Source organism: Serpentinimonas sp. SSL01 (assembly GCF_056323735.1).
In genome coordinates this window covers 284,080-395,222 of sequence record NZ_CM150487.1, presented here as the reverse complement: position 1 = coordinate 395,222, position 111,143 = coordinate 284,080, and the positions used below count along the sequence as shown (strand labels likewise).

Sequence of the window (111,143 nt, the reverse complement as noted above, 5' to 3'; positions counted from 1 at the left end):
CGAGTGGTCGAGGTCGCGGCTTTTCCAGCTGAAGCCGTCACCCATGGCTTCGATGGGAATGCCCAGCTGTTCGAAGAGCCGGTGCTCGCCAAAGCGGGCACTGGGCACCTTCATGAACTGGTAGACCTTGATCTTCTTGCCGCGGCCGTGGGCACGCAGGGCGAGGCCGAAGGCCGCCGTGCTTTTACCCTTGCCGTGGCCGGTGTGGACCATGATCAGGCCGCGTCGTTCGCCCTGGGGTTTGGGGGTGTCGCGGTGTATCGGTGGGGTTTCAATCTGCATGGTGTCTCTCGTCGTCGGTGACCTGCTTGAGCAGGTAGGTGTCCATGATCCAGCCGTGGCGCTCGCGCGCCTGCGCCCGCTCGCGCAGGATGGTTTCGCTCACCGCAGCCAGCGGGCCGCTGATGCACAGCTGGTGCGGCATGCCCAGAAAGGCGCCCCACCAGATGTGCAGGCCTTCGGGGGCCAGGGTCCGAAAGGAGCATTGCCCGTCCAGCAGCACCGCCACGGTGTAGGTGTTGGCGGGCCAGCCGAGCTCGCGCAGCTGGCGCCCGGTGGTGATGAGCACCGGCGCGTTGATCTCGTTGAGCGGGATGGCGTGGGCCGCCGTCAGCGCCTGCAGCGCGGTGATGCCGGGCACCACGGTGGTGGTCAAATCCACCTGCCGCTTCAGGCGCTGTGCGATGCGAAGGGTGCTGTCATAGAGCGACGGATCGCCCCAGACCAGCAAAGCCACGGTGCCCCCGTCGGGCAGGTGCCGGGCGATGGTGTCCAGCCAGATCTGGGCAATGGCGTCGTGCCAGCGGTCCACGGCGCCAAGGTAATCGGTCTCGCTCCCTTCGCGCACCGGCATGTCAAACGGGGCCACCACCGCGCCAGCGGGCGGCAGCAGCTGGCGGCACAGTTCCAGGCGCAGGTCGGCCAGCTCGGCCTTCTCGGCGCCCTTGTGCGGCACCAGCACCAGCTGGGCGCCCTGCAGCGCCGCAACGCCCTGGCGGGTGATGTGGTCCGGGTGACCGGCGCCCATGCCGATCAGGCTGAGGTGAATCTTCATTCGCTGCCTGCCGGGAAACGTGGCGCCGCGCCCAGCGGGCGGTAGCGGCGGTCGTAGTCGGCCGCGTAGAGGCGGCTGTGGCCGAAGTCCTCGGCCCCGAGGTTGCGGCCCACGAGGATCAGCGCGGTGCGGTCGATGCCCTCGCCGATGGCGGCCTCGATGGTCGAGAGACTGGCGCGCACCACGCGCTCGTCGGGCCAACTGGCGCGCCAGACCACGGCCACCGGACAGTCGGCCCCGTAGTGCGGCAGCAAATCTCGCACCACCTGGGGCAACACGTGGATGGACAGGTGGATGGCCAGCGTGGCGCCGGTGCGGGCAAAGTTCGCCAGCGCCTCGCCGTCGGGCATGGGCGACGCGCGCCCGCTGGTGCGCGTGAGCACCACCGACTGGCTCATGCCCGGCAGCGTCAACTCGGCCCCCAGGGTGGCAGCGGCCGCGGCGAACGAGGGCACGCCCGGCGTGACGGTGAAGGGAATGCCTGCCTCGCGCAGCGCGCGCAGTTGCTCGCCCATGGCCGACCAGACCGAGAGGTCGCCCGAGTGCAGGCGCGCCACGTCCTGACCTTGTGCATGGACCTCTTGAATGGTCTGCACGATCTGCTCCAGCGACAACGGCGCGGTGTTGACGATGCGCGCGCCCGGCGGGCAATGGGCCAGCACGCCTTCGGGCACCAGCGAGCCGGCGTACAGGCACACCGGGCTGGCGGCGATCAGATCGCGGCCCCGCAGGGTCAGCAGGTCGGGGGCGCCCGGTCCGGCGCCAATGAAATGAACGGTCATGGGGTCAGCGATTGGGATGTTTTCACGGCAATGGCGGCGGTGGCGCTGCCATCGGCACTGACGTGGCGCCGACTGGCCAGCACCGCGCCGGGACCGGCCGCGGCCAGGGCGGCGGCTTCGGCCAGGCTGCGGGCGCCGTAGCGGGCCGGCACGTGGGCGCTGGGCTGTGCGTCCTGCGCCACCAGCAGGGGCGGTGGCACGGGCTGCAACGGCAAGGCCAGGTCGGTGGCCAGTTGCACCAGGGCCGGGTGCTGGCACTTGTCGTCGGCCGCGGCCAGTGCGCGCAGCGAAAGCTCGGCCCCGCCCTGCCTGGCAGCGGCCAGCGCGGCATCCAACACCTGGCGCAGGGCCTGCGGGCTGGTCTGCTGGCGAAAGCCCAGGCCAGCGACGGCAGAGGTCACAACGGGGGTGAAGCTTTGGGTCACAGCACCACACTCCACTGCACCACCGGGCGCGCCGGCTGCCAGCCTCGCAGACCGCCCAGCGGCTGGGCCTGGGCCAGCGACACCTGCAGCAGCTCGCCACCGTGCTGCGCGTGCAGCTGCAGCAACAAGGCCTCGGTTTCCAGCGTCACGCCGTTGACAACCAGGCGGCAGCCCGGCCGCAGCACCGGCCGCAGAGCCTCGAACAGCTCGGCACCGAAGCCCCCGCCCACGAACACCGCGTCGGCGGCGGGCAGCGTGGCCAGCACGTCGATGGACGCCGCGTGGTGCACCTGCAGCCGGTGCGGCACGCCCAGCTGTTCGGCGTTGCGGCGGATGTTGGCGGCGCGCTCCGGTGAACGCTCCACTGCGTGCGAATGGCCGCCCGCCAGGCACCACTCCACCGACACGGAGCCCGAGCCCGCGCCCAGGTCCCACAGGCATTCACCCGGGCGCGGCGCGAGCGCGCGCAGCGTCAGCGCCCGCATCGGCGATTTGGTGATCTGCCCGTCGTGAGCGAACAGCTCGTCGGGCAGGCCGCTGCTGACGGGCAGGCCGGGCGGGCCCTCGTGCAGGTCCAGCGCCAGCGCCACCGGCGCGTCCAGCGCGGGCAGGTCGGGGGCGTCCAGACGGAAATGGTGAATGCGCTCGTGCGGTCCGCCCAGGCGTTCCAGCGCCCAGCCGCTGCTGGCACCATAACCGTGGCTGCTGACCAGGGCCACCAGCGTCTGCAAAGCCTCGCCGTCGCGCACCAGGCAGATCAGTCGCTGGCCGCGCCACAGGTCCGGTCGCACCACCGACAGAGGCGTGGCGTGCAGGCCCAGGCATCGCACCGTCTCCAGGCGCCAGCCCAGGGCGGCTGTCGCCCGTGAAAACGTGGACGGCACCGGAAAGGCGGTCCACTCACCTGCGGCCAGGTGCTGGCAGACACTGCCCCCCGCGCCAAACCAGAATGGGTCGCCCGAGGCCAGCACCGCCACCGGCTGCCCGCGCAGGGCCAGCACCGGCCGGATGTCGAACGGCACACCCCAGGCGATGCCGCGCTCGCCAACACCGGCCAGAGCCAGGTGGCGCGGACCGCCGAACACATGGCGGGCGCTGTCCAGCGCAGCGCGGCTACCATCGCTCAGTCCCGCCAGCCCGTCTTCCCCCATGCCGATGATCGACAGCCAAGATTCAGCCACGCAACGTATCCTCCTGCTGGGTGGCACCACCGAAGCGAGCCGGCTGGCCCAGGCGCTGGCCGCCGCGCGCATGGACGCGGTGTTTTCCTACGCCGGCCGCACCGACGCGCCCGTGGCCCAGCCCCTGCCCACGCGGGTCGGCGGCTTCGGCGGCGTCGATGGCCTGTGCCAATACCTGCAGGCCGAGCGCATCACACATGTGGTCGACGCGACCCATCCCTTCGCCGCGCAGATGAGCAGCCACGCGGTGCAGGCCTGTGCCCGGCTGGGTTTGCCGCTGCTGGCACTGGAGCGCCCGGCCTGGCAGGCCCAGGCGGGTGACCACTGGCAGCACGTGCCCGATCTCGCCTCTGCAGTGGCCGCTCTGCCCACCGAGCCAGCCCGGGTGTTCCTGGCCATCGGCCGGCAACACGTGCAGCCCTTTCTGGACGTCGGCCGGCACTGGTTTCTGCTGCGACTGGTCGACCCGGGTTTCGAGCTGCCCGCTGCTCAGGGCGCTGTGGTACTGGACCGCGGCCCCTTCACACTGGCCAACGACCTTGCCCTGTTGCGCCAGCACCGGATCACCCATGTGGTGGCCAAGAACGCCGGGGGGCTGGGTGCGCAGGCCAAGCTGGACGCGGCGCGCGCACTCGGCTGCCCGGTGATCCTGATCGACCGGCCGGCCATTCCCCACCGGCCCACGGCGGGCACGGTGGCTCAGGCACTGCAATGGCTGGGCGTGGCGCCGGCGGATACTGGTGTTCATGCGGCCACCGATCGCGGGGTGTAGACAAAGCGCCCCACGCGGCGCGTGGTGGAACTGCCGACGATCACCAGCGTGCGCATGTCGGCCATGCCGGGCGTCGCGTCCGCCAGGGGCACGCACCGCAGCCGCTCCTGCGGGGTGCTGATGGCGCGCGCGAACAGCAGCAGGCGCTCGGGCTCGCAGGTCTCGCGCAGCAGCCGCAGCACCTGTTCGAAGGTGTGCGGGCGGCTGGCCGAGCGTGGGTTGTAGAACGCCATCGCCATGTCGGCGCCGAGGGCCGCGCGCAAGCGCTTCTCGATCAGCGCCCAGGGCTTGAGGTTGTCGCTGAGGTTGATGGTGCAGAAATCGTGCCCCAGCGGCGCGCCGGCGCGAGCGGCCGCTGCCAGCATGGCGGTGATGCCGGGCAGCACCCGCACGTCCAGCGCCTGCCAGTCGTCACGCCCCTCCATCGCTTCAAACACGGCCGTGGCCATGGCGAACACGCCGGGGTCGCCGGACGACACCACCACCACGCGAGCGCCGGCCGCGGCCAGCGCCAGCGCGGCACGTGCGCGGTCCAGTTCTTCGCGGTTGTCCGAGGGGTGCAGCGTCAGGCCGGCCCGCGGCGCCACCCGCGCCACGTAGGGGATGTAACCCAGCACGTCGCTGGCCTGGTCCAGCGCCTGGCGCACCTCGGGCGTGACCAGGGCTTCATCGCCCGGCCCGAGGCCGGCGATGCAGAGCCAGCCGCTCATGCGATCCGGCGCCAGGCCGTCCCAAGCCGGATCAGCCCGCTCAGGGAGCAGCGACCCGCGCAGCAGCGGAGCCTGGGGGCTCATCATTCCGCCACCTCCGGCCGACGCCCCTGGCCGTGCACCAGCACAATGGCGAAATACGGACAGACCTCGTCGGGCGTGTCGGCCAGACGGCTCAACTGCTGCTGCGGCATGGTGCCGTGCTGCACCAGCCAGGCCTGGTCGAGCTTGCCCGCGCGGGCCAGCGCCCGCCGCACGCGCGGCAGGTTGCGGCCGGTTTTCATGATGGCCATGGCATCGGCCGCCTGCATGTGGCGCACCAGATCGTCCTCGGGCAAAGTGCCCATCAGCACGGTCAGCACGTCGTCGCCCCAGGTCATGGGCTGGCCGGTGGACCACCAGCAGCCGACCATGCCGGGAATGCCGGGAACCACCTCCACCACCGCGCGGCCCTGCAGGCGGGTGTAGAGGTGCATGAAGGAGCCGTAGAAAAACGGGTCTCCCTCACACAGGACCACGATGTCCTGGTCCTGCGCCAACTGCGCCAGGCGGTCGGCCCAGTCGTCGTAGAAGCGGGCCAGGCAGTGAATGTAGGCTGGGCTGTCGAACGGTAGTTCCGTGGTGACCGGGTATTCCATCGCGTATTCGGTCACCCCCGGCGACAACAGGGCGTCCACCATCTTGCGGGCCTGGCCGGGCCGGCCCTTCTTGCGGAAATACGCCACATGCCGGGCCGAGCGCACCAGGCGATCGGCGCGCACGCTCATCAGGTCGGGGTCGCCCGGCCCCAGGCCGGCGCAGATGATGCGTCCCATCAGATCTCCTTCTCGCTGGCCAGCGCGTTGATGGCCGCCACCGTGATGGCCGAGCCCCCCAGACGCCCGTGCACCACCAGGGCGGGCAAGGCGTCGGCCGCCATCAGCGCAGCCTTGGACTCGGCCGCACCGACAAAGCCCACCGGGCAGCCGATGACGGCGGCCGGACGCGGACAGGCCGGGTCCTGCAGCATGTTGAGCAGGTGGAACAGCGCGGTGGGCGCGTTGCCGATGGCCACGACCGCACCGGCCAGGTGCGGCCGCCAAAGTTCCAGCGCGGCGGCGCTGCGGGTGGTTTCCATCTGGCGCGCCAGTTCGGCCACCCGCGGGTCTTGCAGGGTGCAGATGATTTCGTTGTCGGCCGGCAGCCGCTTGCGCGTGATGCCTTCGCTGACCATGCGGGCATCGCAGAGGATGGGCGCGCCGGCCTGCAACGCCCCGCGCGTGGCCTCAGCCATGCCGGGCGTGAAGGCCACGTGCTGCTCCAGTCCCACCAGCCCGGCGGCGTGGATCATGCGCACCACGGCCAGTTCTTCGACCGGCGTGAAGCGGCCGAGATCCGCTTCGGACCGGATGATGGCAAAGGACTGGCGGTAGATGGCGTCGCCATCCCGTTCAAAGGTGTGCAGCATGGGAAAAATCTTGTTGTAGTTGGTGCACCAGGGCCGCGCGTTCCAGCCCGATGTGGTCTGGCGCAGCGGCGGCGGTGCCATGCCGGATCAGGTCGAAGCCGTCGCGGGTGGCGACGACCGTGGCCGCCGGCCGGGGGTGGGCACAGCCCTTGGTGCAGCCCGAGACGTGCAGCCGCTGCCCGGGCGGCACCAGCGGTGCCAGGGCCAGGGCCAGCTCGCGCGTGGGCGCGGCCGCCTGCTCGCAGCCCGGCGCACCGGTGCAGGCGTCCACGCGCAACCGGGCATCGTCGGCTTGGGTGATGAGTTCGGGTAGCTGCGGAAGCGGGGCATCGCCCTCCACCAGCAGGCTGCGCCAGGGGGTCAGGCGCAACGCCCCGCCGGCGGCCAGTGCCCCCAGCGCGGTGGCGGGCAGCAGGCCAAAGGCCAGCCCCACCAGATGGCCGTTCGGCTGCCGGCCCGGCAGGGGTGCCGGTGGCACGCCCTGCGGAACCGGGACCGCCTGCCACGCGGCCGGCAGCGCAACGCGCTCGAGCAAGGCCGCCATGCGGCCGCGCCCGGCCGGTGCGCCGCCGGCGCGCAGGAACCAGTGCGCCAGCGACAGCGCGGTCGCGGGCGCATCGGCGAGCGACACCACCACCCCGCGGGACGCGCCGTCGGCGCAGATCAGGACGCCGTCCGCGTGGCGCTCCAGGCGGATGTCGGCATAGGCCTCGCGCAGACAGGGCTCCGGCCCGGTGTCCACCGCGAAACCGAACTTGGCGGGCAGCGCCGGTGCGTCGTCACGGGCCAGCGCGGCGCCCAGCCGCAGGGCCAGGTCGGGGGTCGGGTCACCGTCCCCCCAGAACGGCTGCACCTGCACATTGCGCCGCGCCTCGTGGGACGCATCGGCGTCCACCAGACCCAGCCCGCTCAGGGCGCCCAGCAAGGGCGCATGGTCAGCCGGGTCGACCCTACGCAACTGCAGGTTGGCCCGGTTGGTCAGCTCCAGCAACGGGTGGGCCCATCGCTGCGCCAGCAGCGCCAGGCTCTGCGCCTGCGCCTGGCTGAGCCGTCCCGCCAGCGGCCGCACACGCACCACCAGCCCGTCGCTGGCGGCCATGGGCCGCACGGCGCCCGGGCACCAGCCGCGGATCATCACGGGCCCTTCGTGGCGGTGGGTGCTCTGGTCGTTCATCGGAGGCAGCGGTCCGGTTCAGTCGGACTCGAAATGGGGACTCATCTGCACGGTCTCGCCGACGATCAGCAGACCGGGCTGCGGCCCATAGGCCGGCGCCTGATCGACCAGGCGGCCCAGGCGACAGGCCAGCACCGTCTGCGACGGGCGGGTGCCGTCGCGCACGATGGCGGCCGGTGTGTCGGGTGACAGGCCGTGCGCCATCAGGCGTTCGGCGATGTGGGAAAGGCGCTGGATACCCATGTAGAACACCCGCGTCTGGCCAGGCCGGGCTAGTGCGCGCCAGTCGTGCGTGGCGCCGTCGTCGGCCAGATGCCCCGGCAGGAACACGCAGCTCGCCGCAAAATCCCGATGGGTCAGGGGAATGCCTGCCGCAGCCGAGCAGCCGCTGGCAGCCGTAACGCCAGGAACCACCTCGAAGGCGATGCCCTCGGCCTGCAGCGCCTGCACCTCTTCTCCCCCCCGTCCGAACACGAAAGGGTCCCCGCCCTTGAGGCGCACCACGCGGACACCGGCGCGCGCATGCGCCACCAGCAAGTCGTGAATGCCGTTCTGCGGCACGGCGTGGTGGCCCAGGGCCTTACCCACATACACGCGCTGCGCACCGCCCGGAATCTGGTCAAGCACCTCAGGCGCAATCAACCGGTCGTGTACCACGACGTCGGCGCGGCGCAGGCGGTCCAGCGCGCGCAGAGTCATGAGATCGAGCGGGCCAGGCCCCGCACCGACGATGGACACGAAACCGGTCTTCAAGACTTCACCCGTCTCAGGCCGCCGAGTACAGGCGCGGTTCGACCACGCGCGAGCCCTTGAGCCTGTGCAACTGCTTGGCCACCGCCAGCACCGCCAGGGCCACCAGCGGCTCCAGCAATACGACGGTCATGTAGGCGGCGCCGAAGGTAGCGATGCTTTCGATGTTTTCCGCAGCAAAGCCCTGGCCGTACAGTGCCCAGAAACCCACCCACACTACGATGCCGCCCTGGTACGCCACCGAGAGTTTCAGGGCCTGCGCGTAGCGGATGTCCACATACGGCGTCGCTGGCGCGATCACGCGACGGGCCAGCGCCTGGATCGCGAACAGCGGCACCAGCAACGTGGTGACGTTCATGCCGTACTGCGGCAGGTCGTCCGGCGCGAAGAACAGGCTCTGCACGGCAAGCCCCGCCGCCAGACCGATGGCTGCAGGTGCAGCGCCGAACACGAGCAGCAGCGTGCTACCCAGAATCAAATGCACTTCGGACACGCCCACCGGGTGCGTGGGCAGCACCTCGAAAAAGGCAAACACCAGCAAGGCTGTGATCACCGACCGGGCCAGCAGCGCGGCAATACCTTCCTGGCGCACCATATCCCAAGCCAACTTGGTCATATAGCCCAGCGCGGCAGTGGCTGTCGCGTAGCTCAGAAAGATCTTGGTGGTGTCCACCAGTGCGGGTTCTATGTGCATGACGCTGCTCCTAGGTTGTGGCGCTGTTGCTTGCGCCGTTTGAAAATTCGTTCGAGGCAGTCTGACCCGGCAGAGGCAAGGCCACCCACTGCCCGTCCAGTTCGCGCACCGCCACGCGGTGATCGAACACGGCTTCGAGCGCGCGGTGCGTGGCGGGGTCGGCGCAGGCGCCCTGGTGCGTGATCCGCCCTTGCGCCATCACCACCAGTTCGTCGGCATGCAGCGCCATGCCGATCTCGTGCAGCACACTGACCACGGTGCGGCCTTCGCGCACCAGGGCCTGAACGATGGACAGCCAGTCGGCCTGGTGCGGCGGGTCCAGGTTGGCCAGGGGTTCGTCCATCAGCAGCACCTGGGCCTCCACCGCCAGGGCGCGGGCCAGCAGCACGCGCTGCCGCTCGCCGCCGGACAGCTGGCCGAGCGAACGTGCCCGCCAGTCCCAGGCCTGGGTGGCGCGCAGCGCGCGCTCCACCGCTGCGTGGTCGGCGGCGCTGGGCGGGCTGAGCCAGGCCTGGTGTGGCAGGCGGCCGAGCATGGACACGTCCCACACGGTCAGGTCGTCGCCACTGGCCTCGTTCTGGCCCAGCCACGACAGCTGCTGCGCCCGCTGGCGGTGTGGCCAGTCGGGCAGCGGCTGACCCAGCAGGACCGAGGTGCCGCTGTGCGGCAACAGGCCAGCCATGGCCTTGAGCAGGGTGGACTTGCCGGCGCCGTTAGGCCCGACGATGCTGGTCCAACGCGCACGCGGCAGCGCCAGCGTGATGCCGTGCAGGATGGCCGCGTCGCCGAAGCGAACACCCAGGTCGCGCGCTTCCAGCGCAGGGACGTTGAATGCAGGTGTGGCGCTCACAGCCCTCCTCCCCGGCCCAGCCGCGTGCTGCGGTGCATCAGCCACAGCAGATAACCGCCGCCGAGCACCGCGGTGAGCACGCCCACCGGCAGCTCCTGCGGCGCGATCAGCCAGCGCGCCAGCGTGTCGGCCGCCATCAGCAGGGCACCACCCATGCAGCTGGCCAGCAGCATCAGACGGCTGCTGGTGGTCTTGACCAGCGAACGCACCAGGTGAGGTGCGGCCAGGCCCACGAAGGCGATCAGGCCGGTCTGCGCCACGGCGGTGCCGGTGGCCAGGGCCAGCACACCCACCAGCGCCGCACGCATGGGGCCCAGCGGCAGGCCCAGGCTGCGCGCCGTGGCATCGCCCAGGCTCAGGCCGTCGAGCACGCGCGCCAGCAGCCAGGCCGCCAGCGTGCACAGCACCCACACGCCCGCCATCAGGCCGGCGGCGGTCCAGCCCACGAAGCTGGTGGACCCCAGCATGAAGGCCTGCATGGCCTGCAGCGATTCGGGCGAGAACAGCAGCACCAGATGCGTCATGGCGCCCAGCACCACGCCGACCACCACACCGGCCAGCAGCAGGCGCAGCGTGTGCTGCACACCGCGCGAGAGCACCAGGGTCAGCAGCACCGCCAGCACCGCACCGCCGAAGGCCGCGCCGGTCAGCCCCAGGCGCACCCAGACGCTGCTGGAAAACACACTCACCGCGACGCCGCTGTTCATCATGCTGGCACCCAGCATGCCGCCCGCCCCGCCCATGGCCGCCAGCGCCAGCGCCACGCCCAGCGAAGCGCCCGAGGCGCTGCCCAGAAGGAACGGGTCGGCCAGCGGGTTGCGGAACAGGCCCTGCGCCACGGCCCCGGCCAGCCCCAGCAGCGCGCCCGCCCCCCAGGCCCCCAGAGTGCGCGGCAGGCGGATGTCGAACACGATCTGCTGCGCCATGGCGGTGGCGTCCGGGTCCAGGCCCGGATTAAACAGTGGGCCGAGCAGGTTCTCGAAACCGGCACTGCCCACGCAGACGCCGAGCGCGGCCAGCAGCACCGCCGCCAGCAGCAGGGCGGCGACGAGCCAGGACGCGCGCCTGGCGTTCATGGACGCGCAACCCCTTTGCTGACCGCAGGTGCTTTGGACGCCAGGCAGCGCGCCATGATGCGCGCGCCCTCGGCCATGCGCGGTCCCGGGCGCACCAGGGTGTCGGACTCCTCGGCCGGGAATACGCACAGGTGTTGTCCGCGCATGGCGCGCAGGCTGTGCCAGCCGGGGCGCTGCATCATGCCGTCCACGCTGCGCTGGCCGACCATGATCAGGTCCGGGTTGGCGCGCACGATGTACTCCGGGTTGAGCTTGGGGAAGGGGCCGAGCGAGGCCGGCACGATGTTCTTCACGCCCAGCCGCGTCAGGGTCTCGCCGATGAAGGACGCCTCACCCGCCGCGTACGGCCCGGGGTTGACCTCGAAATACACCCGCGTGCCACGCACGCCGGGGGGCAGCGACTGGGCCGCCGCCATCACCGCCGCGTCGATGGCGCGCCAGATGCGCTGCGCGTCCGGCACCTCCAGCAACTGGCCGATCTTGAGTATCACCCGCTGCACGTCGGCGTGGGTCTTGGGCTCCAGCGCCAGCACCTTGATGCCCAGCGCCCGCAAGCGGTCCCCCGCGCGGGACGAGGTGGCCATCAGCACCACATCGGGCCGCAAGGCCACGATCAGTTCGATGTTCGGGTCCAGTCCCCCACCCACCTGCGGCAGCTTCGTGAGGCTGGCGGGGAAGGTGGAATAGCGGTCCACACCCACCAGGCGCTGGCAATGCCCGAGCTCGCACACCGTCTCGGCCAATGAAGGCAGCAGGCTCACGATGCGCTGTGGCGAGCGCTCGAAGTTCACCACCACGCCCTTGTCGTCGGTGACCTGAAGGGCCGCCTGCGCGGGCAGCGCCAGTATCACAATCAACCCCATCGCCAGTTGCCGAAGCATCGCCTTCATGAGTGGCCTTTCAGGGTCAGCGGCAGCCCGGCCGCCATCAGCGTGACACGCTCGCAAGCCGCCGCCACCTGCTGGTTCAGACGACCCAGCGCGTCCACAAACGCACGCACTTCGCGGCCTATGGGGATCACACCCAGACCAATCTCGTTGCCCACCAGCACCACCGGGCCGGGCACCGCAGTGATGGTCGCGCACAGGTCTTCGCCCGCCGCGATCACGGCCGCTTCGGGGAGGGCCTGTGTCGGGTCGGCCGGCATCATGCGGTTTGTCAGCCACAGGGTCAGGCAATCGACCACAACCAGCGTGTGGCCGTCGCTGTGCCGCCGCACCGCCTCGGCCAGCGCCAGCGGTTCTTCCACCGTCAGCATGCCCGGCACGCGCACGGCGCGGTCGGCCTGGTGGCGCGCGATGCGCTCGCGCATCTCGTCGTCCCAGGCCTGGCCGGTGGCCACCAGCACCGCCCGGTGCGCGGGCGATGCCATCAGCCAGTCGCGGGCCAGCAGCTCGGCCCGGCGCGATTTGCCGCTCTTCTGGCCGCCCAGGATCAGTTCGCTGCGCGCCAACTCAACCATGGGCCACCATCCATGCCTTGACGATGCGGTGCATCTGCTCCACCCCGTCGGTCAGCGCCGCGAGACCCGGCTGCAGGATGTCGGCCGACTTGATCTCGAACATCTGCCCGGTTTTCACGGCCGGCACGTCCTGCCAGCCGGGCCGCGCGGCCACCTTTTCGGCGCGGAACTTCTTGCCGCACCAGGAGCCGATGATGATGTCCGGTGCACGCCGCACGATCTCGGCCCCGTCGGCAATGATGCGGTCCTTGCCCAGCGACTGCACGGCCAATTCGGGAAACACGTCGTCACCACCGGCAATGCCCAGCAAGCCCGACACCCAGCGGATGCCGCTGATGTGCGGCTCGTCCCACTCCTCGAAAAACACCTTCGGCCGCCGCTTGCCTGCGGCTTCCAGCACGGCCACCTCGGCACGGATGGCATCCAGCCGCTGGCGCATGGCCTCGATGCGCGCCAGCCCCTCGTCGGCGCAACCCACCATCGCCGCGACCTGGAACAGCATGGAGAAAATCTCTTCCACGCTGCGCTGGTTGAACACCGTCACCTGCACACCGGCGCGGATCAGCTGGGCCGCGATGTCTGCCTGCAAGTCGGAGAAGCCGAACACGGCGTCGGGCTTCAGGTCGAGGATCTTGTCGATCTTGGCGTTGAGAAAGGCGCTGACCTTGGGCTTCTCCTCGCGCGCCCGGCGCGGCCGCACGGTGTAGCCGCTGATGCCCACGATGCGCCGCTCCTGCCCGAGCAGGTAGAGCCACTCGGTGGTTTCTTCCGTCAGGCAGACTATGCGTTCCGGGCCGGGCAGATTCATGCGGCCTCCGGCAAAAAAAGGTGCGCTGTGGCCTTGGGAGACGACGCAAACCATGCGTGAAAATAACTGGCCTGCAAGGCACCATGGCGGTAAACCGCCTCGGGCCGCCCAAAGCGCCGCGCAGGCTGGGTCTGCGCGGCTGGGGGGTGGGAGGTGTCGACCGTTGAATAGTGAAAGCTGTGCCCGCGCAAGGTGCCATGGGGCGTATCCCATTGTTGCGACCCCAGCGCCGCCAAGCGTGGCTGCACGGTGACCTCTCCGGGCAACAAACCCCACATGGCGCAGCGCCGACCGTCGTTGAGCGTCAACCCTTCGAACAAGGGCATCATGCCCCCACATTCAGCCCAAATCGGTTTGCCCGCCGCCACATGGGCCGCCAAGCCATGCCGGGTGCGCTGCAGGTGGGCCAACGATTCGGCATGCAGTTCTGGGTAGCCACCGGGTAACCAGACGGCGTCGCAGGGGGGTAGCGCATGGTCTGCCAAGGGCGAAAAGGCCACAACCCGCGCACCCAAGGCGCCCAGTGTTGCCAAATTGGCGGGGTAAATGAAGCAAAAGGCCGCATCTTGGGCCACCGCCACCGTGCAACCAGCCAGCAGTTTCGGTATCTCGGGTGGCGCTTCGGCAGGCATGTCAAAACGCACCGCCCAACGCTGCCACTCTGCAAAATCCAATTGACCCAAAGGCGTTTGGGCCAAGGCATCAGCCATGGCATCCAGTCTAGCCGTGGCGTCTGGCAGCTCGGTGGCGGCGGTCAGGCCCAAGTGCCGCTCTGGCAGGGCAAAAGCCGCATCCCAGCGCAAAGCGCCCAACCAGCCCGCATGCAGTGGATCCTCGTGGCCAGCGGTCACTGAAGCCTGCAGCGCGTGGGCATGGCCATCGCTGGCCACCCGGTTGGCCAAGGCGCCCGCCCACTTCAACCCACCCTGATAGTGGCGCAAACCATGCACCAAGGCACCAAACGTCTTGGCCATGGCCGAGGCATCGACCACCGCCAGCACGGGAACGCCCAGCCTCTGCGCCAAATCAGCCGCGCTGGGTTCGCCGTCGAACAGACCCATCACCCCCTCAATCAAAATCAGATCATTTTGCTCAGATGCATGGCAAAGCCGTGTGCAAACATCGGCCTCGCCATTTACCCACAGATCCAAATTGTCCACCGGCTGTCCGCTGGCCAGCGCCAGCCATTGGGGATCGAGGAAATCAAGGCCGCACTTGAATACCTGCACCCGCCGCCCGGCCCGCGCATGCAGACGCGCCAAGCCGCAGGTGACACTGGTTTTGCCCTGCCCCGACGCCGGAGCAGCAATCAAAAGAGCGGGACAGGTTGCCACTGGCTTTCAGCGCTGCGGCTGCCACGTCAGGCTGGCAAAGAGGGCGCGCCCGGGCTGGTTGTAGCCCAGCGCCGTTTCGTAGCGCTTGTCGCCCACGTTGTTCAGGCGCAGCTGCAACCGCCAGTCGCTGGACAACTGGTGCTCGGCGCTTAGGTCGAGCTTGCCATAGCCCGGCAGGCGCTGGGTGTTGGCGGTGTCGTCGAAGCGCTCCCCTGCCAGCAGGGCGTGGGCCCCAAACCACCAGTCGTCGCCCCAGGCCCGCTCTAGACTCAGCGTCAACTGTTGCTCGGCTCGGCGCGGCAGCTGGCGCTCGAAGTTGGCGCCCGGGGTGCGGTTGCGCGCCTCCAGCAACTCCAGGTCGGAGCGCCAGCGCCAGTCATCTGCGCTGCCTTGCCAGACCAGGCTCCAGCCGTCGATCTGCACCCGGGGCACATTAGCCACCGTCGGCGCGGCGGTGATGAAGCCGCGGATGCGCTGCTCAAAGCGCGTCAGTTGCAGCGACTGGCTGCCAAATGCGTAGCTCAGCCCCAGCTCGCTGGAGCGACCGCGCTCGGGCTGAGTGGTGGGATTGCCATACCCGGGCCAGTACAACTGGTTGAAGCTCGGGGCCTTGAAACTGGTGCCGTGCGCGGCGCGCACGCGCCAACCCTCGACAAATTCAAACGCATAGGCAAGCGAGCCGGTGCTGGCCACACCGAACTGCGAGTTGTCGTCGCGCCGCGCACTGGCCTGCCAAGCGTGCGGTCCAGCGCTGCCTTGCAGTCCCACAAAAACACCCTCGATGCGGCGCTCACGCACCGTAAAAGCAGTGCTGCTGTCCACCTCTTCGCGGCTGTGCTCTAGGCCCAGCGTCAGGGTGCCGATGGGGCTGGGTTGGTCGTGCTGCAGCGTCCACTGGCGCCGCTCGGTGTCAAAGCGCGTATTGCCCTCGAAATCAAAATTGCGCGTCAAGTCGTCGGCGCGGTTCAGGCGCAGGCTGGTGCGCGCACCGCCGTCCCAAGCGCGCTCTAGGCCGAGCCCCAGTACCCGGGTGCTGGTCAGGCCGCGCACATCCTGCACCTGCGTGCCGTCGTCGAAGGCGCTATTGCCACTGGAAATTAGCCCGTGCGCCGTCAGCAGCCAACCGGGGCTGGGCTCGAAGCGCAGGCTGCCGTTGAGCGCGTCTTGCTCGAAGCCATCGGCGTCGGGGTTATGCCGGTCCCGCGTCCTCCAACGGGGCACCGGGTCCGGTGGCACCGTATACGCTACCCAGCCCGGCGGCACCGCAGGATTCGTGGCCGAAAAACCGTCTTCGCGCAGGGTCGAGACCCCGATCCGATACTGCCAGCGCCCTTGTCCGCCCGCAACCCCAGCGTTGGCGGCCCGATGCCCGTGTGCCCCCAGCGTGACGCCAGCATGGGGATGAAAGCCCTCCTGAACGCGCCGGGTGAAAATCTGCACCACCCCGCCCACGGCGTCGCTGCCGTAGAGCGCCGCCGCCGGGCCTTTGAGCACCTCGATGCGCTCGATCGCCGCCAGCGGCAGGTTGTCCCAGTTGGGCGCACCCAGGGTCGCCGAGCCGTAGCGTACGCCGTCGATCAGCAGCAGCACATGGCGCCCTTCGGTACCGCGCAAGAACACGGTGGAGTCCTTGCCCAGCCCGCCATTGCTGCTGATCTGCACCCCAGCGGCTTGTTGCAGCAGCGCAGCCAAAGTCTGCCCTTGGGCTTGTTCGATGGTTTCGCGCTCGATCACCACCACCTGAGCGACCAATTGATCGCTGGGCACCGGGGTGCGCGTCGCCGTCACCACCACCGGGCTCAAAGCACCCGGGGTGGCGGCTTCGGGGCTGGCCGCAGCGGGGGCTGCTACCCACACACCAGCAAGGCCGAAAAGACCATAGAGGGCGGCCGGCAGCGCTGCCCGAGCCGCGACAGGGGCGCGCGAAAAAGAATTTTTCATGAAAGTTAACACCACAGAGCGTGTCCTCAGCGCCTTCCCCGACGCTGCTTGGACGCAACGGCCCCCACGAAGGGGACCACCCTGTTGGCCGGTATCCGGGCTGGTGGATGCGACCGGCGCCGCCTTCCCGGAAAGCCCTTTGCGCGAGCAAAAGGCGTTCCAGTGGCTTTTGGAGACGCACAGCGAAGCCGCCTGTGCGGGCGGCTCGTCCACTTACCGTTGCGGGGGCAGCTCAGGTTAGACCCATGCACTAGACGCGCCCAGGGTCCTCCTGCTTCCCGTTTAACCGCCGCACCAGAACCGGCGCAGCGAGCACCAACGTTGCAGATTGTAACGGCCTGTATCCGGTGATCTGGACACCGGTGATCTGGACACCGGTGATCTGGAACCGATGATCTGGACACCGCAGAGGATGTCAAGCCGGGGCTGCCCCAAATCCCCTTTGTGCCGCACGTCCATGCCGCACATCCATCCGCTTGGCCTATAATTTCTGAGTGTTTCGAGGAGCGTTGCAGCACCGAGCCCCATGCGGCGGCGGTGTGAGGCTCGGAACCGGCCGCGGCACCCGCTGCTGTTGGCCCCCCGCAACGACGCTCACCCACTCCTCGTGCGGTGAGCGCTTTGTGCCAGCCGCGAGCAGTGGTTTGAACCCAACCCTGTTGTGCCGGAGCCCCTTACATGAACGCTGCCTTGAAATCCCCCCTCCTCGCCGATTGCGTGATCGCCGACATCGGCCTTGCCGAATGGGGGCGCAAAGAAATCCGCATTGCCGAAACCGAAATGCCCGGCCTGATGGCCATACGCGAAGAATACGCCGCGCGCCAGCCGCTCAAGGGCGCGCGCATCACCGGCAGCCTGCACATGACGATCCAGACCGCCGTGCTGATCGAGACCCTGCAGGCGCTGGGCGCGCAGGTGCGTTGGGCCTCGTGCAACATCTTCAGCACCCAAGACCATGCCGCCGCCGCCATTGCCGCCAGTGGCACGCCGGTGTTTGCTTTCAAGGGCGAGACGCTGGAGCAGTACTGGGACTACACCCACCGCATTTTTGAGTTTGGCCCAGCGGGCGCCGAGGGCGAAGGCCCGAACATGATTCTCGACGACGGCGGCGACGCCACGCTGCTCATGCACTTGGGCAAGCAGGCCGAGCGCCACCCCGAGGTGCTGGCCAACCCCGGCAGCGACGAAGAGCGCATTCTGTTTGCCGCCATCCGCGCCAAGCTGGCCAGCGACGCCACCTGGTACAGCCGCAAGGGCGCGCAGATCATCGGCGTGACCGAAGAGACCACCACCGGCGTGCACCGGCTCAAGGAAATGTCGGCCAAGGGCACGCTGCTGTTTCGCGCCATCAACGTCAACGACTCGGTCACCAAGAGCAAGTTCGACAACCTCTACGGCTGCCGCGAGTCGCTGGTCGATGGCATCAAGCGCGCCACCGATGTGATGATCGCCGGCAAAGTGGCCGTGGTGGCCGGCTACGGCGACGTGGGCAAGGGCTCGGCGCAGGCGCTGCGCGCGCTCTCGGCCCAGGTGTGGGTGACCGAGATCGACCCCATCAACGCCTTGCAAGCCGCCATGGAAGGCTACCGTGTGGTGACCATGGACTACGCTGCCGAGCACGCCGACATTTTCGTCACCGCCACCGGCAACAAGGGCGTGATCACCTACGAGCACATGGCGCGCATGAAAGACCAAGCGATCGTGTGCAACATCGGCCACTTCGACAACGAGATCGAAGTCACCGAGCTCGAGGCCCGCTGCCAGTGGGATGAAGTCAAGCCACAGGTCGATCACGTGATCTTCCCCTCGGGGCGGCGCATCATTTTGCTGGCCAAGGGCCGGTTGGTGAACTTGGGCTGCGGCACCGGGCACCCGAGCTTCGTCATGTCGTCGAGCTTTGCCAACCAGACCATCGCCCAGATCGAGCTCTACGGCCACCCCGACGGCTACGACGCCGGCAAGGTCTATGTGCTGCCCAAGCACCTGGACGAAAAAGTGGCGCGCCTGCACCTGAAAAAAGTCGGCGCCATGCTCACCGAGTTGTCGGACGATCAAGCGGCTTACATCGGCGTGCCCAAGCAGGGCCCATACAAGCCCGACAGCTACCGCTACTAAGCCCATCTCAGGCTGGCGCTGTGCGTTGCTGCGCCCCAGCAGGGGGCTGCACGACAGCGCCGGGTTTGCATCGGGCCGCTGCGGCGTGGCGGCCCGGCCCCACGGAGCACGATCATGGCCCAGGCCTTGCCCATCAGTTTTGAATTTTTCCCGCCCAAGACGCCCGAGGGCGCGGTTAAGCTGCGCGCCGTGCGCCAGCAGCTCTACGCCCAGCGGCCCGAGTTTTGCTCGGTCACCTACGGTGCCGGGGGCTCGACCCAAGAAGGCACATTTGCCACCGTGGCCGAGATTTTGGCCGAGGGCGTGCCGGCGGCGGCGCATTTCTCGTGCATCGGTGCCACCCGCGCCAGCGTGCGCGAGCAGTTGCGCCAGTTGCAGGGCATGGGGGTGCGGCGCTTGGTGGCCCTGCGCGGCGACTTGCCCAGCGGCTACGGCTCAGGGGGCGAGTTCCAATACGCCAGCGACTTGGTGGCTTTTATACGGGCCGAGTTTGGCGTCGCTTTCCAGATCGAGGTCGCGGCCTACCCCGAGGTGCATCCGCAGGCGCGCTCTCCGCAGGCCGATCTGCAGGCACTGCTGACCAAGGTGCGCGCCGGCGCCGACAGCGCCATCACGCAGTATTTTTTCAATACCGACGCCTATTTTCGTTTTGTGGATGAGGCGCAGGCGCTGGGCATCGAGATCCCGATCGTGCCCGGCATCATGCCCATCACCAACTCGAGCCAGCTGCTGCGCTTTTCCGATGCCTGCGGGGCCGAGGTGCCGCGCTGGATCCGCCTGCGCCTGCTGGGCTATGGCGACGACGTGGCCAGTATCCAGGCCTTTGGGCGCGAGGTGGTGGGCGATCTATGCGAGCAGCTGCAGCTGGCCGGCGTGCCGGGGCTGCACTTTTACACCATGAACCAGAGCGCGCCCACGCTGGCGCTGTGCGCGCGGCTGCGGCAGTAAAGCTTGTGCAGGTGGGTTTGGCGGCCTGCAGTCCGCTTGCGCCATCGAGCGCATCGACAATCTGAGAGCCCTAGCCGCCGGATTCGACCTGCCACTGCGCCCCCGGACCTTCTTTGAGGGCGGCGCTCAGCCACGGCAGTGCCGCGCGCCACTGCTCGGCCAAGGCGAAGGGCGGGTTGATCAGGTGCATGGCGCTGGCGTGCAGGGGCGTGCGGGCTTGGCCACGCGCCACTTCGGCGCTGCGGCCGCTGGTGGGTGCCTGCCCGACGTCGAGCAGCGCCTGCGCCCAGGGCCGTTGCACCCGCGTGCTCAAGGCCTTGAGCTTGCGCGCCAGCGCGTGCGACTCCGGCCGCGCGATCACCGGGTACCAGACCGCGTAGCAACCGGTGGGGAAGCGCTCGAGCGCGTCTTCGAGGCAGTCGAGCACGGCGGCGTAGTCGGTTTTGAGCTCGTAGCTGGGGTCGATCAGCACCAGCGCGCGCCGCGTGGGCGGTGGCAGCAGCGCGCGCAGGCCGGCAAAACCGTCGCTGCGGCGCAGCTCGATCTGCTTGCCGCGCCCAAGGTCGGCCACGTGGCGTTCGAGCAGGCGCGCGTCGGTCGGGTGCACCTCGAACAGCTTGAGCTGGTCCTGCGGGCGCAGCAGCGTCTGGCAGATCCAAGGCGAGCCGGGATAGTGGCGCAAGCTGTCGCTGCCCAGGTTGTAGATCTGCACCAGCTCGAGGTAGGCCTGCACCGCCGCCGGCAGCGGCTGGCCCTGCGCCCGCGCTTGCACCGCCGCGGCGGCCACGCGCACGATGCCGCGCCCGGATTCGCCCGAGGTGCGCGCCAGCTCTTGGTCGAGCCGGTAGATGCCCGCGCCCGCATGGGTGTCGGCCAGCAGCAGGCCCACGTCTTTTTGGGCCAGGTATTGCAGGCAAGCCACCAGCGTCAGGTGTTTGAGTACATCGGCGTGGTTGCCGGCATGAAAGGCGTGGCGATAACTGAACATGGGCGCATGGTAAACCACAGCCATGCGCGCAAACCGCAGCGGCCTTGAATTTTGCTTGCTTGAGTTGTGTGTTTGCAGTTAGAATGGCGGGCTTCGCAGCGCTTTGGGTGTCCGCGGCGAAGGCGTGGCCGAGGCTTTTTCCCTTTGCGGGGGGGCTGATGCTGCGCAAACCCACCTAAGAGGCGGCCAACAGAGCCGCACCGACCGTGGAAAAGACGCCTGCCAAACCCGCTTTATTCAGAGCAAACTCATGACCAAAACCTTCAGCGCCAAACCGGCCGAGGTGGTGCACGAGTGGTTTGTGATTGACGCCACCGATAAGGTGCTCGGACGTGTCGCCAGCGAAGTGGCACTCCGGTTGCGCGGCAAACACAAAGCCATTTACACCCCTCACGTGGACACGGGCGATTTCATCGTCGTCGTCAACGCCGCCAAACTCAAAGTCACGGGCAACAAGTCCCTGGACAAAATCTACTACCGCCACTCGGGCTTCCCGGGCGGCATCTACGGCACCAATTTCCGCGACATGCAGGCCAAGCACCCGGGTCGGGCGCTGGAAAAAGCGGTCAAGGGCATGTTGCCCAAAGGCCCGCTGGGCTATGCCATGATCAAAAAGCTGAAGGTCTATGGCGGTGCCGAGCACCCCCACAGCGCCCAGCAACCCAAAGTCTTGGCCATCCTCGAGGAGCGCACATGATCGGCGAATGGAACAACGGCACCGGCCGGCGCAAATCCAGCGTCGCCCGCGTGTTCCTCAAAAAAGGCACGGGTCAGATCACGATCAACGGCAAAGACATCGAAAACTTCTTTGGCCGCCAGACCTCGATCATGATCGCCAAACAGCCGCTGCTGCTCACCGGCAACGAGCTGACCTTTGACATCCAAGTCAACGTGCACGGCGGCGGCGAATCGGGCCAGGCTGGCGCGGTGCGCCACGGCATCACGCGCGCCTTGATCGACTACGACGCGGCCCTCAAGCCCGCCCTGAGCGCGGCCGGCTACGTGACGCGCGACGCGCGCGAAGTGGAGCGCAAAAAGGTCGGTCTGCGTTCGGCACGCCGGCGCAAGCAGTTCTCCAAGCGTTAAACCGCTGCAAGGGCTTTGGGCCTTTGTGCATCACCGCCCTCTGGTCACGAGCCGCAGGGCGGTTTTTTGCGCCTGCTTGCCGGCCGGTGGACGGCGGGCTGGGGGTGGGCGTTGCGAGCGGCCAAAAACCCCGGCGCCAGCGCAGACAATCGCCGGCCTAGGCCCTATCTTGAGTTTTTTGCTTTAGTATTGCCGCACAGGTTTACTTATCGGAACACCGCACCATGAGCGCAGTCGCAGAACACCCAACCACCGAAATGCCCGCACCCTTCGTGTTTACCGACAGCGCGGCGGCCAAGGTGGCCGATCTGATCGCCGAAGAGGGCAACCCCGACCTGAAGCTGCGCGTGTTCGTGCAAGGCGGCGGCTGCTCGGGCTTCCAGTATGGCTTCACCTTTGACGAAGTGGTCAACGAAGACGACACCACCATGAGCAAAAACGGCGTCAGCCTGCTGATCGACGCCATGAGCTACCAGTATCTGGTGGGCGCCGAGATCGACTACAAAGAAGACCTGCAGGGGGCGCAGTTCGTGATCAAAAACCCCAACGCCAGCACCACCTGCGGTTGCGGCTCGAGCTTCAGTACCTAAAGGCCTTCAGGCCGGGTAGATCGCGCCCAGCACCCGCGCCCCGCGCGCCCCGGTGACGCTCGGCAGGTTGCCGGGTTTGCCTTCTAGGGCCTGCAGCGCCAGCCAAGCAAAGGCGGCGGCCTCCACCCATTGCGCTGGCCAACCGGCTTCGTCGCTGGCTTGCACTTGGGCTTGCGGCAGTTCTGCAGCCAGCAGGCACATCAGCTGCGCATTGCGGCTGCCGCCCCCACACACCCAAACCTGCTGCGGCCCCGCGCCGCCCCAAGCTATGTCTTGCACCGCCAAGGCCACGCTGCGCGCGGTCAGGCGCGCCAGGGTGGCTTGCACGTCGGCAGGGGGCAGGCCGGCAAAGCCGCGCAGGCGCTCGTCCAGCCAGCCGGCATGGAACAGGTCGCGCCCGGTGCTTTTAATGCCGCGCTGCAAAAAATAGGGCTCGACGAGCAGGTGCGCCAGCAGCCCAGCGTGCTCGCTTCCGCTGGTACCCCAAGCGCCATCGCGGTCGAACCAGGCACCGGTGTGGCGCTGGCACCAGAGGTCGAGCAGCACATTGCCGGGCCCGGTGTCGAGGCCGTACACGGCGCCGTTGGCCGGTAACGCCGTGATGTTGGCCATGCCGCCCAGGTTGAGCACCAGAACCGACTGCCCTGCGTGCCCAAACAGGCGCTGATGAAAGGCCGGCACCAGGGGCGCGCCTTGACCCCCGGCAGCGATGTCGCGGCTGCGAAAATCGGCCACCACATTGATGCCGGTGCGTTCGGCCAGCTGCGCAGGTTGGTTGATCTGCCAGGTGTAGGGCCACGGTTCGCCATCCCTAGGCGGGCGGTGGCGCACCGTTTGCCCGTGCGCCCCAATGGCGCGGATCTGCGCGGCGGCCAAGCCGCTGCGCTGGAGCAACTGCGCCACCACCTCGGCATAGAGCTCGGCCAGTTGGCTTGAGGCCACGGCGGCGCGATGCAGTTCGTCTGGGCCGCTTTGATTCAGGCTCAGCAGGGCTTGGCGCAGCGCATCGGGCAGATCGGCGCTGGCGGCGGCGTGCACTTTGAAAGCCGCAGGGCTGGTGCCACATTCCAGCAGCACGCCATCGACGCCGTCGAGCGAGGTGCCCGACATCAGGCCGATGGTGTAGGTGGAGGTGGAGGTGGTGGGCGGGCTCAGAGTTATTGGGCGCTGGCTTGCACCAAGGTGGCGGCGGCGGCCAGCTTTTGCTTCATGTCGGCAGCGGCCTGCTCAAACGCCGGGCGCAAGGCGGCAGTGAGCGGAGCGCTGCCGCCGCCTTCGGCCACCAGCAGCATCGGGTCGCGGTGGATGCCGTTCAAGCGGTATTCAAAGTGCACGTGTGGGCCGGTGCAGACCCCCGTGCAACCCACTTGGCCGATGTATTGGCTTTGCGCCACGCTTTGGCCTTGGCGCACGTCGATGCGGTGCAAGTGGGCATAGACGGTGACGATGTTGTTGCGGTGCTGGATGAAGACCACGTTGCCAAAACCGCGCTGGCTGCCGGCGAACTTGACCACGCCATCGCCCACGCTGCGCACCGGGGTGCCGATGGGCGCCGGGAAATCGACCCCCAAATGCGGGCGGCGCAACCCCGTGACGGGGTGAAAACGCAAGCCAAAGCCGCTGCTGATGCGCGAGAACTCGAGTGGCGAGGCCAAGAAGGCGCGGCGCGTGCTCTCGCCGGCAAAAGTGAAGTAAGCCCCGGGCTGGCCCTCGGCCTCGAACCACAGCACCTGGTGCGCGCGGCCCTTGTTGACGAACTCGGCGCTCAGCAGGCGGCCGTAGCGCAACAGCTCGCCCTCGGACTCGATGGCCTCATAGACCACACGGAACGAGTCGCCGCGTTGCAGGTCGCGGCGGAAATCAATCTGGCCGCTGAAAATATCGGCCAGTTGCGAAGCCACCCGGTCGGGCAAATCGGCCGCTTCGGTGGCGGCAAACAAGGTGCTGCGGATCGTGCCGCTGGCCACACGCACCGAGCGCTGCGCTTCGACTTGATCGACCCGGGCCACAAAGCCGCTGCCGCTGCGCTCGATCAGCAAACGCTGGTAGCGGTCGGAATCGTTGCTGGGCAACCAGCGCACGCTCAGGCGCAGCAGGCGCTGGTCGTCGTCGGTTTCGGCGCGCACCAGTTTGCCGGCGGGGCCGCGCATGAGCACGGCCGCGTCGGGGTGGCTGCGCACGAACTGGTGGGCGGCGCTGTCGTTGACCCCTAGGCGCTGCAGCAAGCTTTGCACGGTGTCGTCGCGGCGCGTGAAATCGGTGCGAAACAGCACGAAGGGCACCGGGGCTTGCAGCTCGGCCGGGGTGGCGGAGGCTGAGGCAGAGGCAGCGATGGGTGCGGCCAAAGCGAGGGGCTGCAGCGCTGCGTGCGGCACCGTCTCGACGATTTGCTGCACCGGCAGGTTGGCAATCTCGGCCTCGAGGGGGGCCACGCCAAACGCCGTGACGCCCGTGCCGAGCAAAACAGCACCCAGTCCAGCGATGAAATGCTTGGGGTACTTAACCAATGTGCGCTTGATGTGCTGGGCCAGTTCGTTCATTCAAGATCAACATCAAGGCCTACCTGCTGCGCTTGGACGGGCGCAACAGGGCGGCGAGTAAAAAAAGGAGCAGGGCGCCGAGAACTGGGCGCAGCTGCAGGGCGGATGATAAGCCACCGCACACCACACAGCTGCCGATGAGCCCGGCAGGCGGCGCGCCGACTAAAATCCGACCACAAGTAAAACATCAGTATAACGCGCTCACCGCGCGCGGCCATCTGTAGAAACCGGAATGAGTCCAACCACTGCCCCACCCATCGCTGCGGCGCCCCCCACTGCCCCGCTCAACGCTGACGTACAACACGCGCTGGCCGTGACGCGGCGCGGCTGCGAGGAGCTCATCCCCGAGGCCGACTGGGTGCAAAAGCTGCAGCGCAGCCAAGCCAGCGGCCAGCCGCTGCGCATCAAGCTCGGGCTGGACCCGACCGCGCCCGACATCCACCTCGGGCACACGGTGGTGCTCAACAAGCTGCGCCAGCTGCAAGACCTAGGGCACACGGTGATTTTTTTGATCGGCGACTTCACCAGCCTGATCGGCGACCCCTCGGGGCGCAACAGCACCCGCCCACCGCTCACGCCCGAGCAGATACAGGCCAACGCCCAGACCTACTACCAGCAGGCCAGCCTGGTGCTGGACCCGGCGCGCACCGAGGTGCGCTACAACAGCGAGTGGAGCGATGCGCTGGGCGCGCGCGGCCTCATTGGGCTGGCGGCCAAGTACACCGTGGCGCGCATGATGGAGCGCAACGATTTTCACCAGCGCTACACGGCCGGCAGCCCAATCAGCGTGCACGAGTTTTTGTACCCGCTGATGCAGGGCTACGACTCGGTGGCGCTCAAAGCCGACCTGGAGCTGGGCGGCACCGACCAGAAGTTCAACCTGCTCATGGGCCGCCACCTGCAGGCCGAGTACGGGCTGGAGCCGCAGTGCATCCTGACCATGCCGCTGCTCGAGGGGCTGGACGGCGTCGAGAAGATGAGCAAGTCCAAGGGCAACTACATCGGCATCAACGAGCCGGCGCCCACCATGTACGCCAAGGTGCTGAGCATTTCAGATGAGCTGATGTGGCGCTGGTACACGCTGCTCTCGTTCCAGACCGAGGCGCAGATCGCGGCGCTGCGCGCCGAAGTGGCCGCCGGGCGCAACCCCAAAGACGCCAAGGTGCAGCTGGCGCTCGAGCTCACCACGCGCTTTCACGGCGCGGCGGCGGCAGCAGCGGCGCAGCAAGATTTCATCCACCGCAGCCAAGGCGGCGTGCCCGACGACATCCCCGAGCGCTCGCTGGAAGGCGCGCCGCTGGGCATCGCGGCGCTGCTCAAGGCCACTGGGCTCGCACCCTCGAGCAGCGAGGCCAACCGACTCATCGACGGCGCCGGCGTGCGCGTCGATGGTGCGCCGATCAGCGACAAAGGGCTGCGCCTGGGCCCCGGCACCTACGTGCTGCAGGTGGGCAAGCGCAAGTTCGTCCGTGTCACACTGTCTTGAATCTGGCCACCGCATCCTGCCTTTTTATTGCACACCCTTTTGTGAACGCACACCCTACCCCCGCCCCCAACCCAGCCACCCCAAGCGCCACCAACCGCCCCCAGCCCGGCCCGATGCTGCTCTCGGGCCTCGAGCTGCTGCGCATCGACGCCGACACGCTGTTCGTCAACATCGGCGAGCGCACCAATGTCACCGGCTCGAAGGCCTTTGCGCGCCTGATCCTCAACGGCGACTACGAGCAGGCGTTGGCGGTGGCGCGCCAGCAGGTGGAAAACGGCGCCCAGATCATCGACGTCAACATGGACGAAGCGATGCTCGACAGCCAGGCGGCGATGGTGCGCTTTTTGAACCTCATGGCCGGCGAGCCCGACATCGCGCGCGTGCCGGTGATGATCGACTCCTCCAAATGGAGCGTGATCGAGGCCGGGCTCAAGTGCGTGCAGGGCAAGGGGTTGGTGAACTCGATCAGCCTCAAAGAGGGCGAGGCCGAGTTCAAACGCCAAGCGCGCTTGATCCGGCGCTACGGTGCCGCCACCGTGGTCATGGCCTTCGACGAGCAGGGCCAAGCCGACACCTTCCAGCGCAAGACCGAGATCTGCGCCCGCGCCTACCGCATTCTGGTCGATGAAGTGGGTTTCCCGGCCGAGGACATCGTCTTCGATCCCAACATCTTCGCCATCGCCACCGGCATTGCCGAGCACGACAACTACGCCGTCGATTTCATCGAGGCCACGCGCTGGATCAAGGCCAACCTGCCGGGGGCCAAGGTGTCGGGTGGCGTGAGCAACGTGAGCTTTAGCTTTCGCGGCAACGACCCGGTGCGCGAGGCCATCCACACCGTGTTTTTGTACCACGCCATCCAGGCCGGTATGGACATGGGCATCGTCAACGCCGGCATGGTCGGCGTCTATGACGAGCTCGAGCCCGAGCTGCGCACGCGCGTCGAAGACGTGGTGCTCAATCGCCGCCCCGACGCCACCGAACGCCTGCTCGACATCGCCGACAGCGTGCGCGGCGCGGCGCGCGACGACAGCGCCAAAAACGCCTGGCGCGCGCTGCCGCTGCGCGAGCGCCTGACGCACGCGTTGGTGCATGGCAACAACGAGCACATCGAGGCCGACACCGAGGCCCTGTGGCAACAGATGCGCGCCGAGGGGGCGCGCCCGCTGCACCTGATCGAAGGCCCGCTGATGGACGGCATGAACGTGGTCGGCGACCTGTTTGGCGCCGGCAAGATGTTTTTGCCGCAGGTGGTCAAGAGCGCGCGCGTGATGAAACAGGCGGTGGCGCACCTACTGCCCTACATCGAGGAAGAAAAACGCCAGCTCGAGGCCGCCGGCACGGCCACGCGCAGCCAGGGCAAGATCGTCATCGCCACCGTCAAGGGCGACGTGCACGACATCGGCAAAAACATCGTCACCGTGGTGCTGCAGTGCAACAACTTCGAGGTGGTGAACATGGGCGTGATGGTGCCCTGCCACCAGATTCTGGCCAAGGCCAAAGAGGTGGGGGCCGAAATCGTCGGTCTGTCGGGCCTGATCACCCCCAGCCTAGAAGAGATGCAATACGTGGCCGCCGAGATGGAAAAAGACGCCTACTTTGGCACCCACGGCGTGGCGCTGATGATCGGCGGCGCCACCACCAGCCGCGTGCACACGGCGGTAAAAATTGCGCCGCACTACAGCGGCCCGGTGGTCTATGTGCCCGACGCCTCGCGCGGCGTGGGCGTGGCGCAAAACCTGCTGGGGCAGGGGCGCGCTGCCTTCGTGCACGAGCTGCAAGTTGATTACGAGCGCGTGCGCCAGCAGCACGCCAACAAAAAGAAAACCCCGCTGCTGTCGCTGGCGCAGGCGCGCGCCAACAAGGCCCAGCTCGACTGGGCTGCCTACACCCCGGCGCGGCCCAAGTTCATCGGCCGGCGCGTGTTCAAAAACCTCGATCTGGCCGAGCTGGCGCGCTACATCGACTGGGGCCCCTACTTCCAGACTTGGGACTTGGCCGGCCCCTACCCCGCCATCCTCGACGACGAACTGGTGGGCGCGCAGGCGCGCAAGGTCTATGCCGACGCGCAAGCGCTGCTGAAAAAAATCGTCGATGGGCGCTGGCTGGTGGCCAACGCGGTGCTGGGCCTGTACCCGGCGCAGAGCGTGGCCGACGACGACATCGCCCTCTACGCCGACGAAACGCGCCAGAGCCCGGTGCTGGTCTGGCACGGCTTGCGCCAGCAGAGCGAAAAACCGGTGGTCGATGGCGCGCCGCGCCCGAACCGCTGCCTGGCCGACTTTGTGGCGCCGCAGGGCAGCGGCGTGGCCGATTATGTGGGTGCCTTTGCCGTCACCGCCGGCATCGGGGCCGAAGCGCGCGCCGCCGCCTTCGAGGCCGCGCACGACGACTACCAAGCGATCCTGCTCAAGGCGCTGGCCGACCGGCTGGCCGAAGCCGCCGCCGAATACCTGCACTGGCGCGTGCGCACCGAACTGTGGGGCTACGCCGCGCAAGAAAATTTGAGCCCGCAGCAGCTCATCGCCGAGCAGTACCAAGGCATCCGCCCGGCCCCGGGCTACCCGGCCTGCCCCGACCACACCGTCAAGCGCGAGCTGCTGGCGCTGCTGGGCAGCGCCGACATCGGCATGGGCCTGACCGAAAGCCTGGCCATGACGCCCGCCGCCAGCGTCTGCGGCTTCTACCTCGCGCACCCCGATTGCCGCTACTTCAACGTCGGCCCCATCGGGCGCGACCAACTGGCGGATCAAGCGCGCCGCCGCCACCTGAGCGAAGACGAACTGGCGCGCTGGCTGGCGCCCAACCTCTAAGCGCCTCAGTGGGCGCAGTGGGCGCGCACCTCGTCGATGCCAGTCAGCCCCTGCAGCACCTTGAGGATGCCGTCTTGGCGCAGGGTGCGCAGCCCGCCACTGATCTGAGCCGCCTCCAGCAGCGCCTCGGAGGGGGCCTTTTGCTGGATCAGGCGGCGCAGAGGGCTGTCGATCAGCAACAGCTCGTGCACGCCGACGCGTCCCTTGTAGCCCGTCTGGTCGCAGGCCGGGCAGCCGGGGGCATGGTACCGGAACATGCGTCCGTCTAGGCCGTAATCGTGCAGCCACTGCGCACGCAGCTCGGCTTTGCCGGGACGCAGACTTCCGGGCAGCACGTGCAGGTAGTCGTCCAGCAGCTCATCGACCCAGGTTTCGTCAGCTGGCTCGCTGCGCACGCAGCCCTTGCACCAGCGCCGCACCAGACGCTGCGCCAGCACGGCAGCGAGCGAGTCGGCAAAGTTGAACGGATCCATCCCCATGTCGAGCAGCCGAACCACGGTCTCGGGCGCGCTGTTGGTGTGCAGCGTCGAGAGCACCAGGTGGCCGGTGAGCGAGGCCTCGATCGCCATCTGGGCGGTTTCTTGGTCGCGAATTTCGCCCACCATGATGATGTCGGGGTCGGCGCGCAAAAAGGCCCGCAGTGCCTTGGCAAAAGTCCAGTCGATCTTGGGATTGACCTGCACCTGGCGCAACTCGGGGTTGCTGATCTCGATCGGGTCTTCGGCGGTCCAGATCTTGCGGTCGGGCGTGTTGATGTGCTGCAGCACCGAGTGCAGCGTGGTGGTCTTGCCCGAGCCCGTGGGGCCCACGCACAGCACCATGCCATGGGAGCGTGCCACCGCAGTTTGCAATTGGCGAAGGTTGGCGGGGGTCAGGCCGAGTTGATCCAGCGGCAGCGGCTTGGCCGATGAGAGCAAGCGCAGCACCACGTCTTCGGCGCCGTTGCTGGTGGGGATGGTGGCCACCCGCAACTCGAGCTTGTGCGTGGGCGAGAACTTGGCAAAATCGATCTTGCCGTCTTGGGGTTTGCGGCGCTCGGAAATGTCGAGGTCGCACATCACCTTGATGCGGCCGATGATGGCGTTGCGGTAGCCCGGTGGCAGCTCCATGAAGGGGGTCAGGCGGCCGTCTTTGCGCAGCCGGATGCGCACCTTGCGCTTGCTGGCAAAGGTCTCGATGTGGATGTCGGAGGCCCCTTGGCCATGGGCCTCGATGATCAGGCTGTTGATGAGCTTGACGAGCGAGTTGTCGGACTGCTCGATGGCGCCGAGCTTGGGGTCGGCGTCGTCGCTGGCTTCTTGCTCGAGCGATTCGAGCAGCTTGTCGGAGCTGGTGGGGGCAAATTCGCCGCCAGCCGCCAGTGCCGCTTGGGTATCGTCGAGACCAAAGCGGGCATAAGCCTCGTTGATGCTCTGTGCCCCGAGCGGGGCACTGGTGAGCGTGGCCACCACCTTGGCCTGCAACACAAAATCCAGCTCTTCGAGCGTGCCGCGCCGCGACGGGTCTTCGGCGGCCACCACCACGGTGCCGTTGTGCCATAGAAGCGGCACGATGCGGTGCTTGCGCGCCAGCGCGATCGGCACCCGGCGCAAGGCCTCGGGATCGATCGGAAACTGGGCCAGATCAACCACCGGGTAACCCATCTTGCGCGCCAGCGCGATGCGCAGATCGTCGCGTGTCAGATGGCCGCTTTGCACCAGCAGCTCGCCCAGCGGCACGCTGCGCTCGGTTATCTGGCGCTCCAGCGCGTCTTGCAGTTGCTCTGGGGTAATGAGCCCAAGCGCGGTCAGGGCCTCGCCTATTCGCACCATGGGCATGCGAGACTGCTCTTCGAGTGCCTGCAGCAACTGCTCGGGCTTGACCACCTCCTTGAGCACCAGGTAGTCGCCCAGTTTGCGGTTGCGAAGCTGCTCTTGGGTGCGCGCCGCTTGCTCCACCTGCTCGGTGGTGACTATGTGTTGCTCGACCAACACCTGGCCGATGCTTTCCCCGACCTGCACGCGGCGCAGCACGTGGGCCGGCAAAAAAACCCGTTGCACCCGGTCTTGCGCGTCGAGCGGCACAAACAGGAACACGCCCACGGCAGACTCGAGGTGTCCAATCGTCAACCCCGTTTGCACCGAACCATCGCTGAGCTCGAGGCGGTAGGGCAAGCGCGGGCGGTGGCGCAGCAAATCGTCGGCGCTGCTGGGATGGCTTCCAACCTCTGGGCTGGCGTTGCCCTGGGTGTGCGGCAATGGTGCCAGCGGCTGTGTCAGGCTGATGCGCCTAAACATATCGAAGCGCAACGGCATGATGGTGCGCGAGGGGGGCACCTGGATGTGAGCCAAACCGGCCGGCAGATCCAGCCCCATCAGCCGGCAAGGACGCATCTGGCCGTTGCTGCCCTCGACCAGGCAGTCTAGGCCAGCGGCAGCCGGGTTGTCGGCGCCGTTTTCGGGGGTGCCGTAGCTGGCGTAGGGCGGGGTGGGCCAACGCAATGCAAATGAACTTGGCCGCGTCACCAACTGAGGCTCGGGTATGGCGGTGGCGGCAAAGTTCATGGTCTGGATTGAGGGCAAGGGCTCGCGGCTGACATCATAGGGATGGGATTATGCGGCAGCCTCAAGGGTTTCCCGGCTGTCGGTATTGAACCGCTTCAGCCAGGTGCGCGCCGTGGATGCGCTCGCTGGCGGCCAAGTCGGCGATGGTGCGCGCCACGCGCAGCGCGCGGTGGGTGGCGCGCCCGGACCAGCCCAGCCGCGTGGCGGCTTGCTGCAGCAACTGTGCGGCAGCGGGCTCCAGCGCCGCATGGCGTTGCAGCGCTGGGCCGTGCAGGGTGTGGTTGGCGTGGCCCTGGCGCTGCAGCGCCCGCTCGCGCGCTTGGGCGACGCGCTCGCGCACCGCTGCGCTGGTCTCCGCCGCCGCGCTGTCGAGCAACTGCCCGGGCGGCAGCAGCGGCACCTCCACGTGCAGGTCGATGCGGTCCAGCAAGGGGCCGCTGAGCTTGCCCTGGTAGCGCTGCACTTGGTCGGGGGTGCAGCGGCAGGCCCTGTGGCTGGCCCCCAGATAGCCGCAGGGGCAGGGATTCATGGCAGCCACCAACTGAAAGCGGGCCGGAAAGTCGGTCTGGCGCGCCGCGCGCGAGATGCGGATCTGCCCGCTCTCGAGTGGCTCGCGCAAGGCCTCGAGGGCGGCGCGGGGGAATTCGGGCAGCTCATCGAGGAACAGCACGCCGTGGTGCGCGAGCGATATCTCGCCCGGCCGCGGCGGGTTGCCGCCGCCCACCAGCGCGGTGGCGCTGGCGCTGTGGTGCGGCGCGCTAAAAGGCCGCTGGCCCCAGTGCTCGGGCCTGAAGCGCCCCGCCAGCGACGCCACCGCCGCCGCCTCCAGCGCCTGCTGGTCGTCCAGCGCCGGCAGGATGCCGGGCAGGCGCTGCGCCAGCATCGACTTGCCCGAGCCCGGCGGGCCGCTCATCAGCAGGCTGTGCGCGCCCGCGGCAGCGATCTCCAGTGCCCGCCGCGCACCGGCCTGGCCCTTCACATCGGCCAAATCGGGCAAATCTTGCCCCTGCACCGCAGCGTTGCCCTGCAGTTGCACCCAGCCGTCGGCGTGCGCCGGTTCGGGCAGCGCCATGCCGGACGGCGCAAAGCGCCGCACCACATCGAGCAGGTGGCGCGCCCGGTACACGCGCGCCTGGCGCACCAGGGCGGCTTCTTCGGCGCTGACCGGGGGCAGCACCAAAGCGGTGCATACGGTTTGACCCGCACCGGCCGCGCGCAAGAAAGCCAGCCCCATGCACAGGGCGCCCCGGATCGGGCGCAAGGCGCCGCTGAGCGAGAGCTCGCCAGCAAATTCGTGCCCGGCCAGCGCCGCGCCGTCGATCTGGCCGCTGGCGGCCAAAATGCCCAAGGCGATGGGCAAATCAAAGCGCCCCGACTCCTTGGGCAGGTCGGCCGGGGCTAGGTTAACCGTGATGCGCTTGTTGTGCGGCCACTCCAGCCCGGCGTTCAAGATGGCCGAGCGCACCCGCTCGCGCGCCTCTTTGACCTCGGTGTCGGCCAAGCCCACCAGCGTCAGACTGGGCAGGCCGTTGGCCAAATGCACCTCCACGCTCACCGGCAGGGCCTCGAGCCCGACCAGCGTGCGACTTTGAACCACGCACAAACCCACGTTGAGCTCCCTTGTTGTGTAGGACACAGACCGGGCCAATGCCCGCTGGCTGCGGCATCCGCCGCTACATTGCACCAAGTTGGTGCATCGGGAAGCGGCTTATCTGACCCCAGTGTAGCGGCTGGCGCTGCGGCCTCACTTGTAGGCTCCGCTCACCTCGGGCAGCCCCCTTTTCTGGCGCGCCCGCGCTGGGTGATGGCACAGGCCTAGGGCACGGCTTGGGCCGGGCGCGAGCAGGTTGGCACGCTACGTGCTTAAAGCTTGGCGTGTCAATGGCTCAACCTCTGAGAGGCTGGGCACCCACAACCGCCGCTGGTCTGACCGCAAGGCCGATCAGCTCACTATCGACAGTTACAGAAAGGTTGAACATGAAGCTGGTCACCGCGATCATCAAACCCTTCAAGCTCGACGAGGTGCGCGAAGCGCTATCGAGTCTGGGCGTGCAGGGCATCACCGTCACCGAAGTCAAAGGCTTCGGGCGCCAGAAAGGGCACACCGAGCTCTACCGTGGCGCCGAATACGTGGTCGATTTTCTGCCCAAGGTCAAGATCGACGCCGCCGTGGCCGACGACTTGGTCGAGCGCGTGATCGAGGTCATCGAGGGCGCGGCGCGCACCGGCAAGATCGGCGACGGCAAGATTTTCGTCTTTCCGCTGGAGCAGGTGGTGCGCATCCGCACCGGCGAGACCGGCGCGCAAGCCCTCTGACCCATCAACCCTTTTTCAAACTCCGAGCATCAATCATGAAAAAGTTTCTACTCAGTATGTGTGTGGGCCTGGGGTTGCTGCTGGGCGCATCGGCGGCCATGGCCCAAGCCACCGACGCCGCGCCGGCCGTTGCCCCGATGATGGCACCCGAAGCCCCCGCTGCGGTCGCTCCGGTCGTCGATGCTGTCGCCATGGCTGTGGCTGCTGCACCTGCCGCTGAAGCCGCCGCCGCCGAAGCACCCGCCGCCGAACCCACCCCGCACAAGGGCGACGTTGCTTGGATGCTGGTGGCCACTTTGCTGGTGGTGATGATGGTCATCCCCGGCCTGGCGTTGTTCTACGGCGGCCTGGTGCGCAGCAAAAACATGCTCTCGGTGCTGATGCAAGTCACCGTGGTGTTTTCGCTCGTCATCGTGCTGTGGACGCTCTATGGCTACAGCTTGGCTTTTGGTGGCGAGGGGCTGATCATCGCCAACCTCGACAAAGCCTTCTTGATGGGCATCACCATGGATTCGGTCTCCAACACCTTCACCGAAGGCGTGGTGATTCCGGAGCTGATTTTTGTCGCCTTTCAAGCCACCTTTGCCGGCATTACCTGCGCCATTATCGTCGGCGCCTTTGCCGAGCGCATCAAGTTCAGCGCCGTGCTGATCTTCACTACCATCTGGTTCACTTTCAGCTACATCCCGGTGGCGCACATGGTCTGGGGTTCGGGCGGCTTGCTGATCGGCATGGGCAAAATGGACTTCGCCGGTGGCACCGTGGTGCACCTGAGCGCCGCCGTCGCAGCCTTGGTGGGTGCTTACATGATTGGCAAACGCGTCGGCTATGGCAAAGAGGCCATGGCCCCGCACAGCCTGCCCCTGACCCTGGTCGGCGCCGCCCTGTTGTGGGTGGGCTGGTTTGGTTTCAACGCCGGCTCGGCCCTGGAAGCCAACAGCAACGCCACGCTGGCCTTCCTCAACACCCTGATCGCCACCGCCGCCGCTGTGCTGGCCTGGTGCTTGGGCGAGGTGCTGCTCAAGGGCAAGGCCTCGATGCTGGGTGCTGCTTCGGGTGCCGTGGCCGGCTTGGTGGCCATCACCCCAGCCTGCGGTTATGTGGGGCCGCAGGGAGCGATCGTGATCGGCTTGGCCGGCGGCTTCCTGTGCCTGTGGGGCGTCAATGGCCTGAAGAAAATGCTCGGCGCTGACGACACACTCGACGTGTTCGGCCTGCACGGTGTGGGCGGCATTGTGGGTGGCTTGCTCACCGGCGTGTTTGTATCCCCGCTGCTGGGCGGTGGTGGCGATGCCGACTTCAGCATCGTAAGCCAAGTGTCTGTGCAAGCGCTGTCGATGCTGGTGGCGGCGGTCTGGGCGGGCGTGGTGGCGTTCATCGCCTTCAAGGTGGCCGACATGCTGGTGGGCCTGCGCGTGACCGAAGACGAAGAACGCGAAGGTCTGGACATCAGCTCGCACGGCGAGAGCGCTTACAACCGCTGATCTGCGCCACCCACTGATTGCATCCCCAAAGATTGAAGACGAAAGACGGGGGTTTAAGCCCGCCGCGCGACAAGCGTGGCGGGTTTTTTTGTGCACCCGGCTTGCCGCGCCCCGGCAGCACCGCCGCAGCCTACAATGCGCTCTGTATGCCTTCCCAGACCCCTATCGACCAGATTTCCGAGCGCGTCAACCGCTTGCTGGTGCGCCACGAGGAACTGCTGCGCGCCAACCAGTTGTTGCAGCAGCAAGTCGAGGCGCTGCGCCAAGAGCGCGATTTGTTGCGCCTGCAAAGCCAAGCCGTGCGGCAACGGCTCGATGCGCTGATCGAGCAACTGCCCACCGAGTCAGACGACAGCCGCCCATGAACCAGCCTGCCCACAAGCAAATTGAAGTCCAGATCATGGCGCAGACCTACCTGCTGGCTTGCCCAGCCGATGGCGAAGCGGCCTTGCGCGAGGCGGTGACCAAGGTCGATCACGCCATGTGCCGCATCCGCGACGCCGGCAAAGTGAAAGCGCGCGACCGCATCGCCGTGCTGGCCGCGCTCAACATCGCCTACGAGCTGCATCAAAAAGAACCCGGCGGCTTTCGCAACACCTCCTTTGGCCAGACCGAATCGGGCGAATGGCCAGAGCCCAGCGAACGCCTGCAGCATCTGATCGAGCGCCTCGACCAAGCGCTGGCCCACGACGGGCAGCTGCTTTAAGCGCAGGGAACGTCTGCCTGCTGGCACACGCTCAAACCCTGCGCGGCACACACAAGCAAAGCCCCCAATGAGACTCAAAAATCTTTGGTTGCTCTGATTTTTGCGTCTAGAATGGAGCCGTCTGTCACCGTGGCCGGGTTCTATATTTCCTTGAACCAATGCTCTCTGAGCCCGGGCTAGGTACATTGTGCAGTGGGTGTGATCGTCTCGCGTCAGATGAACCCGAAGCTGCTCTGCCCTTGCCCACCTGAACCCCCCCGTTCAGGATGCGGGCCCGGCCCGGTGGCAGACACCTTCTATTGCAAGCGCACGCCGCTACGCGCTCTATACCTCCCCTCTCAGCTTAACCCCCTTGTCTTTCTTGGCTGTGCTCGACCCGCTGCTGGTGCTGCAACTGCTGCTGCTGGGCCTGTGCGGGGGGTTTTTGGCCGGGCTGCTGGGCATAGGTGGCGGCATGGTGCTGGTGCCCTTTCTCACGGTCATCATGACCAAACAAGGCGTCGATGCAGACTTGGCCGTCAAAATGGCGATTGCCACCGGCATGGCCACCATCGTCTTTACCTCGCTCTCGAGCGTGCGGGCGCACCACCTGCGCGGGGCGGTGCGCTGGGACATCTGGCGCCGCTTCGTGCCCGGCATCGTGCTGGGTGCGGCGCTGGCCAGCCTAGGCGTCTTTGCGGCGCTCAACGGCCAGACCCTGGCGCTGGTTTTTGCGCTGTTCGTGGCTTTTTCAGCCACCCAGATGTGGCTGGACCAAAAACCCGCCGCCAGCCGCACCCTGCCCGGCCCAGCGGGCCAGCTGGCGGCTGGCGGCGGCATCGGCTTTGTCTCGGGTTTGGTGGGCGCCGGCGGCGGCTTCATCAGCGTGCCGCTGCTGGTCTGGTGCAACGTGGCCATGCACCAAGCGGTGGCCACCAGCGCCGCGCTGGGGTTCCCGATCGCGCTGGCCAATTCAATCGGTTATGCGCTGGCCGGGCACAACACGCCGGGTCTGCCCGCGGCGTCGCTGGGCTACATTTTTCTGCCGGCGCTGCTGGTGATCGCCTTGGCCAGCGTGCTCGGCGCCCCGCTGGGGGCGCGGGCGGCGCATGCGCTGCCGGTGCGGCCGCTCAAGCGCCTGTTTGCGCTGGTGCTGTATGCGCTGGCGGCCTTTATGCTCTACCAAGGCCTCAGAGGCTGAAATGAAACTGCCCCCACGCTCGCTGCCCCCCAAGGAGGCGCTTCATTGACTTCGGGCGGCCGGGCGCCACTGAGAGGCTAAGGCACACCGAATGACAAAAAAATTACCGCTGCAAGTCGATCCAAATACCCACTTTGGGTTTAGGATGCCAAGGCGCTGCGCTGGGCGTTATGCCGCCGTTGCAGCGAAACCCAACCCACAGAAGGAATCAACAAATGGCAACTGCGAAAAAAGCGCCTGCTGCGAAGGCTCCCACCCCCAAAGCACCCGCTGCCAAGGCCCCAGCCAAGGCCCCTGCGGCCAAAGCTCCTGCGGCCAGCACCGCCCCCCCGGCTGCAAAGGCCGCACCCAAGGCAGCCGCCAAGGCCAGTGCGCCGGCGGCCCCGGCTGCTCCTGCCAAGCGCACCCCCAATGCGGCCTTCATGAAACCCATGACCCCCAGCGCGGCTTTGGCGGCCGTGATCGGCAGCAAGCCCATGCCGCGCACCGAAGTGACCAAAAAAGTCTGGGAATACATCAAAAAACACAACCTGCAAGACGCAGCCAACAAGCGCATGATCAACGCCGACGCCAAACTCAAGGCGATCTTCGTCAAGCCGCAGGTGTCGATGTTCGAGATGACCAAGCTGATCAGCACGCAGCTGTCCTAAGCACCGCTTCGTCTGGGGGCCCATAAAGGGCAGCTCAGGCGGACGCGTCGTGGTGTTGCAGCGTCCAACCCAGTTGGCTGTAGTGACGCCAGCGCAGGCGCGCCGCCTGCTTGAGCGCCTCGTCTGCTGGCACGATCTCGATCAGGCGCTCAAAGCGCTCCACGTCGGGTGGCACCGGCTCTTGCAGATTGATCAGCAAGGGCCAGCTGCTGCTTTGCGCCACCAACTGCTCTGACAGCACCACGGGCGCGCGCTGCCACAACCCGGCCTGCCCCCGACCCGCAGCGCCCTTTGCACCCGCCGACTCTCCGCCCCCGAGGCCGCCCTCGTGGTCTGCCTCGTAGCGCCCATGGGCGATGAACTCGTCGGGGCTGAAGGTCCAGAGCGCGGCGTCGAGCTCGTGCGCCAGCCCGGGCGCGAGCAGCACCCACGTGCGCTGGCCCGCGTGGTTGGCCTTGCGCAGCAGCCGACACAGGTAGGGCACGGGTGCCCCCACATTGAAGTGGAAAACCACCGTTTTCATGCCGCCGCGCTCGAGGGGTGCGGGCGCATTCAGCGCTTGCGCCCTTTGGCGCCGGTGGCTGCCTTGGGCGCCATGGCCGGTTGGTCGTTGACCATGCGCGCGGCCTCGTCGAGCAGGTACTGCACCAGCAGCGCCACCGGGCGCCCGGTGGCGCCCTTGGCGCTGCCGCCCTTCCAGGCCACACCGGCGATGTCTAGGTGCGCCCAAGCCTGCTCGGGGTCCACGAACTTTTGCAAAAACTTGGCCGCCGTGACCGACCCCGCCGGGCGGCCGGCGATGTTGGCCATGTCAGCGAAGTTCGATTTCAACCCCTCGGCGTATTCTTCGTCGAGCGGCATGCGCCAGCACGGATCGAGCGCCGCCGCCCCCGCGTCCTGCAGGGCTTGCGCCAGCTCGTCGCGGTTGCTGTAGAGGCCCGCGCGCAGGTTGCCCAGCGCGATCACGCAGGCCCCGGTGAGGGTGGCGACGTCGATCAGGGCGCGCGGTTTGAAGCGCGCCGCGTAGCTGAGCGCGTCGCACAGAATCAGCCGGCCCTCGGCGTCGGTGTTGAGGATCTCGATCGTCTGCCCGCTCAGGCTGCTGACCACATCGCCCGGCTTGACGGCGCGGCCATCGGGCATGTTCTCGCAGCACGGCACCAAGCCGACCACGTTGAGCGCCGGTTGCAGCTCGGCCAGCGCGACGAAGCTGCCCAGCACGGCGGCGGCGCCGGCCATGTCGAACTTCATTTCGTCCATCTCGGGGCCGGGCTTGAGGCTGATGCCCCCGGTGTCGAAGGTGATGCCCTTGCCCACCAGCACCACCGGCGCGCTGGCCTTGGGTGCGCCCTGGTAGCGAAGCACGATGAAGCGCAGCGGCTCCTCGGCGCCTTGGGCCACCGCCAGATAGGCGCCCATGCCCAGCTTGGCCACTTCTTTGGGGCCCAGCACCTCAACCTGCAGGCGCTTGCCTTGTGCCAGTTGCTGCGCCGCCTCGGCCAGCAGCTTGGGCGTGGCGTGGTTGGGGGGGCGGTTGGCCCACTCTTTGGCCCACTCCACGGCTTTGACGGTGGCCCGGGCTTGGGCGAAGGCGCTGCGCAAGGCGCTGGCGTCGCTCACCCCCACCAGCACGGTTTGCAGGCTGCGCGGCTGCGCCTTGGACGCAGACTTGGTGGTGGTGTAGCTGTAGCTGGCCTCGGCGCTGGCCTGAACCAGCGCCGCCAGCGCTCCGGCACCCACCTCGCCAGCCCACAACAGCAAGCGTTTGGCGCCAGCGAGCTTGAGCGCTGCCAGCGCCGCCAGCACGGCCTTGCGCGTAGCGGCCGGGCTGCCATCGCCGCTGCGCACCAGAGCCACCTTGCGCGCCTGCACCCCCGGCAGGCGGTGCGCCAGCAGCACGCTGCCCAGCGCGGGCTCGATGTCGGCCTGGGCCACGGCGGCACGGGCCCAGTTCGTCAAGGAGTCGTCTGAAGCCACCGGGCGCGCCGTGCCGTTGGCTGCGGCGTTGGCCGCATTTCCGGTTTTGGCGGGGTCGGCCGCATCGGGCCAGAGCAAGACCAGCGCGTCGGCCTCTAGGGTGGCGGCTTGCGACAAATGCAGCGATTGCAGTTCAAAGTCCATAATCTAGGCTCACATGGTTTTTTGACGATGTTATTCCATTCTTCCCTGCGCCGTGAACTGGCGCGCAGTTTTGGCGCCACCTTGCTGGTGCTGCTGGTGATCGTCGTCACCATGCTGCTCATACGCACCCTCGGCCAAGCCGATCAGGGGCGCGTCAATCCGCAAGAAATTTTGCTGGTCCTGACCTACACCGTGGTCGGCCGGCTGCCGATCGTGCTCACCATCGCCTTGTTCATCGCCGTGGCCTCGACGCTCACGCGCATGCACCGCGAAAGCGAAATGGTGATCTGGCACTGCAGCGGCCAAGGTTTGGCGGCCTTGCTCAAGCCGGTGTTTCGCTTTGCCTGGCCGGTGCTGGCGGTGATCGCCCTGATGGTGCTGCTGATCTGGCCTTGGGCCAACCAGCAGGCCGAGCAGTTGCGCGACCGCTTTGCCCAGCGTGGCGAACTCGAGCGCGTGCAAGCCGGGCAGTTCATCGAAAGCGCCGACGGGCGGCGCGTGTTCTTCATCGAGCAAGACCCGCAGCAGCCGACGCTGGCGCGCAACATTTTTGTCTCCAGCACCGAGGCCGACGGCAGCCGCACCGTGCTCAGCGCCGGCAGCGGGCGCATCGAGTGGGTCGACTCGCAGCAGTGGCTGCACATCCACCAAGGCCAGCGCCTGCTGTTTGACCAACCCGACCAGCCGGGACAGGTGCAGGTGAGCGAATTTGCCTCCTACCGCGTGCTCATCGACGCGCCGGCGCTGCCCATGGGCGTGGCGCAAGGGCTCAAATCGCGCCCCACTTGGACGCTGGTGGCCGAACCCACACCGGCCAACCTAGGCGAGCTGGCGTGGCGGCTGGGGCTGGCGCTGGCCGCAGTGAATTTTGTGCTCATGGCACTGGCGCTGGCCGCCAGCAACCCGCGCGCCAACAAAAGCGGCAACGTTTTGCTGCTGCTGTTTGGCTTCATTTTTTACTACAACCTGATGACCATGGGCCAGCGCTGGATCGGCACCGGCGAGATCTCCGCCCTGGCCTTTGTGCTGGCCTTGCACGGCGGCACCGGGCTGGCCTGCGCGCTCTGGCTGGCCAAACGCCATTGGGGCTGGGAGCTGAACGCGGCGCGGCTGTGGCGGCGTGGGGCCCCGGCATGAAGACCATGCGCAAACTGATCTACGGCGAACTGCTGTGGGCGATCGGCTTCGTGGCGCTGGCTTTTTTGGCGCTGTTCGCCTTCTTTGACCTGATCGAAGAACTGCCCGCGCTGGGCCAGCGCTCGCCTTTCGATCCGGCGCTCGAATACGGCCTGTGGCAAGCCCTGCTCTACGTGGCCTTGCTGCTGCCCAGCCACCTCTACGAGCTGCTGCCGATCGCGGTGCTGATCGGCGCGGTGTTCGGTTTGGTGCGGCTGGCGCAGTCGTCCGAGTTCACCATCTTGCGCACCAGCGGCCTCGGGCCCGGCTTGGCTTTGCGCCAGATGCTGGTGTTGGGCATGGCTTTTGCCGCCCTGACCTTCGTGCTGGGCGATTACGTCGCCCCCTGGAGCGACCGCCAGGCGCAACAGCTCAAAGCCACCTTCGAGGGCCAGATCCGCCTGGGGCAGACCGGCGCTTGGCTCAAAGAGCGCGGCGACCAGCGCCAGGTGTCGGTCAATGTCGCGGCGCTCGAAGGGCCTAACGAACTGCGCGGCGTGCGCCTGTTTGAGTTCGACGCCAGCGGCCGCATCGCGCGCACCCTAAGCGCCGAGCGCGCCACCGTGGTGCCCGAGCGCGGGCTGTGGCAGCTGCACCAGGTGCAGTTGCACCAGTTCGACACCCAGGCCGACCCACCGCGCCTGCTGGTGCAGCAACTGCCCAGCCTCGATTGGCCCACCGGACTCAGTGCCGACATGGTCTCGGTGGCCCTGCTGCGCCCCGATCGCATGAGCGCCTGGGGCCTGTACCAGTACATCGAGCATTTGCAAGCCAACAGCCAAGCCACGCAGCGCTACGAAATCGAGCTTTGGCGCAAGCTGTTTTTCCCTTTGAGCTGCGTGGTGATGGTGGTGTTGGCGCTGCCCTTTGCCTACCTGCACTTTCGCTCCAAGGGGCTGGCGGCTTATGTGTTTGTCGGCGTCATGCTGGGCTTGAGCTTTGTGCTGCTGAGCAACATGTTTGTTTACATCGGCAATTTGCTGGCCTGGCGGCCGTGGCTGGCTGCGGCCGCACCGGCCTTGCTGTATTCGGTGGCCTCGCTCGGGGCTTTTGGTTGGTTGGTGCTGCGCCGTTAGCGCCGTTGGCCGCTTTTGCAAGGGAATGGCTGTATGTTGGCAGTGATCGTGTTGGCGCATGGTTCGCGCGACCCGCAGTGGTTTGGGCCCATCGAAGCCGTGGCCCAAGCCGTGGCCGCGCGCCTGCCCGAGGCCAAGGTGTGCTGCGCCTACCTCGAGCTGTGCGCGCCCACGCTGCCCGAGGCCGCGGCGCGGCTGGTGGCCGAGGGTGCCACCCGGCTGCGCGTGCTGCCGCTGTTTTTTGGCTTGGGCAAGCACGCACGGCAAGACCTGCCCCTGTTGGCCGAGGCGCTGCAACAGGCGCACCCGCAGGTGCGCTTCGAGTGGCTGCCCACGCCCACCGAGCAGCCGCGCCTGCTGGCGTTGCTGGCCGAATTGGCCGTGGCAGAATCGCCGCCATGAACCTGCACCAATTCCGCTTCGTGCTCGAGGCGGTGCGCCGCAACCTCAACCTGACCGAAGCAGCCAAGGCGCTGCACACCTCGCAGCCGGGCGTGTCCAAGGCCATCCTCGAACTCGAGGACGAGCTGGGAATCGACATCTTCGCCCGCCACGGCAAGCGCATCAAGCGCGTCACCGAACCCGGGCACGAGGTGCTGCGCAGCATCGAGATCATCATGCGCGAGGTCAGCAACCTCAAGCGCATCGGGGCCCAGTTTGCCACCCACGACAGCGGCACGCTCAGCATCGCCGCCACCCACACCCAAGCGCGCTACGTGCTGCCGGCGGCGGTGGCCAAGCTGCGCCACGCCTACCCCAAGGTGTCCATCAGCCTGCACCAGGGCTCGCCCGAGCAGGTGGCGCGCATGCTGCTCGACGACGTGGCCGACATCGGCATCGCCACCGAGGCCTTGGCCGACCACCCCGAGCTCATCACCCTGCCCTGCTACGACTGGCAGCACGCGCTGGTGCTGCCCACCGGCCACCCACTGCTGGAGCGCGAGCGCATCGCGCTCGAAGACCTGGCGCAGGTGCCGCTGATCACCTACCACCCCTCCTACACCGGGCGCAGCCGCATCGACCAGGCGTTCGCGCAGCGCCAGCTCAAGCCGCACATCGTGCTCGACGCCATCGACTCCGACGTCATCAAAACCTACGTCAAGCTCGGGCTGGGCGTGGGCATCGTGGCCGAAATGGCCATGCAGGGCGACGAGCGCAGCTCAGATCTGGTGTCGCGCCCGCTCGGCTACCTGTTTGGGCACAACGTGAGCCGGGTGGCGTTCAAGCGCGGCGCCTACCTGCGCCAGTTCGTGCTGCGCTTTGCCGAGTTTTTGAGCGAACGCCTGTCGCGTGAGCTGATCCACAAAGCGATGCTCGGTGGCGGCACGGATTACGAGCTATGACGCACGCCCACACCCCCGCGGTTTGCAGCCGCCTGCCCCACGTGGGCACGACGATTTTCAGCGTGATGTCGGCGCTGGCCACCGAGTGCCAAGCCGTCAACCTCGGGCAGGGCTTCCCCGACTTCGACTGCGACCCGCGCCTGCTGGACGCGGTCGAGGCGGCCCTGCGCGCCGGCCACAACCAGTACCCGCCGATGCCCGGCGTGCCGGCGCTGCGCCAGGCGCTGGCGCGCAAAACCGAAGCGCTGTATGGCCGCCGCTACGACCCGGAGCACGAAATCACCGTCACCGCCGGGGCCACGCAAGCCATTTTCAGCGCCATTTTGGCCGTGGTGCAGCCGGGCGACGAGGTGATCGTGCTCGAGCCCTGCTACGACAGCTACGTGCCCAACATCGAACTGGCGGGCGCGCTGCCGGTGCGGGTGCCGCTGGGCGCCGATTTCCGGCCCGACTTCGATGCCCTGGCCGCCGCCATCGGGCCGCGCACGCGCGCCTTGCTCATCAACAGCCCGCACAACCCCAGCGGCCGCGTTTGGCAGCAGGCCGATATGCTGCGCCTGCAGGCGCTGCTGGCCGGCACCGAGGTGATTTTGATCAGCGACGAGGTCTATGAGCACATGGTGTACGACGGCCAGCCGCACCAGAGCGCGGCGCGCTTTGCCGATCTGGCGGCGCGCGCGCTGGTGGTGAGCAGCTTTGGCAAGACCTTTCACGTCACCGGCTGGAAGGTGGGCAGCGTGCTGGCGCCGGCGCCGCTGATGGCCGAGTTTCGCAAGGTGCACCAGTTCAACGTGTTCACCGTCAACACGCCGATGCAGCACGCGCTGGCGGCGTACCTGCACGACCCGGCGCCCTACCTGCAACTGCCCGATTTTTATGCCGCCAAGCGCGATCGCTTTCGCGCTGGGCTGGCGCGCACGCGCTTTGGGCTCCTGCCCTGCGAGGGCAGCTACTTCCAGTGCGTCGATTACAGCGCGCTGGCCGTGCCCGAGCGCGATCTGGAGCCCGATGCCTTTTGCCGCTGGCTCACGCGCGCCGTCGGCGTGGCGGCGATCCCGCTGTCGGCCTTTTATGCCCAGCCGCCGGCGGCGCAGCGCCTGATCCGCTTTTGCTTTGCCAAGCAAGAAGCCACCTTGGATGCGGCGCTGGCGCGGCTGGCGCGCTTGTGAGCTTGTGCGCTTTAGGCGGCAGCCGTAGGCGGTAATTTGGCTGCGTCAAGGCGGGGCGAGCATCAACGCCTGCCCCCCACAGCCTCCTTAAGCCACCAGCTGCGCCCAGAGCTTATCCAGCCGCTTGACGCTCACCGGCTGCGGCGTGCGCAGCTCTTGCGCAAACAGGCTCACGCGCAGCTCTTGCAGCAGCCAGCGCAGTTCGTCTAGGCGCGCATCGGGCACACCCTTGCGCTCGGCCAGCAGGCGCGTGTAGCGCTGCTCTTGGGCGCGCACCGTGGCCATGTGCGCGGCGTCGCGCGCCGGGTCGGCGCGCAGCTTGTCGAGGCGCAAAAAGATCGCCTTCAGGTAGCGCGGCAGGTGTTGCAACGCCGCCCACGGCGTCTCGGCCACGAAGCGCGGGCCCACCAGCTGCCCCAGCTGCTCGCGCACGTCGGCCAGCGGCTGGGCCTCGAACTTGCCCTCTTTGAGCTTGCGCACCACGGCGGCGTATTCGAGCAACACCGCCGCCGTCTGGCGCGCCACCTCCTGCGCGATCAGCCCCAGGCGGCCGCGCCCTTGCTCCAGCCGCTGTTGGAATTCGGCGGCCGTGCGCGGCCACGGCTCGGCCATGAAGGCGCGCTCCAGCGCCACCTCGATGATCTGGCTGCGCAACTCCTCGAGCGAACCCAGCGCCATGTACGACACCGCCATCTGCTGCAACCCGGGCAGGCTTTTCTCCAGCTGCTTGAGCGCTTCGCGCAGCTGCAGCGCAAACAGGCGCCGCAGCCCGGCGCGGTGCTTGCGTGCCGCCGTTTCGGGCTCGTCATAGACCGCCAGCGTGACGGCGTCGCCGGCGTCGAGCAGCGCCGGAAAGCCGATCACCGTGTGTTCGCCGCTGGCCAGCTCCATCAGCTCGGGCCAGTCGCCAAAAGTCCAGGCGCGGTGGCGCTCGCTGGCGGCTTGCGGTGCTGGGGCGGCTGGCACAGCTTGGACGACCTGCATCCGTGCCGGAGCCGATGCGGGCGCAGAGGCAGGCGCCGATGCGGGGGCTGCACCCTCCCCCGTGCGCAGCGCCAGCTGCAAGCCCGCCAGCGCCTGAAAGGCCCCGCGCGCCTGCGCGCCCAGCTCGGCTTTGAGCGCCGCCAAGCTGCGCCCTTGGCCCAGTTGGCGCCCGTGCTCGTCGAGCACGCGCAGGTGCATGAAGTGGTGCGCGGGCAGCTGGTCGAGCTTGAAGTCGCTGCGCTTCACATCGACCCCGCTGCGCGCGCGCACCCGCGCCAGCAAGGCCTCGATCAGGCTGCCCTGGGCCCAGTGCTCGGGCTGACACAGCTCGGCGGCCAGTTGCGCGGCGGTCTCGGGCAGCGGCAGCAGGCGCGCGCGCGGCTTTTGCGGCAGGCTCTTGAGCAAGGCGGCGATCTTGTCTTTGAGCATCCCCGGCACCAGCCACTCGCAGCGCTCCTCGCTGGCCTGGTTGAGCACGAAGATCGGCAACGCCACGCTCAGGCCGTCGCGCGCCTCGCCTGGCTGGTGCAGGTAGCTGGCGCTGCATTCGGTGCCGCCCAGCGCCAGCGTGGGCGGAAAAGCCAGGCTGGTCACGCCCGCGGCCTGATGCCGCATCAGCTCCTCGCGCTTGAGGCGCAGCAGCTCGGGTTGCTGGCGCACGTGGGCGCGGTACCAGCGCTCGAGCTCGGTGCCGCTGCTCAGGTCGGGCGGCAACTGGCTGTCGTAAAAGGCGTAGATCAGCTCCTCATCGACCAGCACGTCTTGGCGGCGCGATTTGTGCTCCAGCGCCTGCACCTGCGCCAGCACCTGGCGGTTGGCGGCCAGAAAAGGCAGGCGGCGCTCGAACTCGGGCGGCCAGACCTCTTCTTGCAAGGCCGCCACCAGCGCCTGGCGGATGAAGATCGCGCGCGCCCCGGCCGGATCGACGCGCGCGTAATCGACGCGGCGCTGGCTGTAGATCAGCAAGCCATACAGGGTGGCGCGCTCAGAGGCCACCACGCGCGCGGCGTTTTTTTCCCAGCGCGGATCGAGCACCTGCTTGCTCAGCAGATGCGCCCCCACCTGCTCCAGCCACTGCGGCTCGATGGCGGCGATGCCGCGGCCAAACAGGCGCGTGGTTTCGACCAGTTCGGCGCACACGATCCAGCGCCCCGGTTTTTTGCTCAGCCGCGCCCCCGGATGCGGGTAAAAACGGATGCCGCGCGCGCCCTGGTAGTGGGCCTCGCTCTCGTGCTTGCAGCCCACGTGCCCGAGCAGGCCCGCCAGCAGCGACAAGTGCAGCTGCTCGCTGCTGGCGGGCGCGGTGTTGAGCTTCCAGCCGTGCTCGGCCACCACGGTGTGCAACTGGCTGTGGATGTCGCGCCACTCGCGCACCCGGCGCGGGTTCAGGTAGTGCTGGCGCAGCAGCGCCTCGTACTGGCGCTGGCTGGGCTTGTGCTGGGGCGGTGGCTGCAGCCCTGGCTGCCTCTGCTGCCCCGGCTGCCCGGCTCTTCCCGCTTTGGCGGCTAGGCGCGCACCCGCACCCGCACCCGCACCCGCACCCGCACCCGCACCCGCACCCGCACCCGCACCCGCACCCGCACCCGCACCCGCACCCGCACCCGCACCCGCGCTTGCGCTTGCGCTTGCTCCAGCTCCAGAAGCATCCGCTTCAACCACCGCACCCACACTGGGCTTGCCGCTGCGCGCCTGCTCCAGCCAGCGCCAGAGCTTGAGGTAGCCCACGAACTCGCTCTTGTCGTCGTCAAACGGCGCCTGCGCCCGGTCCGCCTGCGCCTGCGCCTGCAGCGGGCGCTCGCGCACGTCTTGCACCGTGAGCGCGCTGGCCAGCACCAGCACCTCGTCGAGCGCGTGCCGGTCGCGCGCCTCCAGAATCATGCGCCCCAGGCGCGGATCGAGCGGCAGGCGCGCCAGCTCGCTGCCCAGCGCGGTGAGCTGCTGGGCGTGGTCGAGCGCGCCCAGCTCTTGCAGCAGCTGGTAGCCGTCGCTGATGGCGCGCTGCGAGGGCGCCTCGAGAAAAGGAAAATCCTCCACCGCCCCGAGGCGCAGCGACTTCATGCGCAGAATCACCGCCGCCAGCGAGGAGCGCAAAATCTCCGGGTCGCTAAAGCGCGGCCGCGCCAGGTGCTCGGCCTCATCGTAGAGGCGGATGCAGACGCCGTCGGCGACACGGCCGCAGCGCCCGGCGCGCTGATCCGCGGCCGCTTGGCTGATGGGCTCGACCAGCAACTGCTCGACCTTGCTGCGCAGGCTGTAGCGTTTGACGCGCGCGCGCCCCGAATCGATCACGTAGCGGATGCCGGGCACGGTGAGCGAGGTTTCGGCCACGTTGGTCGCCAGCACGATGCGCCGCGCGCCGCTGGGCCTGAAGATTCGGTCTTGCTCGGCCTGGCTCAGGCGCGCATACAGCGGCAGCACCTCGGTGTCGCGCAGCACCGGCTGGTGGCTCAGGTGCTGGCGCAAGTGGTCGGCGCATTCGCGGATTTCGCGCTCGCCGGGCAAAAACACCAGCACATCGCCAGCCAAGGCACCGCCACGCCAGAGCTCATCGACGGCGTCGGCAATCGCTTCGTTCAGGCCATAGTCGCGGCTGTCCTCGTAGGGGCGGTAACGCAGTTCCACCGCGTAGCTGCGCCCGGCCACGTTGAGCACCGGCGCCGGCCCCTGGGCCGAGGCGAAGTGCTGCGCAAAGCGCTCGGCGTCGATGGTGGCCGAGGTGATCACCACCTTCAAATCGGGCCGCTGCGGCAGGATTTGCCGCAGGTAGCCGAGCAAAAAGTCGATGTTCAGGCTGCGCTCGTGCGCCTCGTCGATGATCAGCGTGTCGTAGGCCTGCAGCAGCGGGTCGGTCTGGGTTTCGGCGAGCAAAATGCCGTCGGTCATGAGCTTGATCGAGGCCTTGGGGCTGAGCCGATCCTGGAAGCGCACCTTGTAGCCCACCACCTCGCCCAGCGCCGTGCCGAGCTCGTGCGCGATGCGGCTGGCCACTGAACTGGCGGCGATGCGCCGCGGCTGCGTGTGCCCGATCAGGCGCCCCCGCTCGCCCGGGCGCGCGTGCAGGCGCCCGCGCCCCATATTCAACGCGATTTTGGGCAACTGGGTGGTTTTGCCCGAGCCGGTCTCGCCGCACACCACGATCACCTGGTGCGCGCGCAAGGCGGCTTCGATCGCCTGGCGCTGAGCGCTCACAGGCAGGGAGTCGGGAAATTCGATAATCAAGGCGCGGGCGGCGGGCAGACCGTATAGGGGGATGGGGCTGTGCGATTATCCGAGATTGCCCCAGCGGCGGCGCGCTTGCGGCCAGGCGGGCACCCCCCAAGGCCAGACCAGCACCCAAGCTGCGGCCCAGTCTGGCGTATGCTTGCTGCTTGGCCGCCCACCAAAGCCCACTACCTTCCAGCCCCAGCCCTCATAGCCCCAGCCAAACAGCCGCCCATGTCCACGGTCTTCAACTTCACCTTCGTGCCCTGGTTTCGCTCGGTGGCGCCCTACATCCACAAGTTTCGCAACCAGACCTTCGTCGTCGGTGTGGCCGGCGAGGCCATTGCCGCCGGCAAGCTGCCCAATCTGGCCCAAGACTTGGCGCTGATCCAGAGCATGGGCGTGCGCGTGGTGCTGGTGCATGGTTTCAGGCCGCAGGTCAACGAGCAACTGCGCACCAAGGGGCACCCGGCGCGCAGCCACCAGGGCACGCGCATCACCGACGAGGTGACGCTGGACTGCGCCCAAGAGGCCGCCGGCCAACTGCGCTACGAGATCGAGGCCGCCTTCAGCCAGGGCCTGCCCAACACGCCCATGGCCGGGGCCACGGTGCGCGTGCTCTCGGGCAACTTCATCACCGCACGCCCGCTGGGCATCGTCGATGGCATCGATTTCCAGCATTCCGGGCTGGTGCGCCGCGTCGATGTGGCCGGGCTGATGCGCACGCTCGACATGGGCGCCATGGTGCTGCTCTCGCCCTTTGGCTTTTCGCCCACGGGCGAAGCCTTCAACCTGAACATGGAAGAGGTCGCCACCAGCGTGGCCATTGCCTTGCAGGCCGACAAACTGATTTTTGTCACCGAGGTGCCGGGCATCCGCGTGCAGCCGCACCAGCCGCCCAGCGACGACAACCCGATCGACACCGAGCTGCCGCTGGCCCAAGCCGAGCAGCTGCTGGCCGAGCTGCCACCGAGCCAGCTGCCCACCGACCCCGGCTTTTATCTGCAGCACTGCGTCGCGGCCTGCAAGGGCGGCGTCGAGCGCAGCCACATCGTCCCCTTTGCCGTCGATGGCGCGCTGCTGCTCGAGGTCTATGTACACGACGGCATCGGCACCATGGTGGTGGACGAAAAACTCGAAAGCCTGCGCGAAGCCAGCGCCGACGACGTGGGCGGTATTTTGCAACTGATCGAGCCGTTTGAGAAAGACGGCACCCTGGTCAAGCGCAGCCGCACCGAAATCGAGCGCGACATCGCCAACTATACCCTGATCGAGCACGACGGCGTGATTTTTGGCTGCGCCGCGCTCTACCCCTACCCCGAGGCCAAGACCGCCGAAATGGCCGCACTCACCGTTTCACCGCACTCGCAAGGCCAGGGCGACGGCGAAAAACTGCTCAAGCGCATCGAGCAGCGCGCGCGCCTGATGGGGCTCGAGAGCCTGTTCGTGCTCACCACGCGCACCATGCACTGGTTCATCAAGCGCGGCTTTGCGCCGGTCGATGCCGACTGGCTGCCCGAGGCGCGCAAACGCAAGTACAACTGGGACCGGCGCAGCCGGGTGCTGGTGAAGCGGCTTTGAACCGCAGCCATCTTGTACAGGCGTAAAAAAACCGCCCAGCGTACGCAAGGCGGTTTTTTGAGCACTTCCCGGAGGAAGTGCCCACCCAGAGGGCTCGAGAATTAATAACGAGTTGGGGCAGCAGGAGCGGCCGGGGCAGCAGCGTCAGCCGGGGCAGCAGGAGCGGCTGGGGCAGCAGCGTCAGCAGGAGCAGCCGGAGCTGGAGCCGGGGCTGGCTCAGGAGCCGGAGCCGGAGCCGGTGCAGGGGCCGGAGCCGGGGCTGGTGCAGGAGCTTGCTGGCCGCAAGCGGTCAGGGCAACGGCGGCGAACAGGGCGGCGAGCAGGGCGGTGATTTTCATGGGGATGTCATTCGAAAGAGTTGGGGATTAGGCGATTTTGGACGATACACAGGGTTCTACAAGCAAACTCAGCGCTCGATCCACGGCGGCTACGACACCTGTAAAGACCCAAGTGTCTGCCACACATCGGCATCATAATTGACAGTCAGGCGCCGGGATAACCCTAGGTGGAAAAATTTTACTGAACCAAAGGGTTGTTGCAAAATAGATACAAATTGACTGCGCTGGTGCCGGCTTTTTTCTCTGGCACCCTAGTGGCTGTGCTTGTACCCTGTTTCAGCCCGCCAGACCGCGCCGCAACCAGCCCGCCGCGTACCAATCGGCCAACGCAGCCTGCGCAGCCGGGCTCGCCGCCAGCACCTGACGCTCCTTGAGCCAGCGCCGATCCGCCAGACGCCGCATCAGGCGCGCGTCTGGGCCACTGGCGCGCAGCGCCTCGCCGTTGATGTAGATGCAGCGCTCGTCGTAGAGCATGCGGGTGCGCCGATCCAGCACCACCGCGCCCAGCGCCCACGGCTGCTGCTGCGGCTCAAAGCACACCAGCGGCTTGGGCTCGCTGAGCACCTCGCCCAGCGCCAGCTGCAGCCCCTTGCGGTCGGCCAGCAGGGCTTGCAGCGCCGCCGCTGCAAAGTCGGTCAGCGCGTCGGGGACGGCGGCTGGATGCGCGCAAGCCCGCTGCTGCGGGTCGCGGTAGAGCGACTCATCCGTCCAATCCTCGGCCAAGCGCTGCACCAGCTCGGCGGCCAGCGCGGCCCGTTGCGGCACCCGAAAACCGACCGAGTAGGTCATGCAGCCGTCGTCGAGCGCCACGCCGTCGTGCGCCCACTCGGGTGGCAGGTACAGCATGTCGCCGGGCTCCAGCACCCACTCCTGCTCGGGCTCGAAGTGTTGCAGGATTTTGAGCGGCTTGTCGGGCTGCAGCGTCAGGTCGCGCTGGCGCCCAATGCGCCAGCGCCGTCGGCCGCTGGCTTGCAGCAGGAACACGTCGTAGCTGTCGAAATGCGGCCCCACGCCGCCGCCCTCGGTGGCCCACGAGATCATCAGGTCATCGAGGCGCGCGTCGGGCACGAAGCGGAAACCCTGCAACAACTGGTGCGCCGCGTCGTGGTGCAAGTCAACCCCCTGCACCAGCAGCGTCCAGCCGGGCTGCTTGAGCGGCGGCAGCTGGCGCGGCTTGAACGGGCCCGAAGCCAGGCTCCAATCATCACCCTCGCGCACAATCAGGCGCGACTCTACGCCGTCTTGCTGCGCCAGCGCAAACAGCTCGGGGCGCTTGAGCAGCGGTGCAAAGCCGGGCACGGCCTGGCGCACCAAAAGCGGTTTTTTCTGCCAGTGGCGGCGCATGAACTGCTGCGGCGTCAGGCCGCCGAGCAAGGGCGTGGACACATCAGGCGCAGGGAGCGCGGGGGGTGCTGGCGGCGCCAAGGGCTGGCCGCTACGCGCCCTGGAGCGTTTGGGGACTTGGACGGCGGCCAAGGGCGTGGTGCTGGGTTTGGGCTGAGAACTCATGGGACAATTGTGCGATGAAAATCACCCCGCAATGCGTCGCCGCCCTCACCTGGACGCTTTCCGACACCTTGGGCGAAGAACTGGACACCCTCGACGAGCCAGTCGAGTTTTTGCTCGGCGGGCGCGACCTGTTAGAGTCTATCGAAGCCGCCCTGCAAGGCCACGGCGCGGGCGAGGAAATGGAGCTGCACCTGGAGCCCGAGCGCGCCTTTGGCGATTTTGACGACCAGCTGCTGCTGCTCGAGCCGCGCAGCGCTTTTCCGGCCGAACTCGAAGTGGGCATGGCCTTTGAGGGCTTGCCACCGGGCTGCAGCGCCGGTGCCGGCCCCGATCGGCTGTATTTTGTGAGCGAAATCTACCCCGAACACGTGGTGCTCGACGCCAACCACCCGCTGGCCGGCATCGCGCTGCGCCTCGACCTCAAAATCCACGCCGTGCGCGAAGCCACCGAGGAAGAAGTGGGCCGCGGCAGCCTCGGCGCGGGTTTTTTCAGGCTGCAAGCCTGAACTGGGCATTAGGCAGCGGGCTCAAGCCCGGCCGGTGGAACCATAGCCCCCGGCGCCGCGCGCGCTCGGCTGCTCAAAATCATCGACCCAGTTGAGCTGCGCCTGCAGCACCGGGACGATCACCAACTGCGCGATGCGCTCGAGCGGCTCGATGGTGTAGGGCTGGCTGCTGCGGTTCCAAGCGCTGACCATGAGCTGGCCCTGGTAGTCGCTGTCGATCAGCCCCACCAGGTTGCCCAGCACAATGCCGTGCTTGTGCCCCAGCCCCGAGCGCGGCAAGATCAGCGCCGCGTAGCCCGGGTCGGCCAGGTGGATCGCCAGCCCGGTGGGCAGCAGGCTGCAGGCGTTGGCGGCCAGTGTGAGTGGTGCCTCGATGCAGGCGCGCAAGTCCAGCCCCGCACTGCCCCCGGTGGCGTAGGCGGGCTGGAACTGGCGCAAGCGCGCATCGAGCAAGCGGCAATCTATGCGCATGCGCTAGGTACCCCCTCAACGCGCCGGCAATGCGCCGGCCGGCCCATCCGGCGCGCCGCCTTGGGGGGGCGCTGCATCGGCGGGCGCCGCATCCGCAGGCGCATCGGCCGGCGCTGCACCTTCGGCCGGAGCGGGCTCATCCCACATGCCGGGCCCGCCCCACTGCCCCTGCTCCTGCCCGGGCTCTTGGTTGGCCCCTTCGCCGGCCCCCATGAAACCGGGGATCTGCTGCAAACGCCGCTGCACCTCGGCCTCATCGGCCAACTCCACCTGCTCCAACTGCCCCGTGACCAAGTTCGGGTAAGTGATCAGCACCGCCACCATCATCAGCTGGATCAACACAAAGGCGATCGAGCCCTTGTAGATCTGCTCGGTGGTGACGCCGGCGATGCGTTTTTTGGTGATGGAGTCGAGGTAGTCGTTGCGCGGCGCCACGCTGCGCAAGTAAAACAGCGCAAAGCCAAAGGGCGGCGTCAGGAACGAGGTCTGCAGGTTCATGGCCAGGATGATGCCGAACCAGACCAGGTTGATGTCCAGCATCTGGGCCACCGGCACCAGCAAGGGCACGACGATGAAGGCGATCTCAAAGAAGTCGATGAAAAAGCCCAGCAGGAAGACCAGCGTGTTGACAAAGATCAAAAAGCCCAGCTGTCCGCCCGGCAGCCCGCTGAACAGTTCCTTGACCCAGATGTGGCCGTCGGCGGCGTTGAAGGTGAAGCCAAAGACGGTCGAGCCGATCAGGATGAACATCACGAAGATCGCCAGCCGGGCGCTGTTTTCCAGCGCCTGCTTCAACAGCGGCAGGCTCAGACGCCGGCGCGCCAGCGTCATGATCAGCGCCCCCACGGCCCCCATTGCGCCGCCCTCGGTGGGCGTGGCGATGCCCAGAAAGATCGTGCCCAGCACCAGAAAGATCAGCACCAGCGGCGGGATCAGCACAAAGGTGACGCGCTCGGCCAACTTGGACAGCAGGCCCAGACGCAAACCCTTGTTGGCCAGCGCCAGCACCAGCGCCAACAGGGCACCAGCGAGCATCGACATGATGAAGGTTTCGTCGCCCGGGGCATCGGCAATGCGATCGAACCAGCGGTGCATCATCTGGTTGTGCACCTGCGACCAGGCGTAGCCGGCGGCTACGGCCAGCACCATTACCCCGATCAGCGATTTGTGGCCGCTGGCGCCGTTGGCCTCGTTGTAGATGCGCGCCTCGGGCGGCAGCGGCGGCACCCACTGCGGCTTGACGATCGCCACCCCGATCACGAACAACAGGTAGATGCCGATCAGCATCAACGCCGGCAGCATGGCGCCGGCGTACATGTCACCCACCGACACGCCAAGCTGGTCGGCGAGCACGATCAGCACCAGCGACGGGGGCAAAATCTGCGCCAGCGTGGCCGAGGCGGTGATGGTGCCGGCGGCGATGGGGCGGTTGTAGCCGTAGCGCAGCATGATCGGCAGCGAGATCAGGCCCATCGAAATCACCGCCGCCGCCACCACGCCAGTGGTGGCTGCCATCAGCGCCCCCACCAGCACCACCGCCACCGCCAGGCCGCCGCGCAGCGGGCCAAAGACTTGACCCACGGTTTCGAGCAAGTCTTCGGCCATACCGCTGCGCTCGAGGATGATGCCCATCAGCGTAAAGAAGGGGATGGCGAGCAGGATTTCATTCTGCATGATGCCAAAAACGCGCAGCGGCAGCGCCTGAAACAGGGTGGCCGGAAACAGCCCGAGCTCCATCCCGAGCAAGCCAAACAGCAAACCCACGGCCGAGAGCGCAAAGCCGACCGGAAAGCCGGTGAGCAAAAAGAAAATCAGCCCCAGAAACATCAGGGGCACGAAGATGCTGATAATGAATTCGATCATGTCTTGCTCGCGCCCTGGGCCTGCGCACGCGCAGCCAATTCGCCCTCGATCCGATCGTGTTCGGTCAGGGCCAGTTCGCGCGCCAGTTGCTGCACGTCGCTCGACACCCCTTGGGCCAGCGCATCGGGGCCACCAAAGTAGAGGAAATTGAAGCGCTTGATGAGCTCAGACAGGGCTTGCAGCGCCAGCAGCGCAAAGCCGAGCGGGATCATCAGGTAGGCCGGCCAGCGGATCAAACCGCCGGCGTTGGGCGACATTTCGCCGGTGTCCCAAGAGCGCTCGAACAGCGGCCAGCCCAGCGCGATCATCAGGTAGCACAGCGGCAGCAAGAAGACCAAGATGCCGACGATATCGATCCAGTTGCGCGCGCGCGCCGACAGGCGGCTCGAGACCACGTCGATGCGCACGTGGGCATTGCGCAAAAAAGCAAAACCGGCACCGAGCAAAAACACGGCCCCAAACAGGTACCACTGGATTTCGAGCCAAGCGTTGGAGCTGATGCTGAATGCGTAGCGGCTGATCGCGTTGGCGGCGCTGATGAGCACGGTGAGCAAAATGAGCCACATCAGCACCTTGCCCAAGCCCCCATTGAGGGCATCGATGGCGCGCGAAAACATCATCAAGTATTTCATAAGAGCAAACCTTCACAGCCGGTAGGCACTGTGATTTATTCTTGAACCCAACGTTCCTAGGATACAAAAACGCCCCGCTTCCCAGCAGCGGGGCGTCGTGGGCTGTTTAGGCGCTAGGCCCGAACACCCCGATCAGAGCCGGTTGTTGCGGCCCTGCAACTGCATGTAGCTGTCGAAGCTGGCTTCGGCCAGACCGTGCCACAAGACCTGGTCGCGGCGGAAGGCGATTTGGTCGTCGTAGATTTTCTTCCAGCGCGGGTTGGTGTCGTTGAGCTCAGCGTAGAGCTCGTGGGCGGCACGGAACGCGGCGTCCATGACCGAACGCGGGAACGGCATCAGGCGCGTGCCGCCCGCCACCAAGCGCTTGAGCGCGGCCGGGTTGAGCGCGTCGTAGCGCGCCAGCATGGTGGTGTGCGCAAAGGCGGCCGCGTTGTGGACGATGGCCTTGTACTCGGGCGACAGGGCGTTGAACGCGGTCTTGTTGATGAGCAGGTCGAGCTGCGTGCCGCCTTCCCAGAAGCCGGGGTAGTAGTAGAGCGGGGCCACGCGGTGAAAGCCCAGCTTTTCGTCGTCGTAGGGGCCGACAAACTCGGCGCCATCGACGGTGCCGCGCTCCAACGCCTGATAGATTTCACCAGCCGGCATGGCCAACGGCACCACGCCCAGGCGCTCCAGCACCCGGCCAGCGAAACCACCGGCACGGAAACGCATACCCTGCAAATCGGCGGGGGAGCGGATTTCACGCCGGAACCAGCCGCCCATCTGCACCCCGGTGTTGCCGCAAGCAAAGTTGACGAGGTTGAAGGTGTCGAGCAGCTCGCGGCTCAGGGCCAGCCCGTTGCCCTCGTAGAACCAAGAGGTCATCTGGCGCCCGTTGAGGCCAAAGGAGATGCCGCCGTTGGCCAGTGCCAGCGCGTCTTCTTTGCCGAAGAAGAAGTAGTTGGCAGTGTGGGCGCACTCGATGGTGCCGGCCTGCGCCGCATCGAACACCCCCATGGCGGGCACCAGTTCGCCAGCCGGGTGGGTGCTGACCTGAAACCTGCCGCCGGTGGCGTCGGAGACGGCCTTGGCGAACACATCGGCCGCACCCCAGATGGTGCTGAGCGCGCGAGGGAAGGTCGAAGCCAAGCGCCAGCGCACGGTCTCACCCGTGATGACCGCGGGGGCTGCGGGGGCGGCCGCCGGAGCAGCGGCTTGTTCGCGTGGGCCGCAAGCGGCCAACAAGCCGGCTACACCAACTGCGCCGGTGCCGGCGATGATTGAGCGACGATCCATTAATTGACTCCGATAGACTGGTTTTGGGTTAGCTACCACCGACCACCCCATGTGCTGGGCTGATGGATGGCTGCTGGGCATTGTAGGACCCGCACAGAGCCGGTTTTGGCCGTGTAAACCCTAGGGAAAGGCGTTGCGGGTTGAAAAAATATCAATTCAACAGAACCGGCTTTCAAGCATCCGCTGTGCCCTACAAGCCTGAGCAGGCCGGCCAAGCGCGCACGCTGGCCTCGATGCCCGCCGCATCCAGCCCCAGCAGCGCCATCAGTTTGGCCGCATCGCCGTGCTCAATGAAGCGGTCGGGCAGGCCCAGCCGCAGCACCGGGCGCAGCAGGCCGGCCTCGTGCAGCGCCTCCAGCACCGCCGAACCTGCGCCGCCATTGAGCGCTCCGTCTTCGACTGTGACCAGGCAGTCGTGTTGCTGCGCCAGCTCGAGCAGCAGCTCACGGTCCAGCGGCTTGGCCCAGCGCATATTGGCCACCGTGGCGTCGAGCCGCTCGGCCGCTTGCAAGGCCGGGTAGAGCAAGGTGCCAAACGCCAGCAGCGCCACGCGCTTGCCTTGGCGGCGCCGTTCGCCGCGGCCAAAGGGCAGGCCCTGCAAGTCGCTCGGCAAGGCGGTGCCGGCGCCGCTGCCGCGTGGGTAGCGCACCGCCACCGGGTGCGCTTGCTGATAGGCGGTGCACAGCAGTTGGTAGCACTCGGCCTCGTCGGCCGGGCAGGCGATCGACACGTTGGGGATGCAGCGCAGAAAAGCGATGTCGTAGGCGCCGGCGTGGGTGGGGCCGTCGGCACCGACGATGCCGGCGCGGTCGAGTGCGAACACCACCGGCAGGTTTTGCAGGGCCACGTCGTGGATCAACTGGTCGTAGGCGCGCTGCAAAAAGGTGGAGTAGATCGCCAGCACCGGCTTGAGGCCCTCGCAGGCCAGCCCAGCCGCAAAGGTGGCGGCGTGCTGCTCGGCGATGCCGACATCGTGGTAGCGCTCGGGGAAGCGCTGGTGAAACTCGACCATGCCTGAGCCTTCGCGCATGGCCGGGGTGATGCCGACCAAGCGCTCGTCGTGCGCCGCCATGTCGCACAGCCAGCGCCCGAATACTTGGCTAAACGTGAGCTTGCTGCTGGATGGCGGGGTGGGCAGGCCAACCGCCGGGTCAAACTTGCCCGGGCCGTGGTAGGCGATGGGGTCGGCTTCGGCCAGCTTGTAGCCTTGGCCTTTGCGCGTCACCACGTGCAGGAACTGCGGCCCCTTGAGGCGGCGCAGGTTCTCCAGCATCGGGATCAGGACGTCGAGGTCGTGGCCGTCGATCGGGCCGATGTAGTTGAAGCCGAATTTTTCGAACAGGGTGATCGGCACCACCATGCCCTTGGCGCCCTCCTCGAGCCGGCGGGCGAGCTCGAGCAGCGGCGGCGCCACCCCCAGCACCTGTTTGCCCACCTGCTTGGCGGCCGAATAAAAACGCCCGCTCATCAGCTGCGCGAGGTAGCGGTTGAGCGCCCCCACCGGCGGGCTGATCGACATGTCGTTGTCGTTAAGCACCACCAGCAGCCGCGTCTGCTCGAGCACGCCGGCGTTGTTGAGGGCTTCGAAGGCCATTCCGGCCGTCATGGCGCCGTCGCCGATCACGGCCACGGCGTGCCGGTCGGCGCCCTGCTGCTGCGCCGCCACCGCCATGCCCAGCGCGGCCGAGATGCTGGTGGACGAGTGCGCGGTGCCAAAGGTGTCGTACTCGCTCTCGGTGCGCACCGGAAAGCCGCTCACCCCCCCCAATTGACGCAGCGTGTGCATGCGCTCGCGCCGGCCGGTGAGGATTTTGTGCGGGTAGGTCTGGTGCCCGACGTCCCACACCAGCCGGTCTTGCGGCGTGTTGAAGACGTAGTGCAAGGCCACCGTGAGCTCGACCGTGCCGAGGTTGGAGCTCAGGTGGCCGCCGGTCTGGGCCACGCTGTGCAGCAAAAATTGGCGCAGTTCGTCGGCCAGCGGGCGCAACTGGGCGCGCGTGAGGCGGCGCAAGTCGGCCGGGGATTGGATGGTGTCGAGCAAGCCAGTCATGGGGTGTGAGGGGTTTTAGTGAGAGCGGTGCAGCACCCAGTCGGCCAGATCGTGCAGGGTTTGCGCCGCCGCCACGGGGCGCTCGTGCAAGGCGGCGTGGGCCTGTGCCAGCAGGTCGTGGGCGTACTGGCGCGCCCCGTTCAGCCCCATGAGGGAGACGAAGGTGGGTTTGTCGGCGGCGGCGTCTTTGCCGGCGGTTTTGCCCAAGATGCCGGAGTCGGCCACCACGTCGAGCACGTCGTCGATGACTTGAAACGCCAGCCCGAGCGCCTGGCCATAGCGCGTGAGGGCGGCGAGCGCAGCGGCATCGGCCCCACCGGCCAGCGCCCCCATCTGCACGCTGGCCAGCAGCAGGGCGCCGGTTTTGCGGCGGTGCATGTCTTCGAGCTCGGCCAGGCTCAGGCGGCGGCCGACGCTGGCCAGATCGATCGCCTGCCCGCCGGCCATGCCTAGGTGCCCGGCAGCCCGGGCCAACTGCAGCGCCAGCGCGGCCCCCAGGGCGGCATCGGGCTGCTCCAGCAACAATTCAAACGCCAGCACCTGCAACGCATCGCCAGCCAGCAGCGCCGTGGCCTCGCCATATTGCACGTGCACGGTCGGCTTGCCGCGGCGCAGCACGTCGTTGTCCATGCAGGGCAGGTCGTCGTGCACCAGCGAGTAGGCGTGGATCAGCTCGACGGCGCACGCCGCGCGCAGCACGGCAGTGTGCGTGGCTGATGCCAAGGCGGCTGCGGGCGCACCGGCTGCGGCCTCGGCCGCCGCCCACACCAGCAACGGCCGCAGGCGCTTGCCGCCGTCGAGCACCGCGTAGCGCATCGCCAAACCCAGCGCGGCCGGCGCCTGCGGCGCCAAGGCAGCGTCCAGCGCGCGCTCCACTTCGGCCAAGCGGGCCGCACTCCAGGCGCTGAAATCGGGGGCTGGGGCCGTGGTAGGTGCTGGGTTGGGTGTTTGCAATGCGGATTGCATGGGGGTCTGCATAGACGCGGCGTTCACGGCTGGGGCGTCCAGGGGCGCTCGGCGCCGTTTTCGAGCACCGTGAGCTGCTGCTCCAGCGCCTCGAGCCGGGCGCGGCAGTAGGCCAGCAGCTCGTTGCCGCGCTGGTGCTGCGTGAGCAACTCGTCGAGCGGCAACTGGCCGCCATCGAGCCGGGCCAGCAGGGCGTCGAGCTCTTGCGCCGCGGCTTCGTACGATGGGGGGACATCGGCAGCGGCTTGGCCAGCTTTGGGTTTGGGCATGGGAATGGCAAGTAAACCGGGGTTGCGCCAAGGCGGCGACAATGAACTGCGGATTTTAGGCGCTCGCGCCCGCTTGGGTGCGGATTTGCCTAAAAAGCACCCAGCCACGGGAACCCCAGGGGTACAATCGCGCTCCCTTGTTTTCAACTCGATGGGAGTTGTACACACCCTTAGTTCGCGCCGAACCGCTGCCCCGCACCGACACGCGCTTTCCCTGCCCCTTCATAGGGGGAGTCTCTTGAGGTCAGGACCATCATGTCTGATTTGAGTCTTCCATTGCAGCAGGCCACAAGCCAATTGCCCGTTTCCAGCTACTTTGACGAGGCGCTGTTGCAGCGCGAGCTGGAGCATATCTTTCAGCGCGGGCCCCGCTACGTGGGGCATGTGAACTCGGTGCCCAACGTGGGCGACTACTACGCCCTACCGCACGAAGGCGAGGGCCGGGCTCTGGTGCGCACCGCGCAGGGCGTGGAACTGGTGAGCAACGTCTGCCGCCACCGGCAAGCCGTGATGCTCAAGGGCCGCGGCAACCTGCAGCAAAGTGGCAGTGGCCACGCCAGCGGCCACATCGTCTGCCCGCTGCACCGCTGGACCTACGACGGCGGCGGCGCGGCCCAGCCGGGGCAGCGCCTTGGCCAACTGCTGGGCGCACCGCATTTTGCGCACGACCCCTGCCTGAACCTGCAACGCTACCCGCTGCGCGAGTGGAACGGCTTGTTGTTCGAGGACAACGGGCGCGACATCGGCGCCGACCTGGCTGGCCTCGAGCAGATCAGCGAGCTCAACTTCGAGGGCATGGTGCTTGGGCATGTGGAGCTGCACCAGTGCAACTACAACTGGAAAACCTTCATCGAGGTGTACCTCGAGGACTACCACGTGGTGCCGTTCCACCCCGGGCTCGGTCATTTCGTGACCTGCGACGACCTGCGCTGGACCTTCAAGCCCGAGTATTCGGTGCAAACCGTGGGCGTGCAAAACCTGCAACAAGGCGGCGGCAGCCCGGTTTACAAACATTGGCACGAGGTGCTGCTGCGCTACCGCAACGGCCAGTTGCCCGAGCGCGGCGCGGTCTGGCTCACCTACTACCCGCACCTGATGATCGAGTGGTACCCGCACGTGCTCACGGTCTCGACCGTGCACCCGCTGGGCGTGAACCAAACCCTGAACCGGGTCGAGTTCTACTACCCCGAAGACATCGCCGCCTTCGAGCCCGAATTCATGGCCGCGCAGCGCGCCGCCTACATGGAGACCTGCATCGAAGACGACGAGATCGGCGAGCGCATGGACGCCGGGCGCAAGGCGTTGCTGGCGCGCGGCGAGAACGAAGTCGGCCCCTACCAAAGCCCGATGGAAGACGGCATGCAGCACTTCCACGAGTGGTACCGCGCGCGCATGGGGGCGCGCTTGCTGGGCTGAGCGGCGTTTTAAGCGCGCGCGTCGCCCCAGCGCAGCGGAAAGCGGTCGTCGCCGACGTAGGTGGCGTTGCCCAGCCGATCGACGCAGTAGCTGGGCGAGACGATCATGTCTTGGAACAGCATACCGGCGCCGATGCGCGTGTACTCGAACAAGATGCTGCGCTCGACGCGCGAGCTGGCGCGCAAGTGGCTGCCGTGGCCGATCCAGCACGGCCCGACCACGCTGCAGCCGGGCTCGAGGCGCACGCTGGAGCCAAAATACACCGGCCCTTGCACCTGCACCGTGGCCCAGTCGATGCGGGTGTTGAGCCCCACCCAGACCCCCGGGCGCACCTCGGTGCCGGGCATGTGCATCTGCTCCACTTCGCCGCGCAGCACGCGCTGCAGCACCGACCAATAATCGCTCACGCGCCCGATGTCGATCCAGTTGAACGGGCGGCTTTGGGCGTAAAAAGGCAGGCCGCGCTGCACCAGCAGCGGGAACAGCTGGCTGCCGATGTCGAACACCTGCCCGGGCGGAATCAGCTCGAGCGCCGCCGGCTCGAAGATGTAAATGCCGGTGCTGGCCAAGGTCGATTTGGCCTCGTGCGGCTGCGGCTTTTCTTGGAACGACTGCACCCGGCCGCTGGCGTCGGCGAGCACCACGCCGTAGTTGCTCACCTGCTCGCGCGGCACCTCGAGCGTGACCACGCTGGCCAGCGCGCCTTGGGCGCGGTGCTGGGCCAGCGCGGCCCTGAGGTCGAGGTCGATCAGCGCGTCGCCGCACAGCACCAGCGTGGTGTCGTCAAAAAAACCGCTCTGGTCTTGGATGTGGCGCATGCCGCCGGCCGAACCCAGCGGGCGCGGCAAGATATCGCCGTGGTCATAGACGCCCTCGTAGGAGTAGCCGATCTCGACGCCCCAGCGGTGCCCGTCGCGAAAATACTCCTCGATTTTGCGGTGGTTGTAGGCCACGTTGACCATGATCTGCGTCACGCCGTGGCGCGCCAGATGCTCGATCAGGTATTCCATCACCGGCTTGCCCAAAATTGGCACCATCGGTTTGGGCAGGTCTTTGGTCAGGGGCCGAACCCGGGTGCCTTGGCCAGCGGCCAGGATCATTGCTTTTGCCATGTGCGCGCTCGCGAGCCGGCGTGGGAGCCGGAAACCGTTTAAACCCGGCGATCATACGGCAGCGCCCGATCGGCGAGAATGCAGCACATTGGGGCAGCGATCCCGCTGCCTGCACGCCTCTGGCGCCCTTATATCCCACCCCCGATGTCGATCAGACCCCGTTTTCTGGCTCGCTGGCCCGCCCTGCTCGGGGCTGCGCTCCTGTTGCTGACTGCGCTGCTGGCCGGCTGTGCGGCGCCCGTCACCCAGCCCCCGCGCGCGGCACCCGAAGCGGCGGCGCCCCCCGTGCCCGCGCCCGGCAGCTTGCACACCATCGGCTTCGACGGCGGCAGCCTGCTGGTCGATACCCGCACCACGGCCTGCCGCATCACGCTCAGCGGCGCCATCCACGAAGACACTGTGCGGCGCATGCACAGCGCCATGCAGCGGATCGAGGCTGCACGCTGCGCGCAGCGCTTGCTGCAACTGGAAACCGGCGCGGCTCAGGTGGGCAGCGCCATCACCTTGGGGGCGATGCTGCGCAACCGCCGGTTCGACACCTTGGTGCCGGCTGGCCGGGTCTGCGACACGCCGTGCCTGCTGGTGTTTGCGGCCGGCATCCAGCGCACACTGGCGCACGGCGCCCAACCGGCGCAACTGGCCATCACCCAGTTGCCACCCGACGCCGATTTTGGCCAGCGCAGCTGCCGCAGCGAACCCAACGCGGCGCAGCAGCTCACGCTGGCGCGCTACCTCAACGCCATGCTGCCCGAACCCACCTCCAGCACCGTACTGCGCCAGGTGCTGGCCGCCGACTGCAACGGCTCGGCCCGCCTCGGGCCGGAGCAAGCGCTGGCCCTAGGGCTGGCCACCTCGACCGCGGCGCGGCGCTAGGGCGCGTGCCGGCCCCAGCCTTCGGACCGCTCAGCCTCCCAGCCCCACCAGCTTCTCAATGCGCCTGCTCCCAGTTGGCGCCAAAACCCACTTCGGCCAGCAGCGGCACCTTGAGCGCGGCCACGCCGGCCATCAGGCGCGGCACCTCGGTGCGCAGCCAATCTTGCTCGGCTGCGGGCAGCTCGAACACCAGCTCGTCGTGCACCTGCATGATCATGCGGCTGGCGCGGCCTTGGGCGTCGAGCGCCTGCTGCACCGCCACCATGCTGAGCTTGATCAGGTCGGCGGCCGTGCCCTGCATCGGGGCGTTGATGGCGGCGCGCTCGGCGGCGGCGCGGCGCGCGGCGTTGGGCGAGTTGATCTCGGGCAGGTGCAGGCGCCGGCCCAGCACCGTGTGCACGCAGCCGCGCGCTTTGGCTTCGGCGCGGGTGGCGTCCATGTAGCGGCGCACGCCGGCAAAGCGCTCGAAATAGCGCTCGATGTAGTTGCGCGCCGCCCCGGTGTCGATGCCCAGCGCCTTGGCCAGTCCAAAGCTGCTCATGCCGTAGATCAGGCCAAAATTGATCGTCTTGGCGTAGCGGCGCTGCTCGGCGCTCACCTGCTCGGGCGCCAGGCCAAAGACTTCGGCGGCGGTGGCGCGGTGCACGTCCAGCCCGTCGTGGAAGGCGCGCAGCAGGGCCGGGTCGTCGCTCAGGTGCGCCATGATGCGCAGCTCGATCTGCGAGTAGTCGGCGCTGGCGATCAGATGCCCGGGCGCGGCCACGAACGCCTCGCGCACGCGCCGGCCCTCGGGCGTGCGGATGGGGATGTTTTGCAGATTGGGCTCGTTGCTCGACAAGCGCCCGGTCACGGCCACGGCCTGCGCGTAGTGGGTGTGCACGCGCCCGGTGCGCGGGTGCGCCAGCGCCGCCAGCTTGTCGGTGTAGGTGCCCTTGAGTTTGGCCAGCGAGCGGTGCTGCAAAATCTGCGCCGGCAGCGGGTAGTCTTCGGCCAGTTTTTCGAGCACTTCTTCGTCGGTGCTGCGCGCGCCGGTGGCGGTTTTTTTGAGCACCGGCAGGCCCAGCCGGTCGTACAAAATCTCGCCCAGCTGCTTGGGGCTGGCCAAGTTGAACGGCTGGCCGGCCAAGGCGTGGGCGCGCGCCTCGAGCTCGACCAGGCGCAGGCCCAATTCGTGGCTCTGACGCGCCAAGGTGGCGGCATCGATCAACACGCCGTGGCGCTCGATGCGGTAGAGCACCTCGGAGCACGCGATTTCGAGCCCATAGACGGCGCGCAGCGGCGCCTCGGCCTGCAGCCGCGGCCACAGGCGCTGGTGCACCTGAAGCGTGAAATCGCTGTCTTCGCAGGCGTAGATGCTGGCGCGCTCGATATCGACTTGCGCAAACGGTATCTGCTGCGCGCCCTTGCCGCACAGCTCGGCGTAGCTCAAACCCCGCTGGCCCAAGTGGCGCTCGGCCAAGCTCTCGAGGCTGTGCGGCAGGTGTGCTTCGAGCACATAGCTTTGCAGCAGCGTGTCGTGCTCGAGGCCGCGCAGCTCGATGCCGTGGTTGGCGAACACGTGGCGCTCGTACTTGAGGTGCTGGCCGAGTTTGGCCGCGGCCGGGTTTTCCAGCCAAGGGCGCAGGCATTCCAGCGCCGCCGCGCGCGGCAGCTGCTCGGGCGCGCCGGGGTAGTCGTGCGCCAGCGGCAGATAAGCGGCCGCGCCGGCTTCGAGGCTCCACGACAGGCCGACGATTTCGGCGCGCATGGGCTCGAGGCCCGTGGTCTCGGTGTCGAGCGCCACCAGCGGCGCCGCCTGCAGCCGCGGCAACCAGGCGTGCAGCGCCTCCCAGGTGAGCACGGTCTGGTAGTGGCGCGGTGGGGGGGTGGGGGCGTGTGCTGATTCCACCTCGGCGGCCTGAGCTGAAGCTGATGCGGCATCTGGCCCGGCGATGTCAAACATAGAGGCTTGGTCGGCGGGCGCGGCGCTGGCCGCTTCGACGCCAGCCAGTTTGGCGCCTTCTCCACGCCTAGCCCAGCCCCCCGGCTTGGCCCCTGCCTCCCGCTGCGCCCCATCAGCCGCCCCGCCCTCCTCCAGCGCCCGCACCAGCGTCTTAAAGCCGTAGCGTTGGTAAAAATCGCGCAGCGCCGCCCGATCGGGGGCTTGCAAGCGCAGCGCTTGCTGCACGTCCGGCGCGCTCAGGTGCGCGCTCAGGTCGCAGTCGGTTTTGATGCGCAGCAGCTGGCGCGCCGTGGGCAACCAGTCCAGCGCCGCGCGCAGCTTGGCGCCCACGGCGCCGGGCATCTGCTCGGCGTGGGCCACGATGGCCTCGAGCGAGCCGTATTCGTTCAGCCATTTGACGGCGGTTTTCGGGCCCACCTTCTCGACGCCGGGCACGTTATCGACCGTGTCGCCCACCAGGCACTGGTAGTCCACCATTTGCTGCGGCAGCACGCCAAACTCGGCCTGCACCCCGGCCACGTCGCGCCGCTTGCCGCTCATGGTGTCGATCACCATCACCCGCGGCCCCACGAGCTGGCTCATGTCTTTGTCGCCGCTCGAAATCACCACCTGCACCCCGGCCGCGGCGGCGCGCTGCGCCAGCGTGCCCAGCACATCGTCGGCCTCGACCCCGGGCACGCACAGCACCGGCCAGCCGAGCAGGCGCAGCACCGTGTGGATGGGCTCGATCTGGGCGCGCAAATCGTCGGGCATGGGGCTGCGCTGCGCTTTGTAGGCCGGGTAGAGCGCATCGCGAAAGGTGGGGCCGGGCGCGTCGAACACAAAGGCGGCGCTCTGCGCCGGGTGCTCGCGCAACAGCGCCTGCGCCATGTTGATGAGGCCGCGCAAGGCGCCGGTGGCCGGGCTGCTGGGGTCGCCGGGCACGGCGCGCAGATCGGGCATGGCGTGAAAGGCGCGGTAAAGGTAGCTCGAGCCATCGACCAGCAGCAGGGTGGGGGGTGATTCAGTCATGCACGCATTGTGCCGCCTACAATCGCAGCCTATGCAAGCCTCCCTGTCTGGCGCCCTGTGCGCGCCCTGCTCCCCCTAGCCATGGCGGTCTATACCGAAGTCACACCGGCCCAAGCCGCGGCGCTGCTGCAGCAGCTGGGCCTAGGCGCACTGCTCGAGCTGCGCGGCTGCCCCGGCGGCATCGAGAACACCAACTATTTTGTCTCGGTGCAGGCGAGCGGTGGCGCGCGCCAAGAATACGTGCTGACGCTGTTTGAGCGCCTGGGCTTTGAGCAACTGCCCTTTTACCTCTGCCTGATGCAGCATCTGGCGGCCAAGGGCATCCCGGTGCCCAACCCGGCCCCAGACGCCAGCGGCCACATCCTGCACCGGCTACTGGACAAGCCAGCAGCGCTGGTCAACAAGCTGCCTGGCCAAAGCGTGCTGGCGCCGCAGCCCGCGCACTGCGCGCAGTTGGGCACCCTGCTGGCGCGCATGCACTTGGCGGCACTAGACTACCCGCTCCAGCAACCCAACCTGCGCGGCTTGGCGTGGTGGAACCAGACCGCCCCCGAGGTGCTGCCGCATTTAAGCCCGGCGCAGGCCGCTTTGCTGCGCAGCGAACTGGCGCTGCAAAACGATCTGGCGCTGCAACCCGATTACCAAAGCCTGCCGCGGGGCGCCGTGCACGCCGATCTGTTCCGCGACAATGCCCTGTTCGAGGGCGACCGGCTCACCGGTGTGTTCGATTTTTATTTTGCCGGCTGCGACACCTGGCTGTTTGACCTGAGCGTGGCCCTGAACGACTGGTGCATCGACCTGGCCAGCGGCCAGCCGGATGCGGCGCGCAGCCACGCCCTGCTGGCTGCCTACCAATGCCTGCGCCCCTTGAGCGCCGCCGAACTCGAACTGCTGCCGCTGCTGCTGCGCGCTGCGGCGCTGCGCTTTTGGCTCTCGCGCCTGTGGGACTGGTACCTGCCGCGCGACGCCGCTATGCTGGTGCCGCACGACCCCACCCACTTTGAGCGCGTGCTGCGCGCGCGGGTGGCGCACACATGAGACTGCACCGCGTACCGGCGCGCACCGGATTGATGTGGGTGCGCTTGGGCCTGAGCACGTTTTTCAAGCAACCGCTGGCGCTGGCCGGGTTGTTTTTTCTGTTCATGCTGGTGGTTTCGGTGCTGTCGCTGGTGCCGCTGCTCGGGCAGGCGCTGGCGCTGGCGCTGCTGCCCGCCGCCACGCTGGGCCTGATGGCAGCCACGCGCATCGCAAACTCGGGCCAGTTCCCCATGCCCGCGGTGCTGGCCAGCGCCTTTGCCGCCGGGCGCGAGCGCGCGCGCGCCATGCTGGTGCTGGGCCTGATCTACGCCGCCGGATCGCTGCTGATTTTGGGCCTGACGCTGCTGATCACCGGCGGCGCGGCCGCGCCCGCGGTGCTGCCAGACCCAGCGGCCGTGCCGGTGGAGCCCGGTGCCAGCCCCACGCCCCAAGACCTGATGCTCGCACCCGAGGCCATCAACCGCATGCTCGTCAGCGCGCTGCTGCACGTGCCGCTCGGGCTGCTGTTTTGGCACGCCCCGGCGCTGGTGCACTGGCACGGGGTGTCGCCGCTCAAGAGCCTGTTTTTCAGCGCGCTGGCCTGCTGGACCAACAAGGCGGCGCTGCTGTATTACTTTTTGGGCTGGGCCGCGGTGTTCTTCGGTGTGGCCTTGGTGCTGGTGCTGCTGGGCAGCTTGGTGGGTGGGCCACGCTTCATCAGCATGCTGCTGTTTCCGGTGGCCATGCTCATGAGCGCGATCTTTTTCACCTCGCTCTACTTCACCTTCCGCGACAGCTTCGAGACCGACGAGGGGCAACCCCCGGCCTGAGCGGCCCAAGCTCAGCCACTGAGCGTCACAGCGGCGTGAGCTTGGCCACCGCCAGCGCCAGCCACTTGCTGCCGTGGCGCGTGAAGCTCACCTGCGCCCGTGCGTCGTCGCCGCGCCCCTCGACCGCCAGCACCTGGCCTTGGCCAAATTTTGGGTGAAACACCTGCATGCCGGCGCGGAGGCCGTGCGTTGCGTCTGCCGCCGCGCGGCTGGGCGCCTCGGACACCAAGGCGCTGCGCCCCCAAGCCGGCTGCAGCCCGACTGCCGCTTTGCCCAAGCCCGCTGCGCCCAAGCCGCTGCCCGGCTTGGGGCTGAGCCATTGCAGACACTGCGCGGGCAGTTCGTCCACAAAGCGGCTGCGCGGGTGGTAGCGCGTTTGGCCGTGCAACATGCGCGTCTGGGCGTGGCTCAGGTAGAGCCGCTGGCGCGCGCGCGTGATCGCCACGTACATCAGCCGCCGCTCCTCTTCCAGCGCCTGCGGGCTGGCGCTGGAGTTGTCGTGCGGGAACAGCCCCTCTTCGAGCCCGGTGATGAACACGGCGTCGAACTCCAGCCCCTTGGCGGCGTGCACCGTCATCAGCTGCACCGCGTCCTGCCCGCTCTGGGCTTGGTTGTCGCCGGCCTCGAGCGCGGCGTGGCTCAGGAAGGCCTGCAAGGGGCTGAGGGTTTCGCCGCTGGGCTCCTCAAAGCCCGAATCGGAGGCGGCAGCGCGGGCTTCGGCGGCGGCGGTCTCGTCCAGCGGCAGCGCCACCGCATCGCGGCCAAAGCCTTGTTGCAGCACAAAGCTCTCGGCGGCGTTGAGCAGCTCCTCGAGGTTTTCCACCCGCTCGCTGCCGTCGCGCTCAGCGCGGTAGTGCGCGAGCAAACCGCTGTGCTGCAACACCAGCACCACGATCTGGCGCAGCGGCTGGCCCTGGCTGCCCTCGCGCAGCACGTCGAGCAAGGCCACGAAGGCCGCCAAGTGGGAGCCGGCCTTGCCCGGCACGGCGCTGACCGCATCGTGCAGCGAACAACCGGCGGAAGCCGCAGCGGCCTGCAAGGCCTCGATGCTGCGCGCGCCGATGCCGCGCGGCGGAAAATTCACCACCCGCAGCAGGCTGGTGTCGTCGTGCGGGTTGTCGATCAGGCGCAGGTAAGCCAGCGCGTGTTTGATTTCGGCGCGCTCGAAAAAACGCAGCCCGCCGTACACCCGGTACGGCAGCCCGGCGTTGAACAGCGCCGTCTCGAGCACCCGGCTCTGCGCGTTGCTGCGGTAGAGCAGCGCCACCTCGTGCGCGGGCAAGCCGTCGCGGCCGATGAGCTGGCGCACCTCATCGACCACCCAGTTGGCCTCGGCGTAGTCGCTCGGCGCCTCATAGACGCGCAGCGGCTCGCCGCAGCCTTGGTCGGTGCGCAGGTTTTTGCCCAGCCGGCCTTGGTTGTGCTCGATCAGGCGGTTAGCGGCTTCCAGGATGTGCGCCTGGCTGCGGTAGTTTTGCTCGAGCTTGATTTGCTGGCGCACGCCGAATTCGCGCACAAAGTCGGCCATATTGCCCACGCGCGCGCCCCGAAAGGCGTAGATGCTCTGGTCGTCGTCGCCCACCGCCAGCACGGCGTTGCCGGCGGGCACGAAGCGGCCGCCCTCCATGCGCCCGGCCAACAGCTTGAGCCAGGCGTACTGGAGCTTGTTGGTGTCTTGGAATTCATCGACCAAGATGTGCCGAAAGCGGCGCTGGTAGTGCTCGCGCACCGGGTCGTGGTCGCGCAGCAGTTCGTAGCTGCGCAGCAGCAGCTCGCCAAAGTCGAGCACGCCTTCGCGCTGGCACTGTTCCTCGTAGAGGCGGTAAAACTCAACCTTGTGGCGCTGATCGGCGTCGCGCACCGGCACCTGGTGCGCGCGCTGGCCTTCCTCTTTGCAGGCGTTGATGAACCACTGCAGCTCCTTGGGCTTGAAACGCTCCTCATCGAGCGCGAGCTGTTTGTGCAGCCGCTTGATGGCGCTGAGCTGGTCTTGCATGTCCAGAATCTGGAACGTGGCCGGCAGGTTGAGCAGCTTGCAGTGGGCGCGCAGCATGCGGTGGCACAGGCCGTGAAAGGTGCCGATCCACATGCCGCGCACGTTCAGCGGCAGCAGCGCCCCCAAGCGCGTGAGCATCTCTTTGGCGGCCTTGTTGGTGAAGGTCACGGCCAGCACCCCGGCCGGGCTGAGCTGGCCGGTGCTCAGCAACCACGCGATGCGAGTGGTGAGGACCTTGGTTTTGCCCGAACCGGCCCCGGCCAAAATCAGCGCCGGTTCTGGACCCAGCGTCACGGCGGCGAGTTGTTCGGGGTTGAGCGCTTGCAGCAGCGGCGGCAGGGTGGCTGCGGTGGCAGCGGTTTCGGGCGCGTATTGGAGGGTCATGCTTGGATTATCGGCTGCTGGCCGACACCCTTGGGCCTAGTGCGCTTGGGCTTGGTGCGCTTGGCCTGAGCTATGGGAGCCTAATCCACCGGCGGCGCTTCGAGCACGATTTCGACGCGCCGGTTTTGCGCCCGCCCCTGCGCGCTGGCGTTGTCGGCCAGCGGGCGCGTATCGGCCACGCCGGTGGCGCGCAGCCGCATCGGGTTGACGCCGCGCCCCTCGAGGTGGCGCACCACGGCGCCGGCGCGGCCGGCGGCCAGCTCCCAGTTGGAGGGAAAGCGCGCGGTGGCAATGGGCACGTTGTCGGTGTGGCCCTCGACCACGATGGTGTGGCCCAGGGCCTGGTTGAGCACCGGCAGCAGCTCGTCGATCACGCGCTGGCCGGCCGGGGTGAGCGCGGCTTGGCCGGGTGCAAACAGCAGCTCGCTGCTGATGCGAAAGCGCGTCACCCCCTTGGCTTCGGTGACCACTTCCACGTTTTCGCCGATATCGCCCACGTTGAGCGCGGGCGGCTCGGGCGGCACCGGGGCGGCGCGGATATCGACCGGGTCGCCCTCGACCCGCGCCGGGGCCGTGGCCGGGTGCGGCAGCGGCACCGGCGGCAAAATGGTGGTGCCCGCATCGGCTGCGGCCTGCACCTGCGGGTGCATGCGGTCGAGCGCGATTTCGCGCCGCTCACCCCTGAAGGCTTCGCTCACCGGCTCGGAAAAGGCCAGCATCACCACCATCATCGCCAGCAGCAGCGTGACCACGTCGAGGTAGGTGATCAGCCAGGTTTCTTCCTCCTGCACCGGCGCTGGGTCCACGTGCCAGCGCTCGAAGCGCCCACTGTGCAAGGCACTGATGGACTGGTTGGCGCTGCCTTCGCTGGGCGGAGCCGCGCTTTGGCCTGGCATGGCTTTGGCCGCCGCGTCAGGCCCGGGCGGCATTCGGGCCAGCATGCTTTCGAGCAAGGTGGGAGGGCTCATGGCCGCCCGGCTGCGCTGGGGCCGGGTTTGCCGGCTTTGCTGGCTTTGCGTGCAGCAAAAGGCCACCAGCCGCGCGCTTGGGCGGCTGGCTGCGCACCGTCGAAAATTTCATCTTCGTGGTGGGCAGCAAAGGATTTGAGCGTTTCGCGCATCAGCGACGGGCTGCGCCGTGCCGTCATCATGGCGATGCCCTGCATCACCATGTTCATCAAGATCACGCGCTGCTCGGTGCGGCGCTCGAGCTTGACCGCCACCGGCTTGAAGACCAAGTTGGCCAGCAAGATGCCGTAAAAGGTGGTCATCAGGGCCACCGCCAGATGGCCGCCGATCACCAGCATGTCGCCGGTGCCCAAAATGTCCATCATGTTGACCAGCCCGACCAGGGTGCCGATCATGCCAAAGGCGGGCGCGTAGCTGGCCATGACGCGAAACAGCTGCGCCTCCGCCGCCTCTTTGGCGCGCAGGCGCGAGATGCGCCACTGCATCAGGTCCAAGATGTCGGCCTCGGGCGTGCGCTCGATCACCAACTGCACCCCGGTGCGCAAAAAGGGGTTGTTGACATTTTTGAGCGCGCGCTCGACCGCGGCGAGGTCGTCGCGTATCCACAAGCGCGAGACATCGACCAGCTCGTCGATGGCGCTCTGGGTGTAGAGCCGCTCGTTGCGGATCACGGTGCCAAAGAGCTTGAACACGCGCAGCACCTCGCGCAGCGGGTAGCTCATGAAGGTGGCGGCCAAGGTGCCAAAGAGCACGATCCCCAAGCCCGGCAGGTCGATGAACAGCAGCGGGTCTTCGGCCGCAAAAATCATCACGACGACCAGCAGCAGCACGCTGGCCACCATCCCGATCAGGGTGGAGGGATTCATCTGGAGGGGCTCCTAGCGCGGCACATGCACGCCGCCTTTGAGCCACCATTGTGCCGCATCGGGGCACGCCAGCGCCAGCGGTTAGGCGGTGGTCTGGGCTGGCATGGCGCAAACACCAGCGCCCCTCCCCCTAGGTGCTGGGGTCAGCGGCTGGGGCGGCCTTTGCCGGCAAAGGGCTTGGCAGCGCCTTGCGGGCGCTCGCGCTTGTCGCCCCAAGCCGGGCGGTCGCCGAAGGATGGGCGCTCGGCAAACGCCGGACGGTCGCCAAAGGCCGGGCGGTCGCCCTGGCGTGCCGGGGCCGGTTTGCCAAAGCCGTGGCGCGGCCCCTCGCCGGGGGTGCGCGGTGGGTGGTGCGGCTGGTGCTGTGTGGGGCGGGCGCCGAAACCGCCTTCGCGCGGACCGCTGTAGGGCCCCGGGCGGGCACCGCGGCCAGCGGGTGGGCGGCCGCCGGGGGCACGGCGGGGATCGCGGCTCTCGTACAGGGGCTTGCGCGGCTCCATGCCGGGCACGGTGTGGGTGTCGATCACTTGCTGGCTGTAGGCTTCGATTTCGCCGATCTTGCGCCGGTCGCGCATTTCGGCCATGGTCACCGCCAGCCCTTGGCGCCCGGCGCGGCCGGTGCGGCCGATGCGGTGCGTGTAGTCTTCGGCCTTCATGGGCAGCCCAAAGTTGAACACATGGGTGATGCTGGGCACGTCGATGCCGCGTGCGGCCACGTCGGTGGCCACCAGAATCTGCACCTGACCGCTGCGCAGCGCCGTCAGGCGGCGGTTGCGCAAGCCTTGGCTGAGTGCGCCGTGCAGCGCCACGGCCGCAAAGCCGGCTTGCTGCAGGTCGGCGGCCAGCGCGTCGCACTCGATCTGGGTGCTGGAGAACACGATCGCCTGCTCGATGCTGGCGTCGCGCAGCCAGTGATCCAGCAACTGGCGCTTGTGCTCCGGGCTGTCGCACCAGTACAGGCGCTGCTCGATGTTCACATGGCGGTCTTGCGGGGTGTCGATCTGCACCCGCTGCGGCTCGCGCATGACGCGCGTGGCCAGCGCCTGGATGCGCGGCGCAAAGGTGGCGCTGAACATCATGGTCTGGCGCCGCGCGGCGGTGAGGCGGTTGACTTCGGCCAGGTCGTCGGCAAAGCCGAGGTCGAGCATGCGGTCGGCCTCATCGACCACCAAAAACTGCACCTGATCGAGCACCAGCTGGCCGCTGCGCTGCAAATCGAGCAGGCGGCCCGGCGTGGCCACCACGAGGTTGGCGTTTTGCAGCTTGGCGATCTGCATCTGGTAGGGCATGCCGCCGACCACGTTGGCAATGCGCAGGCCGCGGCAGTGCTGCACCAGGTCGATGGCGTCGTTGGCCACCTGCTGCGCCAGCTCGCGCGTCGGGCACAGCACCAGCGCACCCGGAATGGTGGGCTTGAAGTGGCGCGCCAGCAGCGGGTTTTGGCGCTTGGCGCGCTTGGGCGCGGGCTGGCCGGCCGCAGCGGCCTCGGCCTGCAGGCGCTCCCATTCGGCGCGCTCGGCGGCCTCTTGTTGCTCCATCTGCACCAGCAGGGTGTGCAGCACCGGCAGCAGGAAGGCCGCGGTTTTGCCGCTGCCGGTCTGGCTCGAGACCATCAGGTCGGTGAAGGCGTGGCCGCCCGGGCGCGCGCTGCCTTCGGCCTGCATGGCTTTGGGGATTACGGCTTGCTGCACCAGCGTGGGCTGGGTGAAGCCCAGGTCGGCCACGGCTTTGAGCAGCGGCTGGGCCAAGCCCAACGCGGCAAAAGCCGAAGGCGTGGCGGGGGTGGCCACGGGGGTGGTGGTGGCAGGTGTCGCGGCGTCAATAGCCGCAGGGTTGCAGGTGATGTCTGTCATGTCGTTCGTCCATGCGCACTGTGGGCGCAAAGGAACAAAAACGGAAGGCCGCCCAGCCGTGACAGGCTGCGCGGGTGCGCCCGATTCGTTCGTGGTGAAAAAACACATCGACCACAAACAAATCGGCCCGGAGGACTCTGCCCTATTTGGGGCAGCGCGACCGGGCTGGGGTTGGATGGGGCCAGGCAGCCGCCGCTCGAAAGCCGGGCTGCGGGCAGCCACTGCTGACTGCCCGATCGGGCGCATGCAAATCAAGCAAGGCCTAACCACTTCCCCATGAAACCACCCCCAAAAAGCGTGAGGCAGATGCAAGGTTTACACTGCTTTTGCAGTGCAGCTTTTGATTATCACGTATTTTCTCGCGGCGTGCAAGAATTATTTATCGCAGCAGGTGCTGGCGGTAGTGCTCCAGCTCGTCGATCGACTCGTGCACGTCGGCCAGCGCGGTGTGGCGCTGTTGTTTTTTGAAGGCTGCATAGACCTCGGGGCGCCAGCGTTTGGCCAGCTCTTTGAGCGTGCTCACGTCGAGGTTGCGGTAATGGAAGTAGTCCTCGAGCTTGGGCAGGTACTTGAGCAAAAAGCGCCGGTCTTGGCCGACGCTGTTGCCGCACATGGGCGAGCCGCCCTTGGGCACGTAGCGGCGCAGAAAGGCCAGCAGCTCGGCTTCGGCCTCGGCCTCGCTCAGGCGACTGGCGCGCACCTTGTCGAGCAGGCCGCTCTTGCCGTGCGTGCCTTTGTTCCAGTTGTCCATCGCCGCCAGCAGCGCCTCGCTTTGCTGCAGCACCAGCACCGGGCCGTCGATGCGCGGGCTCAGCTGCGGCCCGGTCACCACCACGGCGATCTCCAGCAGGCGCTCTTTCTCCGGGTCGAGCCCGCTCATCTCGCAGTCGATCCAGACCAGGTTTTGGTCGCTGTGGTGCAGTTCGGCCGTTGCGGCCTTGGGTTCGTCGGGGGTTTGCATGGCCCGCATTCTCGCCGATTCAAACGCATCCCTGCAGCCCTCCCTGCAGCCTTTATCCCTGCAGCCTTTGGCGCCGGCTCCTATACTTGCACCCTATGGATTTTCTAGCTGCTTATGCCCCCCTGCTGTGGACGGCCGTGTTTTGCCTGCTGCTCACCGCCGGCTTGCTCACCCGGCTCTGGCTGGCTGGGCGCCAGATGCGCCACGTGGCGCAACACCGCGCCAGCGTGCCCGCCGCCTTTGCCGAGCGCATCGGGCTGGCGGCGCACCAGAAAGCGGCCGACTACACCATCGCCAAAACCCGCCTCGGGTTGCTCGAGGGCAGCTTCGGCGCTGCGCTGCTGATCGGCTGGACGCTGTTGGGGGGGCTCAACGCCCTCAACTTGGCCTTGCTGGCGTGGCTGGGGCCGGGCCTGCTGCAGCAGGTGGCGCTGCTGGCGGCCTTCACCGCCTTGGGCGCGCTGCTGGAGCTGCCGCTGTCGTGGTACCGCACCTTTGTGCTCGAGCAAAAACACGGCTTCAATCGCATGACGCCGCGCCTGTGGCTCACCGACGGCCTCAAGGGCACCTTGGTTGGGGCGGCGATCGGCCTGCCGGTGGTGGCCTTGTTGTTGTGGCTGATGCAGGCCGCCGGCCCGCTGTGGTGGCTGTGGGCCTGGGCGCTGTGGATGGCCTTCAATCTGCTGCTGCTGGTGCTGTACCCGAGCCTGATTGCCCCGCTCTTTAACCGCTTCGAGCCGCTGCAAGACCCGGCCCTCAAAGCCCGCATCGAAACCCTGTTGGCGCGCTGCGGCTTCAAGGCCCAAGGCTTGTTCGTGATGGACGGCAGCAAGCGCAGCGCCCACGCCAACGCCTACTTCACCGGCTTTGGGCCCGCCAAGCGGGTGGTGTTTTTTGACACCCTGTTGCAGCAACTCGCGCCCGGCGAGATCGACGCCGTGCTGGCGCACGAGCTCGGGCACTACAAGCGCCGCCACATCCTCAAGCGCATTGTGCTCATGGCCGTGCTGAGCTTGGGCGCCTTGGCCTTGCTGGGCTGGCTGGCGCAGCAAGTCTGGTTCTACACCGGCTTGGGCGTGACGCCCAACCTGATGCAGCCCAACGGGGCGCTGGCGCTGATCCTGTTTTTGCTGGTGACGCCGCTGGTCGGTTTTTTTGCCTCACCTTGGATGAGCGCGCTGTCGCGCCGACAAGAGTTCGAGGCCGACGCCTTTGCGGCGGCGCACGCCGACCCGCGCGACCTCGCCAGCGCCTTGCTCAAGCTGTACCAAGACAACGCCAGCACCCTCACCCCCGACCCGCTCTACGTGCGCTTCTATTACTCGCACCCGCCGGCGAGCGAGCGCTTGGCGCGCTTGGGCGCATGAGGCTCCCACCGAGCGGCGCTTCCGGCGGCGCGGCGCTGAGCGACGAGCTGCAAGGCTTGGTGGTGGGCACCCACGGCCGCCACTGCTGGATCGAGACCGACGACGGCCGGCGCCTGCTGTGCCACCTGCCCGGCCGCAAAGACGCGCCGCTGGTGGGCGACCGGGTCTGCTGGCAGCCCAGCGGCGACGGCGGTTCGATCAGCCGCACGCTGCCACGGCGCAACGTGCTGTATCGGCAAGACGAGCTGCGCACCAAATCCTTTGCCGCCAACCTCGACCTGGTGCTGGTGCTGCTGGCCGCCGACCCGGTGTTTTCCGAAAGCCAGCTCAACCGTGCGCTGGTGGCCGCCGCTGCGGCCCATATCGACGCGTTGGTGGTGCTCAACAAACTAGACCTGGGCCCGGCCTTCGACAGCGCCTGGCAGCGCCTCGCCCCTTACCGGGCCTTTGGCCAAGACGTGTTGCCCCTGTGCCTGCACGAGGGCAGCGACCCGGCCACGCTTGCTGCCCTGCGCCAGCGCCTTGAAGGCCGCACGACCCTGGTGCTGGGCCCCTCGGGCACCGGCAAAAGCACGCTTATCAACCGGCTCATCCCCAGCGCCATGGCGGCCACTGGGGCGGTGTCGCGGGCGCTCAATTCGGGCCGCCACACCACCACCAGCAGCAGCTGGTATTGGCTTGATGGGCAGCGGCGTTCGGCGCTGATCGACTCCCCTGGGTTCCAAGAATTTGGCCTGCGCCACCTCGAGCCGCCGCAGTTGGCGCAGCTGATGCCGGATTTGGCCGCGCACTGCGGGCAGTGCCGCTTTTACAACTGCACCCACCTGCACGAGCCCGGGTGCGCGGTGCGCGCCGCCGTGGGCCTAGGGGTGCACGAGCAACGCTACCGGCTCTATGTGGATTTGCACCGCGAGCTCAGCGCGGCGCCGCGCTATTGACTCTGGCGGTGTGGTGCGCACGGGTTTGCACACGCAGGGGCCAAGGCCTAGACCCCCTAAACGCGCCCAGCCCAGCCCTTAGCTCTCACACCTCTCTACCAAGCGCGGGCAAACAGCGCCAGCGCCAGCAGCAGCAGCCACAGCAGCACGCCGCGCCACACCAGCCCCACCATGCTGGCCAGGTGCGCCAACTGGGGCACGCGCGCGTCCGACTCGCTCCAGCCCAGCTCGGGCGTGTACAGGGGCTCGCCCAGCGGGGGGCCGCTGCCTAGGCGCACGTTCATGGCTCCGGCGCTGGCAGCCAGCAGCAAGCCATCGTTGCCCTTGTTCAGGGCGCCGTCTTGGCGCCAGTTGGCGATCGCTTCTTCAAAATTGCCCACCACCGCAAAAGCCAGCGCCGTGGCACGCACCGGCAAGTAATCCACCACGTGCCAGCCGCGCCGCGCCGCCGCGGCCGAGGCGTCTTCGGCCTGCACCGTGGTGCGCACCGGCCAGTGGCGCGCCAAGTGCAAGGCCATGCGGTACAACACCGCCCCTGCCGGCCCCAGCCCGATGGCGGCAAAGGCCACGAATGCCACCATGACGCCGAATACATGGCGGTGCGCGGCCAGCACCGAGTGCTCGATCACGTGCCGCAGCAGCTCTTGCGGCGGCAGCTCGGCCACCTCCACCCCCTGCCAGCGCGCCAGTTCGGCCCGCGCCGCGGCCTCGTCGCCCGACTCCAGCGCCACCCGGATGGTGGTGAAGTGGTGGCTGAACTGCCTGAAGCCCAAGGTCAGGTAGAGCACCAACACCGCCCACGCAAAACCGAGCAGGCCGTGCACCCAGTTGAGCAGCCCGTAGATCAACACCGCCAGCACCACCGGCCCCAGCACCGCCAGCGCCCACGCCAGCCAGCCGTGGTGCCATTGCCCGGCATCAAGCCAGCGCCGGGCCGCAGCCGCCCACGCGCGCAACGCAGCATGCGCCGGGTTGTCGTCGTGCAAGGGGCGCGCCTGTTCGAGCACCAATGCAAAAATGAGGGCAAACAAGGTCATGGGTCGGCATCATAACCAGCGCGGATGCTTTGGGCCAGCTTTGGGCCAGCCATGCCCGGCAGCTTGATGCGGTGCGCCCTAGGCTCAAGCACTCAAAAGTCGGTACAGGTTGCGCAGCATGGCCGCCGTGGCGCCCCAGATGTAGCACTCGCGCGTGCCGTCGTGCCACGGCATAGAAAACCACTGCCGGCGGCGGCCTTGCCAGAGCAGTTCGTGGCGGCGGTGGTGCGCCGGGTTCATCAGATAGACCAGCGGCACCTCGAACACCGCCGCCACCTCGCGCGGGTCGGGTTGTAGGCGCTGGCTGGCAGGCACCAAGGCCAGCACCGGCGTGACGATGAAGCCGCTGCCAGTGGTGTAGTCGGGCAGCTGGCCCAGCACCTCCACCACCTGATGTGGCAGCCCGATTTCCTCTTGCGCTTCGCGCAAAGCGGCGGCTTGGGCGTTGGCGTCGCTGGCGTCGATCTTGCCGCCGGGAAAGGCGATCTGGCCGGGGTGGTCGGGCAACTCGGGGCTGCGCTCGGTGAGCAGCAGCGTGGGTTGCGGCCCGGTGCGCACCGCCATCAGCACCGCAGCGCGGCTGGGCGCACGCTCGATGAAGCGGGGTTCATGCCACAGCTCGGGCTGCCACGGCGGCGGCGCCGCCAAACGGCGCCGCAGCGCCAGCGGCTGGCACTCGGCGGGCGCCACGGCGGGCAGATGCGCATCGGTGCCCAGCACAGGCACTTGGGTGGGGTCAAACATCGTCGGTTGGTGGGGGCGTCGGCGCTGCAGGCACCAGGCGCCCCAATCAGCCCCAAGGCGCCCGCTGCAGTTAAGATCTTCGAATTGTGCAGTGTCGGGGTATGCACCACAGGAGAGGCAGCCATGGTCTACGTAGGCAAAGCAGTAAATCGCAGGGGGCTGCAGAGGCCATTGCAGTGGCGTGTGCAGCGGCAATCGAGGTGGAGCCTGGTGGCGGCAGCGTTGATGATCGGCGTTTTGCTGTTGCTGGCCTCGGCCGGTGCCAACGCCGTAGAGGCCAACCGCGCCTCCGCCTCCGACTTGGATGCGATCAAAGGCATCGGTCCGGTGATGCTTGAGCGCATCGTGGCGGCGCGGCAACAGCGCCCATTCGCCAACTGGAGCGATTTCTCCAACCGGGTGCGTGGAGTCGGCCCCACCACCGCCGCGCGTCTGTCAGCCAACGGTCTGCGGGTCAATGGCAAAGCCTTGGGGCAGGATGCACCGACCAATCCGGTGCGTTGGCAACCCATGGTGCCGCAGCCGCTGGAGCCGGTGCACCCTGCCAGCGCAGCCACCAAAGCCCAGAACTGAGCGGCACATTCCACCCAGTAAGCGCTCAAGTTGGCGCAGAACACTACGATATAGATAGCACGACTTGAGAATTTGTACAGATCTCATCTGGCCCTTCGACCCACCTGCCCACCATGTCCACCATGCCTACTGACCTGCTCGAGCACTACCAAGCGATCGAAAGAACCAGCCAAGCGATGCTCGACGCCGCGCAGGCGCACGACTGGGACGCCGTGATGCGGCTCGAAAGCGCCTGCGCCGTGCTGATCGAACGCCTGCGCGAACTCGGCCAAGAGGGAGATTTGACGCCCACAGAGCGCGCCCGCAAACAACGCATCATGCTCACGCTGCTGCGCCATGATGCCCAGATTCGGGAACTGGTTGAGCCCTGCGTCGATGATTTGTGGGCCAACCTGGGGCCGACTCGGTCCACTCTGCTGCATTGACGCTCCCTTATCGGGCTGCAGCCGCACCATCTAGAAACATACAAACGCCCTCATACCTGCATGTTCATCACATCGGTGTACGCCTGCATCATGCGGTTGCGCACATGCAAGGCGGCCTGAAAGCCGATCTGTGATTTTTGCATCGCAAGCATGGTTTGCTCCAAGCTCACGTTGGGGTTGCCGAGCTGAAATTCGGTCTGCAACTGGCCCGCGCGCTCTTGGGCGGCGCTGACGTTTTGCAATGCGGTCTTGAAGGCTTGCCCAAAGCCGCCGGCTTCGGGCACCGCCCCAGTCGGTCCACCCACACCCGATTCCAAGCCGGGCAGGCGCGCGGGGCGCGGGGCGCCTACGCCGACGGTCGTGGGGGGGGTGAGGCGCAATTCCATGGCTAGATCCTTGCAGGGCGGGTGGCTCAATGCGGTGAGTGGCTATGCTACGGCCGCTCACGCCCCGACTTGAGGCCGATAAAGCGCCCGTTCGCAGGGCTTTTTCCGCTTTAGATTCGGGGCCGGGCCACACACAATGCCCTCAGCCCCCAAAACCGTCCTCCCGCACCCACCCGCATGAACACCGCCGTCGCCACCGTTGACGCCCCACCCCTCCAAACTGCGGGCCCACCCAACCGCTTGGTGCAGGGCTTTGCGCGCCTCGACAGCGGCCGCAAGCTCATGCTGGGGCTGGGCGCAGCCGCCTTGCTGGCGCTGCTGGTGGCGGCCGCCCTGATGGCCGGCCGACCCGAGTTTCGGGTGCTTTACGCCAACCTCTCGCCCCAGGACGGCGGCGCGGTGCTCGAACAGTTATCACAAATGGGCGTACCCCACCGGCACTCCGAGGCCGGCACCGCGATTTTGGTGCCCGCCAACCGCGTGCACGACGTGCGCTTGCAGCTGGCGGCGCAGGGCCTGCCGCGCGGCAGCGTGGTCGGCTTTGAGCTGATGGACACCGCCCGCTTAGGAATGACGCAGTTCCAAGAGCGGCTCAATTTTCAGCGCGGACTCGAGGGCGAACTGGTGCGCTCCATTTCTTCGCTCAACGCCGTGGCCGAAGCGCGCGTGCACCTCGCCCTACCGAATCAGACCGGTTTTTTCAGGGAGCAGCAAAAGCCCTCGGCCAGCGTCTTGCTCACTCTGCATGGCGGCCGCGTGCTCGACCGCGCCCAAGTGGCCGGCATCGTGCATCTGGTGGCCAGCAGCGTGCCCGAAATGCGCCCGGCGGCGGTGAGCGTGGTCGATCAGCATGGCAACTTGCTGTCGCAAAGCGCCGACGGCGCCCAAAACGGCATCGACTCGCGCCAGCTCGAATACCGGCGCATGGTCGAGCAGATGCACACCCAGCGCATCTTGGACCTGCTCGAACCCCTGGTTGGGCGCCAGAACGTGCGCGCCCAGGTCACGGCCGACGTCGATTTCTCGGTCACCGACCAAACCGTGGAGCAATTCCGCCCCAACCAAGCCCCCAATGAAGCCGCGGTGCGCAGCGCCCAGCTGCTCGAGAGCGGCAGCCAAACCGAACAAACGCCGGCTGGCGTGCCGGGCGCCGTGGCCAACCTGCCCCCGGGGGCCGCAGCGGCCCCGATCAACGCCCCCGACGCCGGCCCGCTGGGCGTGGTGCCGGGCCAGAATGTACCCGGCGGCAGCGCCGAAGCCAACCGCCGGCGCGAGCAAGTGACCAACTTCGAGGTCGACCGCACCGTGGCCGTGACCCGGGGAGCCACGGGCAACATCCGGCGCCTGAGCGCCGCCGTGGTACTCAACCACGCCGAGGGCACCGATCGGCGCGGCGAGCCCACCAGCACCCCCTTGTCGCCCGAACTGATGGCGCAGATCAACGCGCTGGTGCGCGAAGCCATCGGCTTTAGCGAACCGCGCGGCGACACCGTGAACGTGATGAACGCCGCCTTCAACCGCACCGTGGTCGAAACGGTCGAGCTGCCGCTGTGGCAGCAGCCTTGGCTGCAAGACCTGATCCGCTCCTTGGTTTGGCCGCTGGGCTTGCTGCTGCTGGCTCTGATCGTCTTCTTGGGCATGGTGCGGCCCTCGCTCAAGCTCATGGCGGCGTCGCCCCCCGAACCCGAACGCGACGCCGGTGCCCCGGGCGGTCAGCTCAACGCGCTGGTGGACGAAACGCCACAGCGTCCGGGCCTGCCAGCGCCCGCATCCAGCGAACCGACCGTGGAGCAACTGCGGCTCGAAGACGCGCGCCGGCTGGCGCGCGACAACCCGGTGGCCGTGGCCAACATCGTGCGCGGCTGGATGACGGGCGAATCCCCTGCCACGGCCAGCACTTGAGGCGACAATGGGGCCCTTGACAAGCCCAAAGGTAGCGCGCAATGGCTGACACAGACGACGGACTGCAAGACGCGGCCATCTTCCTCATGTCGCTCGGCGAAGAGGAAGCGGCCGAGGTGTTCAAGCATTTCTCGCCCAAAGAGGTGCAGCGCCTAGGCGAGACGATCGCGCGCATGCGCACCGTCAGCAAAGACAAGGTCGATGGTGTGATCGACAAGTTCACCGCCGAGGCGGCCTCACACAGCCTGCTGGTCTCGGACACCGACAACTACGTGCGCGCCGTGCTCAAGCGCGCCTTGGGCGACGACAAGGCCTCGCTGCTGATCGACCGCATTTTGCAAGGTGGCGACGTCTCCGGCATCGAGAGCCTGAAGTGGATGGACCCAAACTCGGTCGCCGAACTGCTGCGCAACGAACACCCGCAGATTCTGGCCGCCATTTTGGTGCACCTCGACCAAGACCATGCCGCCAACATCCTCAAGCAATTCACCGAGCGCACGCGCAACGACGTCATGCTGCGCATCGCCACCATGGAGGGCATCCAGCCGATGGCCCTCAAAGACCTTAACGAAGCGCTTTACCAAGTGCTGGCCGGCGGCGACAAAATCCGCAAAAGCTCGCTCGGGGGTGCCAAGGCAGCGGCCGAGATCATCAACCTGCTCGGCACCAGCCTCGAGACCAGCGTGGTCGATTCCATCCGCGAGTCCGACCCCGACCTGGCACAAAAAATCATGGACAAGATGTTCACCTTCGAAGACGTGAACAAGCTCGACAACAAAGCCATCCAGTCGGTGCTCAAAGAGGTGTCCTCCGATGCGCTGGTGATCGCCCTCAAGGGTGCGAGCAACGAGCTCAAAGAAAAAATCCTCGGCAACATGTCGAGCCGCGCCGCCGAAGCGCTCAAAGAAGACCTGGAGTCGCGCGGGCCGGTGCGCTTGTCCGAGGTCGAGGCGCAACAAAAAGACATCCTCAAAGTGGTGCGCCGCCTGGCCGACGAGGGCCAAATCACGATCGGTGGCGGAGGCGACGATGCCTTCGTCTAGCCGCGCCTCGCATTACCAGCGCTTCATCCCCAAAGAGGAGGTGCAAGAGGTAGAGGCGGTGCTGTTTGGTGCCATCGGCGACGGCACACCCGGCCGCGAGACCCAAGCCTCCGATGCCGAACAGGTGCTCGATGTCCAGCAGGCACTGGCCCTGCGCCAGCAGGCTTGGGACGAAGGCTACGAAGCCGGCCTGCTGGCTGGCGCCGAACGCACGCGCACCGAACTGCAGCAGCAAACCCTGCAAGTGCAGCGCGAGCAGGTACAGCGCATCGACGCCATGCTGCGCCAGGCGCAAGCGGGTTTTGATCTGCTCGAGCAAGCGCTGGCCGAGCAGGTGCTGCAGCTGGCTTGCGCGCTGGCGCGCCAGGTGGTGCGGCGCGAGCTGAGCACCCCGCTGCCACCCTTGCGCAGCGTGGTGCAAGAAGCGCTGGCACTGCTGATCGACGACGGTCGCCCGGCCACCTTGCGCCTGCACCCGCTCGATGCCGCGCTGCTGGCCGATCAAGCAACCCTGGAGGCGCACGGCATGGCACTGCAGACGCCGATGCAGGTGCACCCCGACCCCACCCTGAGCCCGGGCGACTGCGTGGTCGAGAGCGCCCACGGCGGCGTCGATGCACGGCTCGAAAAACGCTGGCAGCGGGCGCTGGCCAACTTGGGGCTTGAGCAGCCCTGGCAGCCCGGAGGGCAAGCCGATGTCTGAACTCCTGGCCGCAGCGCCCCCAAGCCCGGCGCTGCCGCCGCGCTGGGCAAGCTTCATGGCGCTGGCGCAGCAAGCCGCCACCCAGCACACCGCGCTGGAAACCAGCGGCCGGCTGATGCGCTTGGCCGGTTTGGTGCTCGAAGCCCAAGGCGTGCGCGCGCCGGTGGGTTCGCAGTGCGTGATCGACACCCCTGGCGAACCCGACAGCGCGGTGCTGGCCGAGGTGGTGGGCTTCAATGGCGACCGTGCCTACCTGATGCCAGCGGGCGAGGTGCAGGGGCTGGCGAGCGGCGCGCGGGTGCGCCAACTGCCCCCCTACCGGCCGCAACCGCGCCTGGGCGACCCGCTCAAGCCGCAGCCCCCCAACGACCGCGGCGTGCTGCGCCTGCCGCTCGGTGCCGGCCTGCTGGGCCGGGTGGTGGACGCGCGCGGGCAGCCGCTCGACCACCAAGGGCCGCTGCGCGCGGTGGCCATAGACCCGCTCGAGCGCAACCCCATCAACGCCATGGAGCGCGCCCCGGTGCGCCAGCCGCTCGACACCGGCGTGCGCGCCATCAACGCCCTGCTCACCGTCGGGCGTGGGCAGCGCATCGGGCTCTTTGCCGGCTCTGGCGTGGGCAAAAGCGTGCTGCTGGGCATGATGGCGCGCTTCACCCGCGCCGACGTGATCGTGGTCGGCCTGATCGGTGAGCGCGGGCGCGAGGTCAAAGAGTTCATCGAAGACATTCTGGGCGCCGACGGGCTGGCGCGCTCGGTGGTGGTGGCGGCACCGGCCGACTCGCCGCCGCTGCTGCGCCTACAAGGCGCGCACTACGCCACCGCCATCGCCGAGCGCTTTCGCGACGACGGGCTCGACGTGCTGCTGCTCATGGACTCGCTCAGCCGCTACGCCATGGCGCAGCGCGAAATCGCACTGGCCATCGGCGAGCCCCCGGCCACCAAGGGCTACCCCCCGAGCTGCTTTGCCAAGCTGCCGCAGCTGGTCGAGCGCAGCGGCAACGCCGCCCAGGGCCAGGGCTCGATCACCGCCTTCTACACCGTGCTCTCGGAAGGCGACGACCAGCAAGACCCGATCGCCGACGCCGCCCGCGCCATCCTGGACGGCCACATCGTGCTCTCGCGCAGCATGGCCGAATCCGGCATCTACCCGGCGATCGACATCGAGGCCTCGGCCTCGCGCGTGATGCACAACGTCACCAGCGCTGCGCACCAGCAGTGGGCGCGGCGCTACCGCCAGCTCTACGCCCGCTACCAAAAAAGCCGCGACCTGATCCAGCTGGGCGCTTACGCCGCCGGCAGCGACCCCGAAACCGACCGCGCCATCGCCCTCTTCCCGGCCCTGCAGCAATTTTTGATGCAAGACATGCGCGAACAAGCCCCCTTCGAGACCAGCGTGCAGCAATTGGCCCAAGCCATAGGCGAAGCCGCCCCCGGGCGCGGCACCCACTCCTTCAACGCGCAACCATGAAAACCGCAGAGCAAGATTTGAGCGTGGTGCTCGACGTCGCACTGCGCAAGCGCGACCAGGCCCTGCAGGCGCTGGCCCAGATCCAGCACGAGCAACGCCAGGCGCTGCTGCAGCTCAACCAACTGCAAGGCTACTGCGCCGAAACCCACGTGCGCTGGAGCGAGCGCGCGGCCAACGGTTTCGACGGCGTGCAGTTGCACACCCACCGGGTATTCATGGGCAAACTCGAGCACGCGCAAAACTACCAGCAAACCGTGTTGGAGCAGATCGCGCACCGGCTGCAGCAGGGCCAGCAAAGGGTGTACGAGGCCGAACGCGAGCTGGCCAGCCTGCGCAAATTTCAGCAGCGCCGCCACCAATTTTGGCTGCTGCAGCAGCAACGCAAAGAGCAAAAGAGCAACGACGAAATGGCTGCCGTGCAACACCGCCTGCACGCCGATTCGCACCCTTGGAGGTCCACGCCATGAGAACCGATTCCCCCCAAAGCCCGCGCACGCCCGAGCCCGCGCCGCGCCGCACCGCAGCGGCTGCGGCAGCCTCGGCGGCGACCCCAGGCACACCCAAAGCGGGTGCCTCAAGCTGCGCCTTTGCCGCCATGTTGCTCGCTGCCGACGCAGGCCACGAGGCCCAAGCCCCGGCACCCCTGGCCCAAGCCGACCCCAAGGCCAGCCCAGACCCCGAGCTCTCTCAAGGCAAATCCAGCGACCCCGCCACCACCGTCCAGGCGCCGCCGCGCTCAGACCCGGCCGAATCCACCGCACTCATGGCCCGCCTGGAACCCAAAGCCAACGGAACACCGGCTACAGCACCTACCCCAGCCACTCCGGCTGCACCGGATGCCCAGGCCACCACAGCAGCGCCTGCCGGTCCCGCAAGCGCCGAAGGCCCTGCGGGCCGCAAAGCCGGGGCCACCCCAGCCTCAGCCGCATGGGTATCCACACTGGCTAGGGCGCGCGCCTCAGCCGGCGCCACTGCCGGCGCTGCGGCAGCGCCCAAGCCGGGCGCCGAACTGCCCGCCGCCCCCAGTGCCAACTTCCTGGCTGCGGCAGGTCCGGCTGAAGCCGCTGCCCTGCGTTTTGCGGCACCCGCGGCCGGGTCGGCCGCAGTGGCCACCCAGTACGCCTGGGCCAGCACCGATTCCGCCGCCGGCATGGCAGACGAAGCCGGCGCCACCGCGTTGACCACCGCAAGCTCCAGCGCACGCTCCGACGCAGGTTCCCGTGAAGGTTCGGGCCAAGGCACACGCGGCGGCGACGCCGCCCAAACCTGGGTCGACAACCAAGCGTCAAGCGCGAGCGCGGGCGAAGCCTCGGCAGTCGGCTCAGAGTTTGGCCAACTGCTCGAGCAGCAGGTTGCGGGCCAGGGGCTAGAGGCGGTCCTAGAACCCCTCAACCAGCACATCAGCCTATGGCTGGCCGGGCAGGTCAAACGCGCCAACTTGGTGCTGCACGAGGGCTTGGGCCAACCGCTGGAAATCGGCATGCAGCTCGACGGCAACCAGGCCCGGCTCGACTTCCTGACCGACGACGCGGCGCTGCTCGAAGCCCTGCAAGCCCAGGCACCAGAGGCCTTGAGCGAACTGCTGGGTCAGAGCGAGCTCGAACTGGTGGGCCTGTCGATCGGCTCGCGCGCCTCGGGCCAATCGGATCGACCGGCGCAGCCGCGCCCCGAATGGGCTCGGGCCCGCTCCGATGGGGCCGAGCAAGCCGATTCGGCGGCCCAAGCGCCCACGCTGCAATGGCAACTGGGTTCCGGTCGTGCCGGCCTGAGCGTGTACGCCTGATCGACGTGCGGCGGTAAATCGCAAATAGCCGGCCCAAGCGCCTGCTTTTCCTGCTCAAGCCGGCGCCGTCTGCCCGGCACAATAGCCGTGACACAATAAGGCGGTCTGCGGATTCGACCGAATTCGCGCGCTCTTTGTGCTTGCTTGAACCTAAAGGCAAAACCCATGGCTGCCAAACCCTCCGCTTCTGCACCCGCCGCCAACGCCGACGCGGCACCGGCCAAACCCAAGAGCAAAAAGCTGCTCATCATCATTTTGGGTGCTGTGGCGTTGCTGCTGGTTCTGGCGGTGGCTGCTTTTTTCCTGCTGCAGCCAGCGGCTGAAGAAGAACTTGGCCCCGACGGCCAGCCACTGGCGCCCGCTGCCGCTGCCGCCCCGCAGGCACCCCCGGCCTTTTTGCCACTTGAAAACATGGTCGTCAACCTGGCCGACCCAGGCGCCATGCGCTTCGCACAGCTCGGCGTCACGCTGCAGCTGGCCGATGCCGCCACTTCGGCGCGCGTCACCGCCTTCATGCCGGCGATCCGCAACGGCATGTTGCGCCTGGCAGCCCAGCGCAGTGCCACCGAACTGCTCACCCCGGCCGGCAAAGACGCGCTGGCCGCTGACATCTTGGCCATGGTGCGCGAAACCACGGGCTTGCCCGATCGCGGCACCACCCCCAGTCCGGTGCAGGCGGTGTTGTTCACCAGCCTGATCGTGCAGTAAGCCCGCCGTCCTTTGCAGACACCTCAACCGCCCCGCACAACCGCACCATGAGCGACGCTTTTTTGTCCCAGGACGAGATCGACGCCCTGCTCGAGGGCGTCACGGGCGAGAGCCAAAAACTCGCCAAAGAGGAGGTCGACTCCGGCTCAGTGCGCGGCTACGACCTCTCCAAGCAAGAGCGCATCGTGCGTGGGCGCATGCCCACCATGGAGGTGATCAACGAGCGCTTCGCACGCAACTTGCGCGTCGGCCTGTTCAACCTGATCCGGCGCAGCCCCGAAATCTCGGTCGGCACGGTGCAGGTGCAAAAGTACAGCATGTTCCTGCGCGAGCTGGTGGTGCCGACCAACTTCAACATCATGGCGGTGCGCCCGCTGCGCGGCAGCGGCATGATCGTGTGCGAGCCCACGCTGCTGTTTGGTGTCATCGACAGCCTGTTTGGCGGCAACGGCAAGTTCCACACCCGCATCGAGGGGCGCGACTTCTCCCCCACCGAACAGCGCGTCATCAACCGGCTGGTCGACGTGGTGTCGGAAGAATACAAAAAAGCCTGGAAAGGCGTCTACCCGCTCGAACTGGCGTATCAGCGCTCCGAGATGCAGCCGCAGTTTGCCAACATCGCCACCCCGAGCGAGATCGTCATCAGCACCAGCTTCACGCTCGAAATCGGCGACATTTCCGGCTCCTTGCACCTGTGCATCCCCTACGCCACGCTGGAGCCGATCCGCGATCTGCTCTACTCCACCTCGCAGGGCGACTCGATGGAGGTGGATCGGCGCTGGGTGCGGTTGCTGGGCCAAGAAATCCAGTCGGCCGAAATCGAGCTTTGCGCCGAATTGGCGCGCACCCGCACCACGGTCGAGCAGTTGCTGGCCATGAAAGTGGGCGACTTCATCGAGCTCGAGCGCGAGCGCGTGATCGAGGCGCGCGTCGATGGCGTGCCGGTGCTGCAGGCCGAGTACGGCACCCACAACGGCAAATACGCCCTCAAGGTGGTGCAATTGCGGCGCGAGCAATCGTCCACCTGGCACGGAGATCAACATGAGTAACGAGCAAGACCCCAACGACGCCATCGCCGACGACTGGGCGCAGGCACTGCAAGAGCAATCCACCAAGGGCGCGACCGATGACTTGGCCGCCGGTGCGCCGCACTTCGATGCCAGCCCCGGCAGCGCAGTCAACAGCCCGAACGACATCTCGATGGTGCTCGACATCCCGGTGCAGCTCTCGGTCGAGCTTGGCCGCACCAAGGTGCCGATCAAGTACATCCTGCAACTGGCGCAGGGTTCGATCGTCGAGCTCGACGCGCTGGCCGGTGAACCCATGGACGTGCTCGTCAACGGCTACCTGATCGCCCAAGGCGAGGTGGTGGTGGTGAACGAAAAATTCGGCATCCGCCTGACCGACATCGTCACCCCCTCGGAACGGCTGCGCCGCCTGAGTCGCAACTAAGCCGTTGATATGCCGACCGCGGCTGTGCCTGCCTGAACCCCTGCCATGAACCAATCGATCTTTACCGCCATGCTGCCGGCCTTGGGCTTGCTGCTGGTCATGGCGCTGCTGGCTTGGGGCGTGCATTGGGTGCGCAAACGCATGACCCCTGCGGGCAGCGGCTTGGGCGCCGATTTGCGGCTGGTGTCGCAACTCATGGTGGGGCCGCAGCAGCGCGTGGCGGTGGTCGAAGTCAACGGCCCCACCGGCCCGGTGCAGCTCACATTGGGCATAACGCCGCAACACATCAGCGCCCTGTACGTGCAGGGCTTGGATGCCCCTAGGCTGCTTGCGACCGCGCCCGCTGCCACCCACACCGAGACCTTTGCTGCCGCCATGGCCGCAACCACCCCGCCCGCCCCCGAAACCCTGTATCAAAAGCTGGCGCGCTCGCTCAACCGCCCAGCCCCTGCGGAGCCGCGCGCGTGAAAACTGCCTCCCCAAGGGGCTGGGTGCGCGCTGGCGCCCAGGCGGCGCTGGCGGCGCTGCTGTTGGGCGGTTGCGCGCTGGCCTTGGCGCAGGTGGCGCCGCCCGCTGCCCCCGCCGCACCCCCAGGCGCGTTCCCGATCCTGATCGGCCAAGGCGCGGGCGGCACCAGCTTCTCGGTGCCCATTCAAACCCTGCTGTTCTTCACCGCGCTGTCGTTTTTGCCGGCGGTGCTGCTGATGATGACGGCCTTTACGCGCATCATCATCGTGCTCTCGCTGCTGCGCATGGCGCTGGGCACGCAGGCCGCGCCGCCCAACCAGGTGCTGGTCGGGTTGGCCTTGTTCCTCACCCTGTTCGTCATGGCGCCCACACTAGACCGCGTGCACGCCGAGGCCTACCAGCCCTTCACCCGGGGTGAGATCAGCTTCGAGCAGGCGGTGCAGCGCGCCGAAGCGCCGATGCGCGAGTTCATGAGCAAGCAAACGCGCCAGTCCGATTTCCGCATGTTCGCCAACCTGGCCGGCTTGGACGAAAACGTGACGGTGCAAAACGCCCCTTTTCGGGTGCTGGTGCCGGCCTTCGTCATCAGCGAGCTCAAAACCGCCTTCATGATCGGCTTTTTGATCTTCATTCCTTTTTTGGTGATCGACCTGATCGTGGCCAGCGTGCTGATGTCGCTGGGCATGATGATGCTCTCGCCGGTGCTGGTGGCGCTGCCCTTCAAGCTGATGTTGTTCGTGCTGGCCGATGGCTGGAACCTGCTGATCGGGTCGCTGGCGGCGAGCTTCGTGGTCTAGCTGCGCCCATTTTATCCAAAAATTGATAAAAACGCCATGGATACCCAAGCCGCCCTCGCCGTCGGGCAAAACGCCCTGTTCATCCTGCTGGCGGTCTCGGCCCCGCTGCTGGCGGTGATACTGGTGGTCGGGCTGGTGGTGAGCCTGTTTCAGGCGCTGACGCAGATCAACGAAGCCACGCTCTCGTTTGTGCCCAAGATCGTGGCGGCGGTGGTGGTGTTTGCGGTCGCGGGGCCGTGGATGCTGACGACGCTGGTGGACTTTCTGCGCCGCATCCTGCTCTCGATCCCCGAGTACGCGGTCTAGGCGCAGGGGCAGCCGTGGACGGCCCCATGATCACTTTCACCGAGGCCCAGATCATGGCCTGGGTGGCGCCCATCTTCTGGCCATTTTTGCGCATCTTGGGCGTATTCGCCAGCGCCCCGATTTTTTCCTCGCGCTCGGTGCCCATGCGCCTGAAGGTGGCGCTGGCTTTTCTGATCGCGGTCTGCATCCAGCCGGCCCTGCCCACGCCGCCCATGCTCTCGCTCACCAGCCCCGAGGCGCTGGGCGCGGTGATCCAGCAGATCGCCATCGGCGTCTCGATCGGGCTGGCGGTGCGCATCGTCTTTGCGGCGGTGGAAATGGCGGGCGAAATCATCGGCTTGCAGATGGGCCTAAACTTCGCCGGCTTCTTCGACCCCACCACCAACGCCGCCTCGAGCCCGGTCGGGCGCTACTTCGGCAACATGGCGATGCTGCTGTTCGTCGTGCTCAACGGCCACCTGATGCTGATCATGGCGGTGGCCGCCAGCTTTCACACCTTCCCCGTGGGCGGCGACATGCTGGCGGTGGTGCAAACCATGCGTCTGCACGAGCTCGGTGGGTTGATTTTTTACTACGGCCTGTGGATCGCCTTGCCGATGATCGGCATGCTGCTGTTCGTCAACCTGGTGCTGGGCATCATCACGCGCATCGCGCCGCAGATGAACGTGTTTGCGATCGGCTTTCCGCTCACGCTCTCGGTCGGGCTGGTGGGCATCGCCTTCACGCTGCCGCTGCTCGATCAGCCGGTGCTGCAGCTCATGCGCGTGGTCACCGACTTGTTCATGGGCGGCTAAAACATGGGCTGCTGAAGGGCGGTTGTGCCTGCCTCGCGCTACACCAGCTGGTTGCGGATCGCATAGACGGTGAGCTCGGCGTTGTTGCTCAGGCCCAGCTTTTCCAGCGTGCGCGCGCGGTAAACGCTCACCGTTTTGGGGCTGATCATCAGCTCTTCGGCGATCTGCGCCAGCATTTTGCCCGAGGCGATCAGGCGCAGCGTCTGCAGCTCGCGCTCCGACAAAATATCGTGCAGCTGCGCCGCCTCGGGCGCGCTCAGGTGCCTGGCCAGCAGCTCGGCCACCTCGGGCGTGATGTATTTGCGCCCCTGCGCCACCGTGCGCACCGCCGTGAGCAGCGCCGCCGGGTCGCCACCCTTGTTGAGGTAGCCCATGGCCCCGGCCTTGAGGCAGCGCAAGGCGTACTGGTCTTCGGGGTACATCGACACCATCAGCGTGCGCAGCGGCGCCGGCTCCAGTTGCAGCGCCGACAAAATCTCTAGGCCGCTGCGTCCGGGCAGATCGACGTCGAGCAGCAGCACGTCGGGGCGCTGCTGGCGCAGCAGCTCGCGCAGGCTGGCGTAGCCGTCGGCTTCACCGATCACGCGCACATCGGTGGCCTCGGCCAGCGTGTCGCGCACCCCGCGGCGCAGCATGGCGTGGTCGTCGCACAAAATTACTTTAATCATCGAATTCATTTCCAGTCTGTGGCTTTTGCGTCGGCCTGCGCCCCAGCCAGCGGCAGCGACAAAATCAGCGTCAGGCCCTGCCCCGGCGCCGTGACCACGTCGATCCAGCCGCCGGCCCCCTGCGCGCGCTCGCGCAAACCCAGCAGGCCAAAGGACTGCAGCTTGGCCAGTTCGGCGGCGCTGGCGCCGCGGCCGTCGTCGCTCACCTCGAGCGTGAGCACGCCCTCGAGGTCGCTCAACTCCAGCCGCACCGATTGCGCCTGCGCGTGCTTGAGCACGTTGGTCAGCGCCTCTTGCGCGGTGCGATAGACCACCATCGCCAACTGCGGCTCGACCGGGGCGCGCAAAGTGCCTTCTAGCCGCAGCGCCAGCCCGGTGCGCTCGGCAAAGCTGTGCACCAGCCACTGCAAGGCCGGCTGCAGGCCTTGATCCAGCACCGCCGGGCGCAGGTTGCGCATCAGGCGCTGGCTGGCCAGCAGCGCGTGCTCGGCCATTTCCAGCGCCGCGCGCACGTGCGCCTGCGCCTCGGGCTGCGGCACGTGCCGCCCGAGCCACGCCAGATCGAGCTTGACCGCCGCCAGCGCGCCACCGATGTCGTCGTGAATTTCGCGCGCGATGTCGGCGCGCTCGCGCTCCAGCCCGAGCTGCAAATGCTCGGTCAAATCCACCAGGCGACGGCGCGATTCGGCCAGCTCGGCCTGCGCCTGCGCCTGGGCCCGGCGCGTGGCGTGCAGCTCCAGCGCCCGCTGCAAGGCCGCCGGCAGGCGCGCCAGCCGGTTTTTGTCCACGTAGTCGCTCGCCCCGCGCAGCAGCGCCTCGGCCACCGTGGCCTCGCCGATGGCCCCCGAGACAATCACAAAGGGCAGCTCCAGCCCCCGCGCCTGCAACCAGTCCCAAGCCTGCAGGCAGCTGAAGCCCGCCAAGTGGTAGTCGGCCAACACCGCATCCACGCCACCGGCTTCGATCTGCGCCGCAAATTCTTCCAGCGTCTCGACCAGCGTCAGGCGCGCTTCAAAATCGGCCCGCTGCAGGCAGCGCCGCAGCAACTCGTGGTCGGCGGGGTTGTCTTCCAAGTGCAGCAGATGCAGCTCAGCCAAGGAACACCCCGCAATCGAAGCTTCCGCGACCGACCAATAAGCGCATCGCCAACGCCCTAGCGGGCCACGAAGCAGGGGTTTTTTGCATTTACTGAAACAACGGGTGGGTGCAGTCTGGAGTTTATACCCCCGGCGCAGGCTAATATACGGGATCAAGCAACCGATCTGACACGCAAGCGCCGCACTCGCCTATGCCTACCACACCAACCGCCACGCACGAACACCGACGCTGGCCGCGCGAGGAGTACACCTGCGTCGAGCCCTTTCCCGTTGTCCCCAGCGACGAGCCGGTGGTCCAGATGTCGGTGTCGGTGCTGGCCGACCTGCAAGACTCGCTGCTGGTGGCCATGAACGACCTCAAGCGGCTCGAAGGCTTGCTCGACCACGCCACCGCCAACTTGCTGGACCGCTTCAACAGCGCCTTGCTCACAGTCGAGCAGCTGCCCGATGCCGACCAGCGCAGCGCGCTGCAGGCCAACCTGCACCAGGCCGTGACCGAGTTGCAATTTCACGACATGTCTTCGCAGCTGCTGGTGCACATCGGCAAAATGCTCAAGGGCTGCGCCTACGTCTTGGCCGATCAGGCACTGGAGCCCGACGCCGACGAAACCGGTCTGGTGGTGACCCACATGCCGCGCAACCCCAATCCGGTCACGCAAAGCGAGATGGACGCCGGTTCGGTCGAGCTGTTCTGATCACCGCTGCAGCGCAGCCCGATACCCACAACGCAACCCCACCCCACACCACTCCAAGGCACTTCCCCATGCACTCGATCCTTGCCGTTGACGACTCGGCCTCCATGCGCAAGATGGTTTCCTTCACCCTGGTCAGCGCCGGCTTCAAGGTGGTGGAGGCCATCGACGGCATCGACGCCTTCGAGAAAGCCCAAAAGCAAAGCTTCGACCTCGTGCTCACCGACCAGAACATGCCGCGTCTCGACGGCATCGGCCTGACGCGCAAACTGCGCGAGCACCCGCACTTCAAGTCCACCCCGATCCTGATCCTGACCACCGAATCGAGCGACCAGATGAAACAGGCCGGGCGCGCCGCCGGGGCCACCGGCTGGCTGGTCAAGCCCTTCGATCCCAGCCGCCTCATCGAGGTGATCCGCAAAGTGATCGCCTAAACCAGCCGCGCCCGAATCCCCCCGCAGCCCCTCTGCGCCCACAACCGCATCGAACGAGACATTCAGACCATGGCAGAAGCGAAAAACGACGCCTTCGACCTGACCCAGTTCTACCAGATCTTCTTCGAAGAAGCCGGCGAGAATCTGGAGCAGATGGAGCAGCAGCTGCTGCAGCTCGACCTCGACACGGTGGACGACGAGGAGCTCAACGCCATCTTTCGTTGCGCCCACTCGATCAAGGGCGGCGCCGCCACCTTTGGCTTTGAAGACGTGGCCGAGCTCACGCACCAAATGGAGGGCCTGCTCGACAAGCTGCGCCGCCACGAGCTCAAGCCCACCGCGCCCATGGTCGATGTGTTGTTGGAGTCGTCCGACGCGCTCAAGGGCCTGCTGGCTCGACACCAAGGCACGGGCGGCGCCGCGCCCGAAACCAGCGCCTTGGTGCAGCGCATCCGCGTGCTGGCCAGCGGTGCGGCGCCTGCTCAGGCACCCGCACCCGCTCAGGCCAAAACCCCGGCCCCCGCTCCCGCTCCGGCCGGCCCGGCCGGAATGCCAACGGCCAGCGCCCCCGGGGCCCTGCGCCAATTGCAAGCCGTGATCGGACCGCTGAGCGACATCCGGCAGGCAGACCCGATCAAAGACCTGTTTCGCGAGATCGTCGGCCTAGGGCAAATCTGCGCCGAAAGCGAGCAAAACGGCTGCCGCGTGTACGAGATCGAAACCAGCAGCAGCGACGCCGACCTGCTCGACCTGTTCGCCTTCCACGTCGCCAAAGACGCCATCCGCTTGCAACCCAGCGGTGGCGCATCCGTCCCAGAACCGGACGGTTTTTCCAACGTCATCGAGCAAGGCTACGGCCTGTTTGCCGGCGCGCCGGGCAGCCCGGTGCCGGGCAGCAGCGTCACGGCCAGCGGCGCCACGGTGCCCGAGCCCGATCTGGTGCAGGGCTACGGATTGTTTGCCGGCGCGCCGGGCAACCCGCTCACGCCGCAAATCCATGCCCAGACCCTGCTGCAAGAAACACCGCACGCCAGCGGCGCCGACAACGGCCCCGATGCCAGGCCGGCCGAAGCCAGCAAAGCCGCTCGCCCAGCGACCGCTGCCGCCATGGCCGCCCAGCCCGAGGCCACCACGCTGCGCGTGTCGGTGAGCAAAATCGACCAGCTCATCAACCAGGTGGGCGAGCTCGTCATCACCCAAGCCATGCTGGCGCAAAACAGCCGCGCCCTCGATGCTGGGCTGAATCAGCAACTGCTGGCTGGCTTGGCCGACCTCGAGCGCAACACGCGCGACTTGCAAGAGTCGATCATGTCGATCCGCATGATCCCGATGTCGGTTGTCTTCAACCGCTTCCCGCGCATGTTGCGCGACCTGGCCAGCAAGCTAGGCAAAAAAGTCGATCTCGTCACCCAAGGCGAAGCCACCGAGCTCGACAAGGGCCTGATCGAAAAAATCACCGACCCCCTCACCCACCTGATCCGCAACAGCTGCGACCACGGCATCGAACTGCCCGCCGACCGGTTGGCGCGTGGCAAGCCCGAAACCGGCACCATCACCCTGAGCGCGGCGCACCAGGGCGGCTCGATCCTGATCGAGGTGCGCGACGACGGCAAGGGCCTGTCGCGCCAAAAACTGATCGACAAAGCGCGCTCCAAGGGCATCGACGCCCCAGACGACATGAGCGACCAAGAGGTCTGGCAGCTCATCTTTGCGCCCGGTTTTTCTACCGCCGACGTGGTCACCGACGTCTCGGGCCGCGGCGTGGGCATGGACGTGGTGATGAAAAACATCGCCTCGCTGGGCGGCACGGTCGAGCTCGATTCGGCCGAGGGCTTTGGCATGAGCGTCAAGGTGCGGTTGCCGCTCACCTTGGCCATCATGGATGGCATGACAGTGCGTGTATCCGACGAGGTTTACATCCTGCCGCTGTCGTCGGTGGTCGAATCGTTCCAGGTCGAATCCAACACCATCAACACCGTGGCGCAAAACTCGCGTCTGGTCAAGGTGCGCGAAGAATACATGCCGGTGATCGAGATCGACCGCACCTTTGGCGTGCCGCGCCAAGCGGGTGATGCCAGCGCCAACAGCATCATGGTGGTGATCGAATCCGATGGCGCCCGGGTGGCGCTAATGGTCGATGAGCTGCTCGGGCAGCAGCAGGTGGTGATCAAAAACCTCGAATCGAACTACAAAAAAGTGCCCAATGTGTCTGGTGCCACCATTTTGGGCGACGGCAGCGTCTCGCTGATCCTCGACACCTCGACCTTGGTGCGGCGCTCGCGCCACTAAAACCCAAACCTTTGCTCGCCCCCAAATGAACGACGCCAGCGCCGCACCACAAAGCCGGGAATTCACCTGGACGGCGGCCGACTTCAACCGCATCAAAGACCTGATCTACCGCCATGCGGGCATCAGCCTGCACGAGGGCAAGCAGGCCATGGTCTACAGCCGCATCTCGCGGCGGCTGCGCGACACCGGTCACCGCAGCTTTGCCGACTACATCAAGTGGCTCGAGACCCAAGGCGATGCCGACGAGTGGCAGGCCTTTGTGAACGCGCTGACCACCAACCTGACTTCGTTTTTCCGCGAAAACCACCACTTCGAAGAACTCGCTCGGATGGTGCGCGAGGCCCCGCCCGGCCACGAATGGAAAATCTGGTGCTCGGCCGCCTCCACCGGGGAAGAGCCCTACTCGATCGCCATCACCCTGGCCGACGCGCTCGGCCTAAGCGGGCGCTTTCAGATCTGGGCCAGCGACATCGACACCAAAGTGCTGGCCACCGCCGCGCAAGGGGTTTACAAGCTCGAGGGCCTGAAAAACCTCAGCCAGGCGCAGCTGCAGAAGTACTTTCTCAAGGGCAAAGGCGACAACGCCGGGCTGGCGCGGGTGCGCCCCGAGCTGCAGCGGCACATCGAGTTTTTCAGCCTCAACCTGATCGAAGACAACTGGAGCCTGCGCGAGACTTTTGACGTGGTATTTTGCCGCAACGTCATGATTTACTTCGACCACGCCACCCAGCGCCAGGTGCTGACGCGCATGCACCGCCTCATCAAGCCCGGCGGCATGCTGTTCGTGGGGCATGCCGAGAACTTTTCCGACCTCAAGTCCCAGTTCGTCCTGCGCGGCAAAACCATTTACGAAAAAGTCTGAAGCCCCATGCACCGCAGCCTCGAATACTTGCAGACCCTTAAAACCCGTGCGCGCCGACCGGGCGAAGCGTCGTTTTTCTTTCACGACCAGAACTTCAAGTACAACGCTGCCAAGGTGCTGCCGGGCGAGTACTTCGTGGCCCAAGAAGACCTGGTCATCATGACCGTGCTCGGTTCGTGCATTGCCGCCTGCATCTGGGACTCGCGCTTGCGCATCGGCGGCATGAACCACTTCATGTTGCCCGAAGGTGGCGCCGACGCCTGCGGCCGCTACGGCTCCTATGCCATGGAGCTCCTGATCAACGAAATGATCAAAAAAGGCTCGACGCGGGATTACATGCAGGCCAAGGTCTTTGGCGGCGGCGCGGTGATTGCGGGCTTTACCACCATGAACGTGGGCGAGCGCAACACCAAGTTCGTGCTCGACTATTTGGCCACCGAGCGCATTCCGGTGGTGTCCAAAGACGTGCTCGACATCTACCCGCGCAAGGTGGTGTTTTTCCCAGTGACCGGCAAAGCCATGGTCAAGCGCCTGGCGCACGCCCACCCCGACACGCTCGAAGCCCAAGAGCGCCAAGGCGTGGCCACCAAAGTGGTGCAGTCCACGGCCGGCGGTTCGGTCGATCTGTTCTAAGGCTGGCATACACCCATGGCAAAAATCAGAGTGGTGGTGGTGGACGATTCGGCGCTGGTGCGCAGTCTGCTCTCCGAAATCATCAACCAGCAGACCGACATGGTGTGCATCGGGGCCGCCAACGACCCCCTGCAGGCGCGCGAGATGATCCGCGAGCTCAACCCAGATGTGATCACCCTCGACGTGGAAATGCCCAAAATGGATGGGCTCGAATTCCTCTCGCGACTCATGAAGCTGCGCCCGATGCCGGTGGTGATGGTCTCGACCCTGACCGAGCAGGGCGCCGACACCACCTTGCGCGCGCTCGAAATGGGGGCGGTCGATTTCGTCGCCAAGCCGCGCATCGGCGTGAGCAGCGGCCTCAAAGCGCTGGGCGCCGAGATCGTAGAAAAAATCCGCATTGCCAGCCAAGCGCGTGTGAGGCGTCACGTGGCAGCAGCCCCTAGTCCCACGGTTGCCCGTGCGCCCGAAGGCAGCACCAGCGCCCCCAGCCCGAGCGGCTTGAGCCGCTTGTCGACCGAGAAAATCATCTGCATCGGCGCCTCCACCGGCGGCACCGAGGCGATCAAGGAAATTCTGGTCGAATTGCCAGCCGACGCCCCCGCCATCGTCATCACCCAGCACATGCCGCCGGGCTTCACCACCAGCTTTGCGGCCCGGCTCGATTCGCTGTGCCGCATTCGCGTGCAAGAGGCGGTCGATGGGCAGCGCATCCTCCCCGGGCACGCCTACATTGCGCCCGGCGGCAAGCAGTTTTCATTGGCGCGCAGCGGCGCCAACTACGTGACGGTGGTCGATGATTCACCGCCCGTGAACCGCCACAAACCCTCGGTCGAGGTGCTGTTCAAATCCTGCGCGCGCGTGCTCGGGCCCAACGCCATCGGCGTCATGCTCACCGGCATGGGCGGCGACGGCGGCGCGGCCATGAAAGAAATGCTCGACGCCGGCAGCCACAACATCGTGCAAGACGAAGCCAGCTGCGTGGTCTTTGGCATGCCCAAGGTGGCCATCCAGCACGGCGCCGCCAGCGAGGTGCTGCCGCTCAAAAGCATTGCCAAGGCGCTGATGGAGCGCTTGCAGGGCGCCGGCGTGCGGCACCGGATTTAAGTGCGGTTAGGCCCGCCTGCGGCCGCATCAAATCAGGCGATCGACGTTGACCCCGGCGCTGGGCGGCAACGGCAGCGACGAGGTGAGCTGGTAGTTCTCGGCGGCGGCTTCGAGCGCGCGCTCGATCGGTGTAGGCTGTGCCGGGGCAAGCAATTCGGCGCGCCGCTGCGCCGCCTCGCGCGCTTCTTCGCCGATCAACTGGTCGGCGGCAAAGCGGCTGGCACTCCAGACATTGGGCAGCAGATCGCGAATCTGGTTGGCCCGGGCCTCATCGACCGGGTTCGGTGGCGGTGGCGGCATCTGACCTTCGATCGCCTGCGTCTGCCGCGCGTCCTGCGTGCGCGTGCGCTCGGTGCGTTCTTGCTCTGCGCGTTGTGGATTCGGGGCCAGCTGACCCAAGCCCAGTGCGGCACGGTCTGGTTCTGCCGTGCCTTGTTCTGGAATCCGCTGCTCAGACAGCCCCTGCTCTGCTGCCTGAGCAGGCACCGCGAGCGCTTGTCGTTGCGCTACCACGGAAGATGCCATATGGGCCGTTGCCACGCTGGCTTGAAAGTTGAAGCGCTCGGGCGCCGCCGCGTTGTCGTACATGTTGGCGCGCAGTGCCTGGTCGGTCGGGTTCACCGGGGGCAGCGACGGCGGGGCGTACACCGCCTGAGTGCGCGAACCCTCACCGGCCGGCGCCACCGGCGCATTCACCCCTTGGTTGCGCGGCGACACATGTTCGCTGGCGCGGGCGGGTGTGGTGGGCTGCACACGCGCCGACACCGGCCCTTGGGCTGGCACAGGAGCTACGGCTACAGATGAGATGTTCAACATGGCAGACTCCAAGACGGGTGAGCGCCGGACGGACTCACGGCATTCAAGTGGTATTTCGGCCACCGAAGCCCAAACTTTAGGCCCTTAGCGGTTTTTTGTGCCCGCCCGGCTGCAGCCAGAAAACCCACCGGCCTGCCGCGCCAGCCGATTAAAATGGCTGCGCAGCCCAACTCTTACACCTCCAAGCAAGCGAGACCCCGCCCATGAACGCCCCCCTGCCCCTGTCTGACCGCGACGGCAAAATCTGGCTCGACGGCCAGCTCATCGACTGGCGCGATGCCAAAGTGCACGTGCTCACCCACACCCTGCACTACGGCTGCGGCGCCTTCGAGGGCCTGCGCGCCTACGCCACCGCCGACGGCCCGGCGATCTTCAGGCTGCAAGAGCACACCGAGCGCCTATTCAACAGCGCCAAGATTTTGCGTATGAAAATCCCGTTCACGCCCGAGCAGGTCAACGCCGCGCAGTGCGAAGTGGTGCGCGCCAACGGCCTGGCCAGCGGCTACCTGCGCCCGCTGACTTGGATCGGGAGCGAAAAACTCGGCGTCAGCCCCAAAGGCAACCGCGTGCACCTGATGGTCGCCGCTTGGGCCTGGGGCGCCTACTTGGGCGAAGAAGGCTTGCGCCGCGGCATCCGCGTCAAGACCAGCAGCTACACCCGGCACCACGTCAACATCACCATGACCCAGGCCAAAGCGGTGAGCAACTACACCAACAGCATTTTGGCCAACATGGAAGCCACCGACGACGGCTACGACGAAGCGCTGCTGCTCGACGCCAGCGGCTTTGTCAGTGAAGGCGCGGGCGAGAACCTGTTCATCGTCAAAGGCGGCCAGATCTACACCCCCGACCTATCCGCCGGCGCGCTCAACGGCATCACGCGCAACACCGTGTTCCACATCGCGCGCGACCTCGGCCTCGAGGTCGTGCAAAAGCGCATCACGCGCGACGAAGTCTACATCGCCGACGAGGCCTTCTTCACCGGCACCGCCGCCGAGATCACCCCCATCCGCGAGCTCGACCGCATCGAGATCGGCTGCGGCAGCCGCGGCCCGATCACCGAACGCATCCAGAGCGCGTTCTTCGACATCGTCAGCGGCCGCAACCCCAACTACGCGCATTGGCTGACGGCGGTTTGAGGTGCAGTGGCGCGCTCCCTTGGAAACCACGCACCCCACACTTGAGCGAGTCACCATTATCATGGTGACATACAACAGTGCCCATTGTTTGCCCACCCAACAAGAACTGCTTAGCTCGTGCCCGCACATCACCGTGGTTGACAATGCCAGCCTAGACAACAGCATAGAGCAGGCTCAACGCAGCTTTCCTTGGGCCAAAGTAAAAACAATGCAAAGCAACCTAGGCTTCGGCGCAGCCAATAACCTTGCCTTGCGTGAAGCCCAAACAGAATATGCACTGCTGCTAAATCCAGATTGCGAAATCAATTCAGAGAACATAATTCGGCTTGTTGATACGGCAGACCGCTATCCAGATGCTGCAATAGTCGCACCGCAACTGCTCACAGCAGACAGGCGTTCAGAAATCAATTACCGCTGGCCTCAGTTGCTTTGGCGCTCTCGCGGACCAGGTGCATCCGCGCCAACCTGTGTTGGTTTTGTATGTGGAGCTGCCATGCTGTTGCGGTTATCAGCCTTCAACGGCGGTGTTTTTTTCGATGAACGTTTTTATCTGTACTACGAAGACGATGATCTGTGTTTGCGTCTTTGGCAACAAAAAAAGTCATTGATCATTGACCCAAATTGCATCGCTGTACATCGCTCTCGTGGCTCGGTTCGCGGCCCCAAACCGTGGCGAAGTGAATATTGGCGAGGCTACCATCACGCGCAATCAAAATTGACGTTTACTAGGCTGCACTGCAACCCCAAAGAGGCTCAGACTCAACGCAGAAACCTGATAGCAGGCACCATCCTAAGCTTGCCTTTAAGAATCATTTTCATGTCGCCACGGCTAGTAGCTAGAATGTTTGGCCGCTTGAATGGCGCTATCAACTGGAAGCATCATGGATAACAGCACTCGCGCTAGGCCTTCGTTGTGCATAGCGATACTAACCTACAACGAAGAAAAACGCATTGAAAGAAGTATAAAAAGCGCGCAATTTGCAGATCGTATTTTGGTGATCGATAGTGGCAGCACCGACCGCACCTGTGAGCTTGCCACAAGCTTAGGGGCAGAAGTACACATATACCCCGACTGGCAAGGCTTCGCCGTTCAGCGCAACCGTCAACTAGCACACTGCACTGAAGATTTCATATTTTTTCTTGATGCAGACGAAGTTATCAGCCACAGCCTTCAGCAAGAAATCAGCGACTCCTTAGACCTAAAATTTCTCATAATTGGTCACACATGCTGGAAAGAAATATCTTTTGGAAAGCCCATATTTAGTTTAGCCAAAAGGAAGAATCGATCTAGACTCTTTCCTCGACACCTACTACTACGTTTTGATGGCGTTGTTCACGAGGCGGCAATTGTGTCAGATCAAAACATAAAACGAAAAATATTTACATCACCCCTACTGCACTATTCACGCGAGAACATACATGACAGTTTGCGCAAGCTAACTCAATACACAATGCTAGGTGCTGCTAAGCGCGCAAAAGAAGGAAGAAAAGGTGGCGTAATACGAGGCCTAGCATCAGCATTTGTCACTTTTTCGCGACTTTATATCTTTCGAGCCAGCTTTGCATCAGGTGGACCTGGATTTTTGTACGCTTTTTTTATCGCACTTGAAAGCTTCTTTCGTTATGCAGCACTCAGCTACGACAGCAAAGATCTGAATGACAAAATAAAGCGCTAAATTGACCACCTCATCATGCAAAAAGAAAATATTTATTTTTTTAAGCTTCAACAGGTAACCCACTTTAGCTTGGTGGCGCTGTTCTTGGCATTCCCCATCTCCCTGTCATTAGGTTACATTTTGATGGCTTGGGCGTTTTTTCTTTGGCTAGTTTCAGGCCACATAGCCTCATCGTTAATCCTGCTACGTAGCAATCCAGCAGCCTGCGCAGCACTCGCTCTGTTTGGCGTAGTTATGCTGGGCATTTTTTACGGTCCTGCACCTTGGCAAGATGTGCAAATACACCTAGAAAAATATGTAAAACTTATTATGGTTGCCGTGCTGTTTTTTTTGCTTGCCAATCAGCCTAAATGGCAGGTTAACTGCTTAAACGGCTTTGCTGCTGCCATGGCTTTTATTGCCATCTCATCCCTACTTAATGTCTGGCTTCAGTTGCCTTGGTCTGAAACTCAAAATCAGGGGTGGGGGGTCAACCATCATGTGGTTGGCGACCATATCACACAAAACGTGATGATGAGCCTGTTCGCCTTACTTGCACTGCTACGAATTTTTAGTGAAAGCGATAAAATTCAAAAAGTATTGTGGATCTCTCTTTTCACAATAGCTACCATTAGCATTACACATCTTTCAACTGGTCGCACCGGCTATGTACTTCTAGCATCTGTGCTCGCAGTTTTTGTTGCTGTACATTTTCGCGGGCGCACTCTTATTGCTGCAGCAACTGCAACGATCCTAGCCACAGCGTTGGTTTTATTGACTTCAGAAGTCATGCAAGCTCGCATTCAACTTGCATGGCTTGAAGCTTTACACCACCAGAGTGACAACACCAGTTCAATCGGCCATCGTATTTACAATTTAACCACCACATCCCAAATGTTTCTGGAACGACCTTGGCTTGGCTGGGGCACGGGTGCGTATCATACGGAAATTTGTCGCTTCATCGGAAACCCTGATCAGTGCGCAATTTTTTCTTGGCATCCGCACAATCAGTATTTATTTTTAGCAGCCAATCATGGCGTACTTGGTTTGGCTATTTTTCTTTTCTTCTTAATAAGCCTTGCTTGGCAGGCGCTGCGCAGCGTTAACCATCAAGCTAAAGTAATGCTACTTGGTCTCTGCGTTTTATTGTTTACTAATAGCTTATTCAATTCACCTCTCTGGAGCGCTCGTGAGAGTGGTTTTTTTATTTTTCTAGCGGGATTACTCCTTAGCATGGCTTGGAACCAACGCCAACCAGCCCCGCCAGCTACATCCGCGCCCGCAGCGCCTTGAGCCAGCTCAGCAACCGGTAACGCCAACTGCGCACCCGCACCCGGCCGGGCCGGGGGTTGTCGATGCGCAGCTCTTCGGGTTTGGGGCGGCCATGAAACACCAGCACGGCGGGCGCGGGCTCGATCCAGTCCATGCGGTAGCGCAAGTCCACCTTCCACGAAGCCGCCAGATTGGGGTGCAGCTTTTGCAGGCTGCCGCTCACCAGGCCGCTGTCGCGGATGAAGTCTTGGTCGCCCCAGCCTTTGGCGCCCGAATAGGCTGCGATATGGCCCTGCACATCGAGCAAAAAGTCTTCCAGAATCGAGCCAAAGTTGCCGTTGACCAGCATCAGGCTCGAGTTGTAGTCGTGGCCCTTGAAGCCGCGCAGCAGCCACAGCCCAGGCGGTGCGTCAACCAACGGGTTGCGCGTGATCACCACGTCGAGGTCGAGGTACAAAAAACAGCGCTCAGGCAAGGCAAAGATTTCGAGCTTGGAAAACCAGCCCGGCAAATCGTGGCGCAACGGCCGCAACTCGACGCCCTCGGGCATGCTCGGCAGGTCGCTCAGGCAGATCAGGCGCGCGCCGGGCGCATGGCGCCGCAACTGGCGCTGCAGCGCCTGCACCTGCGCCACGCCGTATTCGCCACCGCTCTTGCAGACGCAGACCACGGTGTCGCACAGGCGCCTGATCGGGTTTAGCGGGGTTGCAATCATGTTCAGGGCACCAGCGGCTTGGAATCTCAGGGAGTTGGGGGTGGGGTGTGCAGGCTTGGAGCAGGCCAAGATTGTGGTCGGGATTTTGGCACAAGGCCCGGCGGGTGCGGCATGAACAAGGCAGCCAGAAAGCTCAGGTCGATGCACAGACCGGCGCCAGGCAGCTGCCGCACAAGCTTCCACCCCTCAAAGGCATGAACCGACGGTGCTCTGTTGCAAGCGAGGGCGCCCGCTGCGGCTGATCACGATCTGCTGCGCCGGGCTCGAACTGGCGCCGGCACGGCAGACGGTGATGGTGCCGGCCTGAAAGGCGCCGCTGACCAATTCGGTATGCCCCTGAGGCATGTAGGAGACGTAGCGCATGACCGGGGTGTTGCCTCGCACCCGCACGCCTGGCGCGACCGCGGCCCAGACCTGCAGCACCGCTTCACTCGCATCGCGTTGTGCATTGTGGTTGGGGTCGGCAAACAGGATCCAGCCTTGCGACCAATCGCCAGCTGGCGCGCAGCCGCTGCCGTCTGGGCTGCGGCACAAAACCATGCGGCGACCTTGGCGGATGGCTTCGCTGCGCGTGAGCGCCAACGCAAGCCAAATGTCCCTGGCAGCCGTGCTTTGGCGCTGGTTGAGCACCATTTGCCCCAGCGCCGGAGCAGCCAGCGCCGCCAGAATAGCCAGCAACCCCAGCACCGCCAACAACTCGATCAACGTCACCCCCGCCCCAGCCGTGCGCATGCGCTTCATCTGCCCTCCCTTGTGTTTGGGGCCAGTGTAGGCCAGCAAGAAAAGCGGCACAAGCCCCCACCAGGCTCATACCTCTTTTGCAGACTACAGCAGGGCGATCCTAGACACGCACCAGCGCATGGGCCGACACCGTCCGCGGCCTAGCTGGGAGCCACCTGGGCTCATCAAAAGCCGCGCGCCAAGTCCAGCGCCTCTTCGATGCGCTCGACCGGGTGCAGCGTCATGCCGGCCAGCGCCTTGTTTTGCGCCAGATCTGACTTTTTGGGCATGTTGGCCTTGGGCAACAGAGCGGCCGTAAAACCCAGCTTGGCCGCTTCGCGCAGCCGCTCCTGCCCGCGCGGCGCCGGGCGCACCTCGCCCGCCAGCCCGACCTCGCCAAACGCCAAAAAACCCTGCGGCAAGGCGCGGTTGCGCAGCGACGAGGCGATCGCCAGCAGCACCGCCAGATCGGCCGCCGGCTCACTGATGCGCACCCCGCCCACGGCGTTAACAAACACGTCTTGGTCGCTGCACGACACCCCGGCGTGGCGGTGCAGCACCGCCAGCAGCATCGCCAGGCGCTCGCGCTCCAGCCCCACGCTCAGGCGGCGCGGGCTCGGGCCGCCGCTGTCCACCAGCGCCTGAATCTCGACCAGCAGCGGCCGCGTGCCCTCGAGCGTCACCAGCACGCAACTGCCAGGCACCGGCTGGCTGTGCTGGCTCAAAAAAATTGCGCTCGGGTTGCTCACGCCCTTGAGCCCGCGCTCGGTCATGGCAAAGACGCCGATCTCATTGACCGCGCCAAAGCGGTTTTTGATCGCCCGAATCAGGCGGTAGGGGCCGTGGCTGTCGCCCTCAAAATACAGCACTGTGTCAACCATGTGCTCGAGCACGCGCGGCCCGGCCAGCGTGCCCTCTTTGGTCACGTGCCCCACCAGCACGATGGCGCTGCCGCTGGCCTTGGCGGCGCGCGTCAGGTAGGCGGCGCACTCGCGCACCTGGGCCACCGAACCGGGCGCCGAGCTGAGCTGATCGGAGTACAGGGTCTGGATCGAGTCGATCACCGCCACCGCCGGGCGCGCGCGCGCCAGCGTGGCCAATATGGCCTCGAGCCCGATCTCGACCAGCACCGGCACGGGGCTGGCCGCCAGCCCAAGGCGGCGCGCGCGCAGGGCCACCTGGGCCGCGCTCTCTTCGCCGCTCACGTACAGCGTGGGCAGGCCTTGGCGTTGCATGGCGTCCAGCGCTTGCAGCAGCAGGGTCGATTTGCCGATGCCGGGGTCGCCACCGATCAGCACCACGCCCCCAGCCACGATGCCGCCGCCGAGCACGCGGTCCAGCTCCTCCTGCCCGGTGGGGGTGCGCGCGACCTCGCTGGCCTCAATATCGCAGATCGGCGCCAGTTCGGCCGCCGCCACCAACCCGGTAGGCCCCGCGGCACTAAGCCGGTTTTTGCCCGCCGTTTGCGGCTCGGGCGCGGTTTCGAGCAGGCTGTTCCAGGCCCCGCAGTGTGGGCATTTTCCGAGCCAGCGCGGCGTCGTGCCGCCGCATTGCTGGCAGCTGTAGTGGGACTTGTCTTTGGCCATGGGGCGCAATGTAACAGCGCCAGCGCAGAGGATAATGCGCGGTCATGGCCGTCGTGATCCAAAACCCTCCCTTGTGGCGTCGGGCCTTGCCGCTGGTGCAGGGCTTCGATGGCCCGCTGCTGCTGGCGATTGCGCTCCTGAGCGCGCTCGGGCTGCTGGCCATGTATTCGGCCGCCTTCGAAATGCCAGGGCGCTTTGAGCTGCATGTGCGCAACCTGCTGATCGCCGCCGCCGCGCTGTTCGTGGTGGCGCAGATTCCGCCGCAGCGCTGGCTGGCGCTGGCTGCGCCGTTGTACGTGGGCGGCCTGCTGCTGTTGCTGGCGGTGGAACTGGTGGGGATCGAGCGCAATGGCTCGCAACGCTGGCTCGACCTTGGCTTCATCGTCATGCAACCGAGCGAGATCATGAAGCTGGCCATGCCGATGATGCTGGCTTGGTGGTTTCACAAACGCGAGGGCCAGCTGCATTGGCCCGATTTTTTGGTGGCTGGTGTGATCGTGGCCATGCCCACGGCGCTGATCATGAGTCAGCCCGACCTCGGCACCAGCCTGCTCATCGCCTCCTCGGGCCTGTTCGTGATCTACTTTGCCGGTTTGAGCTGGAAGCTGATCGTCCCGCCGGTGCTGCTGGGGCTGGCGGGCATCGTCACCTTGGTGGTGATGGAGCCGCACTGGTGCCAGCGCGGGGTGGACTGGGTGCTGCTGCACGACTACCAAAAGGTGCGCGTCTGCACCCTGCTCAACCCCACCGCCGACCCGCTGGGCAGCGGCTTTCACATCATCCAGAGCATGATCGCCATCGGCTCGGGCGGGCTCTGGGGCCAAGGGCTGCTGCAAGGCACCCAGACCCAGCTCGACTTCGTGCTCGAGCGCACCACCGACTTCATTTTTGCCGCCTACGCCGAGGAATTTGGCTTTTTGGGTGTGCTGCTGCTGCTGGGAGCGTACTTTTATCTGGTCTGGCGCGGCCTCAAAATCGCCCTCGAAGCCCCGACCCTGTTCACCCGCCTGCTGGCCGGCGCGCTGACGCTGGTGCATTTTGTCTATGCCTTTGTGAACATCGGCATGGTCAGCGGCATTTTGCCGGTGGTCGGGCTGCCGCTGCCGTTCATGAGCTTTGGCGGCACGGCCATGCTCACGCTCGGCGCCAGCTTGGGGATTTTGCTCGCCATCGGGCGCTCCAAGCGGCTGCTGCAGTCCTAGACCTTACGCGCGCGCTGCAGCGGCGGGCGCAAGTTCCTACAATGGGGCCCATGATCGCACGCGAACCCACCCTGGCCCGGCTGGCCACTGCCCACAGCCTGTTGCTCGAACCCTACGGGCTCGACGAAACCCATCTGCGCCGCACCCTGAGCCTGCTCATGGCCCCCGGGGTCGATGACGCCGACCTCTACTTCCAATACACCCGCTCCGAGGGCTGGAGCCTCGAAGAAGGTATCGTCAAGAGCGGCAGCTTCAGCATCGACCAAGGCGTGGGCGTGCGCGCCGTGAGCGGCGACAAAACCGCCTTCGCCTACTCCGACGACCTGTCGTGGGCCGCCCTGCAAGACGCGGCGCAAAACGTGCGCAGCATCGGCGCCCAAGGGCAGCAGGGCCGCACCAAGGTGGGCGCGCGCAAAGTCGCCAAGGCGCGCTCGCTCTACCCCGAGCACGACCCGATCGCCAGCCTCGACAGCGCCGCCAAGGTGGCACTGCTCGAGCGCGTCGAGGCGCTGGCCAAGGCGCACGACCCACGCATCGTGCAGGTCATGGCCAGCCTGGCCAGCGAGTACGACGTGGTGCTGGTGGCGCGCGCCGACGGCACCCTGGCCGCCGACGTGCGCCCGCTGGTGCGCTTGTCGCTGACCGTGATCGCCGAACAGGGCGGGCGGCGCGAATCGGGTTCCTCTGGCGGTGGCGGCCGCTTTGGGCTGGCGCGCTTTGACGAAGCGCAGATCGCGCAGTATGTGAGCGAGGCGGTGCAGTCGGCCCTGACCAACCTCGAGAGCCGCCCCGCCCCGGCGGGCGAGATGACGGTGGTGCTGGGCCCAGGCTGGCCGGGCGTGCTGCTGCACGAGGCCGTGGGGCACGGGCTCGAGGGTGATTTCAACCGCAAAGGCTCAAGCGCCTTTGCCGGCCGCATCGGCAAGCGCGTGGCAGCCAAGGGCGTGACCGTGCTCGACGACGGCACCCTAGCGGACCGGCGCGGCTCGCTCAACATCGACGACGAAGGCTGCGCCAGCCAGCGCAACGTGCTGATCGAAGACGGCATTTTGCGCGGCTACCTGCAAGACAGCCTGAACGCGCGCCTCATGGGCGTGGGCCCCACCGGCAACGCCCGGCGCGAGAGCTACGCCCACCTGCCCATGCCGCGCATGACCAACACCTACATGCTGGCCGGCGACAAAGAGCCGCAAGAAATCATCGCCAGCATCAAGCGCGGCCTGTACGCCAGCAACTTTGGCGGCGGCCAAGTCGATATCACCAGCGGCAAGTTCGTCTTTAGCGCCAGCCAAGCGTGGTGGGTCGAAGACGGCAAGCTGCAATACCCGGTCAAGGGCGCCACCCTGGTGGGCAGCGGCCCCGAAGCGCTCAAAAAAGTGAGCCTGATCGGCAACGACCTCGCGCTCGACAGCGGCGTAGGCACCTGCGGCAAAGAAGGCCAGAGCCTGCCGGTGGGCGTGGGCCAGCCGACGCTGCGCATCGACGGGCTGACGGTGGGCGGCACGGCCTGAGCCTGAGCCTGAGCGCAACACCAAAAAAAACCGCCCACCCCATGCAGGAGCAGGCGGCATCAAGGCGTGGGCTAGAGCCCACGCGCTTTCCCGAAGCTAAAGAATCAACGCCCAGGCGCCTCGGTGGCGGTGGGGTAGTTGAGCATGCGGCCAAACAGGGTGGCGTGCTTGAGGCGATAGACGTCCA

General features: G+C 66.7%; 106 protein-coding genes and 2 riboswitches (2 of these 108 only partly in view). Of the genes, 54 read left to right on the top strand and 52 right to left on the bottom strand.

Annotated features, from left to right (window positions below; genetic code table 11):
- The 5 genes in view from cobO to cbiT are tightly spaced (at most 20 nt apart) and all read right to left on the bottom strand, a layout consistent with a single transcriptional unit that may run on beyond the window.
- Positions 1-282 carry the beginning of a cob(I)yrinic acid a,c-diamide adenosyltransferase gene (gene cobO / locus ACVMK0_RS01855; RefSeq protein ID WP_476464099.1) on the bottom strand. 288 nt of this gene lie to the left of the window's left edge, so the window shows 282 of its 570 coding nt (coding positions 1-282); its start codon is at positions 280-282; the stop codon falls past the left edge of the window.
- A complete protein-coding gene (gene cobF, locus ACVMK0_RS01850; protein ID WP_034113348.1) occupies positions 272-1,054 on the bottom strand; it encodes a precorrin-6A synthase (deacetylating) in 783 nt (260 codons plus the stop codon). Before cobF ends, cobO begins: the two co-directional genes overlap by 11 nt.
- On the bottom strand, positions 1,051-1,836 hold the full coding sequence (gene cobM, locus ACVMK0_RS01845) for a precorrin-4 C(11)-methyltransferase (protein WP_034113346.1): 786 nt from the start codon (positions 1,834-1,836) through the stop codon (positions 1,051-1,053). The genes cobF and cobM overlap by 4 nt, the downstream gene beginning before the upstream one ends.
- Positions 1,833-2,237 (bottom strand): cobalamin biosynthesis protein, encoded by a 405-nt coding sequence (locus ACVMK0_RS01840; protein ID WP_476464098.1) that lies wholly within the window; start codon positions 2,235-2,237, stop codon positions 1,833-1,835. Before ACVMK0_RS01840 ends, cobM begins: the two co-directional genes overlap by 4 nt.
- Before the next feature lie 20 nt (positions 2,238-2,257).
- Positions 2,258-3,442, bottom strand: a complete 1,185-nt coding sequence (gene cbiT, locus ACVMK0_RS01835; RefSeq protein ID WP_034113341.1) for a precorrin-6Y C5,15-methyltransferase (decarboxylating) subunit CbiT — start codon at positions 3,440-3,442, stop codon at positions 2,258-2,260.
- Between cbiT and ACVMK0_RS01830 the strand changes: the two genes are divergently transcribed.
- Complete coding sequence (locus ACVMK0_RS01830) at positions 3,411-4,214, top strand: cobalt-precorrin-6A reductase (protein WP_476464097.1); 804 nt, start codon at positions 3,411-3,413, stop codon at positions 4,212-4,214. The two genes, cbiT and ACVMK0_RS01830, sit on opposite strands and share 32 nt — an antisense overlap.
- On the opposite strand, the gene cobJ is transcribed toward ACVMK0_RS01830, so the two are convergent.
- The 13 genes from cobJ to ACVMK0_RS01765 all read right to left on the bottom strand — a co-directional run bounded on the left by cobJ (position 4,187) and on the right by ACVMK0_RS01765 (position 16,376).
- Entirely contained in the window at positions 4,187-4,924 is a 738-nt protein-coding gene (gene cobJ / locus ACVMK0_RS01825) for a precorrin-3B C(17)-methyltransferase (RefSeq protein ID WP_034113368.1), read from the bottom strand. The genes ACVMK0_RS01830 and cobJ overlap by 28 nt on opposite strands.
- Before the next feature lie 83 nt (positions 4,925-5,007).
- On the bottom strand, positions 5,008-5,739 hold the full coding sequence (gene cobI / locus ACVMK0_RS01820; RefSeq protein WP_476464096.1) for a precorrin-2 C(20)-methyltransferase: 732 nt from the start codon (positions 5,737-5,739) through the stop codon (positions 5,008-5,010).
- Entirely contained in the window at positions 5,739-6,368 is a 630-nt protein-coding gene (locus ACVMK0_RS01815) for a precorrin-8X methylmutase (protein ID WP_476464630.1), read from the bottom strand. Before ACVMK0_RS01815 ends, cobI begins: the two co-directional genes overlap by 1 nt.
- Positions 6,355-7,545 carry a precorrin-3B synthase gene (gene cobG, locus ACVMK0_RS01810; protein WP_476464095.1) on the bottom strand — a complete coding sequence of 397 codons (1,191 nt, stop codon included), beginning with the start codon at positions 7,543-7,545 and terminating at the stop codon, positions 6,355-6,357. Before cobG ends, ACVMK0_RS01815 begins: the two co-directional genes overlap by 14 nt.
- Positions 7,546-7,563: 18 nt before the next feature.
- Positions 7,564-8,298 (bottom strand): uroporphyrinogen-III C-methyltransferase, encoded by a 735-nt coding sequence (cobA, locus tag ACVMK0_RS01805; protein ID WP_476464094.1) that lies wholly within the window; start codon positions 8,296-8,298, stop codon positions 7,564-7,566.
- A gap of 13 nt (positions 8,299-8,311) precedes the next feature.
- Complete coding sequence (locus tag ACVMK0_RS01800; protein WP_476464093.1) at positions 8,312-8,989, bottom strand: energy-coupling factor ABC transporter permease; 678 nt, start codon at positions 8,987-8,989, stop codon at positions 8,312-8,314.
- A gap of 10 nt (positions 8,990-8,999) precedes the next feature.
- Positions 9,000-9,839 carry an ABC transporter ATP-binding protein gene (locus ACVMK0_RS01795; RefSeq protein ID WP_476464092.1) on the bottom strand — a complete coding sequence of 280 codons (840 nt, stop codon included), beginning with the start codon at positions 9,837-9,839 and terminating at the stop codon, positions 9,000-9,002.
- Positions 9,836-10,915: a FecCD family ABC transporter permease gene (locus ACVMK0_RS01790; RefSeq protein ID WP_034113334.1), complete on the bottom strand. Its 1,080-nt coding sequence runs from the start codon at positions 10,913-10,915 to the stop codon at positions 9,836-9,838. Before ACVMK0_RS01790 ends, ACVMK0_RS01795 begins: the two co-directional genes overlap by 4 nt.
- A complete protein-coding gene (locus ACVMK0_RS01785) occupies positions 10,912-11,796 on the bottom strand; it encodes an ABC transporter substrate-binding protein (protein ID WP_476464629.1) in 885 nt (294 codons plus the stop codon). The genes ACVMK0_RS01790 and ACVMK0_RS01785 overlap by 4 nt, the downstream gene beginning before the upstream one ends.
- 5 nt (positions 11,797-11,801) lie before the next feature.
- The gene (locus ACVMK0_RS01780) at positions 11,802-12,377 is read right to left on the bottom strand and encodes a bifunctional adenosylcobinamide kinase/adenosylcobinamide-phosphate guanylyltransferase (protein WP_476464091.1); all 576 of its coding nucleotides are present in this window, start codon (positions 12,375-12,377) and stop codon (positions 11,802-11,804) included.
- A complete protein-coding gene (locus tag ACVMK0_RS01775) occupies positions 12,370-13,185 on the bottom strand; it encodes a cobalamin-binding protein (RefSeq protein WP_476464090.1) in 816 nt (271 codons plus the stop codon). The genes ACVMK0_RS01780 and ACVMK0_RS01775 overlap by 8 nt, the downstream gene beginning before the upstream one ends.
- Positions 13,182-14,519, bottom strand: coding sequence for a cobyrinate a,c-diamide synthase (locus tag ACVMK0_RS01770; protein ID WP_476464089.1), 1,338 nt, complete (start codon positions 14,517-14,519; stop codon positions 13,182-13,184). The genes ACVMK0_RS01775 and ACVMK0_RS01770 overlap by 4 nt, the downstream gene beginning before the upstream one ends.
- Positions 14,520-14,525: 6 nt before the next feature.
- Positions 14,526-16,376 carry a TonB-dependent receptor domain-containing protein gene (locus tag ACVMK0_RS01765; protein ID WP_476464088.1) on the bottom strand — a complete coding sequence of 617 codons (1,851 nt, stop codon included), beginning with the start codon at positions 16,374-16,376 and terminating at the stop codon, positions 14,526-14,528.
- Positions 16,377-16,529: 153 nt separating this feature from the next.
- A riboswitch (cobalamin riboswitch) is annotated at positions 16,530-16,795 on the bottom strand.
- Positions 16,796-16,955: 160 nt separating this feature from the next.
- A riboswitch (S-adenosyl-L-homocysteine riboswitch) is annotated at positions 16,956-17,063 on the top strand.
- A 75-nt stretch (positions 17,064-17,138) separates the two neighbouring features.
- On the opposite strand from ACVMK0_RS01765, the gene ahcY reads away from it, so the two are divergent.
- The gene (gene ahcY, locus ACVMK0_RS01760) at positions 17,139-18,575 is read left to right on the top strand and encodes an adenosylhomocysteinase (protein WP_045534567.1); all 1,437 of its coding nucleotides are present in this window, start codon (positions 17,139-17,141) and stop codon (positions 18,573-18,575) included.
- A gap of 114 nt (positions 18,576-18,689) precedes the next feature.
- Positions 18,690-19,523, top strand: coding sequence for a methylenetetrahydrofolate reductase [NAD(P)H] (gene metF / locus ACVMK0_RS01755; protein ID WP_476464087.1), 834 nt, complete (start codon positions 18,690-18,692; stop codon positions 19,521-19,523).
- Between the two features lie 70 nt (positions 19,524-19,593).
- Here the strand turns inward: metF and ACVMK0_RS01750 are convergent, their stop codons facing one another.
- Entirely contained in the window at positions 19,594-20,511 is a 918-nt protein-coding gene (locus ACVMK0_RS01750) for a 23S rRNA (adenine(2030)-N(6))-methyltransferase RlmJ (RefSeq protein ID WP_476464086.1), read from the bottom strand.
- Positions 20,512-20,761: 250 nt separating this feature from the next.
- On the opposite strand from ACVMK0_RS01750, the gene rplM reads away from it, so the two are divergent.
- From rplM to erpA, 3 genes are all read left to right on the top strand, one after another.
- Complete coding sequence (gene rplM / locus ACVMK0_RS01745; RefSeq protein ID WP_034111483.1) at positions 20,762-21,208, top strand: 50S ribosomal protein L13; 447 nt, start codon at positions 20,762-20,764, stop codon at positions 21,206-21,208.
- The gene (rpsI, locus tag ACVMK0_RS01740) at positions 21,205-21,597 is read left to right on the top strand and encodes a 30S ribosomal protein S9 (protein ID WP_034111481.1); all 393 of its coding nucleotides are present in this window, start codon (positions 21,205-21,207) and stop codon (positions 21,595-21,597) included. Before rplM ends, rpsI begins: the two co-directional genes overlap by 4 nt.
- Positions 21,598-21,821: 224 nt before the next feature.
- Complete coding sequence (gene erpA / locus ACVMK0_RS01735) at positions 21,822-22,187, top strand: iron-sulfur cluster insertion protein ErpA (protein WP_034111479.1); 366 nt, start codon at positions 21,822-21,824, stop codon at positions 22,185-22,187.
- 6 nt (positions 22,188-22,193) lie between these two features.
- On the opposite strand, the gene ACVMK0_RS01730 is transcribed toward erpA, so the two are convergent.
- Both ACVMK0_RS01730 and ACVMK0_RS01725 read right to left on the bottom strand, forming a co-directional pair.
- The gene (locus ACVMK0_RS01730; RefSeq protein ID WP_476464085.1) at positions 22,194-23,297 is read right to left on the bottom strand and encodes an anhydro-N-acetylmuramic acid kinase; all 1,104 of its coding nucleotides are present in this window, start codon (positions 23,295-23,297) and stop codon (positions 22,194-22,196) included.
- A gap of 47 nt (positions 23,298-23,344) precedes the next feature.
- Positions 23,345-24,727, bottom strand: coding sequence for a M23 family metallopeptidase (locus ACVMK0_RS01725; RefSeq protein WP_045534562.1), 1,383 nt, complete (start codon positions 24,725-24,727; stop codon positions 23,345-23,347).
- Between the two features lie 232 nt (positions 24,728-24,959).
- On the opposite strand from ACVMK0_RS01725, the gene tyrS reads away from it, so the two are divergent.
- Both tyrS and metH read left to right on the top strand, forming a co-directional pair.
- Positions 24,960-26,213 (top strand): tyrosine--tRNA ligase, encoded by a 1,254-nt coding sequence (tyrS, locus tag ACVMK0_RS01720; RefSeq protein ID WP_476464084.1) that lies wholly within the window; start codon positions 24,960-24,962, stop codon positions 26,211-26,213.
- 113 nt (positions 26,214-26,326) lie between these two features.
- Positions 26,327-29,026: a methionine synthase gene (gene metH / locus ACVMK0_RS01715; protein WP_476464628.1), complete on the top strand. Its 2,700-nt coding sequence runs from the start codon at positions 26,327-26,329 to the stop codon at positions 29,024-29,026.
- Between the two features lie 5 nt (positions 29,027-29,031).
- Here the strand turns inward: metH and ACVMK0_RS01710 are convergent, their stop codons facing one another.
- Together ACVMK0_RS01710 and ACVMK0_RS01705 are read right to left on the bottom strand one after the other, a co-directional pair.
- Positions 29,032-31,569 carry a GspE/PulE family protein gene (locus ACVMK0_RS01710; RefSeq protein WP_476464083.1) on the bottom strand — a complete coding sequence of 846 codons (2,538 nt, stop codon included), beginning with the start codon at positions 31,567-31,569 and terminating at the stop codon, positions 29,032-29,034.
- A 61-nt stretch (positions 31,570-31,630) separates the two neighbouring features.
- Positions 31,631-33,178 carry a YifB family Mg chelatase-like AAA ATPase gene (locus ACVMK0_RS01705; protein ID WP_476464627.1) on the bottom strand — a complete coding sequence of 516 codons (1,548 nt, stop codon included), beginning with the start codon at positions 33,176-33,178 and terminating at the stop codon, positions 31,631-31,633.
- A 368-nt stretch (positions 33,179-33,546) separates the two neighbouring features.
- Between ACVMK0_RS01705 and glnK the strand changes: the two genes are divergently transcribed.
- The 6 genes from glnK to ACVMK0_RS01675 all read left to right on the top strand — a co-directional run bounded on the left by glnK (position 33,547) and on the right by ACVMK0_RS01675 (position 37,905).
- Positions 33,547-33,885: a P-II family nitrogen regulator gene (glnK, locus tag ACVMK0_RS01700; RefSeq protein WP_045534559.1), complete on the top strand. Its 339-nt coding sequence runs from the start codon at positions 33,547-33,549 to the stop codon at positions 33,883-33,885.
- Positions 33,886-33,920: 35 nt separating this feature from the next.
- The gene (locus ACVMK0_RS01695; RefSeq protein WP_476464082.1) at positions 33,921-35,369 is read left to right on the top strand and encodes an ammonium transporter; all 1,449 of its coding nucleotides are present in this window, start codon (positions 33,921-33,923) and stop codon (positions 35,367-35,369) included.
- 146 nt (positions 35,370-35,515) lie between these two features.
- Entirely contained in the window at positions 35,516-35,734 is a 219-nt protein-coding gene (locus ACVMK0_RS01690; protein ID WP_045537373.1) for a hypothetical protein, read from the top strand.
- Positions 35,731-36,075: a cell division protein ZapA gene (locus ACVMK0_RS01685; protein ID WP_045534557.1), complete on the top strand. Its 345-nt coding sequence runs from the start codon at positions 35,731-35,733 to the stop codon at positions 36,073-36,075. The genes ACVMK0_RS01690 and ACVMK0_RS01685 overlap by 4 nt, the downstream gene beginning before the upstream one ends.
- A 352-nt stretch (positions 36,076-36,427) precedes the next feature.
- Entirely contained in the window at positions 36,428-37,255 is an 828-nt protein-coding gene (locus tag ACVMK0_RS01680; protein ID WP_045534556.1) for a sulfite exporter TauE/SafE family protein, read from the top strand.
- 215 nt (positions 37,256-37,470) lie between these two features.
- A complete protein-coding gene (locus tag ACVMK0_RS01675) occupies positions 37,471-37,905 on the top strand; it encodes an SWIB/MDM2 domain-containing protein (RefSeq protein WP_082027161.1) in 435 nt (144 codons plus the stop codon).
- 34 nt (positions 37,906-37,939) lie between these two features.
- Here the strand turns inward: ACVMK0_RS01675 and ACVMK0_RS01670 are convergent, their stop codons facing one another.
- Positions 37,940-38,428 (bottom strand): DNA polymerase III subunit chi, encoded by a 489-nt coding sequence (locus tag ACVMK0_RS01670; RefSeq protein WP_052468369.1) that lies wholly within the window; start codon positions 38,426-38,428, stop codon positions 37,940-37,942.
- 29 nt (positions 38,429-38,457) lie between these two features.
- A complete protein-coding gene (locus ACVMK0_RS01665; RefSeq protein ID WP_045534553.1) occupies positions 38,458-40,026 on the bottom strand; it encodes a leucyl aminopeptidase in 1,569 nt (522 codons plus the stop codon).
- Between the two features lie 27 nt (positions 40,027-40,053).
- Here ACVMK0_RS01665 and lptF point away from each other — a divergent pair, with 27 nt between their 5' ends.
- Genes lptF through ACVMK0_RS01640 form a run of 5 tightly spaced genes read left to right on the top strand, consistent with a single transcriptional unit; the run spans position 40,054 to position 44,790 of the window.
- Positions 40,054-41,163: an LPS export ABC transporter permease LptF gene (gene lptF / locus ACVMK0_RS01660; RefSeq protein WP_476464081.1), complete on the top strand. Its 1,110-nt coding sequence runs from the start codon at positions 40,054-40,056 to the stop codon at positions 41,161-41,163.
- The gene (lptG, locus tag ACVMK0_RS01655) at positions 41,160-42,278 is read left to right on the top strand and encodes an LPS export ABC transporter permease LptG (RefSeq protein ID WP_045537367.1); all 1,119 of its coding nucleotides are present in this window, start codon (positions 41,160-41,162) and stop codon (positions 42,276-42,278) included. The genes lptF and lptG overlap by 4 nt, the downstream gene beginning before the upstream one ends.
- 33 nt (positions 42,279-42,311) lie before the next feature.
- Positions 42,312-42,680, top strand: a complete 369-nt coding sequence (locus tag ACVMK0_RS01650) for a sirohydrochlorin chelatase (RefSeq protein ID WP_476464080.1) — start codon at positions 42,312-42,314, stop codon at positions 42,678-42,680.
- On the top strand, positions 42,677-43,621 hold the full coding sequence (locus ACVMK0_RS01645; protein WP_476464079.1) for a CysB family HTH-type transcriptional regulator: 945 nt from the start codon (positions 42,677-42,679) through the stop codon (positions 43,619-43,621). The genes ACVMK0_RS01650 and ACVMK0_RS01645 overlap by 4 nt, the downstream gene beginning before the upstream one ends.
- On the top strand, positions 43,618-44,790 hold the full coding sequence (locus ACVMK0_RS01640) for a pyridoxal phosphate-dependent aminotransferase (RefSeq protein WP_045534545.1): 1,173 nt from the start codon (positions 43,618-43,620) through the stop codon (positions 44,788-44,790). The genes ACVMK0_RS01645 and ACVMK0_RS01640 overlap by 4 nt, the downstream gene beginning before the upstream one ends.
- 87 nt (positions 44,791-44,877) lie before the next feature.
- Here the strand turns inward: ACVMK0_RS01640 and hrpA are convergent, their stop codons facing one another.
- Positions 44,878-48,963, bottom strand: coding sequence for an ATP-dependent RNA helicase HrpA (gene hrpA, locus ACVMK0_RS01635; RefSeq protein WP_476464078.1), 4,086 nt, complete (start codon positions 48,961-48,963; stop codon positions 44,878-44,880).
- A gap of 246 nt (positions 48,964-49,209) precedes the next feature.
- Between hrpA and argA the strand changes: the two genes are divergently transcribed.
- Positions 49,210-50,556, top strand: coding sequence for an amino-acid N-acetyltransferase (gene argA / locus ACVMK0_RS01630; RefSeq protein WP_476464077.1), 1,347 nt, complete (start codon positions 49,210-49,212; stop codon positions 50,554-50,556).
- Between the two features lie 101 nt (positions 50,557-50,657).
- Here the strand turns inward: argA and ACVMK0_RS01625 are convergent, their stop codons facing one another.
- Positions 50,658-50,894 carry a hypothetical protein gene (locus ACVMK0_RS01625; protein ID WP_476464076.1) on the bottom strand — a complete coding sequence of 79 codons (237 nt, stop codon included), beginning with the start codon at positions 50,892-50,894 and terminating at the stop codon, positions 50,658-50,660.
- A gap of 276 nt (positions 50,895-51,170) precedes the next feature.
- A complete protein-coding gene (locus ACVMK0_RS01620) occupies positions 51,171-52,238 on the bottom strand; it encodes a cupin domain-containing protein (protein WP_045537363.1) in 1,068 nt (355 codons plus the stop codon).
- A 179-nt stretch (positions 52,239-52,417) separates the two neighbouring features.
- On the opposite strand from ACVMK0_RS01620, the gene ACVMK0_RS01615 reads away from it, so the two are divergent.
- Positions 52,418-52,909: an FKBP-type peptidyl-prolyl cis-trans isomerase gene (locus ACVMK0_RS01615; RefSeq protein WP_045534542.1), complete on the top strand. Its 492-nt coding sequence runs from the start codon at positions 52,418-52,420 to the stop codon at positions 52,907-52,909.
- Positions 52,910-52,930: 21 nt separating this feature from the next.
- On the opposite strand, the gene dut is transcribed toward ACVMK0_RS01615, so the two are convergent.
- From dut to xseB, 7 genes are all read right to left on the bottom strand, one after another.
- Positions 52,931-53,380 carry a dUTP diphosphatase gene (gene dut / locus ACVMK0_RS01610; protein WP_045534540.1) on the bottom strand — a complete coding sequence of 150 codons (450 nt, stop codon included), beginning with the start codon at positions 53,378-53,380 and terminating at the stop codon, positions 52,931-52,933.
- 15 nt (positions 53,381-53,395) lie between these two features.
- A complete protein-coding gene (locus ACVMK0_RS01605; protein WP_476464075.1) occupies positions 53,396-55,243 on the bottom strand; it encodes a TRAP transporter large permease in 1,848 nt (615 codons plus the stop codon).
- Positions 55,240-55,875 (bottom strand): TRAP transporter small permease subunit, encoded by a 636-nt coding sequence (locus tag ACVMK0_RS01600; RefSeq protein WP_045534537.1) that lies wholly within the window; start codon positions 55,873-55,875, stop codon positions 55,240-55,242. The genes ACVMK0_RS01605 and ACVMK0_RS01600 overlap by 4 nt, the downstream gene beginning before the upstream one ends.
- 132 nt (positions 55,876-56,007) lie before the next feature.
- Positions 56,008-57,150: a TRAP transporter substrate-binding protein gene (locus tag ACVMK0_RS01595; RefSeq protein WP_476464074.1), complete on the bottom strand. Its 1,143-nt coding sequence runs from the start codon at positions 57,148-57,150 to the stop codon at positions 56,008-56,010.
- Between the two features lie 190 nt (positions 57,151-57,340).
- Positions 57,341-59,200 carry a 1-deoxy-D-xylulose-5-phosphate synthase gene (gene dxs / locus ACVMK0_RS01590; protein WP_045534533.1) on the bottom strand — a complete coding sequence of 620 codons (1,860 nt, stop codon included), beginning with the start codon at positions 59,198-59,200 and terminating at the stop codon, positions 57,341-57,343.
- 15 nt (positions 59,201-59,215) lie between these two features.
- Positions 59,216-60,166, bottom strand: a complete 951-nt coding sequence (locus ACVMK0_RS01585) for a polyprenyl synthetase family protein (protein ID WP_476464073.1) — start codon at positions 60,164-60,166, stop codon at positions 59,216-59,218.
- Positions 60,167-60,189: 23 nt separating this feature from the next.
- Complete coding sequence (xseB, locus tag ACVMK0_RS01580; protein WP_045534529.1) at positions 60,190-60,435, bottom strand: exodeoxyribonuclease VII small subunit; 246 nt, start codon at positions 60,433-60,435, stop codon at positions 60,190-60,192.
- A 255-nt stretch (positions 60,436-60,690) separates the two neighbouring features.
- On the opposite strand from xseB, the gene ACVMK0_RS01575 reads away from it, so the two are divergent.
- Positions 60,691-61,851, top strand: a complete 1,161-nt coding sequence (locus tag ACVMK0_RS01575) for an aromatic ring-hydroxylating oxygenase subunit alpha (RefSeq protein ID WP_045534527.1) — start codon at positions 60,691-60,693, stop codon at positions 61,849-61,851.
- Between the two features lie 8 nt (positions 61,852-61,859).
- On the opposite strand, the gene ACVMK0_RS01570 is transcribed toward ACVMK0_RS01575, so the two are convergent.
- Entirely contained in the window at positions 61,860-62,951 is a 1,092-nt protein-coding gene (locus tag ACVMK0_RS01570; protein ID WP_476464626.1) for a nucleotidyltransferase family protein, read from the bottom strand.
- Positions 62,952-63,107: 156 nt separating this feature from the next.
- On the opposite strand from ACVMK0_RS01570, the gene ACVMK0_RS01565 reads away from it, so the two are divergent.
- Positions 63,108-63,836, top strand: coding sequence for a hypothetical protein (locus ACVMK0_RS01565; protein ID WP_476464072.1), 729 nt, complete (start codon positions 63,108-63,110; stop codon positions 63,834-63,836).
- A 55-nt stretch (positions 63,837-63,891) separates the two neighbouring features.
- Here the strand turns inward: ACVMK0_RS01565 and polA are convergent, their stop codons facing one another.
- Entirely contained in the window at positions 63,892-66,789 is a 2,898-nt protein-coding gene (polA, locus tag ACVMK0_RS01560; protein WP_476464071.1) for a DNA polymerase I, read from the bottom strand.
- Positions 66,790-66,870: 81 nt separating this feature from the next.
- Between polA and ACVMK0_RS01555 the strand changes: the two genes are divergently transcribed.
- Together ACVMK0_RS01555 and ACVMK0_RS01550 are read left to right on the top strand one after the other, a co-directional pair.
- Complete coding sequence (locus tag ACVMK0_RS01555) at positions 66,871-67,827, top strand: homoserine kinase (protein ID WP_476464625.1); 957 nt, start codon at positions 66,871-66,873, stop codon at positions 67,825-67,827.
- Positions 67,824-68,636: a BPSS1780 family membrane protein gene (locus ACVMK0_RS01550; RefSeq protein ID WP_045534518.1), complete on the top strand. Its 813-nt coding sequence runs from the start codon at positions 67,824-67,826 to the stop codon at positions 68,634-68,636. Before ACVMK0_RS01555 ends, ACVMK0_RS01550 begins: the two co-directional genes overlap by 4 nt.
- A gap of 25 nt (positions 68,637-68,661) precedes the next feature.
- Here ACVMK0_RS01550 and ACVMK0_RS01545 read toward each other — a convergent pair whose 3' ends face one another.
- The 5 genes from ACVMK0_RS01545 to orn all read right to left on the bottom strand — a co-directional run bounded on the left by ACVMK0_RS01545 (position 68,662) and on the right by orn (position 75,664).
- The gene (locus ACVMK0_RS01545) at positions 68,662-71,016 is read right to left on the bottom strand and encodes a UvrD-helicase domain-containing protein (protein ID WP_476464070.1); all 2,355 of its coding nucleotides are present in this window, start codon (positions 71,014-71,016) and stop codon (positions 68,662-68,664) included.
- An 80-nt stretch (positions 71,017-71,096) separates the two neighbouring features.
- A complete protein-coding gene (locus ACVMK0_RS01540; protein ID WP_476464069.1) occupies positions 71,097-71,984 on the bottom strand; it encodes an OmpA/MotB family protein in 888 nt (295 codons plus the stop codon).
- Positions 71,981-72,850, bottom strand: a complete 870-nt coding sequence (locus ACVMK0_RS01535) for a motility protein A (protein ID WP_250959849.1) — start codon at positions 72,848-72,850, stop codon at positions 71,981-71,983. Before ACVMK0_RS01535 ends, ACVMK0_RS01540 begins: the two co-directional genes overlap by 4 nt.
- 143 nt (positions 72,851-72,993) lie before the next feature.
- A complete protein-coding gene (locus tag ACVMK0_RS01530; RefSeq protein WP_476464068.1) occupies positions 72,994-74,703 on the bottom strand; it encodes a DEAD/DEAH box helicase in 1,710 nt (569 codons plus the stop codon).
- Between the two features lie 379 nt (positions 74,704-75,082).
- The gene (gene orn / locus ACVMK0_RS01525; RefSeq protein WP_045537358.1) at positions 75,083-75,664 is read right to left on the bottom strand and encodes an oligoribonuclease; all 582 of its coding nucleotides are present in this window, start codon (positions 75,662-75,664) and stop codon (positions 75,083-75,085) included.
- A gap of 95 nt (positions 75,665-75,759) precedes the next feature.
- Between orn and ACVMK0_RS01520 the strand changes: the two genes are divergently transcribed.
- Positions 75,760-77,031 carry a M48 family metallopeptidase gene (locus ACVMK0_RS01520; RefSeq protein WP_476464067.1) on the top strand — a complete coding sequence of 424 codons (1,272 nt, stop codon included), beginning with the start codon at positions 75,760-75,762 and terminating at the stop codon, positions 77,029-77,031.
- A complete protein-coding gene (gene rsgA / locus ACVMK0_RS01515; protein ID WP_476464066.1) occupies positions 77,028-77,969 on the top strand; it encodes a ribosome small subunit-dependent GTPase A in 942 nt (313 codons plus the stop codon). The genes ACVMK0_RS01520 and rsgA overlap by 4 nt, the downstream gene beginning before the upstream one ends.
- Positions 77,970-78,064: 95 nt before the next feature.
- On the opposite strand, the gene ACVMK0_RS01510 is transcribed toward rsgA, so the two are convergent.
- Positions 78,065-79,006, bottom strand: coding sequence for a CobD/CbiB family protein (locus ACVMK0_RS01510; protein ID WP_045534508.1), 942 nt, complete (start codon positions 79,004-79,006; stop codon positions 78,065-78,067).
- Positions 79,007-79,090: 84 nt separating this feature from the next.
- On the bottom strand, positions 79,091-79,750 hold the full coding sequence (locus ACVMK0_RS01505) for a CoA pyrophosphatase (RefSeq protein WP_045534506.1): 660 nt from the start codon (positions 79,748-79,750) through the stop codon (positions 79,091-79,093).
- Positions 79,751-79,975: 225 nt separating this feature from the next.
- On the opposite strand from ACVMK0_RS01505, the gene ACVMK0_RS01500 reads away from it, so the two are divergent.
- Both ACVMK0_RS01500 and ACVMK0_RS01495 read left to right on the top strand, forming a co-directional pair.
- Positions 79,976-80,323 (top strand): ComEA family DNA-binding protein, encoded by a 348-nt coding sequence (locus ACVMK0_RS01500; protein WP_082027398.1) that lies wholly within the window; start codon positions 79,976-79,978, stop codon positions 80,321-80,323.
- 113 nt (positions 80,324-80,436) lie between these two features.
- A complete protein-coding gene (locus ACVMK0_RS01495; RefSeq protein WP_052468367.1) occupies positions 80,437-80,748 on the top strand; it encodes a flagellar protein FliT in 312 nt (103 codons plus the stop codon).
- A gap of 50 nt (positions 80,749-80,798) precedes the next feature.
- On the opposite strand, the gene fliE is transcribed toward ACVMK0_RS01495, so the two are convergent.
- The gene (gene fliE, locus ACVMK0_RS01490; RefSeq protein WP_476464065.1) at positions 80,799-81,134 is read right to left on the bottom strand and encodes a flagellar hook-basal body complex protein FliE; all 336 of its coding nucleotides are present in this window, start codon (positions 81,132-81,134) and stop codon (positions 80,799-80,801) included.
- Between the two features lie 177 nt (positions 81,135-81,311).
- Here fliE and fliF point away from each other — a divergent pair, with 177 nt between their 5' ends.
- The 13 genes from fliF to fliR all read left to right on the top strand — a co-directional run bounded on the left by fliF (position 81,312) and on the right by fliR (position 92,558).
- Positions 81,312-83,036: a flagellar basal-body MS-ring/collar protein FliF gene (fliF, locus tag ACVMK0_RS01485; protein WP_476464064.1), complete on the top strand. Its 1,725-nt coding sequence runs from the start codon at positions 81,312-81,314 to the stop codon at positions 83,034-83,036.
- 41 nt (positions 83,037-83,077) lie between these two features.
- Complete coding sequence (gene fliG, locus ACVMK0_RS01480; RefSeq protein ID WP_476464063.1) at positions 83,078-84,079, top strand: flagellar motor switch protein FliG; 1,002 nt, start codon at positions 83,078-83,080, stop codon at positions 84,077-84,079.
- On the top strand, positions 84,066-84,782 hold the full coding sequence (locus ACVMK0_RS01475; RefSeq protein ID WP_476464062.1) for a FliH/SctL family protein: 717 nt from the start codon (positions 84,066-84,068) through the stop codon (positions 84,780-84,782). Before fliG ends, ACVMK0_RS01475 begins: the two co-directional genes overlap by 14 nt.
- Positions 84,775-86,250 carry a flagellar protein export ATPase FliI gene (gene fliI / locus ACVMK0_RS01470; protein WP_476464061.1) on the top strand — a complete coding sequence of 492 codons (1,476 nt, stop codon included), beginning with the start codon at positions 84,775-84,777 and terminating at the stop codon, positions 86,248-86,250. Before ACVMK0_RS01475 ends, fliI begins: the two co-directional genes overlap by 8 nt.
- Positions 86,247-86,717 (top strand): flagellar export protein FliJ, encoded by a 471-nt coding sequence (gene fliJ / locus ACVMK0_RS01465; RefSeq protein WP_250959855.1) that lies wholly within the window; start codon positions 86,247-86,249, stop codon positions 86,715-86,717. Before fliI ends, fliJ begins: the two co-directional genes overlap by 4 nt.
- On the top strand, positions 86,714-88,033 hold the full coding sequence (locus tag ACVMK0_RS01460) for a flagellar hook-length control protein FliK (protein WP_476464060.1): 1,320 nt from the start codon (positions 86,714-86,716) through the stop codon (positions 88,031-88,033). Before fliJ ends, ACVMK0_RS01460 begins: the two co-directional genes overlap by 4 nt.
- 165 nt (positions 88,034-88,198) lie before the next feature.
- Entirely contained in the window at positions 88,199-88,741 is a 543-nt protein-coding gene (locus ACVMK0_RS01455; protein WP_052468366.1) for a flagellar basal body-associated FliL family protein, read from the top strand.
- A 47-nt stretch (positions 88,742-88,788) separates the two neighbouring features.
- A complete protein-coding gene (fliM, locus tag ACVMK0_RS01450) occupies positions 88,789-89,790 on the top strand; it encodes a flagellar motor switch protein FliM (protein WP_045534492.1) in 1,002 nt (333 codons plus the stop codon).
- On the top strand, positions 89,783-90,193 hold the full coding sequence (gene fliN / locus ACVMK0_RS01445; protein WP_476464059.1) for a flagellar motor switch protein FliN: 411 nt from the start codon (positions 89,783-89,785) through the stop codon (positions 90,191-90,193). The genes fliM and fliN overlap by 8 nt, the downstream gene beginning before the upstream one ends.
- 45 nt (positions 90,194-90,238) lie before the next feature.
- Positions 90,239-90,661: a FliO/MopB family protein gene (locus ACVMK0_RS01440; protein ID WP_476464058.1), complete on the top strand. Its 423-nt coding sequence runs from the start codon at positions 90,239-90,241 to the stop codon at positions 90,659-90,661.
- 23 nt (positions 90,662-90,684) lie between these two features.
- Entirely contained in the window at positions 90,685-91,458 is a 774-nt protein-coding gene (fliP, locus tag ACVMK0_RS01435; protein ID WP_420834902.1) for a flagellar type III secretion system pore protein FliP, read from the top strand.
- A 36-nt stretch (positions 91,459-91,494) separates the two neighbouring features.
- Positions 91,495-91,764 (top strand): flagellar biosynthesis protein FliQ, encoded by a 270-nt coding sequence (gene fliQ, locus ACVMK0_RS01430; protein ID WP_250959858.1) that lies wholly within the window; start codon positions 91,495-91,497, stop codon positions 91,762-91,764.
- A gap of 26 nt (positions 91,765-91,790) precedes the next feature.
- The gene (gene fliR, locus ACVMK0_RS01425) at positions 91,791-92,558 is read left to right on the top strand and encodes a flagellar biosynthetic protein FliR (RefSeq protein ID WP_476464057.1); all 768 of its coding nucleotides are present in this window, start codon (positions 91,791-91,793) and stop codon (positions 92,556-92,558) included.
- A 38-nt stretch (positions 92,559-92,596) separates the two neighbouring features.
- On the opposite strand, the gene ACVMK0_RS01420 is transcribed toward fliR, so the two are convergent.
- Together ACVMK0_RS01420 and ACVMK0_RS01415 are read right to left on the bottom strand one after the other, a co-directional pair.
- The gene (locus tag ACVMK0_RS01420; protein ID WP_045534479.1) at positions 92,597-93,226 is read right to left on the bottom strand and encodes a response regulator; all 630 of its coding nucleotides are present in this window, start codon (positions 93,224-93,226) and stop codon (positions 92,597-92,599) included.
- A gap of 5 nt (positions 93,227-93,231) precedes the next feature.
- On the bottom strand, positions 93,232-94,323 hold the full coding sequence (locus tag ACVMK0_RS01415) for a sensor histidine kinase (protein ID WP_476464056.1): 1,092 nt from the start codon (positions 94,321-94,323) through the stop codon (positions 93,232-93,234).
- 299 nt (positions 94,324-94,622) lie between these two features.
- On the opposite strand from ACVMK0_RS01415, the gene ACVMK0_RS01410 reads away from it, so the two are divergent.
- The 6 genes from ACVMK0_RS01410 to ACVMK0_RS01385 all read left to right on the top strand — a co-directional run bounded on the left by ACVMK0_RS01410 (position 94,623) and on the right by ACVMK0_RS01385 (position 100,340).
- Complete coding sequence (locus ACVMK0_RS01410; protein WP_045537347.1) at positions 94,623-95,018, top strand: hypothetical protein; 396 nt, start codon at positions 94,623-94,625, stop codon at positions 95,016-95,018.
- A gap of 68 nt (positions 95,019-95,086) precedes the next feature.
- Positions 95,087-95,449, top strand: a complete 363-nt coding sequence (locus tag ACVMK0_RS01405) for a response regulator (RefSeq protein ID WP_045534477.1) — start codon at positions 95,087-95,089, stop codon at positions 95,447-95,449.
- A 69-nt stretch (positions 95,450-95,518) separates the two neighbouring features.
- Positions 95,519-97,738, top strand: coding sequence for a chemotaxis protein CheA (locus ACVMK0_RS01400; RefSeq protein WP_476464055.1), 2,220 nt, complete (start codon positions 95,519-95,521; stop codon positions 97,736-97,738).
- A 25-nt stretch (positions 97,739-97,763) separates the two neighbouring features.
- Positions 97,764-98,600: a CheR family methyltransferase gene (locus tag ACVMK0_RS01395; RefSeq protein ID WP_045534473.1), complete on the top strand. Its 837-nt coding sequence runs from the start codon at positions 97,764-97,766 to the stop codon at positions 98,598-98,600.
- 6 nt (positions 98,601-98,606) lie between these two features.
- Entirely contained in the window at positions 98,607-99,233 is a 627-nt protein-coding gene (cheD, locus tag ACVMK0_RS01390) for a chemoreceptor glutamine deamidase CheD (RefSeq protein ID WP_045534471.1), read from the top strand.
- A gap of 15 nt (positions 99,234-99,248) precedes the next feature.
- Positions 99,249-100,340, top strand: a complete 1,092-nt coding sequence (locus tag ACVMK0_RS01385; protein ID WP_476464054.1) for a protein-glutamate methylesterase/protein-glutamine glutaminase — start codon at positions 99,249-99,251, stop codon at positions 100,338-100,340.
- Between the two features lie 27 nt (positions 100,341-100,367).
- On the opposite strand, the gene ACVMK0_RS01380 is transcribed toward ACVMK0_RS01385, so the two are convergent.
- The gene (locus tag ACVMK0_RS01380) at positions 100,368-101,156 is read right to left on the bottom strand and encodes a hypothetical protein (RefSeq protein WP_144400219.1); all 789 of its coding nucleotides are present in this window, start codon (positions 101,154-101,156) and stop codon (positions 100,368-100,370) included.
- Positions 101,157-101,359: 203 nt separating this feature from the next.
- On the opposite strand from ACVMK0_RS01380, the gene ACVMK0_RS01375 reads away from it, so the two are divergent.
- Genes ACVMK0_RS01375 through ACVMK0_RS01360 form a run of 4 tightly spaced genes read left to right on the top strand, consistent with a single transcriptional unit; the run spans position 101,360 to position 105,243 of the window.
- Positions 101,360-102,295 (top strand): branched-chain amino acid transaminase, encoded by a 936-nt coding sequence (locus tag ACVMK0_RS01375; RefSeq protein ID WP_476464053.1) that lies wholly within the window; start codon positions 101,360-101,362, stop codon positions 102,293-102,295.
- Between the two features lie 19 nt (positions 102,296-102,314).
- Positions 102,315-103,184, top strand: coding sequence for a glycosyltransferase family 2 protein (locus ACVMK0_RS01370; protein WP_476464052.1), 870 nt, complete (start codon positions 102,315-102,317; stop codon positions 103,182-103,184).
- Positions 103,177-103,971, top strand: a complete 795-nt coding sequence (locus tag ACVMK0_RS01365) for a glycosyltransferase family 2 protein (protein WP_250961304.1) — start codon at positions 103,177-103,179, stop codon at positions 103,969-103,971. Before ACVMK0_RS01370 ends, ACVMK0_RS01365 begins: the two co-directional genes overlap by 8 nt.
- A gap of 15 nt (positions 103,972-103,986) precedes the next feature.
- Positions 103,987-105,243, top strand: a complete 1,257-nt coding sequence (locus ACVMK0_RS01360; protein WP_476464051.1) for an O-antigen ligase family protein — start codon at positions 103,987-103,989, stop codon at positions 105,241-105,243.
- Here ACVMK0_RS01360 and ACVMK0_RS01355 read toward each other — a convergent pair.
- From ACVMK0_RS01355 to radA, 3 genes are all read right to left on the bottom strand, one after another.
- On the bottom strand, positions 105,218-105,937 hold the full coding sequence (locus tag ACVMK0_RS01355; RefSeq protein WP_052468362.1) for a hypothetical protein: 720 nt from the start codon (positions 105,935-105,937) through the stop codon (positions 105,218-105,220). The genes ACVMK0_RS01360 and ACVMK0_RS01355 overlap by 26 nt on opposite strands.
- Before the next feature lie 186 nt (positions 105,938-106,123).
- Positions 106,124-106,678: a GspH/FimT family pseudopilin gene (locus tag ACVMK0_RS01350; protein ID WP_052468361.1), complete on the bottom strand. Its 555-nt coding sequence runs from the start codon at positions 106,676-106,678 to the stop codon at positions 106,124-106,126.
- A gap of 164 nt (positions 106,679-106,842) precedes the next feature.
- Positions 106,843-108,243, bottom strand: coding sequence for a DNA repair protein RadA (gene radA, locus ACVMK0_RS01345; RefSeq protein ID WP_476464050.1), 1,401 nt, complete (start codon positions 108,241-108,243; stop codon positions 106,843-106,845).
- A 44-nt stretch (positions 108,244-108,287) separates the two neighbouring features.
- Between radA and rodA the strand changes: the two genes are divergently transcribed.
- Together rodA and tldD are read left to right on the top strand one after the other, a co-directional pair.
- Positions 108,288-109,445 (top strand): rod shape-determining protein RodA, encoded by a 1,158-nt coding sequence (rodA, locus tag ACVMK0_RS01340; RefSeq protein WP_476464049.1) that lies wholly within the window; start codon positions 108,288-108,290, stop codon positions 109,443-109,445.
- Positions 109,446-109,495: 50 nt separating this feature from the next.
- Positions 109,496-110,956, top strand: coding sequence for a metalloprotease TldD (gene tldD, locus ACVMK0_RS01335; RefSeq protein WP_045534454.1), 1,461 nt, complete (start codon positions 109,496-109,498; stop codon positions 110,954-110,956).
- A 104-nt stretch (positions 110,957-111,060) separates the two neighbouring features.
- Here the strand turns inward: tldD and ACVMK0_RS01330 are convergent, their stop codons facing one another.
- Positions 111,061-111,143: the final stretch of an alkaline phosphatase gene (locus ACVMK0_RS01330; RefSeq protein WP_476464048.1), read on the bottom strand. 1,657 nt of this gene lie beyond the right edge of the window; 83 of the gene's 1,740 nt are visible here — the last part of the coding sequence; its start codon lies beyond the right edge, outside the window; it ends in the stop codon at positions 111,061-111,063.

Excerpts from the sequence above, each read along its gene's own strand:
- cobF (WP_034113348.1), bottom strand. The coding sequence starts at position 1,054 with ATGAAGATTCACCTCAGCCTGATCGGCATGGGCGCCGGTCACCCGGAC.
- cobM (WP_034113346.1), bottom strand. The coding sequence starts at position 1,836 with ATGACCGTTCATTTCATTGGCGCCGGACCGGGCGCCCCCGACCTGCTG.
- ACVMK0_RS01830 (WP_476464097.1), top strand. The coding sequence starts at position 3,411 with ATGCCGATGATCGACAGCCAAGATTCAGCCACGCAACGTATCCTCCTG.
- cobJ (WP_034113368.1), bottom strand. The coding sequence starts at position 4,924 with ATGAGCGGCTGGCTCTGCATCGCCGGCCTCGGGCCGGGCGATGAAGCC.
- cobI (WP_476464096.1), bottom strand. The coding sequence starts at position 5,739 with ATGGGACGCATCATCTGCGCCGGCCTGGGGCCGGGCGACCCCGACCTG.
- cobG (WP_476464095.1), bottom strand. The coding sequence starts at position 7,545 with ATGAACGACCAGAGCACCCACCGCCACGAAGGGCCCGTGATGATCCGC.
- ACVMK0_RS01800 (WP_476464093.1), bottom strand. The coding sequence starts at position 8,989 with ATGCACATAGAACCCGCACTGGTGGACACCACCAAGATCTTTCTGAGC.
- ACVMK0_RS01790 (WP_034113334.1), bottom strand. The coding sequence starts at position 10,915 with ATGAACGCCAGGCGCGCGTCCTGGCTCGTCGCCGCCCTGCTGCTGGCG.
- ACVMK0_RS01785 (WP_476464629.1), bottom strand. The coding sequence starts at position 11,796 with ATGCTTCGGCAACTGGCGATGGGGTTGATTGTGATACTGGCGCTGCCC.
- ACVMK0_RS01780 (WP_476464091.1), bottom strand. The coding sequence starts at position 12,377 with ATGGTTGAGTTGGCGCGCAGCGAACTGATCCTGGGCGGCCAGAAGAGC.
- ACVMK0_RS01775 (WP_476464090.1), bottom strand. The coding sequence starts at position 13,185 with ATGAATCTGCCCGGCCCGGAACGCATAGTCTGCCTGACGGAAGAAACC.
- ahcY (WP_045534567.1), top strand. The coding sequence starts at position 17,139 with ATGAACGCTGCCTTGAAATCCCCCCTCCTCGCCGATTGCGTGATCGCC.
- metF (WP_476464087.1), top strand. The coding sequence starts at position 18,690 with ATGGCCCAGGCCTTGCCCATCAGTTTTGAATTTTTCCCGCCCAAGACG.
- ACVMK0_RS01750 (WP_476464086.1), bottom strand. The coding sequence starts at position 20,511 with ATGTTCAGTTATCGCCACGCCTTTCATGCCGGCAACCACGCCGATGTA.
- rplM (WP_034111483.1), top strand. The coding sequence starts at position 20,762 with ATGACCAAAACCTTCAGCGCCAAACCGGCCGAGGTGGTGCACGAGTGG.
- rpsI (WP_034111481.1), top strand. The coding sequence starts at position 21,205 with ATGATCGGCGAATGGAACAACGGCACCGGCCGGCGCAAATCCAGCGTC.
- erpA (WP_034111479.1), top strand. The coding sequence starts at position 21,822 with ATGAGCGCAGTCGCAGAACACCCAACCACCGAAATGCCCGCACCCTTC.
- ACVMK0_RS01730 (WP_476464085.1), bottom strand. The coding sequence starts at position 23,297 with ATGTCGGGCACCTCGCTCGACGGCGTCGATGGCGTGCTGCTGGAATGT.
- ACVMK0_RS01725 (WP_045534562.1), bottom strand. The coding sequence starts at position 24,727 with ATGAACGAACTGGCCCAGCACATCAAGCGCACATTGGTTAAGTACCCC.
- tyrS (WP_476464084.1), top strand. The coding sequence starts at position 24,960 with ATGAGTCCAACCACTGCCCCACCCATCGCTGCGGCGCCCCCCACTGCC.
- metH (WP_476464628.1), top strand. The coding sequence starts at position 26,327 with ATGCTGCTCTCGGGCCTCGAGCTGCTGCGCATCGACGCCGACACGCTG.
- ACVMK0_RS01710 (WP_476464083.1), bottom strand. The coding sequence starts at position 31,569 with ATGAACTTTGCCGCCACCGCCATACCCGAGCCTCAGTTGGTGACGCGG.
- glnK (WP_045534559.1), top strand. The coding sequence starts at position 33,547 with ATGAAGCTGGTCACCGCGATCATCAAACCCTTCAAGCTCGACGAGGTG.
- ACVMK0_RS01695 (WP_476464082.1), top strand. The coding sequence starts at position 33,921 with ATGAAAAAGTTTCTACTCAGTATGTGTGTGGGCCTGGGGTTGCTGCTG.
- ACVMK0_RS01690 (WP_045537373.1), top strand. The coding sequence starts at position 35,516 with ATGCCTTCCCAGACCCCTATCGACCAGATTTCCGAGCGCGTCAACCGC.
- ACVMK0_RS01685 (WP_045534557.1), top strand. The coding sequence starts at position 35,731 with ATGAACCAGCCTGCCCACAAGCAAATTGAAGTCCAGATCATGGCGCAG.
- ACVMK0_RS01675 (WP_082027161.1), top strand. The coding sequence starts at position 37,471 with ATGGCAACTGCGAAAAAAGCGCCTGCTGCGAAGGCTCCCACCCCCAAA.
- ACVMK0_RS01670 (WP_052468369.1), bottom strand. The coding sequence starts at position 38,428 with ATGAAAACGGTGGTTTTCCACTTCAATGTGGGGGCACCCGTGCCCTAC.
- ACVMK0_RS01665 (WP_045534553.1), bottom strand. The coding sequence starts at position 40,026 with ATGGACTTTGAACTGCAATCGCTGCATTTGTCGCAAGCCGCCACCCTA.
- lptF (WP_476464081.1), top strand. The coding sequence starts at position 40,054 with ATGTTATTCCATTCTTCCCTGCGCCGTGAACTGGCGCGCAGTTTTGGC.
- lptG (WP_045537367.1), top strand. The coding sequence starts at position 41,160 with ATGAAGACCATGCGCAAACTGATCTACGGCGAACTGCTGTGGGCGATC.
- ACVMK0_RS01650 (WP_476464080.1), top strand. The coding sequence starts at position 42,312 with ATGTTGGCAGTGATCGTGTTGGCGCATGGTTCGCGCGACCCGCAGTGG.
- ACVMK0_RS01645 (WP_476464079.1), top strand. The coding sequence starts at position 42,677 with ATGAACCTGCACCAATTCCGCTTCGTGCTCGAGGCGGTGCGCCGCAAC.
- ACVMK0_RS01640 (WP_045534545.1), top strand. The coding sequence starts at position 43,618 with ATGACGCACGCCCACACCCCCGCGGTTTGCAGCCGCCTGCCCCACGTG.
- argA (WP_476464077.1), top strand. The coding sequence starts at position 49,210 with ATGTCCACGGTCTTCAACTTCACCTTCGTGCCCTGGTTTCGCTCGGTG.
- ACVMK0_RS01625 (WP_476464076.1), bottom strand. The coding sequence starts at position 50,894 with ATGAAAATCACCGCCCTGCTCGCCGCCCTGTTCGCCGCCGTTGCCCTG.
- ACVMK0_RS01620 (WP_045537363.1), bottom strand. The coding sequence starts at position 52,238 with ATGCGCCGCCACTGGCAGAAAAAACCGCTTTTGGTGCGCCAGGCCGTG.
- ACVMK0_RS01615 (WP_045534542.1), top strand. The coding sequence starts at position 52,418 with ATGAAAATCACCCCGCAATGCGTCGCCGCCCTCACCTGGACGCTTTCC.
- dut (WP_045534540.1), bottom strand. The coding sequence starts at position 53,380 with ATGCGCATAGATTGCCGCTTGCTCGATGCGCGCTTGCGCCAGTTCCAG.
- ACVMK0_RS01605 (WP_476464075.1), bottom strand. The coding sequence starts at position 55,243 with ATGATCGAATTCATTATCAGCATCTTCGTGCCCCTGATGTTTCTGGGG.
- ACVMK0_RS01600 (WP_045534537.1), bottom strand. The coding sequence starts at position 55,875 with ATGAAATACTTGATGATGTTTTCGCGCGCCATCGATGCCCTCAATGGG.
- ACVMK0_RS01595 (WP_476464074.1), bottom strand. The coding sequence starts at position 57,150 with ATGGATCGTCGCTCAATCATCGCCGGCACCGGCGCAGTTGGTGTAGCC.
- dxs (WP_045534533.1), bottom strand. The coding sequence starts at position 59,200 with ATGACTGGCTTGCTCGACACCATCCAATCCCCGGCCGACTTGCGCCGC.
- ACVMK0_RS01585 (WP_476464073.1), bottom strand. The coding sequence starts at position 60,166 with ATGCAATCCGCATTGCAAACACCCAACCCAGCACCTACCACGGCCCCA.
- xseB (WP_045534529.1), bottom strand. The coding sequence starts at position 60,435 with ATGCCCAAACCCAAAGCTGGCCAAGCCGCTGCCGATGTCCCCCCATCG.
- ACVMK0_RS01575 (WP_045534527.1), top strand. The coding sequence starts at position 60,691 with ATGTCTGATTTGAGTCTTCCATTGCAGCAGGCCACAAGCCAATTGCCC.
- ACVMK0_RS01570 (WP_476464626.1), bottom strand. The coding sequence starts at position 62,951 with ATGATCCTGGCCGCTGGCCAAGGCACCCGGGTTCGGCCCCTGACCAAA.
- ACVMK0_RS01565 (WP_476464072.1), top strand. The coding sequence starts at position 63,108 with ATGTCGATCAGACCCCGTTTTCTGGCTCGCTGGCCCGCCCTGCTCGGG.
- polA (WP_476464071.1), bottom strand. The coding sequence starts at position 66,789 with ATGACTGAATCACCCCCCACCCTGCTGCTGGTCGATGGCTCGAGCTAC.
- ACVMK0_RS01555 (WP_476464625.1), top strand. The coding sequence starts at position 66,871 with ATGGCGGTCTATACCGAAGTCACACCGGCCCAAGCCGCGGCGCTGCTG.
- ACVMK0_RS01550 (WP_045534518.1), top strand. The coding sequence starts at position 67,824 with ATGAGACTGCACCGCGTACCGGCGCGCACCGGATTGATGTGGGTGCGC.
- ACVMK0_RS01545 (WP_476464070.1), bottom strand. The coding sequence starts at position 71,016 with ATGACCCTCCAATACGCGCCCGAAACCGCTGCCACCGCAGCCACCCTG.
- ACVMK0_RS01540 (WP_476464069.1), bottom strand. The coding sequence starts at position 71,984 with ATGAGCCCTCCCACCTTGCTCGAAAGCATGCTGGCCCGAATGCCGCCC.
- ACVMK0_RS01535 (WP_250959849.1), bottom strand. The coding sequence starts at position 72,850 with ATGAATCCCTCCACCCTGATCGGGATGGTGGCCAGCGTGCTGCTGCTG.
- ACVMK0_RS01530 (WP_476464068.1), bottom strand. The coding sequence starts at position 74,703 with ATGACAGACATCACCTGCAACCCTGCGGCTATTGACGCCGCGACACCT.
- orn (WP_045537358.1), bottom strand. The coding sequence starts at position 75,664 with ATGCAAACCCCCGACGAACCCAAGGCCGCAACGGCCGAACTGCACCAC.
- ACVMK0_RS01520 (WP_476464067.1), top strand. The coding sequence starts at position 75,760 with ATGGATTTTCTAGCTGCTTATGCCCCCCTGCTGTGGACGGCCGTGTTT.
- rsgA (WP_476464066.1), top strand. The coding sequence starts at position 77,028 with ATGAGGCTCCCACCGAGCGGCGCTTCCGGCGGCGCGGCGCTGAGCGAC.
- ACVMK0_RS01510 (WP_045534508.1), bottom strand. The coding sequence starts at position 79,006 with ATGACCTTGTTTGCCCTCATTTTTGCATTGGTGCTCGAACAGGCGCGC.
- ACVMK0_RS01505 (WP_045534506.1), bottom strand. The coding sequence starts at position 79,750 with ATGTTTGACCCCACCCAAGTGCCTGTGCTGGGCACCGATGCGCATCTG.
- ACVMK0_RS01500 (WP_082027398.1), top strand. The coding sequence starts at position 79,976 with ATGATCGGCGTTTTGCTGTTGCTGGCCTCGGCCGGTGCCAACGCCGTA.
- ACVMK0_RS01495 (WP_052468367.1), top strand. The coding sequence starts at position 80,437 with ATGTCCACCATGCCTACTGACCTGCTCGAGCACTACCAAGCGATCGAA.
- fliE (WP_476464065.1), bottom strand. The coding sequence starts at position 81,134 with ATGGAATTGCGCCTCACCCCCCCCACGACCGTCGGCGTAGGCGCCCCG.
- fliF (WP_476464064.1), top strand. The coding sequence starts at position 81,312 with ATGAACACCGCCGTCGCCACCGTTGACGCCCCACCCCTCCAAACTGCG.
- fliG (WP_476464063.1), top strand. The coding sequence starts at position 83,078 with ATGGCTGACACAGACGACGGACTGCAAGACGCGGCCATCTTCCTCATG.
- ACVMK0_RS01475 (WP_476464062.1), top strand. The coding sequence starts at position 84,066 with ATGCCTTCGTCTAGCCGCGCCTCGCATTACCAGCGCTTCATCCCCAAA.
- fliI (WP_476464061.1), top strand. The coding sequence starts at position 84,775 with ATGTCTGAACTCCTGGCCGCAGCGCCCCCAAGCCCGGCGCTGCCGCCG.
- fliJ (WP_250959855.1), top strand. The coding sequence starts at position 86,247 with ATGAAAACCGCAGAGCAAGATTTGAGCGTGGTGCTCGACGTCGCACTG.
- ACVMK0_RS01460 (WP_476464060.1), top strand. The coding sequence starts at position 86,714 with ATGAGAACCGATTCCCCCCAAAGCCCGCGCACGCCCGAGCCCGCGCCG.
- ACVMK0_RS01455 (WP_052468366.1), top strand. The coding sequence starts at position 88,199 with ATGGCTGCCAAACCCTCCGCTTCTGCACCCGCCGCCAACGCCGACGCG.
- fliM (WP_045534492.1), top strand. The coding sequence starts at position 88,789 with ATGAGCGACGCTTTTTTGTCCCAGGACGAGATCGACGCCCTGCTCGAG.
- fliN (WP_476464059.1), top strand. The coding sequence starts at position 89,783 with ATGAGTAACGAGCAAGACCCCAACGACGCCATCGCCGACGACTGGGCG.
- ACVMK0_RS01440 (WP_476464058.1), top strand. The coding sequence starts at position 90,239 with ATGAACCAATCGATCTTTACCGCCATGCTGCCGGCCTTGGGCTTGCTG.
- fliQ (WP_250959858.1), top strand. The coding sequence starts at position 91,495 with ATGGATACCCAAGCCGCCCTCGCCGTCGGGCAAAACGCCCTGTTCATC.
- fliR (WP_476464057.1), top strand. The coding sequence starts at position 91,791 with ATGATCACTTTCACCGAGGCCCAGATCATGGCCTGGGTGGCGCCCATC.
- ACVMK0_RS01420 (WP_045534479.1), bottom strand. The coding sequence starts at position 93,226 with ATGATTAAAGTAATTTTGTGCGACGACCACGCCATGCTGCGCCGCGGG.
- ACVMK0_RS01410 (WP_045537347.1), top strand. The coding sequence starts at position 94,623 with ATGTCGGTGTCGGTGCTGGCCGACCTGCAAGACTCGCTGCTGGTGGCC.
- ACVMK0_RS01405 (WP_045534477.1), top strand. The coding sequence starts at position 95,087 with ATGCACTCGATCCTTGCCGTTGACGACTCGGCCTCCATGCGCAAGATG.
- ACVMK0_RS01400 (WP_476464055.1), top strand. The coding sequence starts at position 95,519 with ATGGCAGAAGCGAAAAACGACGCCTTCGACCTGACCCAGTTCTACCAG.
- ACVMK0_RS01395 (WP_045534473.1), top strand. The coding sequence starts at position 97,764 with ATGAACGACGCCAGCGCCGCACCACAAAGCCGGGAATTCACCTGGACG.
- cheD (WP_045534471.1), top strand. The coding sequence starts at position 98,607 with ATGCACCGCAGCCTCGAATACTTGCAGACCCTTAAAACCCGTGCGCGC.
- ACVMK0_RS01385 (WP_476464054.1), top strand. The coding sequence starts at position 99,249 with ATGGCAAAAATCAGAGTGGTGGTGGTGGACGATTCGGCGCTGGTGCGC.
- ACVMK0_RS01380 (WP_144400219.1), bottom strand. The coding sequence starts at position 101,156 with ATGTTGAACATCTCATCTGTAGCCGTAGCTCCTGTGCCAGCCCAAGGG.
- ACVMK0_RS01375 (WP_476464053.1), top strand. The coding sequence starts at position 101,360 with ATGAACGCCCCCCTGCCCCTGTCTGACCGCGACGGCAAAATCTGGCTC.
- ACVMK0_RS01365 (WP_250961304.1), top strand. The coding sequence starts at position 103,177 with ATGGATAACAGCACTCGCGCTAGGCCTTCGTTGTGCATAGCGATACTA.
- ACVMK0_RS01360 (WP_476464051.1), top strand. The coding sequence starts at position 103,987 with ATGCAAAAAGAAAATATTTATTTTTTTAAGCTTCAACAGGTAACCCAC.
- ACVMK0_RS01355 (WP_052468362.1), bottom strand. The coding sequence starts at position 105,937 with ATGATTGCAACCCCGCTAAACCCGATCAGGCGCCTGTGCGACACCGTG.
- ACVMK0_RS01350 (WP_052468361.1), bottom strand. The coding sequence starts at position 106,678 with ATGAAGCGCATGCGCACGGCTGGGGCGGGGGTGACGTTGATCGAGTTG.
- radA (WP_476464050.1), bottom strand. The coding sequence starts at position 108,243 with ATGGCCAAAGACAAGTCCCACTACAGCTGCCAGCAATGCGGCGGCACG.
- rodA (WP_476464049.1), top strand. The coding sequence starts at position 108,288 with ATGGCCGTCGTGATCCAAAACCCTCCCTTGTGGCGTCGGGCCTTGCCG.
- tldD (WP_045534454.1), top strand. The coding sequence starts at position 109,496 with ATGATCGCACGCGAACCCACCCTGGCCCGGCTGGCCACTGCCCACAGC.